Source organism: Paraburkholderia sp. BCC1885, from assembly GCF_900996235.1.
GTDB lineage: Bacteria > Pseudomonadota > Gammaproteobacteria > Burkholderiales > Burkholderiaceae > Paraburkholderia.
Map to the genome: position 1 here is coordinate 226,526 of NZ_CAAJGM010000111.1, position 115,343 is coordinate 341,868.

Consider the following 115,343-nt stretch of genomic DNA (forward strand, 5'->3'; position numbering starts at 1 on the left):
CGTCACTGACGGCTTCACGTCCGTCGCCTTCAGGATCAGAAAGCCCACGTCGGTCGGCACGACGTCGCTGATCTCGTCCTTCTTCAGCTTGAACGCGGCGTCGTCGAACGCCTGACCACCGGCCATCATGCCGCGCCCGAAGTAACCCAGGTCGCCGCCCTTCGACGCCGAAGCCGGGTCTTGCGAGCTCTGCTCGGCCACCTTGGCGAAGTCGTCGGGATGAGCCTTCACGTCGGCCAGCAATGCGTCGGCTTTCTGTTTCGCCTTGGCTTTGTCGTCCGCGCTTGCGTTCGGCGCCACCGACACCAGGATCAGGCTCGCGCGCATTTGCGCCGCGGTCTGATAGTGCGCGATGTTGTCGTTGTAGAACTTCTTGAGATCGTCGTCGCTGGGCTGCATGGCCGCCGCCAGGGTGGCCGGCGACATCACCAGATACTGAATGGTGGCCGTCGCGGGCGTCGCGAAATCGTTGCGATGCGCGTCGTAGTACGCCTGCAATTGCGCGTCCGTCGGCTGCACCTTCGCCACGTAGTCGTGCGGATTGAACGTGAGGCCCTGCACTTCGCGCTGCTGCTCGGCGAGCGCCGTCAGATTCTGCGCAAGCGTCTTCGAGGTGAAGGCGCTGCCCTCGATGCTACCCGGCAACTGCTGCGTGGCGAGCGTGTAACGCACGCGCTCATCATACTGATCGGGCGTCATGCCCTGCATGGCGAGCAGTTCCTTGTAGCGGTTCACGTCGATCGAGCCGTCAGGATTCTTGAGCGACGAGATGACCGGATCGTTCAGCAAGGTGCGGCGCACCGCGTCGTCCGAAGCGGTCAGATGCAGACGCTGCGTCTCATCGTTCAGCACGCGCTGCTCGATCAGGCCGTCGAGCATTTCCTTGCGGCGCTCGGGCGTGTCGAACATTTTTGCGTCGTACTGCGCACCCAGCATCTGGCGCGCACGGTCGAGTTGCTGACGCATCGCGTCGTCGTATTCGGCCCGTGTGATCTTGTGCCCGTTGACGCTGGCGACGTTGGCGCTTTCGTCAAAGAAGCCGCGGAAGCCCTGGATACCTACGAAGCCCAAGCCCGGTACGATGACCAGGATGAGCATGAACATCATCAGGCGTTTGTGATTGCGGAAGAAATCGAGCATGCGTTAAGGATGCCAAAAACGGAACGCCCGATATTACAACAGCGGGCAATAAAAAAGGCGAACCGGAGTTCGCCTTTCAAGGATACTGGCGGAGTGGACGGGACTCGAACCCGCGACCCCCGGCGTGACAGGCCGGTATTCTAACCGACTGAACTACCACTCCTTATACTGCGCTTCTACTGCATGTGTGTTGCGTGCCGAACCGGGAACTGGTGGGTGCTGAGAGGCTCGAACTCCCGACCTACGCCTTGTAAGGGCGCCGCTCTACCAACTGAGCTAAGCACCCGCTCCACGATTCCGCCTGCTACGTTCCACCGCGCCGCGCCTTTCGGATCTACCAACCTGTGGGCCTTTCAACCCAAGGTTTATTAACCTTTAAACCGCGCCACCCTGAAGCAGCAAGTCGATTAGTTTAGCGCATCTTTTAGCGCTTTGCCAGGCCTAAATTTGGGCACCTTGGCTGCCTTGATCTTGATCGCTGCACCGGTGCGCGGGTTGCGGCCAGTGCGTGCGGTGCGCTTGCCGACTGCAAACGTGCCGAAGCCGACCAGGGTGACCGAACCGCCCTTCTTCAACGTACCTTTGACGCCACCGATCACGGCATCCAGCGCACGCCCTGCCGCCGCTTTCGAAATATCGGCTTGTTGTGCGATGTGATCGATCAATTCCGTTTTATTCATTCCAACCCCCGAGAATATTTTTGGGCAATCGTAATAGCGCTTCATCGCGCCAGATACCAACGGCAGCGCGGCAAAGATGCCGAGCCAACCAATTAGAATTGGCCGAAACCCTTGTGTCAAGCGGGGTCGCGCCCGATTAGGGGGTGCCTCGAGAGAGCTTTTGATAACGAAATCTTGCAGCGCAGGCTTGTAAGGATAAATAGCCGGTCGCGTTATTCCGTTTTAGCCCAGAGAATGGGAAATAGCAGAAAAATGCCCCGCATGACATGAAACAGACATAAACATTGGGGCAATAAAAAACCCGCGGGCAAGCCGCGGGTTTTCGATGATGCTAAAGACTACGTGCGCTACGGATCGGCTTAGTGCTTCACCACTTCCGTTGCGGCGTCCTTGCCGGCCTCTGCTGCAACCGGAGCGGCAGGCTTCGGTTCTTCTTCCGGCAACGGCTGGGGCACACGTTCGAGCGCGAGTTCGAGCACCTTGTCGATCCAGCGGACCGGCACGATTTCGATTGCGTTCTTCACGTTGTCCGGAATCTCCGTCAGATCCTTGGTGTTTTCTTCCGGGATCAGCACGAGCTTGATGCCGCCGCGATGCGCTGCCAGCAGCTTCTCTTTCAACCCGCCGATCGGCAGCACTTCACCACGCAACGTGATTTCGCCCGTCATCGCGACATTGGCACGCACCGGAATACCGGTCAGCACCGACACCAACGCGGTGGTCATCGCGATACCGGCGGACGGGCCGTCCTTCGGCGTCGCGCCTTCCGGCACGTGGATGTGAATGTCCTGCTTCTCGAACGCTTCGTCCTTGACACCCAGGCGACGCGAACGCGAACGAACCACCGTGCGTGCTGCCTCGACGGATTCCTTCATCACATCGCCGAGCGAACCCGTGCGCGTCACGTTGCCCTTACCCGGCATAACCGCGGCTTCGATGGTGAGCAGATCGCCGCCCACTTCCGTCCACGCGAGACCCGTGACCTGACCAACCTGATTTTCCTTCGCAGCCAGACCGAAGTCGTACTTGCGCACGCCGAGGAACGTATCGAGGTTGCTGCCATCGACCTTCACCGCGCCCTCTGCCTTCTTCAGCAGAAGCATCTTCACGACCTTGCGGCAGATCTTCGAAATTTCACGCTCGAGCGAACGGACACCCGCTTCACGCGTGTAGTAACGAATGATGTCGCGGATTGCAGTTTCCGTCACATCGACCTCGCCGTCCTTCAGGCCGTTGTTCTTCTTCTGCTTCGGCAACAGATAACGTTGCGCAATGCTGACCTTCTCGTCTTCCGTGTAACCCGACAGGCGGATCACTTCCATCCGGTCGAGCAACGGCGGCGGAATATTCAGCGAGTTCGACGTCGCCACGAACATCACGTCCGACAGATCGAAGTCGACTTCGACGTAGTGATCGGCGAAGGTATGGTTCTGCTCCGGATCGAGCACTTCCAGCAGAGCCGAAGACGGATCGCCGCGGAAATCCTGACCCATCTTGTCGACTTCGTCGAGCAGGAAGAGCGGATTGCGCACGCCGACCTTGGTCAGGCTTTGCAGGATCTTGCCCGGCATCGAACCGATATAGGTCCGACGGTGGCCGCGAATTTCGGCCTCGTCGCGCACGCCACCAAGTGCCATGCGCACGAACTTGCGATTCGTGGCGCGAGCAATCGACTGACCCAGCGACGTCTTACCGACACCCGGAGGCCCAACCAGGCACAGGATCGGCGCCTTGACCTTGTCCACACGTTGTTGGACCGCAAGATATTCGAGAATGCGTTCTTTGACTTTCTCGAGACCGAAGTGGTCTTCGTCGAGCACGCGTTCTGCATTCGAGAGGTCGTTGTTGACCTTGCTCTTCTTGCGCCACGGCAAGCCGATCAGCGTGTCGATATAGTTGCGCACGACGGTGGCTTCAGCCGACATCGGCGACATCAGCTTGAGCTTCTTCAGCTCGGCGTCGGCCTTCTTCTTGGCTTCCTTCGGCATGCGCGCGGCGGTGATGCGCTTCTCGAGTTCTTCGAGATCCGCACCTTCTTCGCCCTCGCCCAATTCCTTCTGGATGGCCTTGACCTGTTCGTTCAGATAGTACTCGCGCTGGCTCTTCTCCATCTGACGCTTCACGCGCCCACGGATACGCTTTTCCACCTGCAGGATGTCGATCTCGGCTTCGAGTTGCGCGAGCAGATGCTCGAGGCGCTCGATGACCGGGAACATCTCCAGGATGTGTTGCTTCTGGTCGAGCTTGAGCGGCAGATGCGCCGCGATCGTGTCGGCCAGACGGCCGGCTTCGTCGATGCCCGAAAGCGAAGTCAGAATCTCCGGCGGGATCTTCTTGTTCAGCTTCACGTATTGGTCGAACTGCGACACGATCGCGCGGCGCAGCGCTTCAGTTTCAGCGCTGTCGGCGTGGTCGGGTTCGAGCGGCATGACTTCGCACGAAAACTGCGTTTCCTGCTCTTCGATCGAGAGCGTCTTCGCGCGCTGCAAGCCTTCGACAAGCACCTTCACGGTGCCGTCCGGCAGCTTCAGCATCTGCAGGATGTTGGCGATACATCCTACTTCGTACATGTCCTTTTCGGTCGGCTCATCTTTCGCAGCCGTCTTCTGGGCGACGAGCATGATGTGCTTGCCGCCTTCCATCGCTGCTTCGAGAGCCTTGATCGACTTCGGGCGGCCTACGAAGAGCGGAATCACCATGTGCGGGAAAACGACTACATCACGCAGCGGGAGCAGCGGGAGCGTAGTGCGTTCCGGCGGGAGGAGTTGGGTTCCTGACATTTCATTTCCCCATGAGTGGTATCAGTTCGTTCGATAGGTGAGGCCTGCAAAAACGATTACAAGGCCTCCGCGTGTGGGAAAAGTTCAGTGACTCCAAAGGAAACACAACCATCCTAACCCAAGATAAACAAAAAAGCCGTTCACGTTGCCATGAACGGCTTTTTTTGCAAAACCTTTAAAGCCGATCAATTCGAACCCGCAACCTTCGGTGCGTCTTCGTAGATCAGCAGCGGTTTGCCGTCACCGTCGATGACGTTGTCGTCGATGATGACCTTGCTAACGCCTTTCATCGTCGGCAACTCGTACATGACGTCCAGCAACGCCTGTTCCAGGATGGAACGCAGGCCGCGCGCGCCCGTTTTGCGGCGAATCGCCTTGCGGGCCACAGCCTGCAAAGCACCCGGACGAATCTCGAGCTCGACGCGTTCCATATTGAACAGCTTGTGATACTGCTTCACGAGCGCGTTCTTCGGTTCGACGAGAATCTTCATCAGCGCGACTTCGTCGAGCTTGCCGAGCGTGGCGACCACCGGCAAACGGCCGATCAGTTCCGGAATCAGGCCGAACTTGATCAGATCTTCTGGCTCCACTTCGCGCAGCACTTCACCCGCGTCACGGTCCTGCTTGCTCTTGACGCTGGCGCCGAAACCAATGCCCGTCTTTTCCGTGCGGTCGACGATGACCTTTTCGAGGCCGTCGAACGCGCCGCCGCAGATGAACAGGATATTGGTGGTGTCGACCTGAATGAAGTCCTGGTTCGGATGCTTACGGCCACCTTGCGGCGGCACCGACGCCATCGTGCCTTCGACCAACTTCAGCAGGGCCTGTTGAACGCCCTCGCCCGACACGTCGCGCGTGATGGACGGGTTATCCGACTTGCGGCTGATCTTGTCGATTTCGTCGATGTAGACAATGCCGCGCTGGGCCTTGTCGACTTCGTAGTTGCAATTCTGCAGGAGCTTCTGAATGATGTTTTCGACGTCTTCACCGACATAGCCGGCTTCCGTCAGCGTCGTCGCATCGGCAATCACGAACGGGACGTTCAGAAGGCGTGCGAGTGTCTGTGCGAGCAACGTCTTGCCGGAGCCCGTCGGGCCGATCAGCAGGATGTTGCTCTTCGACAGCTCGATTTCGTCCTTCTTGTCGAGGTGCTTGAGGCGCTTGTAGTGGTTGTAAACAGCCACGGCAAGAATCTTCTTCGCGCGTTCCTGCCCGATGACGTACTGATCGAGAATTTCGCGGATTTCCTGCGGACTCGGCAGATCGGACTTGGACAAGCCCGCTTCAATGCCCGCGCCCGCAGCCTCATCACGGATGATTTCGTTGCACAGGTCGATACATTCATCGCAGATGAACACCGACGGGCCGGCAATCAGCTTTTTGACTTCATGCTGGCTCTTGCCGCAGAACGAGCAATACAACAGCTTTTCGCTGTTAGAACCTTTTTTGTCCGCCATAGATGTGCGAGCCTCCGGACACTCGATTACATGATACGCCGTTTGCCCCTGCCTCGCAGTTAGGGCGAATAAGCAGAAGCAGTGACGGCGCTTGCCGCAGGCGTTTGGACGAATCTGATTATTTCACACCAAAACGCGGGCGGTCTTACCCTCAAAAAGGGCGAGACCGCGCCGGATCATGGACGCTTGTGCAGTACCTGGTCGACCAGCCCGTATGCCTGCGCGTCGTCGCCGGACATGAAATTGTCGCGGTCGGTGTCGCGTGCGATACGCTCAACCGGCTGGCCGGTGTGATGCGACAGCAGTTGATTAAGCCGTTCCTTCAGATACAGAATTTCACGCGCCTGAATTTCGATGTCCGATGCCTGGCCGCGTGCGCCGCCCAGCGGCTGGTGAATCATCACGCGCGCGTTCGGCAGCGTGAAACGCTTGCCCTTCGCGCCGGCCGCCAGCAGAAATGCGCCCATGCTGGCCGCGAGGCCCATGCACAGCGTCGACACGTCCGGCTTGATAAATTGCATCGTATCGTAGATCGCCATCCCGGCCGAAACCGAACCGCCCGGGCTATTGATGTAGAAGCTGATGTCCTTGTCCGGATTTTCGCTTTCGAGGAACAGCAACTGCGCGACGACGAGGTTAGCCGTCTGGTCGTTCACTTCACCGACCAGAAACACCACGCGCTCCTTCAGCAGGCGCGAGTAGATGTCATACGAGCGTTCGCCACGGCCGCTCGTTTCCACGACGATCGGCACGAGTCCGAGCGCCTGCGCTTCGAGATCCCGCGACGACTGGGAGGTCAACGTGTCCTGCATTTGAGCGCGAAAGGTCATGCAATGGATCCTTGTCTGGGAATATTTATTCGGTACCGGACAGGTAAGTACGACTGCTGCGTATTCAAGTGCGCACAACCCGGCGCAACGCGATCGACACGACGTCTCATAAAAAACGGCGTGCGGGCCGTCGCTCCGACAGCCGGCACGCCGTTGCGGCGACGCTTACGCTTGCGCCGTTGCGCTTGCCAGCTCTTCGAAGCTCACTTCCTTATCCGTCACCTTGGCCTTGCTGAGGACGAAATCGACGACGTTGGCTTCCACGACGTACGCTTCCATTTCTGCAAGGCGCTGCTGGTTGGAATAATACCAGCGGACGACTTCCTTCGGGTCTTCGTAGCTTTTCGCGAATTCGTCGACTTCGGCACGAATCTGCTCCGGCTTTGCCTGCAGGCCGTTGGCCTTGACCAGTTCGGCCAGCACGAGGCCCAGCTTGACACGGCGCTCGGCCTGTTCCTTGAACATTTCTGCCGGGATCGGCGCGTCCGCTGCGTTCGGCACGCCGCGTTGCGTCAGGTCCTGGCGCGCCATTTCGACGAGGCGCTGCTGGTCCTGTTCGACCAGCGCGTTCGGCACGTCCAGTTCGGAGATTTTCAGCAGCGCGTCCATCACCTGGTTCTTGACGATGGATTGCGTGCGGCGCTTCGCTTCGCGCTCGAGGTTGTCCTTGATCTCGGCGCGCATCTTGACCAGATCACCGTCTTCGATGCCGAGCGACTTGGCGAACTCGCCGTCGATTTCCGGCATGTGCGGCCACTCGATCTTCTTCATCGTGATGGTGAATTGCGCCGTCTTGCCGGCGACGTCCTTGCCGTGATAGTCGGCCGGGAACGCCAGGTCGAATTCCTTCGCCTCGCCGACCTTCAGGCCGAGCGCGGCCTTTTCGAATTCCGGCAGCATGCGGCCTTCGCCGAGCACGAACGCGAAGTCGTCTGCGCTGCCGCCCTGGAACACTTCGCCTTCGATCTTGCCGACGAAGTCGACCGTCACACGGTCGCCGTCCTTGGCAGCCGTATCCGCACCGCCGTCACCGTGCTCGCCGGTTTCGCCACGGGCGTGGAAATGCACGCGTTGCTTGCGCAGGATGTCCAGCGTGCGGTCGATTTCCGCTTCGCTGATGGTGGTCGTGGTGCGCTCGATTTCAGCCGTGGCGACGTCGCCCAGCTTGACTTCCGGGTACACCTCGAAAGTCGCGTCGAAAGCGTAGTCGTTTTCTGCTGCATCGGCTTTCGGTGCGAAGCTCGGCTGGCCGGCGACGCGCAGGTTCTCGGCGCGGCTGATGTCGAAGAATTCCTTGCCGACCTTGTCGCTCAGCACTTCGGCTTCCACCTGGCCCGAGTACTGTTGCGTGACCATCTTGAGCGGCACCTTGCCCGGGCGGAAACCCGGCATGCGCACGTTCTTCGCGAGTTGGCGGATACGCGAATCCACTTCCTTCTGCACGGCGTCCTTCGGCAGGGAAATCGTTACGCGGCGTTCGAGCTTGCCGAGGTTTTCAACAACGTTAGCCATGGCTTCAATCGTCCTAAAATTATTCGAGCGAATCAGTTATCTTCTTCGTGCCGCTTTCGATGTCGCTTGGCATCGCGCGTCACATCAATTCAGCGCCTGCGCCGCAGGCTTGCAGGCCACCGGCAACACGGTTTGGGTCTAAAGAGCCGAATATTTTAGCAAACTATTCGCGCGCCTAGCCGGGATTCGATGTTCCGCCGCCGTTTTTGTGCGTGTTTTTGTCGATTTTGGGGCTGCTTTGGGGGCGCTTGCGGACTCCCAGGGGAGAGTTCGGAGCGCCCGCAGCCGACCTGGTGCGGCGCCGCCGCGGCTTGCTCCTTCGATGCCCGCTATGCCGTTCGGCATATTCAGCCGCGAGCGGCATGCTGATAAGCTAGCGAACGCGTTCGGGCTCTGCCCGTTTGCACCGCCATCGCCCCGATTTCAACCATCAAGAGACACCATGCCGAACCCGTCGTCCGCGCCCGTCGTCGTCATTGCTCCCGACTCTTTTAAAGGCTCGCTTAGCGCCGAGCAGGTTGCGCAAGCCATTGCCCGCGGCGTGACGCGCGCCCGGCCGGATGCCGTGATCCGCGTCTGCCCGATGGCCGACGGCGGCGAAGGCACGCTCGACGCCATGCTCACCGGCGGCGGCGAGCGCCGCCTGCTGAGCGTGCGCGGCGCCGCGGGGCCCGCACGCGAAGCGGCCACCGGCCTCCTCGCCGACGGCAGCGCGATCGTCGAGACGGCTGAGATCGTCGGCATTACCGACCCGGTCGGCATGGGCGTGCCGGTCGAAGCGCGCAGCTCGCGCGGCATGGGCGAGGCGATTCGCGCCCTGCTCGACGGCGGCGTGCGGCGCTTTTTTGTCGCGCTCGGCGGCAGCAGCACCAACGACGGCGGCGCGGGCCTGCTGGCCGGCCTCGGCATGCGGCTCTTCGATGCAGAAAACAGGGAGCTCGAGCCGACGCCGCAACAACTAAGCCGCCTCGCTCGCGTGGACGTCTCGCAGCTCGACGCACGGCTCGCCGACGCCTCGTTTATCGGCATGTCCGACGTGGACAATCCGCTTACTGGCGAGCATGGCGCCACCGTCGTCTTCGGCCCGCAGAAAGGCGTGCAGCCCGAGCAGATTGCCGGCGTCGACGCGGCGCTCGGGCGCTTCGCCGACCTGCTCGAACCGGCGCTGCAGCGCACGGCGCGCAACCTGCCCGGCGCGGGGGCGGCGGGCGGACTCGGTTTTGCGCTGCATATGCTAGGTGCGCAGTTCGAACCGGGCGCGGAGACGGTCGCCCGCCTGATCGGACTCGACGGCGCGCTCGACGGCGCCGACTGGCTGATCACCGGCGAGGGCCGCTCGGATGTGCAGACGCTGCATGGCAAGGCGCCGTTCATCGCCTGCAGCCACGCACGCGCGGCGGGCGTGCCGGCCACGCTGTTGTCAGGCGGGGTCGATCCGGCCGCCCTGCCGCGTCTGTCCGAACACTTCGCCGGCTGCTTCTCGCCAGCGCCCGGTCCGATCACGCTGGAAGCCGCGATTCGCGACGCCGCCACGCTGCTCGCCAACGAAGCCGAGCAAATGACGCGGCTACGGTATGGCGTGCGTTGAAGCGTTGATCAGGCAGGGGTGGTGCGGCGCAAGGCCAGTGAAGTGAAGAAGACGGCAAGCGCCGCTCCCTCAAGCAAAAAACCCCGCCGGTCATCGACCGAGCGGGGTTTTCACAAATACGTTGGTGCGAGGAAGGGGACTCGAACCCCTACACCATTGCTGGCGTCAGGACCTAAACCTGGTGCGTCTACCAATTTCGCCATCCTCGCAGCCGGAAGAAGCGTTGGCACGCCGCATCCGATGTCTGGCCAGCCCTCGTTCGCGCCGCGCCAGCCAAGCCGGTGCGGCATACGTCCGAAAGCGTAAGCGCGAGATTCTAACCGATAGATTTGCGCTTGTCTGCATTTGCCGGACGCGGCTCGATGCTACAATTTTTGGCTAACGTGCGCACGGTGCGGCCGCTGCGTCTCCCTGCTTCAGCCTCCCCACACTCCATTCAAGTGAATTTCGACGAATATTGCCAGCAGAAGGCGGCGCCTCCCGGTTCGAGCAGCTACTACGCGCTCCGCCAGGCGCCCGCGCGACGCCAGCCGCTCCTCACCGCCCTGTTCGCGCTGCGCCGCGAATTCGAGGAAACGGTGAAGGAAACCAGCGATCCGGCGATCGGCCGCACCAAGCTCGCCTGGTGGCAAAACGAAATCGCCGCACTGGCCGCGGGTACGCCCTCGCATCCAGTGTCGAAAGCATTGGCGGCGCATCTGGGCAATGGCGTCGAAGCGGAATATCCGGCCATCCAGACACTGCTGGCCGGTTTCGAGATGGACCTCGACCAGGCCCGCTATCTCGACTACGCGAATCTGCGCCGCTATCTGCAAGGCGTCGGCGGCGCGTTTGCCACGCTGGTCGCTCACGCGGGCGCGGGCGCGCAAAATCGCGCTGAGGCCGGCGTTTGGGCCGCACCGCTCGGCGAGGCGCTGATGCTGGCCCAGTTTGTCGCCGAACTCGGCAACGACGCGCGGCACGGACGCATCTACATTCCGATCGACGAGATGCAGCGTTTTAACGTCACCGCGGCCGATCTGATCAATCGCAAATACAGCGATGCGTTCACTGAACTGATGCGCTTTCAGACCAATCGCGCCCGCGCGGCGCTCCAGACCGCGCTCGCCGCGATGCCCGCCGGCGAACGACGCGCGCAGCGCACCTTGCGGGCGCAAGCCGCGCTCGCCCTCGCGCTACTGGATGAGATCGAACGCGACGGCTATCACGTGCTGCATCAACGTATTGCACTGACGCCGATCCGCAAGCTGTGGGTGGCCTGGCGCGCGGCGCGCCGGCGCTAGACCCGCAGCAGCGGCACCGTCTCGAAGCGCTGCTGCAACACGGCCGTGGAATCGAGCCCCCACCACGGTCCAAGAACCGTCGCATACAACTGGCGGAAATCGACGCCGACCGGCAGATTGCCGCTGCCATCCAGTTGCGTCAGCACCGGCGGCGCACCGTACAAGCCGCCGCGCACCCGTCCACCCATGACGAAATGCGGCGCAACCGTGCCGTGATCCGTGCCGTTGCTCTGGTTCTCGCGTGGCCGACGGCCGAACTCCGCATAGGTCATCACCAGCGTGCTGTCCCAGCGTCCCAGTTCCACCAGCGCCGACTTCATCGATGCGAAACCCTCCGCCAGTTGCCTGAGCAGCGCGGCCTGCTGACCGGGCTGGTTCTGGTGCGTATCGAAACCGTTTAGCGTCAGCCGGATCACGGCCACGCCCTGCCCGTTCAGCGGCTTGCCCTGAGGGGCATCGCCAGCGGCGAGCACCTGCATGGCCGTCTTGATCGACGTGCCAAACGCGCCCGATGGAAACGCCGTCTTCAGCGGAAATTGCCCTTCACGAGGACGCAGACGATCGGCCGCTTTCACGATGTCGTTTTCGACGTCGAGGATATGCGCGAGTTCAGGATTGCGTTCGTGCAGCGAGACTGGCGTCGCAAGCCGCGAGGCCTTGACGAACTGCGCCGGATTCACCAGCGCAATCGCCCGCGCGCCGTTGGCGAGCGGCCCCATCTCCGCGCTGCCGATCACCACGCCGTCCGCGACGAAACCCGGCGGCACGGCATGCTGTGCAAACGCGCGCGTCAACCATCCTTCGCGCAGATATTGATCGGAACGCGATGCGGTATCCCAGATCTCGATGGAACGGAAATGCGACAGGTTCGGCTGCGCGTAACTCATGCCCTGCACGATCGCCAGTTGCTGGCTCTGCCACAGCGGCATCAACGGTTGCAGCGACGGATGCAAGGCCGTGCGCTCGTCAAGCTGGATCACCTGCTCGCGCTTGATGCCGATGTTCTTGCGCAACTGATAGTAAGCGGGATCGGCGTATGGAATCACCGTATTCAGACCGTCGTTGCCGCCCTTCAGCTCCACGAGGATCAGCAGATTGCCGTAGCCGCCACGGCCGGCCGCGACGCTGCCGGGCTCGCTGCCCGCGCCCGTCGCCTGCGCACCGAAGGCTCGCGGCAGCCACAGCGCGGCGCCGGCCGCCGTGGTCATCGTCAGAAAGTCGCGCCGTTTCATGCTGTACCTCGTTCGGTTGTGACGGCATCGGATGCGCCGCCCGGCTCCGCCGCTTCGGTTTGCACCGCTTCGGTTGACACCCCGTGCCGCTCATTTCAGCTGGTAGGCCGGGTCCATCAGCAGCGCCTCAAGGTAGGCGCTGGCGGTCGAATCGGTTTCGATCGCGTCAACCGGAGCAAGCGGCAGCACCGCGTGCTGCAACTGCAACTCCGCCGAGAGGCCCGCCCTGGCCGTCGGCGCGGTGTTGTACTGGGCGAGCCACGTGTCGATATCGAAGCGTACTCCGCCCTGACCCACCCGCGCCATAGCCCGCTGCACCGTCGCCGCAGCTTTCGGGTCCTGATTCATGCCGGGCTGCGGGTGATGCGGGGCGGCGCTCCCAGTGGCGCGAAAGAGTTGCTCGACGAACTGCTTGCGCGCGAGCAGGGTCGAGCTATTGATCCACGTGGCGCCGCCCGGCCAGCCCTTCACGTTGGGCGGATAAAACAGGTTTCCGCCCAGCGTGCGGATTTCTCCAGCGAACGGCGCGGTGTTGTCGTAGCCGATATCGAATTCGCGCAACGCCCCCACCACGAACTCCGCCGGCGACTTCACCAGCACGCCGCGGTTGCCGTCGTCCCAGAATGCCTCGCTCAGAAAAAGCTCCCGCAAGGCGACCTTGATGTCGTAGTGGCTCGCGCGAAACCGCTCGGCGATGGGCGCAATCCGCGCCGGGTCGGGCGTGTCGGAGACGAACTCGCGCCACAGCCGGGTCGTAATGAAGGTGGCCGTTTCCGGACGGGACAGCAGAATGTCGAGGACCTGATCGCCGTCGAACGGTCCGCTCTGGCCGAGCACGGTCTTCATGCCGTCGTCATGCAGGTTGGCGCGCCACACGTAGCCCTGGGTGTCCGGGTCGAGCGTCCAGCCCGTATAGGCACGTGCGGCCTCCGAGACGTCCTGCTGCGAGTAATGACCTTCGCCGAGCGTGAACAGCTCCATCACTTCACGCGCGAAGTTTTCGTTGGGCTTGCCTTTGCGGCTGCCGGCGCCGTCGAGGTATTGCAGCATGGCCGGGTCTTTTGCGACGTCGTGCAGCAGTTCGCCGAAATTGCCCAGCGCGTCACGCCGCAGCAGCAGGTTCTGCTGCGCCATGCTTTGCGGATAACCGACCTTGTCCTGCCCGGACGTGAAGTGGTTGTGCCAGAAGAGCGTCATGCGCTCGGTCAACGGCGACGGCGTGGTCAACATCTCGCGGACCCACCACGCACGTAATTCGTCGTAACGCTGGTTGCGCGTGCGTTGCTCGGCCTGGCGCTGATCCTGGGTCCAGGTTTTGCGCTCGTCGCGCGTCGGGATCGGCTCGAGCACCCAGGCGGGCATCGGTGTCGCGGCTTCGGTGCGCGCCGTTGAGAGCACCCGGTCGACCGCCTGCTCGCGCGTCAGGCCGACATACTGGGCGACCTCGGCATTGTCGGGTGCGAAACCTGTCCGGGTCAGGAAAAAGCGCGCGTCGTCTTCATCAAGCATGGGCGCAGACGCGTCGTCTACGGCTGGCGCAGCGGTACGATGTCTGGCGTGCGGGCCATGCTGGACCGGCTGAGCACGTTGAACGACCGGCCCCGCGCCGTCCTGAGCCAGCGCCGGCAGCGTGCACGCGAGCGTAGCGAGTGCCGTAAGGGCCGCAAACACCGTGGCAGCCAGCGGCGGCCTCGGCATGCCGCAAGTCAACCTGAACAGCTTTGTCATTGTCAGTCGTCCCTGGTCGGGTGGCGCTGGCGCACGGGCAACCGCGCTCCATACGAGCGTCCCCTCTGGCGACTCAACGGCAGATCAGGCAGGAAAGTTGACGGGAGATGTGCAACGAAATTTTTCACGCGCCTCGGGACTGGCTGCGCGGCCCGCCGACGGGCATCCGGACTAAATGGACGGCTTGGCCGGACAGCCTAGCGCTTGTACAGCTCGCGCACGGCGTCTTCAATATGCTGGCGCAGCAGGCGGCGCTCTTCCGGCGTCATATGACCGTCGCGGCGGCGTTGATCGAGATCGGGGGGAACTGCGGCGCGCATCATGACGTCTGATGCAGGGTGGTCGTCTGTGGGAGTACGGAGCTGGTGGGACAGTCTGGAACCCCGGGAACGGGGCGCGTGGGCATTCGATGCCCGGTCATCCGAAGACTGGGCATGGGCGAGCGTAGGACCTAATGTGCCCGCGAGGGTGCCGGCCACTGCCAGCGCAATCACGCTTAGGCGCAGATTTGGCCAAACCCCTCCCTTCATCTTGTTCCCTTCGTGGTGCGGCAACCGGCTACCCTAAATGCGTGTACAAACCCCGGAAAGAAGCCGGGAGCGAGAATTTTAGTCGAGTGAAGTATCCACCGAACAGCCGCATTCAGTAAAGCAGTCTACCTGCCACCGCTTTACGCCGTGCCACAGTGCGGGTAAATTTTGTAACTGACTGTAACCCGCGAATTGATGCAAACTCGCACCACTTTGTAATCGCGCTAAGATGCCGACCATGGAAACCAAAAACCCTTCGAAAATCCTCGTCGTCGACGACGATCCGCGTCTGCGCGATCTGCTGCGCCGCTACCTCGGCGAACAGGGCTTCAACGTCTACGTCGCCGAAAACGCGCCGTCAATGAACAAGCTCTGGGTGCGCGAACGTTTCGACCTGCTGGTGCTCGACCTGATGCTGCCCGGTGAAGACGGGCTGTCGATCTGCCGCCGTCTGCGCGGCAGCAACGACCGCACGCCCATCATCATGCTCACGGCCAAGGGTGAGGATGTGGACCGTATCGTCGGCCTCGAAATGGGCGCTGACGACTATCTGCCCAAGCCGTTCAATCCGCGCGAGCTGGTCGCCCGCATCCATGCGGTGCTGCGCCGTCAGTCGCCGTCCGAGTTGCCGGGCGCGCCGTCCGAGACCACGGAAGTATTCGAGTTCGGCGAATTCGCGCTTAACCTCGCCACCCGAACGCTGACCAAGGCCGGCCAGGAAATTCCGCTCACCACCGGCGAATTCTCCGTGCTGAAGGTATTTGCCCGTCATCCGCGCCAGCCGCTCTCGCGCGAAAAGCTGATGGAACTGGCGCGCGGCCGTGAATACGAAGTGTTCGACCGCAGCCTCGACGTACAGATCTCGCGTCTGCGCAAGCTGATCGAACCGGATCCGGGCAGCCCGCGCTTCATTCAGACCGTCTGGGGTCTTGGCTACGTGTTCATTCCCGACGGTGCAGCCTGAGTTGTTCGTGCTTTCCGTGTTTGTTTTCAGATAAGAAGGGCCCATGCGGATCGACCGGCGCCTCCTGACGCTCGCGTTCGGCGGCCTTTTCTGGCGGACCTTTCTGCTGATCGCGCTGTTGATCGCAGTGAGTCTCGCCGCCTGGTTCCAGAGCTTCCGGGTGATCGAACGCGAGCCGCGTGCGCAGCGCGTGGCCCTGCAGCTCGTCGCCATCGTCAAGCTCACGCGCACCGCCCTCCTCTATTCCGATCCCGATCTGCGGCGCGCCTTGCTGCAGGATCTGGAGAGCAATGAAGGGGTGCGCGTGTATCCGCGCGAGACCAGTGACAAATACAAGCTCCAGCCGGACGAGTCGCTCAACCGGCTGATCGAACACGACATCCGCGGACGCCTCGGCGACGACACCGTCATCGCGCAGAGCGTCAACGACATTCCCGGCGTGTGGATCAGCTTCAAGATCGACGACGACGATTACTGGGTGGCGCTCGACCGCGATCAGCTCGACAACGCCACCGGCCTGCAATGGGCCGGCTGGGGGGTGTTCGCGCTGGCGCTTTCGCTATTCGGCGCGGCCTTTATCACGAGCCTGGTGAACCGGCCGTTTGCGCGGCTCGCCATGGCGGCCCGCAAGGTCGGCTCGGGGCAGTCGCCCGAGCCGCTGCCCGAACGCGGCATGGGCGTAGCCGCCGAAACCAACCGCAGCTTCAACCAGATGGTGCAGGACCTCGAGCAGCTCGAGGCCGACCGCGCCCTGATGCTGGCGGGCATTTCTCACGATCTGCGCACCCCGCTCGCCCGTCTGCGGCTCGAAACGGAAATGAGCCCGTCGGATCAGACCACCAAGGACGCGATGGTCGACGACATCGAGCAGATGGACATGATCATCGGCCGCTTCCTCGATTACGCACGGCCGGTGCAGCGGGTTCCGGAGCCTGTCGATCTTTCGGTGCTCGCCCAGGAACTGGCGGCGCGCATGTCGTCGGAAGATGGGATGCGGCTGATTACGCGGCTGGCGCCATCGGCGATAATCGAGGCCGACGAAACCGATATGCGGCGTGTGATCGGCAACCTGCTCGAAAATGCCCGCAAATACGGGCTGAGCGACGGCGACGGTATCCCGCATGTGATCCTCGAAACGCGCGTGTCGCATTCGCGGGTCGAGCTCTCGGTGGTCGACGAGGGGCCAGGCATTCCCGAAGATCAACTGGCGCTGGTGACGCGACCGTTCTACCGGGTGGACACCGCCCGCACCCAGGCCAATGGCACGGGGCTCGGCATGGCGATCGTGCAGCGCCTCGTGGGCCGGTATCGCGGTGGCCTGCGCCTGCGCAACCGGACGCCGGGGCCGGGGCTCGAAGTCACGATTGAATTTCCGCTCGCCAAGGGTGTCTAGCAGACTCGGGCCGTTGATCGCGGCGGCGTAGTAGCCACGCCGCGTCGCACGCGCGCCGCTGCAGCTGCCGCCGCCCCGCTGCCTCGCCACCCAACGGCCGCGCAAGAAAGCCTCAGCGCGCTGGCGACGTCCGAACAAACTATCGGTTCAGTGAAGAAAAACTATCCGCGGCATTAGTCAAAAACTATTGGTGCGATACGCCAATAGAGTTATAGTTGCTTGTGTGTAATGCATTCGTTACAGCCAGCAGGTAGCTTGAACAGGCTGTTTTCCAACTCATGGGTCACTTTCACAGGAGTATCCGCATGAAAACCGTTGGCGACAAACTCGAAGCTTTCACCGTCACCGCTGCCAAGCCGGGCTTCAATCATCACGAAGAAAACGGCGTGTCGGCGTTCGAAGAAATCACCGAACAATCGTTCCCGGGCAAGTGGAAAATCATCTACTTCTACCCGAAGGACTTCACCTTTGTATGCCCGACGGAAATCGTCGAATTCGGCAAGCTGGCGAACGACTTCGCGGAACGTGACGCGGTCCTGCTGGGCGGCAGCGTGGACAACGAATTCGTGAAGCTGGCATGGCGCCGCGAGCACAAGGACCTGAGCAAGCTGAACCACTATGCGTTCGGCGACGTCAAGGGCGAGCTGATCGATCAGCTGGGCGTGCGCGACAAGGAAGCCGGCGTGGCGCTGCGCGCAACGTTCATCGTCGACCCGGACAACACGATCCAGCACGTTTCGGTGAACAACCTGAACGTGGGCCGCAACCCGGAAGAAGTGCTGCGCATTCTGGACGGTCTGCAGACAGACGAGTTGTGCCCGTGCAATCGTGCTGTCGGCGGCGCAACGCTGTAAGCATTGCAGTGAGAAGCCCGCTAAGCTTGAAAGAGCCAGCGGGCTTTTTTATCGGCGATCTGATAGGAGATATCAATGGAATTCTTGTCTGCGATTAAAGCACTTGTTCCCGACTACGCAAAAGACATTCGTTTGAATCTGGACGGCACGATTGCGCGCTCGTCGCTGGAGGGAACGGACGCGGTGGGCGTGGCGCTGGCGGCGGCGTTTGCGGCGAAGAGCGCGGCGCTGGTGGATGCCATTCGCAACGCGGGCGTGTTGTCCGCCGAGGAAGTAAATGGCGCACTGACGGCGGCAGCGTTAATGGGAATGAATAACGTATGGTATCCGTACATCGAAATGGCGGAGAATGCGGATCTGAAATCGCAGCCGGCCGGCTTGCGGATGAATGCTTATGCTTCGCATGGTGGCGTGGATAAGCGGCGGTTTGAAATGTATGCGCTTTCGGCTTCTATTATTGGCAAATGCCATTTTTGTGTTAAATCTCACTTTGATACCCTCATTGCCGAGGGGATGAGTTCTACTCAGCTTCGGGATGTGGGGAGAATTGCGGCGGTTGTTAATGCTGTTGCTTTGGTTATTGCTGCTGAAGGGAAGTAGGTTTTTTTGTCTGGCTGACGGCTTTTTTGGTGGTTTTATTGGGGTGTTGGCCTTTCCTTGATTTCTTATTGGTTTATTTGTGTTGCCCCTGTGCGGGGCGGCACTTACTTTCTTTGCCGCCGCAAAGAAAGTAAGCAAAGAAAGCGGGCTTCAAACCGCTAGCTTTTAGGTGTCCGCCACTGCCATTAACCGGAAGTGGTCCGAAACCAGATCGTCTCTCGCATTTCCCACGTTCGTGACAAGGGACTCATTCATCCCGTCTACGCACTATGTGCGTGACGGTGCGGCATAACCATGAGTGGTTTGCAGATAGTTAAGGCATAAACAAAGCGCATCGCACGGGCTGTCTCGAATATACCGTTCGGCGGAGCGCGAAGCGCAACGCTGGAGCGGATGAGCCCTGTGTCATTAGGAGGTGATAGTGCGAGAGAACGTCTCGTCTTGGGCCGTTCCCGGTTGCAGACCGGGATGGCTCACTACGGGCTAGCGGTTTAAAGCCCGCTTTCTTTGCTTACTTTCTTTGCGGCGGCAAAGAAAGTAAGTGCCGCCCCGCACAGGGGCAACACTAATAGACCGACAAGAAAGCAAGCAAAGGCCAACACCGCAAGAACAACCACCAAAAGCGCCGCGCAGGCAAAAAAAAGCGAAAATCACTTCCGAATTAACAAAACCGCTGCCTGAGCCTCAATCCCCTCAGCCCTCCCCAAATACCCCAGCTTCTCATTAGTCTTGGCCTTAACATTCACCCGATCCAACGGCAGCTGCAAATCCTCGGCAATATTCACCCGCATAGCTTCGATATGAGGCGACAGCTTGGGCGCCTGCGCAATCACCGTACTATCCACATTCCCAATCGAGAACCCGGCCTGAGCCACCCGCGAAGCGCATTCCCGCAATAAAACCCGTGAATCCGCGCCAGCAAACTTCGCGTCGGTATCGGAAAAATGCCGCCCGATATCCCCCAGCGCGGCCGCGCCAAATAGCGCATCGGTAATTGCATGCAACAGCACGTCGGCATCCGAATGCCCCAGCAGGCCGCGCTCGTAAGGCACCGTCACGCCGCCGATAATGAGCGGACGCCCCTCTACGAGTGCGTGCACGTCATACCCTTGTCCGATTCTGAAATCCATAGCTTGAAGTCCGGTTATCAACGAGAAATCTCTTCAGGAAGCCGCGGGCCGGCTGAGAATCGCCTCGGCCAGGTCGAAATCTTCCGGGTAGGTCACCTTGAAATTGCGCAAGCTGCCTTGCACCAAGCGCGGCGCGTGGCCCAGCCATTCGATGGCGCTCGCCTCGTCCGTCAGGTCGTGGCCGTCCTGCTGCGCCCGCAAAATCGCCTCGCGCAACATGCCGACGCGGAACATCTGCGGCGTCTGCGCCTGCCAGAGCCCATCGCGCGGTTCGGTACGCTCGATCCGTCCGTCGCTGTCCGGGGCAATCCGCTTCAGGGTGTCGGCCACCGGCAGCGCCATGATGCCGCCCACCGGGTCGTCCTTTAGCGCCGCAATCAGCGCGCGGATCAGCCCGGCCGTGATGCCCGGCCGGGCGGCGTCGTGGACCAGCACCCAGTCGTCGTCACGCGCGCCGAACTCGGCCAGTGCGTGCAGGCCGTTCAACACCGACGCCTGACGCGACGCGCCACCGCAGCGGCGCACCGCGAAACGCAGGCTGGCAAAGCGTCGCGCGTCGAAATGCTGGTCGTCTGGGGCGATCACCACCAGCGTCTGGGCGAACTCGCTACACGCGTCGAACGCGGCAAGGGAGAAATGCAGCATGTCGCGACCGGCCACAGTGCGATATTGTTTGGGCATCGCGGCGCCGGACCGGCTGCCGGTGCCTGCACACGGAATCAGAGCAAAAAGACGTGAAGTCACTGGGTGCGGACGCCGCAAAGTCAAAGTAAAGGACGGATTTTATAATAGGTCCTTCGCATCCACGCCATGACACGCGTAAACTTGCCGCTCTCGTGTGACCCACCGGCCGCCTTTTCCGCCTCTATGCCAGACATCGCCGCATCATCGCAGTCCTCCTCGCCCGTCGCGCTCGTCAAGGCCGGCCAGCGTTTTGCCTTCGACGGCACGCACGGCTCGTCCGACGCCCTGCTCATTGCCCGCTATCACCTCGCCTACCGCGAACAGGTGCCGCTGCTCGCCGTGGTCTGCGCGAGCGCCGTGGACGCCCAGCGGCTCGCACAGGAAATCAGCTTCTTCGCGCCCGAAGCCCGGGTGCGCCTGCTGCCCGACTGGGAAACGCTGCCTTACGACACCTTCTCGCCCCACCAGGATCTCGTCTCCGAGCGCCTCGCCACCCTGCACGACCTCGGCGAAGGCCGCTGCGACATCCTGCTGGTGCCGGCCACCACGGCGCTGTACCGCATGCCGCCCGCCTCCTTCATGGCGGCCTACACGTTCTCGTTCTCGCAAGGCGAGCGTCTGGACGAAGCCAAGCTGAAGGCCCAGTTGACGCTGGCCGGCTACGAGCACGTAAGCCAGGTCGTGCGGCCCGGCGAATATTGCGTGCGCGGCTCGCTGCTCGACCTGTTTCCGATGGGCTCGCCATTGCCCTACCGGATCGATCTGTTCGACGATCAGGTCGACTCGATCCGTGCCTTCGACCCCGACACGCAGCGCAGTCTCTATCCGGTAAAGGACGTGCGCCTGCTGCCAGGCCGCGAGTTTCCGTTCGACGAAGCCGCCCGCACCGCCTTTCGCAGCCGCTGGCGCGAGGTGTTCGAGGGCGACCCGAGCCGCGCCTCGATCTATAAGGACATCGGCAACGGCGTGCCGTCGGCGGGGATCGAATACTATCTGCCGCTGTTTTTCGAAGACACCGCCACGCTGTTCCACTATCTGCCCGAGGGCGCGCAACTGGCCTTCGTCGGCGATCTGGATGCGGCCATCAAGCGCTTCACCAACGACACCCGGCAGCGCCACAACTTCCTCTCGCACGACCGCGACCGGCCGATTCTCGACCCGCAACGCCTGTTTCTGTCGGACGCGGACTTCTTCACGTTCGCCAAACCGTTCGCGCGCCTCGTGCTGCCGACCAACGCCGGCGGCGGCTGGTCCACGCCGCTGCCGAATCTCGCCATCGACCGTCACGCCGAAGATCCAGTCGCAGCCTTGCGCGGCTATCTGGAAACGACGCAAAACCGCGTGCTGTTCGCCGCCGAATCCGCCGGCCGCCGCGAAACGCTGCTGCAACTGCTCGCCGACAATCATCTGCGGCCCACGTCGAGCGACAGCTTCAACGACTGGCTAAGCGGCGACGAACGTTTCGCACTCGGTGTCGCGCCGTTGTCGAGCGGCTTCGCGGTGCCGGCCGAAGGCATCGCCGTCGTCACCGAAACCGAGCTGTACGGCCCGCTCGCGCGCCGCGCTGGCCGGCGCCGCCAGGAACAGGCGAGCAACGTCGATTCGATGGTGCGCGACCTGTCCGAGCTGAAGGTGGGCGACCCGGTCGTGCATTCTCAGCACGGTATTGGCCGCTACATGGGTCTGGTGACGATGGATCTCGGCGAAGGTGAGACCGAGTTCCTGCATCTCGAGTACGCGGGCGAGAGCAAGCTGTACGTGCCGGTCGCACAGTTGCACGTCATCTCGCGCTATAGCGGCGCCGATCCGGAAAGCGCGCCGCTGCACTCGCTCGGCTCGGGCCAGTGGGAAAAAGCCAAGCGCCGCGCCGCCCAGCAGATTCGCGACACCGCCGCCGAACTGCTCAATCTGTACGCCCGACGCGCGGCCCGCGAAGGCCACGCATTCAAGCTCGATCCGCGCGACTATGTGAAATTCGCCGAGAGCTTCGGCTTCGAGGAAACGCCCGACCAGGCCGCGGCAATCGCCGCCGTAATCGGCGACATGACGAGCGGCAAGCCGATGGACCGCCTCGTGTGCGGCGACGTCGGCTTCGGCAAGACGGAAGTCGCCTTGCGCGCCGCCTTCATCGCCGTGATGGGCGGCAAGCAGGTGGCGCTGCTCTCGCCCACCACGCTGCTCGCCGAGCAGCACACGCAGACCTTCACGGACCGCTTCTCCGACTGGCCGGTGCGAATCGCCGAACTGTCGCGCTTCAAGTCGACCAAAGAAGTCAGCGCCTCGATCCAGCAGATCAACGAAGGCACCGTCGATATCGTGATCGGCACGCACAAGCTGCTGTCGTCGGACGTGCAGTTCAAGCGCCTCGGTCTCGTCATCATCGACGAGGAGCACCGGTTCGGCGTGCGCCAGAAGGAGGCGCTCAAGGCGCTGCGCGCCGAAGTCGACGTGCTGACGCTCACCGCCACGCCGATCCCACGCACGCTCGGCATGGCGCTCGAAGGACTGCGCGATTTCTCGGTCATCGCCACCGCGCCGCAAAAGCGCCTCGCGATCAAGACCTTCGTGCGCCGCGAGGAAGACGGCGTGATCCGCGAAGCCATGCTGCGCGAGTTGAAGCGTGGCGGCCAGGTCTACTTCCTGCACAACGAAGTGGAAACCATCGAGAATCGCCGGCAGATGCTCGAAGCGCTGGTCCCTGAAGCGCGCATTGCGGTCGCCCATGGCCAGATGCACGAGCGCGAACTCGAACGCGTGATGCGCGATTTCGTCGCGCAACGCGCCAACGTGCTGCTATGTACGACGATCATCGAAACCGGCATCGACGTGCCGAGCGCCAACACGATCCTGATTCACCGCGCCGACAAGTTCGGTCTCGCGCAATTGCACCAGTTGCGCGGCCGCGTGGGCCGTTCGCACCACCAGGCGTATTCGTATCTGCTGGTGCACGATCCGCAGGGCTTGACCAAGCAGGCGCAGCGCCGTCTCGAAGCCATCCAGCAGATGGAAGAACTCGGCTCCGGTTTCTATCTGGCCATGCACGACCTGGAAATTCGCGGCACCGGCGAAGTGCTCGGCGATAAACAGTCCGGCGAGATCCAGGAGATCGGTTTCCAGCTTTACACGGACATGCTGAACGACGCTGTGAAGGCGCTCAAGGAAGGCAAGGAGCCCGATCTCACGGCGCCGCTCGCGGCCACCACCGAAATCAACCTGCACGCGCCGGCGATTTTGCCGGCCGATTACTGCGGCGACGTCCAGGAACGGTTGTCGCTCTACAAGCGCCTCGCCAATTGCGAACATAACGACGCGATCGACAGCATCCAGGAGGAACTGATCGACCGCTTCGGCAAGTTGCCGCCGCAGGCGCATGCACTGGTGGAGACGCATCGTCTGCGGCTCGCCGCGAAACCGCTCGGCATCTCGAAGATCGATGCCGGCGAGGCGGTGATCGGCCTGCAGTTCATCCCCAATCCGCCGGTCGACGCCATGCGCATCATCGAGATGGTGCAGAAGCACAAGCACATCAAGCTCGCGGGCCAGGACAGGCTGCGCATCGAAACCCGCACGCCCGACCTGGCCGTGCGCGTGGCCACGGTGAAAGAGACGCTGCGCGCGCTCGGCGCGCCGACGCGGGGCACCCCGACCGCTGCGGCACGCTAATCGACACAGCTGCGACAGGACCACGACAAACCGGCCACCCAAGGCCGCCAGCCTAGTCCGCAACCCTAGAACGCCCCCGCCATGCTGCAACGCGCAAAACACGCGTGCGGCATGGCGGGCGGTTTAACGGCGCCGGTGTTTTTTCGGTATGATCTAACGACTTAAAAGCCGGAGTCCTGTCATGTCTCACGTCGCCGAATCAGCTCATTCCGCTACCCCGCCCGCCTCTTCCGCCTCGTCTGCTGCCGCTCCGGTTTCGCTCCCCTGGGTCACACGCCTCGTCTCGATGGACACGGTGAGCCGCAATCCGAATCTCGGCCTGATCGAAACGGTGCGCGACGAACTGCGCGGCCTCGGCATCGACGCCACGCTCACGCACGATTCGCGCGGCAAATGGGCCAATCTGTTCGCCACCATCCCCGCTCACGATGGCGAGACCAATGGCGGCATCGTGCTGTCGGGTCATACGGACGTCGTGCCGGTGGACGGCCAGGCCTGGGACAGCGATCCGTTCAAGCCGGAAATCCGCGACGACAAACTGTACGGCCGCGGCACCTGCGACATGAAAGGCTTCATCGGCGCGGCGCTCACGCTCGTACCGGACATGCAGCGCGCGAGGCTCGCCAAGCCGATCCACCTCGCGCTGTCGTTCGACGAGGAAGTGGGCTGCGTCGGCGCGCCGCTGTTGATCGCGGACCTGATGAAGCGCGGCATCAAGCCGGACGGCTGCATCGTCGGCGAACCGACCAGCATGCGCCCGATCATTGCGCATAAAGGCATCAACACGTATCAGTGCTGCGTGCGCGGCCAGGCCGCACATTCGTCGCTCACGCCAAAAGGACTGAACGCGATCGAATACGCGGCACGCCTGATCTGCTACATCCGCGACATGGCCGACCAGTTCCGCGAGCAGGGCCCGTTCGACGAGTTCTACGACGTGCCTTTCACGACCGCGCAAACCAGCACCATCCAGGGCGGCAACGCGATCAATACCGTGCCGGCCGAATGCCGCTTCCAGTTCGAATTCCGCAATCTGCCGACGCTCGACCCGGAGCCGATTTTCGCCCGCATCGATCAATACGCGCGCGAAACGCTGCTGCCGAAAATGCTGCGCGAGCATCCGTCGGCCGCCATCGAAATTTCGAAGATCGCCGCCGCGCCCGGGCTCGATTCGTCGGAGCAGGCCGCCATCACGCAACTCGTGCGCGCCTTGACCGCGGATCAGGACAAACGCAAGGTGGCCTACGGCACCGAAGCGGGACTCTTTTCGCTGGCGGGCATTCCGAGCATCGTGTGCGGGCCGGGTAACATCGAACAGGCGCACAAGGCCAACGAGTTCGTCGCGCTCGAACAGCTCGCCGCCTGCGAGCGTTTCCTCGGCAAGTTCATCCACAGCATGTCGGTTGACGCACACTCGCATTGAACGCGTGCGCCTACGATGCAATCGTCACATACACCTGGATGCCTGCCATTGCATCGCATCCAGTCAAACTGAATGGACAAAAACGCACTGAACCGACGCCGGCCGCCCGACTCCAAAACATAACGAACACTGTTTTCCCACGCCATGTCCACCGCCACGCCGCAGCATACCAACCACACGATCGACGGCGAGCCGATCCCCACACTCGACGACATCGCCTCGCAGCATTTTGCCCTGGCGCCATGGGTCGCTCGCACACCGGTGTTCGACAAGCTGGACTTCCCGTCGCTGGAAGGCACGGTGGTGAATTTCAAGTTCGAACTGTTGCAGGCAGGCGGCAGCTTCAAGACGCGCGGCGCCTTCACCAACCTGCTCGCGCTCGATGAAGCGCAACGCAGCGCGGGCGTCACCTGTGTGTCGGGCGGCAATCATGCGGTGGCGGTGGCGTATGCCGCCATGCGGCTTGGCATCAGTGCGAAGGTCGTGCTGTTCCGTTCGGCCAATCCGGCGCGCGTCGCGCTATGCCGTCAGTACGGCGCGGAAATGGTGGTGGCCGAAACCGGCGCCGAAGCATTCGAGATCGTGCGCCGCATCGAGGCCGAAGAAGGCCGCTACTTCGTGCATCCGTTCAATGGCTATCGCACGGTGCTGGGCACCTCCACGCTCGGCTACGAATGGGCCACGCAAACGCCCGATCTGGACGCGGTGATCGTGCCGGTCGGCGGCGGCGGTCTTGCGGCGGGGGTATCCACGGCGCTGCGCCTCGCCAATCCGCGCATTCATGTGTACGGGGTCGAGCCGGACGGTTCGGACGCCATGAGCAAGAGTTTCGCCGCCAATCACACGATCAGGATGGGACACATGTTCACCATCGCGGATTCGCTGATGGCGCCGCATACCGAACAGTACAGCTACGAATTGTGCCGGCGTCACATCGACCAGCTCGTCACCGTCACGGACAACCAGTTGCGCGCGGCGATGCTGACGCTGTTCCGGCAACTGAAGCTCGCGGTCGAGCCGGCCTGCGCGGCGGCCACTGCCGCGCTGCTCGGGCCGCTGCGCGAGACGCTGCAGGGCAAGCGCGTCGGCGTGCTGCTATGCGGCGCCAATATCGATCCGGTCAGTTTTGCGACCCATATCGAACGGGCTCGCGCGCTTGAGTCATAGTTGCCCGCGCCTTTTAATTCGAGGCCAAAGCACTACCCTATCCCTCCGACGTTGGCTATCATTGGCCCATCGACTTTATGGAGGAATACCCGATGAGCATGGTCAAGGAGTTCAAGGAATTCGCCCTCAAGGGCAACGTGATGGATCTCGCGGTTGGTGTGATTATCGGCGGCGCGTTCTCCACGATTGTCAATTCGATTGTCAAAGACCTGATCATGCCGATCGTCGGCCTCGCTACCGGCGGTCTCGACTTCTCCAATAAATTCATCCGTCTGGGCGAGATTCCCGCGAGCTTCAAGGGCAGCCCCGAATCGTATAAAGACCTGCAAACCGCGGGTGTGGCCGTATTCGGCTATGGCTCGTTCATTACGGTGCTGATCAACTTCATCATCCTCGCGTTCATCATTTTCGTGATGGTGAAATTCATCAACAACCTGCGCAAGCCCGCTCCTGCTGAAGCGCCGCCGCCCGCTCCGACGCCGGAAGATGTGCTGCTGCTGCGCGAGATCCGCGATTCGCTGAAGAATGCGCCGCCGCGTTGAGGCGTTCTAGTGCCGGCTGATGCGTGTGTGAGCGCCGGTTTTTGAGCACCTGAAAGACGAGAGGCCACGCGGCAAAAACCAGTCAGCCCCGGTTCAAAGCACTCAACACGGATTCAAACAAAAGGCCCGCTGCGAGCAATTTCGCAGCGGGCCTTTTTGTCGCCCCAGGCGCCCGGCCGACACAAAAGTTCGCACTACGAGGAATTCTCGCCCGCGCTCTTTTCCGCCTTCACATTCGCCGCGCTTTCGATCAACTGCTCGAGCTGGCCGAAATTCACCGGCTTGGTCAGATGCGCCGTGAAGCCGGCGCCGAGACAGCGGCGCACGTCCTCATCCGTGCCGAAGCCTGTCAGCGCCACTGCCGGCACGTCCGAATGCTCGCGGAAGGCCTTGATGAAATCGAGCCCCGTGCCGTCCGGCAAGCCTACATCGCTGATGATCAGATCGAAGTGGATCGACTGCGTGGCCGCCAGCGCGTCGGCGACGAGCCCCACCACGGTCACGTCATGACCGAGACTGCGGATCAGTTGCGCCATCACCTCGGCGGTATCCACGTGGTCTTCGATCAGCAGGATCGTCAGCAGACCTGCCGGATGCGCCACCGCCGGCGCCGGCGCTACCGCTTGTTCCACCGGCTGGGCGGCGGTCGGCAGCGTGATCGTAAAAGTCGCGCCGCAATGCGCGCCGGGACTTTGCGCCGTCACCGTGCCGCCGTGCACATCGGTTAAGGCTTTGGTAATCGCCAGACCCAAGCCCAGGCCGCCGAACTGCCGCGTCATGTTCTGATTGCCCTGCTCGAAGGCATTGAAGAGCTTGCCGATCTGCTCGGGCTCGATGCCGATGCCGGTGTCCTCGATCGAGATCTGCACGTGCATCCGTTCGTCGCGCGTGCGCACGTAAATGTGGCCGCCGTCGGGCGTGAACTTGGCGGCGTTGCGGATCAGGTTCCACAACATCTGCTGCAATCGCGCCCGGTCGGCGAGCACGTAGTGATGCTGCGCGGCCTTTTCGACATGGACGTCCTGCTGTTTGACCTGGATCTCGCTGCGAAACAGTTCCAGCACGCCGTCGATCACGTCGTGCACATCCACGGTTTCCAGCGACAGTCGCAGCTTGCCGTTCGCCACCCGCGTGAGATCGAGCAGATCGTCGATCAGACGTGCTTCGAGTTCCACATTGCGGCGGATCATCAGCACGCACGAGCGGGCCTGGTCGGGCAACTCGGGAATCAGTTCGAGCACACGCGCGCCGGCCAGCACCGGCGTGAGCGGCGTGCGCAGTTCATGCGAAAGCATGGCGAGAAAGCGGTCTTTGGCACGATTCGCTTCTTCGGCGGCGAGCCGCGCGGCCTGCTCGGAGGCGAGCAGCCGTTCGCGCTCCTCGATCGCCTCGCGCTGCGAATGGATGTCCGTGCAACTGCCGAACCATTTGCGGATCACGCCGGCCGAATCGCGCATGCCGACGATGCGCGCGTCGAACCAGCGGTACGCGCCATCATGGCGACGAATGCGTAGCTCATGCCGATAGTCGCCGGCGTCGCTTCTGACCGCTTTCAGCCAGCTCTGGCGAATTGCCTCGCGATCGTCCGCGTGCACCGCGTCGAGCCACGCGAGACCATACGAGTGGAGCTCGTCGAGCCCGGTGTATTCCAGCCATTGCTTCGACAGGAAATCGCAGTCGCCATTGGCGTCGCAGGTGAGCACGAGATGCGGCAGCGCCTCCGACAAGGTCCGGTAATGCAGTTCCCGATCCCGCAACAGAACCGCGTCAGCGGAGGCTTTCTGCAAACGCACCTGGGAGAGCACGCGTTCGACGGCCTCGGGCAGGTAGTCGAGATAGTCGCCCGACTTCGGCACCACGTCCGAGACGCCGGCACGCAACGCCTCGATGACGCGCGATTCGTCCGTGAAACCCGTCACGAGGATGGCCGGAATCCGCACGCCCTGGGCGCGCAGGCGGCGGAAGAAATCGAGACCCGTTTCGGCGCCGTTCAACTGATAGTCGAGCACGAGCAGGTCCGGCTCGCCGGCGGCGATCCGCTCGCCGGCGCTTTCCACATCGGAACAGAGCGCTACCCGGCAGCCTGCCCGCTGGAGCGACTTGCGCGCAAGGCGCAAGATGCCTTCGTCGTCGTCGACGAGAAGCACATAGGCCGCGGGTGGCGTGGATACGTCTTCGGTCATGCTGATTCTTTCTTTGGCTAGGTCTGCTCTGGCAGGCGCGTGATGGGCGCGTGGTTCAACCCTCAGGGTTCAGGCAATACGCTTTACGAGGCGGCCAGACGCTGGCCCTGCGGCAGTTTCACTACCTGCAGGAAAAACCCGAGACGGCGCACCGCCTCGATAAACGCGTCATATTCGACCGGCTTCGTGATGTAGACGTTGCAGCCGAGTTCGTAGCAGCGCTCGATTTCGCGCGGGTCGTCGGTTGTCGTCAGGACGATCACCGGCATCGGCGCGGTCTGCGGCGCTTCTTTCAGACGGCGCAGCACTTCGAAACCGTCCACGCGCGGCATCTTCAGATCGAGCAGTACGACGAAGTTGCTCAGATCCTGACGCGGCGGATATTTGCCGGCGATCTCGCCGCTCGGCGGAGTGCCGAAAAAATAATCCAGCGCCTGCTGCCCGTCGGCAAAACGCAGGAAACAGTTCGAGATGCCGGCCCGGCGCAAGTTGCGTTCGACGAGCGTGGCGTGGCCGTCGTCGTCCTCGATCAAGATGATACTGACCGTTTCCCCATGCTTCATACTGCCTCCGTGCCCGCGCTTCGCGGGTGCGTGACGATTTGTTCGTATTCCATGCCACTCAGCCGTGCAATTCAGTCATGCAATTCAGACCCGCGCGGGGCGCCCATGCACCGGAGCGCCTCAACACCAAGGCGCCGGGCGGCCTCACCGCGCGGCCTCACAGACGCGCCGGCTGTTCGGGCAAGACGACGAAAAACGTCGAGCCCGCGCCTTCCGCCGATTCCACCCAGACCCGCCCGCCGTGCCGCTCGACCATCCGGCGCACCAGCGCGAGCCCGATGCCGTCGCCCTTCGCCACTTCGCCGTGCAGGCGCTGGAAAGCCCGAAACACCTTCGACATATACGCCGCCGGAATGCCGAGCCCGTTATCGCGCACATAATACGTGCGAGTTCGAAGCGGCGGCGGCTGGCGCTCATCCACCGGTTCCGGCTCGCAGGCGCCCACTTCGATGCGGCCTATGCGGTCCGGATCGAGAAAATTGAGCGCATTGCCAATCAGATTGCTGAAGATCTGCTCGATCGCGCCCGGATCTCCCCACGCCGGCGGCAGTTCACGCACCGTGACGAGCGCGCCCCGTGCTTCGATTGCACCCGCCAGCCCGTCGATGACGCCCGCCACCACCCTCCCGATACTCACGCGCTGCCACTGATACTCCAGCCGGCCGGCCCGCGAAATGCGCAGCAGCGCCTCGATGATCGCCGCCGCGCGTGTCACGGCCGTGCGCAGAAAATGCAACGATTCGCGCACGTCGCCATCGAGCACGCTGATCATGCGGTGCCGCTCGCCGGCGGGCAACTGCGCCGCGTCGATCGTGCTGCGCAACTCATCGCAGGATACCTGCAGTTCCTTGGAGAAGCCTTGCAGGTTGACGAGCGGCGAGCGCAGATCGTGCGACACGCTGTAGATGAACATCTCGTTGTCCTGGGTCTCCTGGCGCAATTCCTCGTTGACCCCGGCGAGTTCCCTGGCACGCGCTTCGAGGCGCGCCTTCAGTATCGCCTGATCCTGGTCGGCGGCGCGCAGGCGTGCGCCGGTCTGGTGCAGGATGGCGTCGAGCGCGGCGATTTCGTCATTGCCCGACAGCGGCGTACTTAACGGCCGGCCATGACCGAGCCGCTCGGCGTTACCGGTCAGCACTTCGAGGCGGCGGCCGATGCTGCGTGCAAACGCCAGCGCGGTAATGCCCCAGATCAGCATGGAGCCGAGCACGGCGGCGATCAACGCATATTGCTGACGGGCTCGCGTCTGCGCAAGCGAGGCGTTGCGCCCGGCGTCGAGCCGCGATTCTTCGGCGACGAAGGCGTCGAGCTGATCGCGAAACAGGGCGACCTGGCGTGGCATGGCGTCGCCTTCGAGGGCCGCATAGGCGCTTATATTGCGCCCCGCATGCAAGCCTTGGGAGATGGCGTCCGCTTCCGCGCGGTAGGCGTCGACCAGCGCGCGCATCTGCCGGACCCGCGCCGCCTGTGGCGGCGTGTCCGCCACCAGCTGTTCGAGACGGTCGAGGCGGTCGGCAAGATCGACCCACGCCGCGCGGCGGTCGATAAACATGGGGTCGCCCACCACCATGCCTGTACGAACCCGCGCGGCCTGACGCAACAGCGGGTCGATCAGTGACGACGACTGATACAGAATGTGCTTGCTATTGGCCACCCACGCCGCGGCTTGCGCCGCCTGCTGCTGGGTATCGAAGACGAGGCCGAGCAGTCCCAGCTCGACCACGCTCGGCATGGCAATCAGCAGCAGACCCTTGGTGAAAAGTTTCATGTTCGCCTGGAAGTCCGTCGGGTCGCCGCGCGGTCGAGGTGATGGGCTGCGCGCCGCCTCCACGCGGCGCAGGCCGCTGAACCGCCGCAGCGGAACCGGGCCATTATCGACGTGAATACGAGATATTTCAATCTGCTGCCGAGGAAGCGCTGGCCAACACAAAACTGTCTTTTTTTAACGGTGAGAGCCTCACCTACGCGGCACGTGAGACTATTATGGAGACAGGAGCGGTGAGTTGGGTGCTGGGATGCGAATGCGCGCGGCAAGGCGATTCGGCACGATTCGTGCGGATGGGTGTGAGGCGGATTGAGCGCCGAATCACCGTGAGTCCGGCATTTTCGTATGCTATAAAAGATCGACGTGCGGCGGCGCGAAGCCGGGAGTGGTCGCATGAGGACGCTGCGTTTCTTGCAATTCTTTTTCAGGCGAATTTTTATGTCCTTCCCGAAAAAGCGTAGGCGCGCGAAGGTGGACGGCGATGAGTCGTTCCTCGCCGTGCTACGGCATTTCAAACCGTTCGGTCAGCTCGACACCAAGATTGCGCGAGCCCGTGCCCAGGACGAACCCGTACTCTACGCTCACGTGCTGCCCGGCCTCGATGTGCTTCTGTGCAGCGTGCGCGGCGCGCAGCCGCCTTATCCCGCGCCCGCCGAATTGCGGCGCCGCTGCATCGAATCGATTGCCAACGCGCTGGAACAGCCGCTCGACGGCCTCGAAAACGGCGGCTACTGGTACGAAGCGGACGGCTTCGGCTTCCTGGTGTTCGCGAGCCGCGCGCGCGGCCGGATCTTGCCGGAGTTCGGCGCCACCCGCACGGTAGGCGGCGCGCGCCGCGGTGTGCGGCGCCAGGATGCCGCCGGTGATGCCGCGCCCCGCTCGCTGCGCTGACTCAGTGCGAAGTTCGACGCTGAGTTCGGCGCCGGCTTCGGCCCTTGTCTCTCCGTACCTGTCTATTTAGCCGCTAATATCGCCCGTTATTTCGTTATTGAAGTCACTTGAACTCGCCGCTGGCTGCGGCGAGTTCGTTTAACTTTTCCCTGCTGCTTTAACTTCCCTTGTAGACGCTGCCGTTCGACGCAGGCTGCACTGCCGCCGGCGCAGCACGCTTGCTGCTGCTCGCGCCTTTGGTCGTGGCCGGCGGTGCCGACGCAACGCCGTCGAGCGAGATCGGCGCCTGCAGCTTTTCCTTCTGTCCCGGCGGCGGCGCGCTTGGCTTCGCGCGCACGTTCGCCAGCAGTTGCGCGCACGGCAGCGGCTTGTTATTGCTCGGCGCGATCAGCGGAATCAGCGCGGCAAACGGATTGATCAGTCCGAGTCCGACCATCGCCCCGCCGCGCAACGCCAGCGCGGTGGCGTTGACACCGACGTGCGGATCCTTGAAGGTCCCCTTCACGTAGAGCGGCGAGCGCAGCGAAAACACCCGGAAGCCCTTCGTATGCGGATGCACGCCGAGATCCATGGTTTCGTCGCGCAGGTTGACGTTGCCGTCGATGTCGATCACGGCGTCGTCGGTGTCGAGCGCGAAGACACGCGGATCGAGCACCCCATCCGTCACGACGAAGTCCGAGGCCGCGCAGTTGATCTTCACGTCGGCCGAGCCGAACAGCTTTTCGTAGACCACGTTCGCCACGTTCAGGCCGGCCGCTTCCATCAGCAGACGGCTCACGGTGCCGTCGGTGACGAGCGCCTTGATCTCGCCGTTCGAAGTCGCCGCCAGCGCCGCCGGCGAATTGCCGGTGGCGGAGAGCGAGGCGTCGCCATTCACTTCGCCGAGCGCGCTTTGCATGGTCTTGAAGTTGGGGAACAGTTGCTTCAGCTTCAAATGGCGCGCCGAGGTGGCGAAGCGTCCCTTGAGCGGCGTGCCGCTGCCGTCCAGATGAATTTCCGAAGCCAGCGTGCCGCCCGCCACGCCGAACGACAACGGCACCAGCGACAGCACGCCGTCGGCCATCACCACGTGCGTGTAGAGATTGGTGATCGGCAAGTCCGGATTCTTGATGATGCGGCGCGCGGTGAACTTGACGTCGGCGTCGATCGCCTTCCAGCGGTCGGTGCGGAACTGCTCGACCGGCAGCGCCTTGTTCGACGGCTGCTGGGCCGCGTCGCCGCGCTTGGCCTTGCTGGCGTTCGAGTCGGCGCCGATGATCGGCGCGAGATCGGAGAATTGCAGCAGGTTCGACACCAGGTCACCCTGCAGTTTCGGCCGCGGCTCGCCCGCCGTGTAGGTCAGCGAGCCGTTCAGGTCGCTGCCGCCCACCCGGCCTGTAAAATTTTCATACTTGAAGACACTGGCGTTGCGCTTGAACTGGCCGACGAGGCGGCCTTCGGTGGCATACGGCGGGGTGTCGGGCAGGGTCACGCCCGTCAGGTTGTATAGATGCGCCATGCTGGTGCCCTGCACCCACAGCTTCATGTCGATGGCGGCGAGGTGAGCCGGGTCCGTGACCGTGCCGACCACCGCCACGTGCAGATAGTCGCCGATCTTGACGTCGGCCTGCAGCGGGAATGGCCGGTTGACGTCCTGCAACGCCAGCACGCCGCCGAGCTTGCCGCTGCCCGTGACCGGATTGTGCTTGTAGGTGCCCTTGGCGGTCCAGCCGATCGCATACGGCGGCACCGGCGGACGCGCGCCAGCGCCCACGCTGCTGGCCGGATTGACCGGCGCGGATGCCGCCGACGTCATGGTGGAGTGGCTCGCCACGTTGCCCGCCGAGGCAGAGGCCGAACTGGCGCTGCCGGATTCCGCGGCCTGCGCGGCCGATGCGCCGCCCGCATGGGAGGCCGCCGCCGTGCCGGACGCGCTCAATGCGCCCGACGCACTGGAAGCCGCAGCGGCATTCGAAGCAGCGGAACCCGCCGAGGCGCCCGTTGCAGCCGAAGCGGCCGCAGCCGCCGATGCCTCGGCCGCCTCCGACGCCGAAATCGCGTTGGCCTGCGCCGTCAGGCGTTTGGCGCCCTGCTTGCCGACCACCTCGGCGGATGAACTGCGCGAGGCCTCTTCCTGTTGCTTCAGCACATCGCCGATCGGAATGGCCTGGCCGAGCGTGTCGACCACGACGTGCATATCGGCCTTGTTCTGCTGATCGGACAGGTCGATGACGCCTTTGTCGAAGGCAATATCATGCAGTTCGAGGGTCCATTCGGACGGGCCAGCGGATGACGCCAGCTTGAACGTCCAGTTATTGCGGCCATTGAGCACCCGCTCGAGGTCGACCGAGGGATTCACCAGATTGATCGCCGGAATCACGATGTCATGCGCGAGCAGCGGCAGCACTTCCACTTCGAAGTCGATCTCGTCGAGCGTCGCGAAGTGCTGCTGTTTGGTCCAGTCCGGATTCGCAATCGTGATGTTGGCGGCGGAAAAGCGCGGCCACGGCACCCAGCCGCGCCAACCGGTCTCACCCACCGGATGACGCCAGCCCACTTTCAGATCGCCCTGGATGACGAACTGCCGGCCGATCGCCTCGCTCACTTTCTGATCGACCCACGGACGCGCGCGGTTCCAGTCGAAGGTCAGAATAAAAATCGCCAAAGCGGCAATCAGGACGATGATCACGGCTACCAGCCATGCGATGATCTTGCCGATTCGTCTGCCGATCGTGCGCGACGCTGCCATGAGACACTCCGGTTCTTGCTGTTTGGCCTATCGGGGCAGCAGTTAACATGCCCGGCTTACGGCGCGGGCCTTGAGTCCGCATCGTTATGCAGCCATCAAGGGCCATCCGCGCCACGACTCGGGAATGACGTAGAAAAGCCGGCCCGCCATAGCCGGCGCAGCCTTGTATCTCTGACCCACCTTCTCACCATGACGCACACTCCCCTCGTCGAGGCGACGGACATGGCGCGGCAGGATCCGCGTAGCCGCCAGATGCTGCTGCAGCCCACTCGCTTCGCGCTGCAGGTGGGCGACCGCGTCGCCCTCACCGGACCGTCGGGCTCGGGCAAGAGCGTGTTCCTGCGCGCCCTGGCGCTGCTCGATCCGCTCTCGGGCGGCCAGATCGCCTGGCACGGTCAGGCGGTCGACCGCGCCAGCATCACGCGCTACCGGCGCAATGTCGCCTACATCCAGCAACGGCCCGCGATTCTGGACGGCACTGTCGAAGACAATCTGCGCTATCCGTTCTCGCTGCAGATTTATCGCGACGTGCGGTTCGATCGCGCGCGGGCGGCCTCGCTCGCCGCCCAGGCGGGTCGCGGCGCCGACTTTCTCGACAAGCGCGCGAGTGAACTCTCGGGCGGCGAGGCGCAGATCGCCGCGCTGATCCGCGTGCTGCAACTCGCGCCGGAAGTGTTGCTGCTCGACGAACCGACCGCCTCGCTCGACCCCGAGTCGTCGCATGCCATCGAAGGTCTCGTCGATGCCTGGTTCCATGCTGGCCTCGCGCATGCGTCGACGCACGCATCGGTATGGGTATCGCACGATCCGGCTCAGGCAAAGCGCATGAGCGAGCGTCATCTGACCATGCATGCGGGCGTGCTCTCCGAATCCTCGACGAGCCCGCTCTGCCCGCCCCAAAGCGACAACCCGGAGCCCGCTCGATGACCCTGCAAAACCTCAGCCTGTGGGATGTGGCGATCGCCGCGCTGCTGATCGTCGTGAACGGCGCGGTGTCGTTGGCGCTAAAGCTCGATCTCGAACGCAAGCTCGCCTGGGCGGCGGTGCGCACCGTCGTGCAGTTGCTGGCGATCGGTTATGTGCTCGGCTGGGTATTCCAGTTCGACCGCTGGTTCGTCGTGCTGCCGTTGATGGTGCTGATGACCCTGATCGCCGGATTCGCGGGCGCGCAACGCGGCACGCGCAGCTATGCCGGACAGCGCCAGGACAGCATTGTGTCGATCTGGGTCAGCTCGTGGCTGGTGGCGGCGGTGGGACTATTCGTCGTGATCCGGATCCGGCCGTGGTACGAGCCGCAATATGCGATTCCGATACTCGGCATGATTCTCGGCAACACGCTCACCGGCGTGTCGCTCGGCATCGAGCGCATGACAGAAGAACTGACCTCGCACCGCGATCGCGTCGAGATGGCGCTTGCACTCGGCGCCACGCGCTGGGAAGCGGCACAGGGACCGGCGCGCCAGGCAGTGCGGGCCGGCATGATCCCGACGCTCAACCAGATGGCGGTGGTAGGCGTCGTCAGTCTGCCCGGCATGATGACGGGCCAGGTGCTGGCCGGGCAATCGCCGTTGCAGGCGGTGCGCTATCAGATCGTGATCATGTTCCTGATTGCGGCGGCGTCGGCGCTCGGCACGGTGGGCGCGGTGTTGCTGACGTACCGGCGGCTGTTTTCCGCGGACCACCGGTTTCTGGCGTCGCGATTGGTGGAGCGGGCTGCGGCCTCGCGTTAGCCGTGCTCGTGATCATGCTCGTGGTCGTGCTCGTAGTCATGCCATAAGTGGCTGTCATAAGCGGCCGTCACGGCGCACACAGCGGCAAAAGTCGCGCGGCGCGATAAGCATCGCGCCTTTCAATCCCGCTCACCGTTTGGCCGACACCGCCAGCTGGGTTCCGTCATTCAAGCTCAGCGTTTTGGTGCTGCCGTTGGTGGGCATCGTAAAACGCACGATCTGACTCACTGTTTCGCCGTTCGGACACTTCAGTGTCTTGCCGCCGTTCGTCACGGTTTTGGTGCCGTGCGGCGTCTGTGCCTGGAAGCTCAACTGAACCGTGGCGGTGCCGTCGTTGGCGACCACTGGCGCAAAGCGGATCTGCGTTTGCCGGATCATCGCGCCGTTGGTGTCGACCGGCAGCGAGGCGTCGACCGGGCACTGATCCACGGCTGCGACCGGACCACCTGGCGGCACCGTTTTCCACGTGAAATCGTCGGACTCACCCGAGCGGATCGTGCGCGTTTCCTGCGCATCGCCAAACTGTTTCGAGGTGACCTTGACGGTGTAGCGGATCGGCCCGTCCGTCGCGGCCTGCGAGGTCACCGTGATCGGCGTGGCCGCGTGAGCGAATGTGGCAAAGGTACAGGCAAGCGAAGCAATCATCGAAACGGCGGAGAGTCTGAAGCACGGGCTCATAGTGTCACCTCCTCGTTATGCCGCTGCACGCCCGCTATGCGAGCGTGCGCGGCTATTTTTGCCTGGAGCCCTGTCAGTCTACCGCCAAGCGGACCCGAACGCGCCTCGCGCGGATCGGGTGTTAACCCGCTTGCGGTGCAGCGTTTTCTAGAAGCCGCTCAGCACCAGCTTGCCGATCGCCCGCCCTTCTTCCAGCAGTTGATGCGCACGCCGCAGGTTCTGCGCGTTGATCTTGCCGAGGTCCTCGCCGATGGTCGTGCGCAAGGTGCCGCCGTCGACCAGGCGCCCCACTTCGGTCAACAGTTTGTGCTGCTCGATCATGTCGGGCGTGCCGAACATCGAACGCGTGAACATGAATTCCCAGTGGAAAGCCGCGCTCTTCGCCTTCAACAATTCAACCGGGAGCGGCTTGCTGTTTTCAACGATCGTGCAGATGCCGCCCTGCGGTTTGATGACGGCTGCCGCCGCCGGGAAATGCTTGTCGGTGTCGTTGAACATCAGCACGTAATCGACCTGTTCGAAACCGATCTGCTTCAACTGGGCCGGCATGTCGCCGAAGTGATCGATGATGTGGTCCGCGCCCAGCCCGGTTGCCCACTTCGCCGATGCCGGACGCGAGGCCGTCGCGATCACGGTCAAACCGGCGAGCTGTTTGGCGAGTTGAATGCCGATCGACCCGACCCCGCCCGCACCTCCGATGATCAGCACCGAGCGGCCTTTATCCGCGCCTTGCGGCGACACGCCGAGGCGATCGAACAAGGCTTCCCACGCGGTAATCGCGGTCAACGGCAATGCGGCGGCGTGACTGAAATCGAGCGAAGCCGGCTTGCGGCCGACAATCCGCTCGTCCACCAGGTGATATTCGCTGTTGGCGCCCGGCCGCGTGATGCTGCCGGCGTAAAACACCGGATCGCCGACCTTGAACAGGGTGACGTCCGGTCCCACCGCGGCGACCGTCCCGGCTGCGTCCCAGCCGAGCACGCGCGGGGTGGTTTCGACGCTGTCTTTCGGCGAGCGCACCTTGAAGTCGACCGGGTTCACCGAGATCGCCTCGACCTTGACCAGTAGGTCGCGGCCAGTGGCTTGCGGTTGTGCAATCTCGAGGTCGAGCAGTGCTTCGGGATGATCAATGGGCAAATAGCGATAAAGGCCGACAGCTTTCATGACAACTCCTGGTTCGTTGGGTCGTTCGTGGATGGATGTTCGTGGATGGATGTTCGTGGATGGATTCGCGAGGGACGCCGCGCAAATCATGTGGCTATCTTAAGGCGATCCTTACCCACTTAAAACGTGCATAATGACTTAAACATTTTCTTGTAAATCAGAATAATGGACTCTGCCGGTCAATCCCGTCCTGCGTCATCGCCCGCGCTTCTGGAGCGTGAGCGGCTCGATCTGCTCGACGTCGCGCTGTTCGTGCGGGCGGCGCTGCTCGCCAACGTGTCGGCAGCGGGCCGCGAGTTCGGTCTGTCCGCGGCCGTGGCGAGCGCGCGGCTCGCGCAACTCGAACGGCTTTTGGGCGCGCGTCTGCTGCATCGGACCACGCGGCGCATCAGCCTGACGCAGGACGGCGAGATTTTCATGGCCCGCGCGCAAACCTTGCTCGACGCCGCGGCGGCCGCCCGCGCCTCGGTCGGCCGGGCGCAGACCGAGCCGCAGGGCCGGCTGCGGATGTCGATGCCGTCGTCATTCGGGCGGCAGCATGTGTCGCCGGCGATGCCCGAATTTCTGCGCCGCTATCCGGGCGTCAACGTGGATCTGCGGCTATCGGACCACATCGTGGATCTGCTCGATGCCGGAATGGACCTGGCGCTGCGCATCGGCGCGCTGAAGGATTCGACGCTGGTGGCCAAACGCCTGGCCGTGAACCGCCGGGTGATTTGCTGCGCGCCGTCCTATCTTGCCGAACGAGGTGTGCCGCATCATCCGGCAGACCTCGCCCAGCACGAATGCGTGATCCTCGCGGACCAGACCACGTGGGCCTTCGAAACGCCCTCCGGGCGCCTCGACGTGCGCGTCGGCGGACGGCTCGCGACCGATAACGGCGAAGTAATCCGCGACGCGCTGCTGGCCGGCTTCGGGATCGCCCTCAAATCGACGTGGGACGTCGCGCCGTATCTGCGCAGCGGCCAACTGGTGACGATTCTCGACAGCTATCCTCTCGCCGAGACCGTGGCGATCTGGGCCGTCTATCCAAGCCGCGCATTCGTGCCGCCCAAGACGCTGGCGATGATCGAGTTTCTCGCCGGACACTTTGGCGATCCGCCGTATTGGGACGCGGCGCCCCGCTGAACAGGTTCCAGCAGAGCGAACGAAGCGCCGCTCCCGCGAATCCCACCGTGCCGAACTGCCGCGCGCCTTCAGTGCTTGCTACGTTTTTCCTGATGCGCCTTGGCGGCCCCTTCCGTCGCACTCGAATTCTCGTTGCTGTGCGCGTCGTTTTGCGTCTTCTGCTGATACTCGTCGCCGCCACGCCGGTCGGTGTCTTTCAACCCGCGCTGCACGTCGCGATGCGCCTGCTTACCGACGCCACGCGGCTCGTCCTCATGCTGCGACTCGGCGTTCTGGTCGGTTTCGTGCGGCAGCGGCGCGCCTTCGTCCTGCATCGAGCGCACGTCCTGCTTCGCGTGCGGGTCCGCCGTTTTGCCATGATCTTGCTGCTTGCCGCCCTGCGGGGTTTGATGTGATGTCTTCATTGCGTCCTCCTTCATCGAGTGCGTTTCCGGTGCACGCCGGTTGCATGGCTATTGCATGGCCATTGCCTAGCTACCGCATACCGGCATGCCTGCGAGACTCCATCCCTCTGTTCATCCGCCGTCCGCGCCATCCAGACGCTTCTTCATTGCCGCCGTGATGCGTTGCCGCGTCTTCGCGTAACCGTCCCACGGATCCTCATGCAACGATTCGAGCCGTTCGTGCAGATTGGCGACGGTCCATTGATCCCCTGCCGTGGTACTTTCGAGTTCGTCCCACGCGATAGGCACCGACACCCCGAGCCCCGGCCGCGCTCGCGCGGAGAAAGCGGCCACCGTGCTGGAGCCGCGGTTGTTGCGCAGGTAATCCACGAAGATTTTGCGTTTGCGGTTCTGTGGGCCCATCTTCGCGGCGAAATGCTTGGGCAGGGTCGCCGCCATGTGTTGCGCGACGGCCTGCGAAAATGCCTTCACCTCGTCCCAGCCTGCATGCTTCGCGAGCGGCACCACCACGTGCAGTCCCTTGCCGCCGCTCGTCTTGCAGAACGATACGAGGCCGAGTTCTTCGAGCAGCGTGCGGGTGAGGTGCGCGGCTTCGATCATCCTGTCCCAGCCGAGCGCCGGGTCGGGATCCAGATCGAACACCATGCGGTCGGGCTTTTCGATGTTCGAGGCGAGCGCGTTCCAGGTATGCAATTCGATCGTGCCCATCTGCGCCGCGCCGATCAGCGCCTTGAGCGATTCGATGGTGATGAGTGGCGGATGTCCGGCATCGAGTCCAGCATGCTGGGTGACATTCGGAATCGACAGCTTCTGGCTGTGCTTCTGGAAAAACAGCTCGCCACCGACACCCTCGGGCGCCCTCACCAGGGACACGGGCCGGTCCTGCAAATGCGGCAGCAGCCATTTTTCAACTGATTCGTAGTACTTCACAAGATCGAGCTTGCGCGTGCCGGACGCCTTGTCGATGACACGGTCCGGATGCGAAATGCGCAGGCCGGCGACGGAATCGGTGGCGGCGGTTTTTTGGGCCGTGCTTTTGCGGGGGGTGCGCGCGGCTTTCGGTTCGGCCGTTGCCGCTTCGTCAGCCGGGGTATCTTTATTTGCGGAAGGCTTCGTCGCGCGGGCTTTGGCGGGTGCCTCGGGCGCGTGTTCATGGGAATGGGCTTGCACATCGGCTCCTTCGCGCGGCGTTTCCCTGACGATCTGCCGCGCCGGTTTATCGCTTCGCAGACTGATGAACGACGCCTGACGCACGATGCGCTCATCGGTCCATTCCGCGAAGTTGCATTCGCAAACGAGTTCGGGCTTGACCCAGTGAACCGGCGTGCGGCTGCGTTCGCGCGGCGCCGTGGCGAACGGCATGCGCGGCTGCTCGCGGGCGTCGAGTTCCTTTTTCACCGCACGCAGCAGCGCCGCGTCGAAACCGGTGCCGACCCGGCCGACATACTGCAGCTTGCCGTGAGCGTCATAGACACCCAGCAGCAATGCGCCAAACGCCGCGCGGCTCCCCGTCGGCTCCGTATAGCCGCCAATCACGAATTCCTGGCGGCGACGGCACTTGAGTTTGATCCATGCCGTGCTGCGCCCTGATGTGTAGCCGCTGTCGCGCCGCTTGCCGATGATCCCTTCGAGCGCCATATCGCAGGCACTCCTTAGCAGATCGTCGGCGCTGAAGGCGAAGTCTTCCGAATAGCGCAGCACACGATTGTCCGTCCCTTCGAGCAACGCATGCAGGATGGCGCGGCGCTGCACCAACGGCACGTCGCGCAGGTCATAGCCGTTGAGATACGGCAGGTCGAACAGATAGATCACGATGTCCTGCGGCCGGTTGGCATCGAAGGCGTTTTGCAGCGCCTGAAAGTTCGGCACGTCGTTGTGATCGAGCACGACCGCTTCGCCGTCGAGCCAGGCGGTCTCAATGTCGAGCTGCGCCAGCGCGCCGACCTGCTTGCTGAATTTCGCGGACCAGTCGTTGCCGGCGCGGGTGTAGACCTGAACCGGGTTTTTCCCCGCACGATGATCGATGCGCACGAGCACGCGATAACCATCGAACTTGATCTCATACGACCATTCGTCGCCGGGCGGCGCGGCGTCGACCAGTGTGGCGAGTTCGGGCTTGAACGTGGCGGGCAAGGCCGCTTTCCTGGCGCCCTCGATGGACGGCGACGCGGCCAGTTCACGCAGCGACCCGCTGCTACGGCTGGCGACGATGTCAGGTCTCGGTGCTGCCGACGCGGCGCCTCGGGCGCGGGTTGGCGCTTTCGACGCCGTGGCCCTGGATGGCGCGCCTTTCAGCGTCGCGCTCTTCGTGGGTGCGCCCTTCGGCTTCGCCGCTTTCGCGGCAGCGCCCTTGCCTGCCCCGCCTCCCGCAGTCCCACCATCGAGCACGCTGCCGGGCCGCTTCTTGAGCACGTCGAAATCGGCCTCGCTGCGTGCCGCCTCGTCACGTTCCTTGATCAGCAGCCACTGCTCCTTGTCGCCGCTGCCGCGCATGTGGCTGCGTACCAGCATCCAGCCGCCGTGCAGTTTGTCGCCGTCCAGCGTGAATTTGAGCTTGCCCGCCCGATACGCCTCTTCTGCATGGGCGACACCGCCCTCCGGCTGCCACGTGCCGCGATCCCACACGATCACCGACCCGGCGCCGTAGTGGCCAGGCGGAATGTCGCCTTCGAACGAGCCATATTCGAGCGGATGATCTTCGACATGCACCGCGAGCCGCTTCACCGATGGGTCCAGACTCGGTCCCTTCGGCACTGCCCATGATTTCAGCGTGCCGTCGAGTTCAAGGCGGAAGTCGTAGTGCAAGCGCCGCGCGTCATGTTCCTGGATCACGTAAGAGAGCGGATGGCCGGTCTTGCGGGACGGCGCCTTGCCACCGGCGGCCTTGCGCGAAGGCTTACCCGATGGCTCGGGCGTCTCGTCGAAGCGGCGCTTGCGGTGATAGGGGCCGAGCCGGTCGTCGCTCATGGTGAGGGCCTTTGCGCGTCTTTAGGCAGCACTGCGCTTGCGGTGCGGCGTGTCCTTGGCGGCGCCTAGCTTGCGCGAGGCCGCCGCGCGCGTGCCAGTGCCGGCGGCGGACGCGCGGCGCGGCGTGGCCGTCTTACGGCGCGGTGTGGGCGCTGGCTCTTCCGTGTCGTCGGCATCGTCCGCGTCGTCGCCGTTCTGCGCGGCACGGCCGCGCGCCGCCGGTTTGCCTTTGCCGCGTCCAAGACTGCGTTTGAGCAAATCGGACAGATCCAGAATCTCCGCGGACTGGCGCGGCTCGTGAGCCGCTTCGACGTCCGTCACTTCCTCCGTCTTGCCCGCGCGGATCTTGCGGTCCACCAGCGCCAGGATGTCGTCGTGGAAGGTGTCGCGATAGGCCGACGGGTCCCAATGCTCGCTCATGTCGTCGATCAGCTTTTTGGCCATGTCGAGTTCGCGCGGTGTCACGCCCGCCTTCTTCGGATCCTCCGACGGCAACTTCAGCTCGCCGTAGTCGCGTACTTCGCCGGCCCAGCGCAACGTGTTGAGCGCGAGCACCGGCCCGACCGGGATGAGCGCGGCCAGATGCTGCTTGTTGTGCAGCACCACGCTGGCGACACCGATCTTCCCCGATGCCTTCAGCGCCTCACGCAACAGCGCGTAGACCTTGTCGCCCTTGCGATCCGGCGCCAGGAAATACGGGGTGTCGAGATAGAGAAACGAGATTTCGGGCGCTTCGACGAAGGCCAGAATGTCGACGGTCTGCGTCGACTCGGGATTCGCCGAGCGGATTTCGTCATCGGAAAGGACAACGTACTTGTCTTTCTCGTATTCGAAACCGCGCACGATGTTGTCGCGCGTGACTTCCTTGCCGGTGCGCTTATTGATCTGCCGATAGCCGATCGGATCGATCGAGCGCTTGTCGAGCAGATTGAAGCCGACCTTCTCGGACTGCGTAGCCGGATACAGTTGCACCGGTACGTGCACGAGGCCGAAGCTGATTGCGCCTTTCCAGATCATGTGTGACATCGTGCACTCCTAAAGGCCGGAACCTTGGCGACGCATCAAGCGTGCCACGGTGCAGCGGGCCGCGCGGCGGGCGCGGCGGGGTTGCTGCCGGCCAGCGCGTACACGATGTGCTCTGTAACTCTTGCGCCGTATCGGCAAAAGCTACGGCCGGACGGCGCGTCGATGAGCGCCCGCGGCCCGCCGGACGCCGCGCGCCGACCCGTTACAATAGCGGGATTTTCCGCGCGCGCCGCGCGCCTTTTCCTGCGACGTCATGAATCTCGTCATCCAAAGCCCCGCGCCCCTGTCCGCCGACCACCATAAGACGCTCGTCGCGCTCGCGCGTGGCTCGCGCGCCGCCGTCATCGACGCCCACGCGATCCGCATTGCCGATGCAAGCCCCGCCCAGCGCGCCGATCTGGACGTCTACTGCGGCACGCACGCGCTGGATTACGCGTTTGTCGAACCGGGCCGGCAGCTGCGCGACTTTGGGCTGGTCGCCATGGACATGGACTCGACGCTGATCACTATCGAGTGCATCGACGAAATCGCCGATTTCTGCGGTCTGAAGGCCGAGGTTGCGGCGATCACCGAAGCGTCCATGCGCGGCGAAATCAAGGATTTCAACGAAAGCCTTATTCGCCGCGTGGCGCTGCTCAAGGGCCTCGATGCAAGCGCGCTGGAACGGGTATATGAGGAACGGCTGCGTCTGTCGCCGGGTGCGGAACAGATGCTGGCAGGAGCCAAGGCAGCGGGACTGAAAACCTTGCTGGTTTCCGGCGGCTTCACGTTCTTCACGGAGAAACTGAAAAGCCGCCTGGGGCTGGATTTCACGCGAGCCAACACGCTCGAAATCGTCGACGGCAAGCTGACCGGACAGGTGACGGGCGAGATCGTCAACGCGGACGTCAAGGCTCGCACGCTGCGCGAGACCTGCGCGCAACTCGGCATCGAGCCCGGCCGCGCGATTGCGATGGGCGATGGCTCCAACGACCTGAAGATGATGGCCGAGGCCGGCTTATCCGTGGCGTTTCGTGCGAAGCCGGTGGTGCGCGAGGCTGCCAGCGTCGCGTTTAACTATGTTGGTTTGGAAGGCTTGCTGCGGTTGTTTTGAATCAGGTTAGCCATCGGCAAAATCCCAAGCCCATCGAAACCATGTCCGATGGGCTTATCGCAATCGCAAAGTCTCGCAGCGCCGCAGGTGCAAGCTACGACGGCGCCGTTCACGCTGCCGAAGCCAGCTTCGCCAATCCCTGTTCCATATCCGCGCGCAAGTCGTCCTCTTCTTCAAGGCCGATATAAAAGCGCACCAGCGTGCCGCGATGCGGCCACTGCGCAGCGGTACGCATCGACGCGATGTCGTATGGCACCACCAGACTCTGAGCCCCGCCCCAACTCCAGCCGATCGAAAACAGCGCGAGCGCCTCGCAGAACGTATCGACCTGGGCCGGCGTGTAACGGCCGTCGAACACCACCGAAAACAGCCCGCCCGCCCCCGTAAAATCACGCTCGAAGAATTCATGCCCCGGACAGTCGGGCAACGCGGGATGCAGCACCGTGGCGATTTCCGGCCGCGTCTTTAGCCACTTTGCCAGCGCGAGCGCGCTGCGGTCGTGCTGGGCAAAGCGCACCTGCATGCTCGGCAGGCTGCGCAGGATCAGCGAGCAGTCGTCCGACGAAACGCCGATGCCCATGCGCATGCGCGCCGATTTCAGCTTCAGATGCAGTTCACGGTCGACGGTGATGGTCGCGCCCATCAGCACGTCGCCGCCGCCCGACTGGTATTTGGTCAGCGCCTGCAGCGAAATATCGACGCCATGTTCGAACGGACGGAATGCGAGCCCGGCGGACCAGGTGTTATCGATGGCCGTGACCACGTTGCGCGCGCGCGCGGCTGTGGTGATCGCGCGCACGTCGGGCACTTCCATCGTCACCGAACCGGGCGCTTCGAGCCAGATCAGGCGTGTATTCGGCTGGATCAGCTCGGCGATCCCCGCGCCGATCATCGGCTCGTAATAGCGCGCGGTGACGCCGAAGTCTCTTGCGAGCCAGTCGCCGAATTCGCGGTTCGGCGAATAAACGTTGTCCGGAATCAGGACGTCGTCACCCGCTTTGACAAGACCAAAGTAGACATTGGAAATCGCCGATAAACCCGACGGCTGCAACAAGGCATGATTGCCGCCCTCGATCACTGCCAGCCGCTGCGCCAGCGCCAGCGAGGTCGGCGTGGCATGCAGGCCATAGCGCCATTGGCCGTCGTTGCGCCAGTCGCACGCGCGCATCGCGGCGAGATCGGGAAACACTACCGTCGACGCCCGCGTAACCGGCACGGTGAACGCCTCGAAGCCCGGCGTGATCTGGTCTTCAGGGCGCACGATGCGGGTTTGCAGGCCGCGTGTGGATCTGGATTGAGTCATGGTGATTTTGCGTAAAACCAAAGAGCCGAGAACGCGCGAAACCCGCGCTTACTCGCCAGTCGTGAGGTTATTCACCCCGTTTACCGTGTTCGCACCGCTGGCTGCCGCGGCGGCGGGAGCCGCCGGACGGGTCGCCCCGGCCGCGGGCGGCTGAACCGCAGCGGTGGGCGCAGGCACCGGTTGTCCGGCTGCCAGCGCTTTCAGGTCGAACGGTTGCGGATCCGAGTCGTCGACGTTCATGCGGTCGCCAGCCAGGGTTCCGTCGGCGGCAAACTTGCCGACCCAGTTGCCGGTGATGTGCGTGCCGTCGTTCGATTCTTCCACTTCGAGCGTGTCGCCGTCACGGTCGCCCGCGATCAGGATCACTTCGCCCGTATCGGTGTACTGATACTCGCCGTGCACGCCGGATGGGTCATCGGTCTTGGGCCCAAGCCTCAAGACGATCTGACGCGTGCCGAGCGTGCCGGCGTAGCGCGGAAACTTTGCAAACTCCGGGCTCGGCTTGAGCGGCAACTGAATAGGAGGCGGCGCGGCCAGTTCCTTGACCGCGTCGCTTTGCGCCCACGCCTGTCCGGGCAGCAAGGCGCCCGCCGCAGCCATCAGCAGCACCGCCGCGGCGCCGTGGCGCCAGCCGCGCCCGCGCGCGACGCACCCGATTGATTTCGATTCCGACATCCGTTCCTTCCTGTTCTTGCCTGCTTGCTTACGATAAGGCTCGAGCGCCCCGTATCAGATCCGCTCGAAAATCGCCGCGATGCCCTGGCCGCCGCCGATGCACATCGTCACGAGCGCATAACGCCCGCCAATGCGCTGCAGTTCGTACAACGCCTTCACGGTGATCAATGCGCCGGTCGCGCCGATCGGGTGGCCGAGCGAAATGCCGGAGCCGTTCGGGTTGACCTTGGCGGGATCGAGCCCGAGTTCCTTGCTGACCGCACACGCCTGGGCGGCAAACGCTTCGTTTGCTTCGATGACGTCGAGGTCGGCGACCGTCAGGCCGGCCCGTTCCAGCGCCTTGCGCGTGGCCGGCACCGGGCCGATGCCCATGTAAGCCGGATCGACGCCCGCGTGGGCGTAGGCGACAAGCCGCGCGAGCGGCTTCACGCCGCGCCGTTCCGCGACGCTGCGCTCCATCAGCACGACGGCGGCCGCTGCATCGTTGATGCCGGACGCGTTGCCGGCCGTCACCGAGCCGTTTTCTTTGGCGAACACCGGCTTTAACTTCGAGAAGTCTTCCGCCGACGCATTCAGCCGCACGTGTTCGTCCTGCTCGAACACGATGTCACCTTTTTTCGATGAGATCGTGACCGGCAGAATCTGTTCCTTGAAATAACCGCCGGCGATTGCGCGGGCCGCCCGGCGGTGCGATTCGAGCGCGAGCGCGTCTTGCGCCTCGCGCGAGATGTCGTATTTGCGCGCGACGTTCTCAGCTGTCACGCCCATGTGAATGCCCTGGAACGGGTCCTGCAACGCGCCGAGCATCATGTCGACGAGCCGCGCGTCGCCCATGCGCTGACCGAAGCGCGCCGCCGGCATCACGTAGGGCGCGCGGCTCATGCTTTCCGCGCCGCCGCCGATCGCGATGTCCGCGTCGCCGAGCATGACGCTCTGCGCGGCTGACACGATGGCCTGCAAGCCGGAGCCGCACAGGCGGTTCACGGTGAGCGCGGGCGCGTGTTGCGCGACGCCGCCGTTCAACGCCGCCACGCGGGCCAGATACATGTCTTTGGCTTCGGTATGGACCACGTTGCCGAACACGACATGGCCGACTTCGTCGCCCGGCACCTTGGCCCGCGACAGCACCTCACGCACCACGCGTGCGCCGAGATCGGTCGGCGAGAAGTCCTTCAGGCTGCCGCCAAAGTCGCCAATCGCTGTACGCACGCCGCTTACCACCACTACATCCCGCTGCATGGCCCGCTCCTCCTGCTCTTTAGACCGCTCCGGCAGCCAGCGCCTTCTCGACCGCGTGGCGGTCGGGAATCGGCGCCACTGCCCCGAAACCTTGCGTGGATAACGCCGCGGCCGCGTTCGCATAACGCGCCGCCGCAAACGGGTCGTCGCCCGCCACGATGCGGGCAATGAACGCGCCGCCGAAGCAATCGCCGGCGCCGGTGGCGTCCACCGCATTGACGGCGTGCCCCGGCACCATCCGGCGCTCATGGGCCGTGGCAACATACGCGCCTTGCTGACCGAGCTTGAGCGCGACGACGCCGGGTCCCAGCGCCAACAGGTAATCGACGATCTCGTCGCGGCCCGTGAGCCCGGTGAGGACGGTGACGTCGTCCCAGCTCGGCAGGCAGATGTCGCTATAGCGAATCGCTTCGACCATCACCGCGCGCGCCCTCGCGAGCGGCCACAGTTTGAGGCGCAGATTGGTGTCGAAACTCACCCGGGTGCCGTTGGCACGCGCGTGGCCGATTGCCGCGAGCGCCGCGTCGCACGCGCTCACGCTGATGGCGAGGCTGATGCCGGACAGATGCAGCACCTGGGCGGCGGCAATCGCCTCGAGCGGCAGGTCGCGCGGCGCGTAATGGCTGGCAGCCGAGCCGGCGCGCAGATAGTCGAACTGATGGCCTTGCGCGCCGTGCGAGACGAAATAGACGCCGGTGGGCGCGTGGCTGTCGACCTTGATCGTCGACGTCTCCACCGATTCGCATTGCCACAGATCGAGCAACAGACGCCCGAAATGATCGTCGCCGACGGCCGACACATAACCCGCGGTGGCGCCCTGCCGGGCCGCCGCGACGCAGAAGTTCGAGGTGTCGCCGCCGAAACCCTGCAGATACTCCGGGCGGTCTTTCGACGCCTGGTTGAATTCGACCATCGCCTCGCCGAGCGCGAGGATAGCCGGGCTCGCCGCCGTCGACATGGCTTACACCTCGCCCCACAGATCGTGGCCGTCCGCGCCGGAGATCTTCACCGACACGAAGTCGCCGACCTTGTAGCGCTTCGACGCCTTGGTGGTGGGCGCGATGTAGACGACGCCGTCGATCTCCGGCGCATCCGCCGCCGTGCGGCCAATGCCGCCGTCGTCGTTGATTTCGTCGACCAGCACCTTGAGCGTCTTGCCGACCTTGCGCGCGATGCGTTTGGCGGACACTTCTTCGGCCACTTCCATGAAGCGGGCGCGGCGTTCTTCGCGCACTTCGTCGGGCAACGCGCCATCCAGTTCGTTGGCGGTGGCGCCCTCGACTGGCGAGTACGCGAAGCAGCCGACACGATCCAGTTCCGCCTCGCGGATGAAGTCGAGCAGCGTCTGGAAATGCTCTTCGGTCTCGCCGGGGAAGCCGGCGATGAACGTGCTGCGGATGGTCAGGTCCGGGCACATCTCGCGCCACGCGCGCACGCGCTCCAGCACTTTTTCCGCATTGGCCGGACGCTTCATGCGCTTCAGCACTTCCGGGTGCGCGTGCTGGAACGGCACGTCGAGATACGGCAGCACGTGTCCCTTGAACGGCCCTTCGGCCATCATCGGAATCACTTCGTCGACGCTCGGGTACGGATACACGTAATGCAGACGCACCCACGCGCCGTATTGCGCCGCCAGTTCGCCGAGCGCGCCGACCAGATCCGTCATGCGTGTCTTGATCGGCTTGCCGTTCCAGAAACCGGTACGGTACTTGACGTCCACGCCGTATGCGCTGGTGTCCTGCGAAATCACCAGCAATTCCTTCACGCCGGATTTGAACAGGTTCTCCGCTTCGAGCATCACGTCCGCGACCGGACGCGAGACCAGATCGCCGCGCATGGACGGGATGATGCAGAACGTGCAGCGGTGGTTGCAGCCTTCGGAAATTTTCAGATACGCATAGTGACGCGGCGTGAGCTTCACACCGGCAGCGGGCACCAGATCGACGAACGGATCGTGCGGCTTCGGCAGATGCATATGCACGTGCTGCATGACCTCGCCGAGCGCGTGCGGACCGGTCACGGCCAGCACCTTGGGATGCACTTCCTCGATCAGGCCCGAACCGCTCGCGCTCTTCTTCGCGCCGAGGCAACCGGTGACGATCACCTTGCCGTTTTCGGTGAGGGCTTCACCGATCGCGTCGAGGCTTTCCTGCACGGCTTCGTCGATAAAGCCGCAGGTGTTGACGACCACGAGGTCCGCACCGTCATAGGTGCCGGAGATTTCGTAACCTTCCGCGCGCAGTTGCGTGATGATCTGTTCGGAATCGACCAGGGCTTTAGGGCAGCCGAGGGAGACGAAGCCGACCTTCGGCGCAATCGGCAAGGAAGACGTGGGCGCGGCGGAAACTGGGATCTGCGGCATAAGAATAGTGGTCCAGCGAAGAAAAGCGACGACAGTGGCGCCGAAGATGGCAAAAGCCGTGGCAAAAAACGGTGACGAAGCCCAATCACGCCTCGCGCACGCAACCCGCTATTGTACCGCGCCATGGGCGTATCCCGCCCGACATAGCCACACGGCCATGCCTCCCGCCCACCTCGCCAGTTGATCCCGCGCCGGGCAACCCCGGCCAGGCTGCCGCATCGCCCTTTACTTCTTCTCCGGCTCCGGATTGCCCTGCGGATTGGCGGGCGTGAACGGAAACGTGCTGAACATCGACTTCGCCTGGTTCTGCATCTGCTCCTGCATCTGCACGAACATGTTCTTCGACTGCTCGATATAGCTCGTCATCATGCCTTGCATCATCGGCGCCTGCATGTTCATGAACTGCGACCAGACCTCGGGGTTCATGGCCTTGCCTTCATACAGGTTCTTCGACTGGTCGGCGAGCTTGGCCTGAATGTCGATGAACGCCTGGATGTTCTTTTCCAGATACGTGCCCATCATCCCCTGCATCGCATGCCCGTAGAAGCGGATGATCTGCGATAGCATCGACGACGAAAACATCGGCAAGCCGCCGCTTTCTTCTTCGAGGATGATCTGCAACAGGATGGCGCGCGTCAGGTCCTCGTTGCTCTTGGCGTCGATAACCTTGAAATCCTCCTGGTCCAGCACGAGCTGCTTGACGTCCGTCAGCGTGATGTACGTGCTTGTCTCGGTGTCATAGAGCCGACGGTTCGGATATTTCTTGATCAGTCGTTCGGCAGTTTTCTTTGTAGTAGTGGTCATTTAATGCCTTTGAGCGCCATTGAAGCGCAGAAACGGCGTCCTGCCGCACGCACAACCGGGCCACGATTGCAGGTACGAGACGCCGCCGGAAACACCTGAGCCTTGTAGCGCCCCGTCTCGCGACCGGGCGCTTCGCGGGCTCAGCCCATGTGCAGACCGCCATTCAGCGAGAAATCCGCCCCCGTCGAAAAACCCGACTCTTCCGATGCCAGCCACGCCACGATCGAGCCGATTTCGTCCGGCTGGCCGAGACGGCGCACCGGAATCGTCGCGACGATCTTTTCCAGCACGTCGGGACGGATCGACTTGACCATATCCGTGCCGATGTAGCCCGGCGACACGGTATTCACCGTCACGCCCTTGGTAGCGACTTCCTGGGCCAGCGACATCGTGAAACCGTGAATGCCCGCCTTGGCCGTCGAATAGTTGGTCTGCCCGAACTGGCCCTTTTGCCCGTTCACCGACGAGATGTTGATGACGCGCCCAAAGCCGCGCTCGACCATGCCGTCGATCACCTGCTTGGTGACGTTGAAGAGACTGGTCAGGTTGGTATCGATCACTGCCGTCCAGTCTTCGTGGGTCATCTTGCGGAATACGACGTCGCGCGTAATACCCGCATTGTTGACCAGCACGTCCACTTCGCCCACTTCGGCTTTCACCTTGTCGAACGCGGCGCGGGTCGATTCCCAGTCGCCCACGTTGCCTTCCGAGGCGATGAAATCGAACCCCAGCGCCTTTTGCTCTTCGAGCCACTTGGCGCGGCGCGGGGAGTTCGGGCCACAGCCGGCGACCACCTTGAAGCCTTCCTTGTGAAGACGCTGGCAAATGCTCGTGCCGATGCCGCCCATCCCGCCCGTTACATACGCAATTCGCTGTGCCATAAACCACACTCCGTTATCGTTTTTCCGAGGCGCCGACCGGCAGCCTCTTTCCTCGCCTGTCTTGCATCATCTCCGCTGCCGCCGGGCGACCGGCTGGCGAGGCACTACATCACACTCCACGCGTCGCTGCGATCCTGACCTACCCCTACCGCGGACAACGCGACGCGCGGCAATACTCTCCTGCTACGCTCAGGCGCGCTCGACCGCCAGCGCCACGCCCATGCCGCCGCCGATACACAGCGAGGCCAGGCCCTTTTTGGCGTCGCGCTTTTGCATTTCATGCAGCAACGTGACCAGAATCCGGGCGCCGGACGCGCCGATCGGGTGGCCGATCGCAATGGCGCCGCCGTTCACGTTGACCTTCGACGTGTCCCAGCCCATCTGCTGATGCACGGCCAGCGCCTGCGCGGCGAACGCCTCGTTGATTTCCATCAGGTCGAGATCGGCCGGCGTCCAGCCCGCGCGCTCGAGGCAGCGGCGCGAAGCCGGCACCGGGCCCATACCCATCACTTTGGGATCCACGCCGGCATTGGCATAGGCCTTGATGCGCGCGAGCGGCTTGAGACCCAGCGCCTCGGCCTTCTTCGCCGACATCACGATCAGCGCGGCCGCGCCGTCGTTCAGACCCGACGCGTTCGCGGCGGTAACGGTGCCTTCCTTCGAAAAGGCCGGCTTCAGACCCGCCAGCGACTCCGCCGTGACGCCGTGGCGCACGAATTCGTCGGTGGCGAAGCGCAGCGGTTCGCCCTTGCGTTGCGGAATCTCGACCGGCACGATCTCGTCGTCGAAACGGCCTGCTTTCTGCGCGGCTTCGGCTTTTTGCTGCGACAGCGCGGCGAACGCGTCCTGCTGCTCGCGCGTGATGCCGTATTCCTTCGCGACGTTCTCGGCCGTCACGCCCATGTGGTACTGGTTGTAGACGTCCCACAGGCCGTCGACGATCATGCTGTCGACCAGCTTGGCGTCGCCCATGCGAAAGCCGTCACGTGAACCCGGCAGCACGTGCGGCGCCGCGCTCATGTTTTCCTGGCCGCCGGCCACCACGATGTCCGCGTCGCCGGCGATGATGGCGTTGGCCGCCAGCATCACGGCCTTCAGGCCCGAGCCGCACACCTTGTTGATCGTCATGCCGGGCACGGCCATCGGCAAGCCGGCCTTGATCAGCGCCTGGCGCGCCGGATTCTGGCCGGAACCTGCCGTCAGCACCTGGCCCATGATGACTTCGCTGACCTGCTCAGGCTTTACGCCCGCGCGCTCCAGCGCCGCGCGAATCACGATGGCGCCGAGATCGGGTGCGGCGGTTTTCGCCAGCGACCCACCGAATTTGCCCACTGCCGTACGCGCGGCCGATACGATCACTACATCAGTCATTTCAATTTCCTTCGGGCATCTCGGCCAGTTGCTCCGTCGCCCGTCAAGTTAAAAATCCATTCAGTTGCCCGGTATCGCCCATGCTGCCCGGCTATCGTGCCTCGCGCCGACCCCTTCAATCGCGTCAACCGTTTCAGTCGCGCTGCATCACGTAGCGGCCCGGCGCGGGCTCGATTGCGGGATACTCAGCCGAGCCCGCCGTCGCGCGCGCCTTGACCTTCTTGCCGCCGTATTGATCGAGCCAGCGGGTCCATTCGGGCCACCAACTGCCCGGCACTTCCGTCGCTGCTTCGAACCAGTCGTCCGCATCCGGCGGCAAGCTCTTGTCCTCGGTCTGCAGCACCCAATAATTACGCTTGTTTTTGGCAGGCGGATTGATCACCCCCGCGATATGCCCCGAAGCGCCGAGCACGAATTGCAGCGGTCCCTTCAATAACGGCACCGATGCATACGCCGTGCGCCACGGCACGATATGGTCCTCGCGCGAACCGTAGATGAAAGTGGGCACGTCGATCAGCGACAGATCCACTTTCTCACCGCACACGGTCAGGGCATCCGGTTCACGCAGAAGATTCTTCAGATACGTATTGCGCAGATACCACACGTACATCGGTCCGGGCAGGCTGGTCGAATCGCTGTTCCAGTAAAGCAGATCGAACGGCATCGGCGTGCGACCCTTTAGATAGTTGTCGACGACATAGTTCCACACCAGATCGTTCGGACGCAGGAACGAGAACGCGTTGGCGAACTCGACGCCGCGCATCAGACCCGGCTTGGTGCCGTTCTTACCGCCGATGGTCTGCTCGCGCATCTGCACATGCGCTTCGTCGACGAACACATCTAGCACGCCCGTGTCCGAGAAATCGAGCATGGCGGTGAGCAGCGTCATCGACGCAGCCGGATGTTCGCCGCGCGCCGCCGCAACCGCGAGCGCCGTGGCGAGCATGGTGCCGCCGACGCAAAAGCCGAGCGTGTTGATCTGCTCGCGGCCGCTGATCTTGCGCACCGTGTCGATGGCGGTGAGCACGCCCTCGTCGGTGTAGTCGTCCCACGTCTTATGGGCAATCGACACATCCGCATTGCGCCACGAAATCAGGAACACCTGATGCCCCGCATCGAGCCCATGCGCGACGAGCGAATTCTCCGGTTGCAGATCGAGAATGTAGAACTTGTTGATGCAAGGCGGCACGATCAGCAAGGGCCGCTCGCGCACGCTCGCCGTGCGCGGCTTGTACTGGATCAACTGGATCAGGTCGTTCTCGAACACGACCGAGCCTTCGGTGTTCGCGAGGTTCTTGCCGACCACGAAGCGCGACTCGTCGGTCTGCGAGATTTTGCCGCGCTGCAGGTCGCTCAGCAGATTCGTCACGCCCTGACGCAGACTCTCGCCGCGGCTTTCCAGCAAGGTCTTCTGCGCTTCCGGATTGAGCGCGAAATAGTTGCTCGGCGATGCCGCCGCGGTCCACTGCTGGACCGCGAAGCGAATCCGTTCGCGCACCTTCGGTTCGGTGTCGAGCGCTTCAACCAGTTCCTGCAGATAACGCGCGTTCAACAGATACCACGCGGCGGTAAATGCATATGCGGGCGTGGCGCTCCAGGCTTCCGCGCTGAAACGGCGATCCTTCAGTTCGGGGACCTTGGGCCTGGCGTCGGCCGCTTGCTGGATCAACTGCATCGCTTCGCGCGAATAATCAGCTTGCAGCTTCTGCAGACGCTCCGAGGGAATGGCCGCCGTGGGCACTTTCAGGCCGGCGAACGGCGCCATGCCGGCGGCTGCGTTGCTGAAATCGCCCATGCCGGGTATGCCTGGCATGGCCGGCATTGGCGGCATCTGGAACGCTGCGCCCGCAGCGGCGCCTGGGATGGTGCCTGACGCGGCAACCGAGCGCCACGCGTTAATCCAGGCGTCGAATAACTGCTGCGCTCCGGCGGGACCTGCACTGGCCTGCTGCTGGGTATGCTCCGTCGTGGAGTCGGTGCTTGAGGAAGTCGAGGAATGTTGCGCTGCTGCCATACCTGCTTTAGACCGGTGAGTCCTGACGGACGGTTGAGAGGCAGGTTCGACGCACGTGGGCGATTGCTCGCGACCTCGTCACGCCCTGTCCCGTGAGTGAGGAACATTCTTGCTCCCCATCGCAAGGCATGTCAATGCTTGTTCCCGATTTTGCCGCAGTGCGATATTTTTTTAATTATCGTTTTCCCCATGTATTTCAGGGCGTTATTGCGGCTTGCTAGTGCGAATGGATAAGCCGTCTAAAAGACCGCTAATCGCCGGGCCTTTTTGCGTTTGGCATCAGAAATCATGGTCATTTTCTACTCGCGTAACGGACCGCTTCGCCGCGCAAGCGGACACCTTTGGCGGCGCAACAAAAATTCCCGCCAGCCCCCGAGCAAACCCTGACGATGTCCGCCTGTCGTGACGGCGCGCGGCATCGGCGATCACGTCCGTTCGATGCTCACAGCCTGTTCAATGCGTCATCAGTCAGCGAGCCAGATCATCGCGGCCATGCGGCCCGTGACGCGATCGCGCCGGTAGGAATAGAAGCGCTCGCGTTGCGTGACCGTGCAGGCGTCACCGCCCGTGATATGCGTCACGCCGAGGCGTTGCAGGCGCAGGCGCGCCAGTGCGGGCAGATCGGCGAGATATTTGCCGGGCATGGCAGAGCGCGGCACGAAGGCACGCGCGGTGGCCTCGTGTTGCGAATCGTCCGCGCCGTTCATGAAGGCGTCACGCACGTCTTCGCCCACCTCGAACGTCTGCGCTCCGATGCACGGTCCGAGGTAGGCGTGCAGCGAACCCAGCTCGGCCCCCGCGAGTTCGGCGACGCGCTGCGCGGTCTTTTCGACGACACCGGCGGACAAGCCGCGCCATCCTGCATGCGCCGCGCCCACCGCGCGACCGTCGGCGTCGCACAGCAATACGGGCATGCAATCGGCAATCATCACGACGCAGATCGTGTCCGGCTGATTCGTCACGCTGGCGTCGGCGCGCACCGGCGGCTCGCCCGCGCGAGCCCGCGCCAGCACGTCGTGTGCATCCACCACCTGCGCGCCGTGGACCTGTTCGAGCCACGCCGCCTCGACAGCCCCCGTCAGCGCCAGGAGACGCGCGCGATTCTCCGCGACACGAGCCGGATCGTCGCCCGCCAGCCGGCCCAGGTTCAGGCCGCCCGCGGTCTCGACGCCGTCATGCCAGCGGCCATACGGCGGCAAGCTCACGCCGCCGTTGCGCGTGCTCACCAGCGCACGCACGCGCGGCGCGGCGCGCCACGCGGGTTGCAGCACATCGGCAAATGTCAGCGCGGGGAGCACGGCGGCAGCCGGCTTCGATTCAGATGACTGCGATTCAGGTTGCGTCATGCCTCGTCGTCCTCTTCATCGTCGTCGAGGCCGTCGTCGAACGAGGCTTCGTAGCCTTCTGCTTCCTCGTCTTCGTAATACGCCTCGTCGAATTCGCCCGCGTCGTCACGGCCGAGGCCGAGCGCGGCCGACAGCGCCGCCATGTCCTCCGGCACTTCGGCGCGCCATTGCATCTCACGGCCGGTTCGCGGATGAATCAGACCCAGGCGCCAGGCGTGCAGCGCCTGACGCGCGAAACCGTCGGGTAGCGGCGTGACCGAGCGCTTGCCGCGCGCGCGCCCATAGACCGGATCGCCCAGCAGCGGATGGCCGATATGCGCGCAATGCACGCGAATCTGATGCGTGCGGCCGGTTTCCAGATCGCAATGGATTGCCGAGACCGGCTGACGCTGCCAGATAGCCGAATCGACCCGGCGAAAATGCGTGCGCGCCGGTTTGCCGGCCGCGCTCGTCACCACGGCCATGCGGGTGCGTTCGCGCGGATCGCGGCCGATCGGCGCGTCGATCGTGCCCTCGGCCGGCATGTTGCCCCAGACGAGCGCGAGATAGCGGCGCTTGACCGTGCGCGCCTGCAATTGCCGCACGAGATCGGTCTGCGCCTCGAGGGTGCGCGCCACCACCATCAGCCCGGACGTCTCCTTGTCGAGCCGGTGCACAATGCCCGCGCGCGGCAGGCCGGAGGCCGCCTCGCCATAGCGATACAGCAGCCCGTTCAGCACGGTGCCGCTCCAGTTGCCGGCCGCCGGATGGACAACCATGCCGGCCGGCTTGTTGATCACCACCAGCGTCTCGTCTTCGTAGACGACTTCGAGTGGTACCGGTTCCGGCGTGAAGGCAAGCTGCTCGGGCAGCAGGTCCGGCACGAGCTCGATGCTCGCGCCGAGCGGCACCGGCTGACGGATCTTCGCCGGCACGCCGTCCACCCGCACGCGCTCCGCTTCGATCCAGCCTTGCAGCCGGTTGCGCGAAAACTCCGGAAACACGCGGGCAAGCACCTTGTCGAGCCGCTCGCCGGCCAGTTCGTCAGGCACGCTCACCACCCGCGGCGTATTGTCCACGGCCTTGCTGGCCACGGTTTCCACCTCGCTCGCGGCGGCGGGCGGCACGAGCGCGTCGCCGTCGAGATCGTCATCTAACGAATCACTACCCAACGCGTCGGAGGGGTCAGCGCTTGGGCTATAATCTTTGTTGCTATTCCGGGCGCCTGTAGAGGAAACCGGATTATTTGAACGGGTCATTGAGTCTGGGTCACCTGGACGTAAAGCTAGACTGGAAAATGCGAGCCTTGAACATCATTACCGAATCGGCCCAAAAGACGGTGGCCCTGAAGAAAGCGGCCCGGACCTCGGTCCTGAGCGTGGTTGCCAAAGTGGCACGATACTTTGCCTGCGCCGCAGCCATCGCCGTCGTGGCGGCCTGTCACGGCCTGCCGGAAAAGACCGATGAAACGGCAACGTGGGCGAACAACAAATTATATACGGAGGCGCAGGACGCCTTGTCCGGTGGCGACTGGGGTAAGTGCGCGAAATATTTCGAGATGCTTGAGGGTCGCGATCCGTTCGGCCACTTTGCCCAGCAGGCGCAGATCAACGTAGCCTACTGCAACTGGAAGGATAGTGAAAACGAAGCCGCCAATACGGCCATCGACCGCTTTATCCAGCTGCACCCGGGTCATCCTGATATTGCCTACGCGTACTACCTGAAGGGCATGATCAACTTCAACGACGACCTCGGTCTGTTCGGCCGCTTTTCCGGCCAGGACATGAGCGAGCGCGATCCGAAGTCGCTGCGCGAGTCGTATGACGCGTTCAAGGTCGTGGTCGACAAGTACCCGACCAGCAAGTACGCCCCGGATTCGGCGCAACGCATGCGCTACATCGTCAACGCGCTGGCGTCGCACGAAGTTCACGCCGCGGACTACTACTATCGCCGTGGCGCTTATGTCGCCGCCATCAACCGTGCGCAGCTTGCCATCAAGGATTACCGGAATGCGCCGGCAATCGAAGACGCGCTGCACATCATGATGCTCTCGTACCAGAAACTGAATCAGCCGCAACTCGCTGACGACACGAAGCGCATCCTGGCCGGCACCTTCCCGGATAGCCCGTACATCACCGGTCATGCACGGCCGGGTACGGAAAAATCGTGGTGGCAGTTCTAAGCCCTACGCGCGGCGAGCGCGGCCGGAGCTAAAGCCGGCTTCACGGCTCGCCGCCTGAATAAATAAAAACGCCACGACCTGAAAGTCGTGGCGTTTTTGTTTGTGGGCCGCTTCGCTTTTGCGCAGCGGGCGCCACGGTGCGGCGGCGCTATCGCCTGACGTGCGCGTGCGGGCGGCTCAGTCCCGCTCGAACAGCGCAATCGACTCCACGTGCGACGTATGCGGGAACATGTTCACCACGCCCGCGCCCTTGAGCCGGTAACCGGCTTCGTGGACCAGCAGGCCGGCATCGCGCGCGAGTGTCGACGGATTGCAGGACACGTAGACGATTCGCTTCGGCAACGGGCCGTCGCCGCTCTGCGCAATCTCGGCCAAGGCTTTCGAGACGGCCAGCGCGCCTTCGCGCGGCGGGTCGATCAGGAACTTGTCGAAATGGCCGAGCGCGCGCATGTCGTCGGCGCTGACCTCGAACAGGTTGCGGCAGGCAAACGACGTATGTCCCGCCACGCCGTTCTCCTCGGCGTTCGCCAGCGCTCGCGTGGTCAACACCTCGCTGCCTTCGATACCCACCACTTCCCGCGCAATCCGCGCGAGCGGCAAGGTGAAGTTGCCGATGCCGCAGAACAGATCCAGCACGCGATCGGTGCGCGCAGGCGCCAGCAGACGCAGCGCCCGGCTCACCAGCACGCGGTTGATCTGGTGATTCACCTGGGTGAAATCGGTGGGCTTGAACGGCATGCGGATGTCGTATTCCGGCAGCGTGTAGTCGAGCCGGGCGTCGAGCGGATAGAACGGCGCCACCGAATCCGGCCCTTGCGACTGCAGCCAGAATTGCACCTTGTGAGCATCCGCGAAATCGCGCAGCAGTTGCTCGTCGGCGGCGTTGATCGGCTCGAGGATACGCAGCACCAGCGCCGTCACCGAGGAGCCGACCGCGAGTTCGATCTGCGGCATGCGTTCGCGAATCGACAGCCCTTCGACCAGCCCGCGCAGCGGCACGAGCATCGCCGAAACGTGCGGCGGCAGCACTTCGCACGAGGTCATGTCGGCGATAAAACTGCTCTTGCGCTCGTGGAAACCCACTAGCACGCCACCCTTCTTCGCCACGTGGCGCACGGTGAGTCGCGCGCGGTAGCGATAGCCCCATGAGGGGCCGTGGATCGGCCGGTAGACAGTTTCGGGCCGCAGTTTCGCCAGATGCGACAGGTTGTCTTCGAGCACGCGCTGCTTGACGGCTATCTGCGCGCGCACGTCGAGGTGCTGCATCGAGCAACCGCCGCAGGTGCCGAAGAACCGGCACTGCGGTTTGGTGCGGATGACGCTTTCGCGCAGCACGTCGACCACTTCCGCCTGCTCGAAACTCGGCTTGCGGCGGTAACTCAGGTAAGTCACGCGTTCACCGGGCAACGCGCCCTCGACGAAAATCACCTTGCCTGGCGTGCCATCTTCGTTGACGGTGCGGCCGACGCCGCGCGCTTCCATGTCGAGCGACTCGACTTCGAGAATCGGGGCGATAACAGGCACAGCGGGCGCGGCGGACGCACCCGCTGCGGCGGATGCTTTTTTCTTGCCTCGCGACGAGCGGTTCGAGGCGCGATGGTGGGCACTGTGAGACACCTGCGGCTTCCTGACAGACTATTGGGGGAAGGCGAGATTGTAGACGAAGCGTCGGCGGCGACGAAGATCTGCCGAAACCGCGCCGCTCATTCACCGGCCGCGCAGCCGGTGTGAATGCTGCCTGCGCGGCCTAGTCGTCGAATGCGGCCAGATATTCGGCCCAGTGCGGCGAGGGCTCAACGGCCAGCGCGCTTTTCACCAGCGCGATTTCGTCCGCGTATTCCTCAGGCGAAAAACCGCCGCGCATCAATTGAAAGCGGCAATACAGCAGGTAGGTGTTGACGACGTCCGTTTCGCAATAATTGCGGATCTGCTCGATCTGGCCGTCCTGAAATGCGTGCCATACCTGGCCGCCGTCCATGCCGAGCTTGCCCGGAAAGCCGCACAGCTTGGCGAGGGCGTCGAGCGGCGCGTTGGCGCGCGCCTGGTACATCGCCAGCACGTCCATCAGGTCGGTGTGGCGCGCATGGTAGCGGCTGATGTAGTTGTTCCACTTGAACTCGCGGTCGTCCTCGCCCAGGTCCCAGAAACGGTTCGCCGGAATGCCGTTGACGAGCGCCCGGTAATTCAGCACCGGCAGATCGAAGCCGCCGCCGTTCCACGACACCAGTTGCGGCGTGTACTTTTCGATCACGCGGTAGAACGACTGCACGAGCGCCCCCTCGCCATCCTCCAGCGTGCCGAGCGAGCGCACGCGAAAGCCGTTGTTGTCGCGAAACACGCAGGAAATGGCCGCAATCCGTTGCAGATGATGCGGCAGGAAATCGCTGCCGGTCTTTTCGCGGCGCGCGGCAAAGGCGTGCTCGGCGACTTCGGCGTCGGTCAACGTGGCGGGCAGATCTTCGAGGCGGCGAATGCCGGCGACATCGGGAATCGTCTCGATGTCGAAAACAAGAATCGGTGTCATCTATTTATAAAACGGCGTCCTTGCGCACACCGTTGGAGGCAAAGAAGCGCTTCAGGCGGACCAGCGCTTCCTGCTGGATCTGGCGCACACGCTCGCGCGTGAGGCCCATTTCGTCGGCCAGCTCTTCGAGCGTGGCCGGCTCGATATGATTGAGGCCGAAGCGGCGTTCGATCACATGACGATGCTTGTCGGACAGGCGCGCAAGCCACGCGCGCGTGAGCGTTTCCAGCTCGCGGTGCTGCACTTCGGCGTCGGGCGACTGGCTTTGATCGTCGGACAGCAGATCGAGCAGGCTGCTCGCCGGATCGAGGTCGAGCGGCGCGTCGAGCGAGGCCGTGTGCTCGTTGAGCGCGAGGATGTCGGTGACTTCGTCGGTGGTCTTGCCGGTCAGGTACGCGATGTCGTCGATGCTGGCGTCGCGCCGGTCGCCCGCATCGCCCGCGTTCATCGAATTCTTTTCAAGATGGCGCTTGGCGCGCAACACCTGATTGAGTTCACGAATCACGTGGACAGGCAAACGCACGGTGCGCGCCTGATTCATGATCGCGCGCTCGATGCTCTGACGGATCCACCAGGTGGCATACGTGGAAAAACGGAAGCCGCGCGTAGGATCGAACTTCTCGATGGCATGCATCAGGCCGAGGTTGCCCTCTTCGATCAGATCGAGCAGCGGCACGCCGCGATTCAGATAACCTTTCGCAATACTGACGACGAGCCGCAGATTGCGCTCGATCATGACCTGCCGCGCCTCGAACTCGCCCGCCTTGGCAAGCCGCGAGTAGCGCTGCTCTTCCTCCACCGTCAGAAGCGGCTTCACGCTGATGCGGTTGAGGTAATGCTGGATCGTGTCGGCTGTCAGTTCGGCCTGCAGCAGCGCGCGGAAATCGTCGGCGTCGGGCGCGGCGTCGCGGGTGGTTTCGTGCGCTTCGCCGGGGTCGTCTGCGCCGCCCTGGCGCTCGTCGAGATCGCGCGCGTTGTCGAGATCGTCAACGTTGTCGTCTTCAGCCTCCGAAGCACCGCCGTCCTCCACCGTAACTTGCGTGGCGCGACTGATCTTCTCAGACTCGGCTTGCGGCGTGCGGCGCTTCGATTTCGGCATGGTCGTATCGCTTATTGCGGCGGCAAATACTTCAGTGGGTCGACAGGCTTGCCCTGCCGGCGAACTTCGAAATGCAACATCACACGGTCCGAATCGCTATTGCCCATTTCGGCGATCTTCTGCCCCTTGGTCACCGCGTCACCCTCTTTTACCATCAAAGCGCGGTTATGTGCATACGCCGTTAGATAAGTTGCATCATGCTTGATGATAATGAGATTGCCGTAACCGCGCAGCCCATTTCCGGCATAAACAACGCGTCCGTCGGCAGCCGCTTTGACCGGATCGCCGGGCGCACCGCCGATATTAACGCCCTTGTTGGTCGAGTCGTCAAACGTGCCGAGGATCGGACCACGCACCGGCCACGCAAACGACACGTTGCTGGAGGCCGCCGCGCCCGAGTCGCTCGCGCCGGCTTGCGGCGGGATCGAAGCGGACGGCGCGGCGTTGGGACCCGCTCCGTAGACCGGCGGCGCCGAAGCGAGGCCACCAGGGGCTGCGCCCGGCGGCGGCGCGGAGTTACCCGGCGCACCACCCAGCGGCGCGCTCTGCACCCCGCCGCCGATCACCGGCGAAGTCGCCACGCCCGGCGTGAGCGCCGCGACGTTCGCGCCCGGCGGCGCCACCCGCAGCAACTGGTCCACTTCGATCTGGTTTGGGTTGGTCAAATTGTTCCACGTCGCGATGTCGCGATAATTCTGACCGTTCTCGAGGGCGATCCGATATAGGGTATCGCCCGGTTTCACCCGGTAATAGCCCGGCGGCGGCGGACCGAGCGGCACGGGCGGCGCCGGCGGCTGTTGCGCCGACAGGGTACCCAGGTCGCCGGATTTATCGACCACCGGCGCGTTATCGAGCCGTGTCGCACAGGCAGTCAACAGGGAGAGCGCGACCACGCACACGCTACGCTGGGCTACGGTGAGGTGGACATTCAGGCTGGTTCTTCGCATCGCGCGCAACATACTCATCGGTGTCAAATCACTCCGGATTTTAAGGGTACAAAGAAAACGCGATCAAGCCGCGACTCGCGCCATTGCGCGGGCCCCGTCCGCTCGACGAGCGTAAGCACCTGCTGCGTCTGACCGTCCTGCGTGCCGACCGGCGCGACCAGACGGCCGCCGATCGCCAGCTGTTCGAGCAGCGCCTGCGGGACGTCGAGCCCCGCTGCGGCAATCACGATCGCGTCGAACGGCGCGGCCGCCGGCAAACCGATGCGGCCATCACCGTAGTGGAGCCGGACGTTCGGAATGCGCAGCGGCCGCAAGTTGGTCTTGGCGCGCTCGTAGAGCGGTTTGATGCGTTCAATCGAATAAACGTCGCGTGCGACCTGGCTTAGCACCGCCGCCTGATACCCGCAGCCGGTGCCGATTTCGAGCACGTTGGCGAGGGTCCGGCCGGCGGCGGCCAGCTCGATCATGCGTGCCACCACCGACGGCTTGGAGATGGTCTGGTGATGGCCGATCGGCAGCGCCGCGTCCTCGTAAGCCTGGGGCGCGAGCCCCGGGTCCACGAACATGTGGCGCGGCACCACCGACATCGCGTGGATCACGCGCTGATCGCTAATGCCGTTCGCCCGCAGGCGTTCGACCATCCGCTCGCGAACCCGTTCCGAAGTCAGCGCGAGCGCGCCGTTCAGCGCCACGTTCGGCGCGGCGCTGCGCTCGGCGGGTTTGACGCTCGGGCGCGGCGCGGTTGGCCTCGGCGCGGCACGGTTGGCGAGCGGATTGGCCAAAGTGGCGCTTTGTTTCGTGACGACGGGTGCGGCGGGCTTGGCCGCCGGCTTGACCAGCACGGGTTTGCTCGCGGGCTTGAGCGCCGGTTTGAGCGCGGATTTCGTGACCGCAGGCTTGACCACGGCAGCCGCCGGCGCCTTGGCGAGCGTCGCCGCGCGCACCTCGCCGGGGCGCCCTTCGGGCCGGCGCGGCTCGCGAACGAGATCCTCGAGGCCAAGCGGAAAGCGCTTTGCGCGCTCGTTGGTCATGAAGCGCCGCTCCCGGCGCGCAGCCATTCGCGCGCTGCGGGCAGCATCGCCGTGTGCGTCAGGTCGAGTTGCAGCGGTGTGATGGAGACCTGGCCGTTGGCGACGGCGTGAAAATCCGTGCCCTCGCTCGCGTCGCGCGCGCTGCCTGACGGACCGATCCAGTAGATCGGTTCGCCGCGCGGGTTGGTCTGGCGGATCACCGGCTGCGACGGATGCCGCTTGCCGAGCCGCGTGATGCGCCAGTCGCCGATCTGTTCATACGGCAGGTTCGGGATATTGACGTTCAGCAACGGACTACCGGGCAGCGCGTTTTCGAGATAGTGGGCGACGATCTCAGCCGCCACCCGCGTGGCTGCATCGAGATGAACCCAGTCTTTGTCGACCAGTGAAAACGCGATGGCGGGCACGCCGAACATGACGCCCTCGGTGGCCGCCGCGACCGTGCCGGAATACAACGTGTCCTCACCCATGTTCTGGCCGTTGTTGATGCCCGACACGACCAGATCGGGCCGGTGGTCGAACATGCCGGTCAGGGCAATATGGACGGAGTCGGTCGGCGTGCCGTTCACGTAATAGAAACCCGTCGCCGAGCGCTGCACCGACAACGGTCGCGACAACGTCAACGAGTTCGACGCGCCGCTGCAGTTCTGCTCGGGCGCCATCACGGTGACGTCGGCGAACGCCTGCAGCGCTTCGTAAAGCGCAGCAAGGCCTGGCGCCAGATAACCGTCGTCGTTGCTGAGGAGGATTCGCATGCGGCGATTGTAACCGAGGAAAGAAGACGCGCGAACGACACGCCGGGCATCGCGCATGCGGCCTTGGCGGCACGGCAAAATCGCACGGTCGTTCGGCTTGCTTTACACTTCAGAATACCAACGTCAACCCGATCGAAATGGAGACACGATGCGCGCGATTCGCTGCAATCAATATGGTCCGCCGGAGAGCCTGGTGATCGAAGATCTGCCCGACCTGCAAGCACAAGCCGGCGAGATCGTGATCGACGTCAAAGCGGCCAGCGTGAATTTTCCCGACGTCCTGATCATCGAGAATAAATATCAGTTCAAGCCGCCATTGCCCTTTACGCCAGGCTCGGAAGTGGCCGGCATCGTGCGCGCGGTGGGCGCTGGAGTGACGCAGTTTCAGCCGGGCGCGCGAGTGATTGCGTTCACCGGCCAGGGCGGTTTCGCCGAGCAGGTGGTGGCGCCGGCGGCCGCCTGCGTGCCGCTCACCGAAGGGATCGATTTTGCCGTCGCGGCGGCTTTCACCCTCGCTTATGGAACCTCGCACCACGCGGTGGTCGACCGCGCCGCGTTAAAAGCCGGCGAAACCATGCTCGTGCTGGGCGCGGCGGGCGGCGTCGGCCTGGCGGCGGTGGAGATCGGCAAGGCGCTGGGCGCGCGCGTGATCGCGGCGGCATCCTCGGACGAAAAACTCGCCATCTGCGTAAAGCATGGCGCGGACGCGACCATCAACTACAGCACCGAAGACCTGCGCGAGCGCATCAAGGCGCTCACCGACGGCAAAGGGCCGGACGTGATCTACGATCCGGTCGGCGGAATCTACGCGGAACCGGCGTTTCGCAGCATCGGCTGGCGCGGCCGTTATCTGGTGGTGGGTTTCGCCAATGGCGAGATTCCGAAACTGCCGCTCAATCTCGCGCTGCTCAAAGGCGCGAGTCTGGTCGGCGTGTTCTGGGGCGACTTTGCGAAGCGCGAGCCGCAACACAATGCCGCCGCGTTCAGACAGATGACGGGCTGGATCGGCGAAGGCAAGCTGCGTCCATACGTCTCGGCGCACTATCCGCTCGCGGAAACCGGGCGGGCGCTGCGCGAAATGGCCGAGCGCCGGGTGGTGGGTAAGGTGGTGATTACGCCGTAGGCAGCGTGATGACCGGCGGGAAAGCCGGTCGTTGCTGGGTCGTTGTTGCAGTCCCGGCAATGGAAAAAGGCGCGCGCCCGATGGGCTGCGCGCCTTTTCCGTCGTCAAACTTCGCTCAAACGATCTGCTGCGCGTGCAAGGCGGCAATCTGCTGCGCGTCATAGCCAAGCGCGCCGAGCACTTCATCCGTATGCTCGCCCAATTCAGGGCCGAGCCAGCGGGTTTCGCCGGGCGTCTCGGAGAGCTTCGGCGTCACCGACGGCACGGTGATCTCCTTGCCGTCCTGCCATTTGAAACGCTGGATCATCTGCCGCGCCATGAATTGCGGGTCGGTGAACATGTCCGCGACGCTATAGATACGGCCAACCGGCACGTCCGCGGCGTTCAGCACTTCGAGCGCCTCGTCGATGGTCCGGGTAGCGAGCCAGGCGGCAATCGCTCCGTCGATTTCCTGGGTGCGCGGCACGCGGCCGTCGTTGTGCGCGAGCGCGGGGTCGTCGGCGAGATCGGTGCGTCCGATCGCCACCATCAGGCGCTTGAAGATCGGATCGCTGTTGCCGCCGATCACGATGCTGCCGTCGCGGCACGGGTAGGTATTCGACGGCACGATGCCCGGCAGCGACGCGCCGGTCCGCTCGCGCACCATCCCGTAGACGCCGTACTCCGGCACCACGCTCTCCATCATGTTGAAAACGGCTTCGTAGAGCGCGACGTCGACCACCTGCCCTTTGCCTCCGTTGACCTGCTTGTGATGCAGCGCCATCAAAGCGCCGATCACGCCGTGCAGCGCCGCGATAGAGTCGCCGATCGAAATGCCGATGCGCGGCGGCGGCAAATCCGGATAGCCGGTGATATGCCGCAGCCCGCCCATCGATTCGGCAATCGCGCCGAATCCCGGCCGGTCGCGATACGGCCCGGTCTGACCATAGCCTGACAGACGCACCATCACGAGGCCGGGATTTTCGGCCGACAGCACGTCGTAACCGAGCCCGAGTTTTTCCAGCAGTCCGGGCCGGAAATTTTCGACGACGATGTCCGCCTCTTTCGCCAGACGCCGCACGATCTGCTTGCCCTCTTCGGCCTTCAGATTGACCGTCACGGATTTCTTGTTGCGCGCCTGAACCGTCCACCACAGCGACGTGCCGCCGACTTCCGGATACAGCGTGCGCCATTTACGCAGCGGATCGCCGCCCTTGGGGTCTTCAATCTTGATGACTTCGGCGCCGAACTCGCCGAGAAAGCGCGCGGCAAACGGACCGGCGATCAGCGTGCCGAGTTCGAGCACCTTGACGCCGGCGAGCGGGCCGGCGGGACGAGTCGTGTCAGAGGGTGTGCTCATGGATCTCCGGTCCCATGCCGCGCTATAACGAACGCCGGTCGAGCATGGCGCGCGCAATCGTGCCGGCGTCGACATATTCCAGCTCGCCGCCCACCGGCACGCCGCGCGCAAGGCGCGTGACCGCGAGACCCCGGGCCTTGAGCGTCTGTCCAAGGTAGTGCGCGGTGGCTTCGCCTTCGTTGGTGAAATTGGTCGCCAGCACGACTTCTTTGACGATGCCGTCCGTGGCGCGTTTGACGAGCCGGTCGAAATGGATTTCCTTCGGACCGATGCCGTCGAGCGGACTCAGACGGCCCATCAGCACGAAATAGAGGCCGCGATAGGTCATGGTCTGCTCGAGCATGATCTGGTCAGCCGGTGTCTCGACGACACACAGCAATTCGGGATCGCGCTCGGCGTCGCTGCAGACCTCGCAGATCTGCGCCTCGGTGAAGGTATTGCACTTCTCGCAGTGCTGCAGATGCTCGGTGGCGAACAGCAACGACTGGCCGAGCTTTTCGGCGCCCTCGCGGTCATGCTGCATCAGGTGATACGCCATGCGTTGCGCGGATTTCGGCCCGACACCGGGCAGCGCACGCAGCGCTTCGACGAGCGCCGACAAGGCGGAAGGTTGTTTCATGCGGAATCGGCGGCGTCGAAGTGGCTGGTCTTCAGAGTGACCTGGGGGCTCAGAACGGCAGCTTGAAGCCCGGCGGCAGCGGCATGCCGGCGGTCATGCCGCCCATTTTTTCCGCGGCGGTGGCTTCGGCCTTGCGCACGGCGTCGTTGAACGCGGCGGCGACGAGGTCTTCCAGCATGTCCTTGTCGTCGGCGAGCAGGCTCGGGTCGATCGACACGCGGCGCACTTCGTTCTTGCAGGTCATCGTCACCTTGACGAGACCGGCGCCCGACTGCCCTTCGACTTCGATCAGGGCAAGCTGGTCCTGCATCTTCTTCATGTTTTCCTGCATCTGCTGGGCCTGTTTCATCAGCCCGGCGAGTTGACCTTTCATCATGACGTGCTCCTTCTTGATAGCGTGAAATGTGGGGTGTGGCGCTATGATGCGCCGCAATCAATGATTCGACGAGGCGCCGGCGGCGTCCGGTGCAATCGGCTTGATGGAGCCGGGCACGATGCTCGCGCCGAACTCGCGGATCAGCGACTGCACGAACGGGTCCGATCCGATCTCGCGTTCAGCCTCTTTTTGACGCTGCGCGCGGGCGGCGGCGTCGAAAGCCGCTGCGGTGCGGCGCGCCGGACCGACTTCGACCAGCACCTCGACGGTCTTGCCGAGGCGCTCGGCCAGCGCGGCCTTGAGCTTGGCGACCTGCGAGGCTTCGGCGTATTGCGGCACCGGCACGTTGAGCTTGAGCGTGGCGCCGTCGAGCGCCATCAGTTCGCTGTTGAAGGCGAGCTGATAGGAGATTCCTTTGAGCGGCAGGCCCACGGCGAGCGCGGGCCAATCGCCCTCGAAACCGATGGCATCCAGCGGCACGGCCGGCGGCAGCGGGCGCGTGTCGACGGGCGCGGCGACCGGTGTGGCGGAGGGCACGCGCACGTCGTCCGGACCGGCGTCGAACACGGGCATATAGCCGTCGTCGGGCGGGCCGAAATAGTCGTCTTCGGCGGACAGCGGCACGAAGTCGTCAGGCGGCATGTCGTCCCACGGCGGCACGGATGAGGCGGCCTGCCCCTCCTGTCCGCCATTGCGCGCTGCCGGGAACGCCGACGACGCAGCGCGCGCGGGCGCAGATTCCTGGGCGCGACGCGCTGCATTGGGCGTCGGCACCGGGACGGTGACGCGGGGCGCCGCGGGCTTCGCGGGGACAGCGGGCGCGGGCCGGCCCGCAGCGGCAGTCGCACGGCCGCGATCCGAGGATACTTTCAGGCCCGCGCTGCGCAACACATCGAGCGCGGCGCTGGCGCCACCGGCGCGGCGCGGCGCGGCGTCGGCGGCGAAGTCGTCTTGTGCCGCAGAGGATGCCGCCGCCGGCGCGGCTTGAACGGCGGGTCTGGCGGCCGGCGCGGGAGTTGACGGCGTTACGGTTTCGGCAGCCGTCGAAGCTGGGACAGTAGCCACGGCGACTACAGGCGCAGCCGGTTCCTGCTCGAGTGCCTGGTCAAGGGCTTGGTCAAGTGCCCGGTCGGATGCCCGCTCAGGTTCCGGTGAATCTGCGGTCGCGCTAGCGGGAGCCGCGACCGTCAGCGCCTCCGGAGCTACGCCGGCGCTCGCGTCGGTTGCGTCCGCCGCGACGCTGGGGTGCGTCGCCGGCTCTGCTTCCGGCTCTACTGCTGCCAGAACCGGCGTCTCGGCGCGCTCAGCTACGACAGGTTCGCTGCGCTCCGCACTAGTCGCCGGATCAACCGGGCGCTGCGCTTCCTCGGCAGGACTGGATTGCACAGCTGGATTCAGTTGCGCGCGAGGCATATCCGCCTGAACACTGCGAGCTTCCTCGACCATGCCGGCATCGCGCGGCGCAGCAGTCTGCGGCGCCACCGCCGCCGCGCCCACAGGCGCCGCCTGCGCCTTCGACGCCGACACGGCCGGCGTTGCGCTGCGCTTCACACCGCCCGCCCCGGAGGCACCGGCCGGACGCGCCGGCGCAGCCCCACCGCCGCCGCCCGTCGGCGCCGGCTCGAAGGCCAGCATGCGCAACAGCGTCATCGTGAAGCCGGCGTATTCGTCAGGCGCGAGGCCCAGTTCGCTTCGGCCGATGGTCGCAATCTGATAGAACAACTGCACATGCTCCGCGCTCAGCGCTTGCGCGAAACGCCGCAGGTCCGCCGCTTCGGGCCACTCGTCCAGCACCGACGACGGTGCGAACTGCGCCCACGCAATGCGATGCAGCAAGCTCGCCAGATCCTGCAACGCGGTCGAAAACGACAGGCTGCGCAGCGACATTTCATCAGCAACCGACAGCACCGCCGGACCATCGCCGTCGGCCAGCGCGTCGAGCAGGCGGATCAGGTAACTCTGGTCGAGCGCGCCGAGCATGCCGCGCACCGCTTCCTCGTTGACCTGGTTGGCCGAATAGGCGATTGCCTGATCCGTGAGCGACAACGCGTCGCGCATCGAGCCGTCGGCCGCGCGCGCCAGCAGGCGCAGCGCCTGGGCGTCATACGGCACGTGTTCCTCGCCGAGGATGTGCTCCAGATGCGAGACGATATGCCCCGCCGGCATCTGCTTCAGATTGAACTGCAGACAGCGTGATAACACCGTGACCGGAATCTTCTGCGGATCGGTGGTGGCGAGGATGAATTTGACGTGCGGCGGCGGTTCTTCCAGCGTCTTCAGCATGGCGTTGAAGGCGTGGTTCGTCAGCATGTGCACTTCGTCGATCATATAGACCTTGAAGCGCGCATCGACCGGCGCATACACCGCGCGTTCCAGCAGCGCGGCCATTTCATCGACACCGCGATTACTCGCCGCGTCCATCTCCACATAATCGACGAAGCGCCCTTCGTCGATCTCCCGGCACGCGCGGCACACACCGCATGGCGTCGAGGTCACGCCGGTTTCGCAATTGAGCGCCTTGGCGAAGATGCGCGAGAGCGTCGTCTTGCCGACACCGCGGGTTCCGGTGAACAGATAGGCATGATGCAGACGGCCGCCGTCAAGCGCGTGCGTGAGCGCGCGCACCACGTGCTCCTGTCCGACGAGCGAAGCGAAATCCTTCGGCCGCCATTTGCGTGCGAGAACTTGATAGGTCATCGGGAAATTGTATCAGTAACGATAGCGCGCACAGGCGATTCGACCACGCACGGATACGTGCCGCCGCCTCATTGAAAATGGCTAGCGAAGCGATAGAAAAAATAGTGGGATGCGAGAGCAGCGAACCGGACGGATAAGCACACGCCGGTGGACTCTGGTGAAGCGAAAAATGCTCGCGGAGTGCGTTGCTGCCACCGGGTACGAACTCAGTACCAAACCTCGGTACCAACCAGTTGGCAACAACGAAAAAGAAGGTGACGAGCCCGACCCTCGGCACTGGTGGAAAACGGCTGTGGCTGCTTCGTTCCCGACCTGACCAGGTTGACCGCCCCTCCATGCGAGGAGGCCCGTCACGGAAGATTCTACCATCGGTCAACGGCCGGTGCGACTGTTAATGCGAACAAAGTTAGTTGGACGCCCTCTTGTGTTTCATGCCCGCAACCACCAGATATGGTGCGTAACAGAAGCTGGCACTCTACCGGCGGCGCTTGTCCCTACTGCCTGCATGAGTACTATCACCACCGGCAACGCATAGCAATTTAGGCTAAACTGACGTACGAATGTCCCGTTAAGCCGAGCATTCTGCGCATTCCGGAGCGCTTCGAAAGAGTCGCCCGCATGTGCCAGTGAGGCTCCCTTTGCGGCAATGCAAACGGAAGTTTTCTTAGTTTGGTGTATCGTGGCGAGCAATCAAGGCGGGCCTCGATCCGAGAGAGGTATTCATATATGAGCGAAAATATCAAGCACATCAGCGACGCATCGTTTGAACAGGACGTCGTGAAATCCGATAAACCCGTGCTGCTCGACTTCTGGGCAGAATGGTGCGGTCCGTGCAAGATGATTGCACCGATTCTCGAGGAAGTCGCGAAAGACTACGGCGACCGTATCCAGATCGCCAAGATCAACGTGGACGAGCATCAGTCCACGCCGGTCAAGTTCGGCGTGCGCGGCATCCCCACGCTGATCCTGTTCAAGAATGGCGCGGTCGCGGCCCAGAAGGTCGGCGCCCTGTCGAAATCGCAACTCACCGCGTTCCTCGACGGCAACCTGTAATTCGCCGCTGTCGGTAAAGCGCGCGCCCGCGCGCTCCTGTGTGCGTGTTGTCAGCCGACAACACGCATAACAATAAGATGTTGTGACGCCACGCTGGCGGAAATTGGCGTGTGCTATGCTAGAATCCGCAAAACGTCGAAAAGACGCTTAAGTCCTTGAGCGGTTCCGCTCACTCTCCTCCCAGATTTCATTTCAGGTCGCACCTTCTCCTGCGGGTTCTCCGTATGCATTTATCCGAGCTTAAGACTCTGCACGTTTCCGAATTGATCGAAATGGCCAATGGCCTCGAGATCGAAAGTGCGAACCGCCTGCGCAAGCAGGAATTGATGTTCGCCATTCTTAAAAAGCGCGCCAAAACTGGCGAAACGATTTTCGGCGACGGCACGCTCGAGGTGCTGCCTGACGGCTTCGGCTTCCTGCGCTCGCCGGAAACCTCCTATCTGGCGAGTACGGACGATATTTATATCAGCCCGTCGCAAATCCGCCGCTTCAACCTGCATACCGGCGACACGATCGAAGGCGAAGTCCGCACGCCGAAAGACGGCGAGCGTTATTTCGCGCTGGTCAAGGTGGACAAGGTCAACGGCCAGCCGCCGGAAGCCTCGAAGCACAAGATCATGTTCGAGAACCTGACGCCGCTGCACCCGAATAAGGTGCTGCTGCTCGAGCGTGAAATGCGCGGCGAAGAAAATGTGACCGGCCGGATCATCGACATGATCGCGCCGATCGGCAAGGGCCAGCGCGGTCTGCTGGTCGCTTCGCCGAAGTCCGGCAAGACCGTGATGCTTCAGCACATCGCTCACGCGATCAAGCAGAACCATCCGGATGTCATCCTGTTCGTGCTGCTGATCGACGAACGCCCGGAAGAAGTGACCGAAATGCAGCGTTCGGTGGCCGGCGAAGTGATCGCCTCCACGTTCGACGAACCGGCTGCGCGTCACGTTCAGGTCGCCGAAATGGTGATCGAAAAAGCCAAGCGCCTCGTCGAAATGAAAAACGACGTGGTGATTCTGCTGGACTCCATCACGCGTCTCGCACGTGCCTACAACACAGTGGTGCCGGCTTCCGGCAAGGTGCTCACGGGCGGTGTGGACGCCAACGCGCTGCAACGTCCGAAGCGCTTCTTCGGCGCGGCGCGTAATATCGAGGAAGGCGGCTCGCTCACCATCATCGGTACGGCGCTGATCGAAACCGGCAGCCGCATGGACGACGTGATTTACGAAGAGTTCAAGGGCACCGGCAACATGGAAGTGCACCTGGAGCGCCGTCTTGCTGAAAAGCGGGTCTACCCGTCGATCAACCTGAACAAGTCCGGCACGCGTCGCGAAGAACTGCTCATCAAGCCCGAGATCCTGCAAAAGATCTGGGTGCTGCGCAAGTTCATCCACGACATGGACGAAGTCGAGGCCATGGAATTCCTGCTCGACAAGATCCGCCAGACGAAGAGCAATTCCGAGTTCTTCGACATGATGCGCCGCGGCGGCGGCAGTTAAGCGCCGCACCGCGTAGCAAAGGCACGGCTAGCCTGTGCCGTGAAACCGCCCGCCTTTGAGCGGGCGTTTTTTCGACTGCGGCAAACACCGATCGAGCGATGCTGGCGAAACTCACCCACTGGTTCGACGCGCGCCGCCGCGAGCGAGCCCTGCGCAATTATCCGATCGACGACCGGCTCTGGCAGGCGACGCTCGCCGGCCTGCCGTTTCTTGCCCATCTCGACGCCGTGGATCTCGCCCGGCTGCGCGAACTGACAAGCCTCTTTATCGCGCAAAAGGAGTTCTCCACCGCGCACGAACTCGAACTGACCGACGCCATGACCGTCGCCATCGCCGCTCAGGCCTGCCTGCCGGTGCTCAATCTCGGCCTCGACCTGTATCGCGGCTGGGTCGGCGTGATCGTCTATCCGGGCGAATTCGTGATCCGCAAAACGGTTGAGGACGAAGACGGCGTCGTCCATGAGGTCGAGCACGACGCCAGCGGCGAGGCCTGGGAAGGCGGTCCGGTGGTGCTGTCCTGGGAAGACGCGCAGATGACCGACGGCACCGACGCCTACAACGTGGTGATCCACGAATTCGCCCATAAGATCGACATGCTGAGCGGCGAAGCCGACGGCCATCCGCCGCTGTTTCGCCGCTGGCACGCGCCGCTCGATGCCACGGCCTGGAGCGACGTGTTCGACCACGCCTACGACCATTTCTGCGCCCGCGTGGACGCCGTGCCGGAGCGCCGTTGGGCGCGTTTCGAACGGGAATCGCTGATCGACCCGTATGCGGCCGACCATCCTTCGGAATTTTTTGCCGTTTGCAGCGAGGCGCTGTTCGTCCAGCCGCACGCATTCGAAGCCGAATATCCGCAGCTTTACCGGCTGCTGGCCCGCTACTACCGGCAGGATCCCGCGCGGGTGGGCGCGCTGCAAGGCTAGGCTGCGGCGGCGTTTGACGCTTGATCGGAACCAGAACGCGCCACCGCGCCGCGCCGGTCTTGCGCCGGTCCGCCAGCCGCGAAAAAACCTCCGCAAAGATCGTCAAGCGTCTGATTTTCTGGCATAATCGCCGTTTTTCGACCTTAGGCAAGTGGCTCGCGCCAAAATGCTTTCGCAAATCAGGTGATCTTGCGGCTGCACGCGGGTTGGCTACCGCCAGACTAGAGGATTTACCATGAAAGAAGGCATTCACCCGAATTACCGCGAAGTCCTGTTCGTCGATATGTCCATCGACTTCAAGTTTGTGACCCGCTCGACCATCCAGACGCGCGAAACTGGCGAATTCAACGGCAAAGAGTACCCGCTCGCCAAGATCGAAGTGTCGTCGGAATCGCATCCGTTCTACACCGGTCAGCAAAAGATCATGGACACGGCAGGCCGCGTCGAGAAGTTCAACAAGAAGTTCGGTTCGCGCGCTACCGGCAAGGCAGTCAAGTAATACCTGCCTCGTTACCGGCTGCAAGCCGGACGGAAGTTCGAGTACCCGCACAAGAGGGCAGCGTAAGCTGCCCTTTTTTGTCGCCTGGCGCCACGGCGCCTCCGGGCGTCGGCGGCAGCGGGGTCGTCCAATACCTGATTACCGTCCTGCCCGCAACGTTGCGGCCCGTTACTGACCGTGACGCGTGCTGCGCGCCACGTCTACAATGCCGGATGCCGCAAATCGGCCATGCTGCCGGGCACCCTGCCCGGCGCCGGTCGAGGCGCTTATCCGAGATCAACATATCCGCATGAGATCAGTCGTTCGCCTCACTGCTTCCGCCACGAGCGCCTTGCCGCGCTGGCTGTTGCTGGCCATCAGCATTGTCTACGCCGCGTTCGGCCTGTTCGGCCGCGATCCGTGGAAGAACGAAGATGCAGCCGGCTTCGGCGTCATGTGGACCATGGCCAAGGGCAACGCACACGACTGGCTGTTCCCGAATCTCGTCGGCAAGTATCTGACCGCGAACGGCCCGCTTGGCTACTGGCTCGGCGCCAGTGCGATCCGCGCGCTCGCGCCGTGGGTCGACCCCAGCAATGCCTCGCGCGTGTTCACCGGTCTGCTGTTTTGCGGCGCCTGCGCGTTCGTCTGGTACACCGCGTATCTGCTCGGCCGGCGCCCCGAGGTCCAGCCGTTCAAGTACGCCTTCGGTGGCGAGCCCGAACCGCGCGACTATGGCCGCACCCTTGCCGACGGCGCGCTGCTGATTCTGCTCGCCTGCTTCGGCCTCGCCGAGCGCGGCCATGAAACCACGCCGCAACTCATCCAGTTCGCCTGCATTGCAATGCTGCTGTACGGCCTCGTGCGGATGATCGACAAGCCCGTGCAGGGCGCGCTGTTGTGGGGCTTCGCGCTCGGACTCGTGGCGCTGGCGAGCAACCCCGTGCTGGTGGGCGCGCTGCTGATCGGCACGCTCGTCATGACGATCGTCGTGCCCGCCGCGCGCACGCGCTGGCTGCTGCTGGCCGGCTTGCCGGTGGCGCTGGTGCTGGCGCTGTCGTGGCCTGTCGCCGCCCTCTCCGCTTACCCTGACGACGCCGTCTGGTATCTCAATCAGTGGGTCAGCACCAGCCTCACCGCGTTTGCCGGCCCGCCCGGTTCGGTGGCCCGCTACGCGCTGAAAAATCTGCCGCTCTTCACCTGGCCCGCGTGGCCGCTCGCCATCTGGGCGTGGTTTAGCTGGTCCGGCCTGCGGCGCGCGCCGCACGTGGCGATTCCACTGGCCGTGATCACGCCGCTGCTGATTCTCGTCGTGCTGCAGAGCCATCAGACCAACCTGCTCTTCATGCTGTTGCTGCCGGCCCTCGCGGTGCTGGCGACCTTCGCGCTGCCCACGCTCAATCGCGGCACGATCAACGCCATCGACTGGTTCGCGCTCCTCAGCTTCACGATTCTGGGCAGCACGGTATGGCTGTTCTGGATTGCCGGTCTCACCGGGTTCCCGGCGCCGCTCGCGCGCAACATGGCGCGTTACGCGCCGGGCTTCGTGCCGCAGTTCAAGCTGCTGTCGTTTGTCTGCGCGGTGGCGGTGACGGTCTGCTGGTTCGTGCTGGTGCGCTGGCGCCTCGCACGCCATCCGAAGGTGCTGTGGCGCAGTGTGGTGCTGTCCAGCGCCGGCACCACGCTGATGTGGGTGCTGGTGATGACGCTGTGGCTGCCCATCATCAACTACAGCCGCACGTATAAGGACGTGGCCGAGCAGATCGCCACTCATCTGCCCGACGACTACAGCTGCATTTCGCCGGTGCGCCTCGGCAATGCGCAGATCGCGACCTTTGCCTATTTCGGCCACATGCATTTTTCGTTCGATCAGGACTGCGACGTCATCCTGCGGCAGGACACGCAGGACTACGGCGAGCCGAGTTCGATGTCGAACTTCGTCTGGAAGCTGGTCTGGGAAGGCCGCCGCGTCGCCGACCGCGACGAACGCTTCCGCCTGTACGTGCGCATCGACCGTCCGAAGCCGCCCGCCAGACACCGCGCCTGGCGTCCCCGCCAGGCCACTCGCGCCGGCACGGACTGATCATGCTCGCTGACGTGCGGAAAATCGCCGCGCTCGCCTGGCCGGTTCTGATCGGCCAGTTGGCGATCATCGCGTTCGGCGTGATCGACACGGCGATGGTCGGCCGCTACTCCGCCGTCGACCTTGCCGCGCTCGGCCTCGGCTCGTCGATCTACATCTCGGTCTATATCGGCCTCACCGGCATTCTCACCGCGCTGCAGCCGATTGCCGGCCAGCTGTATGGCGGGCGCCGCTATAGCGAGATCGGCGAGGAAGTCCGTCAGTCGTTGTGGCTGGCGCTGGCGCTAATGACGATCGGCTTTCTGATCCTGTACTTCCCCGAACCGATCCTGCGCGTGGCCCGCGTGCCGGCGGCGCTGCACGAACGCACGGTCGCCTATCTGCAGATTCTGGCGTTCGGCCTGCCGGCCGGCCTCACCTTTCGCATCTACAGTTCGCTGACCAACGCGGTCGGCCAGCCGCGGCTCGTGATGATCCTGCAGGTGGGCGCGCTTCTGCTGAAGTTTCCGCTCAACCGCTGGTTCATCTTCGGCGGCTTCGGCATGCCGGCGCTGGGCGGGCCGGGTTGCGCGCTCGCCAGCACCTCGATCAACTGGACGCTCGCCGTGGTCGGCATTCTGCTGATGACGCGGCTCGACGTGTTCCGGCCGTTCGCGATTTTTTCGCACTTCTGCTGGCCGGTCTGGCGCCGCCAGCTCGCGCAGTTGCGCCTCGGGATTCCGATGGGGCTTTCCTATCTGATCGAGGTCACCTCGTACACCTTCATGGCGCTGTTCATCGCGCGCTTCGGCACCACCACGCTCGCCGGACATCAGATCGCCGGCAACATTGGCGCAGTGCTGTATATGACGCCGCTGTCGATCGGCATTGCCAGCTCCACGCTGGTAGCCCAGGCGCTCGGCGCGCATCGGCATGAGGCGGCGCGCACGCTGGCGCGCCACGGCATCCTGATGGCGGTGCTGATCGCCTGCTGCTATGGCGTGATCGTGCTTGCGCTGCGGCCGTTCATCATCGAAGGATACACGCCGAATGCACAGGTCGCGGTGGCGGCGATGCCGCTCGTGCTGATCGTGGTGTTCTATCACGTGTTCGATTCGCTGCAGGTGACGACGGCTTTCGTGTTGCGCGCCTATAAGGTGGCGGTGGTGCCGACGGTCATCTATGCCGTCGCGCTGTGGGGTGTGGGGCTCGGCGGCGGGTATCTGCTCGGCTTCGATGTCGGCGGTGCGATTCCCGTGGGCTTGACCGGCGCGCGCGGGTTCTGGGTCGCGAATATGGCGAGTCTCGGTATCGCCGGTTCGGGCTTGCTGATTTACTTGCGCTCGGTTAGCCGGCGGTATCTGCGAGCTGATTTTGACTCGCGGGCGGAGACGCTGACGTAGCGGATGGGGATGCGTTGGCCCGCGGTTGAAGTGGGCGCCACAGCCTTTCCTTTGCCTCTCAACAGCTTTGGAATACTGACGATCGTCCGGTAGAATCGCCAGCATTCTGTAAGCCAACGGGAGTGCGGTCGATGCGAAGCAGCACCTTCAAACGGACGTGGATGTGGGCCACCGTAGCAGTGCTCGCCCTGCTGGCCGCCTCTTCGTGGCGCGCCGATGCAGCACGCATCACGAGCGTGTCGCCGCAAGGCAAGGTGACGCAGGTTCGCCAGGTGGTCGTCAAGTTCGACGAAGCGATGGTCGCCTTCGGCTCCCCCACTGCCACCGCTCCCGCGCAGGTGCATTGCAACGACGCCGCCGCGAGCAGCGGCCAGGCCCGCTGGATCGACGACAAAACCTGGGCGTGGGACTTCGCCGCCGACCTCCCGCCGGGTGTCAGCTGCACGGTCGATCTCAACGACGGGCTCAAGTCGTCGGCCGGCCATGCGGTCACCGGCCCGCATCGCTATGCGTTTCAAACGGGCGGCCCGTTCGTGCAGGAGATTCGCCCCGACCCCGGCGAAATCGAAGAGAACCAGGCGTTCCTCCTGCAACTAAACGGGCCGGCTACGGATGCCTCGGTTCACCAGCACATCTGGTGCGAATCGAGCGGCCTCGGCAATCGCATTCCCGTCAAGAATCTGGACGACACGGCACGCGCCGCGCTGCTCAAACACTTCCATCTGCAAAAAGACGCCGCGCGCATCCTGACTCTGCAATGCCAGCAGACCTTGCCTGCCGCGACCAAAATGCAGCTGGTCTACGGCGTCGGCGTGGCGGGACCGAGCGGCCTTGCCAACGACGTCGAGCGCCGCTTCGACTACACCGTGCGCGAGCCGTTCGCCGCCAGCTTCTCCTGCGAGCGCGAAAACGCCAAGGCGCCATGCACGCCGCTGCGTCCGGTGCAGGTACGTTTCAACGCGCCCATCAATCGCGCGGATGCCGAAAAGCTCACGCTCAAGGGCCCCGGCGGCACGATTGCACCGACCTTCAAACCCGATGACAAGGATTCCGAAACATCGACGGTCGAATTCGCCGCGCCGTTGCCCGAGCACGCCGAACTGACCATCGACATTCCCTCAGGCCTCAAGGACGTCAGCGGCCGCGCGCTCAGCAACGCCGACCTGTTCCCGCTCAAGACCAGCACCGCGCCCATGCCGCCGCTCGCCAAGTTCTCCTCGGGGACGTTCGGCATCGTCGAGCGTTTCGCGGAACCAGGCATGCCCGCGCTCGTGCCGGTCACGCTGCGCAACGTCGAAGCGGATCTGCACGTCGCGGGCCTCAATACCGGCAACGCGCAGTTCAGCAAGCTGCGCGTCGATGCGGACACGGATATCCGCAAATGGATGCGGCTCGTCGACCAGTTCGACGGCTATTCGATGAACCGCTCGGAGATCGATTCGCTGATGCCCGGTCTCCTGCTGCACGCGAAGAATCCGGTGTACGTGCCGCGTTCGCCGGATCAATCGGGCGACGACGACGGCAGCCAGAAAGACCCGCCCATCGACATCCGTTCGCTGTCTTTACTCGCGGGGCAGCATGGCGTCGAAACACTCGTCTTGCCGAAGGAGGATCCGAAAGCCCTGCGGCCATTCGAAGTGGTCGGCGTGCCGGTGACCCAACCCGGCTTCTATGTGATCGAACTCGCCTCGCCCGCGCTCGGCGCCTCGCTGCTGAGCCGAAAAGCGCCCATGTACGTGCGCACGGCGGTGCTCGTCACCAATCTCGGCGTGCACTTCAAGCAGGGCCGCGAAAACAGCCTGGTGTGGGTCACCTCGCTCGACAAGGGCCAGCCGGTGCCGAACGCCACCGTGCAGGTAAGCGACTGCAACGGCGCCCCGCTCGCCGACGGCAAAACCGACGCGCACGGCTTGCTGACCATCGAAAAAGCGCTCGCTCCGCTCAAGGCCTGCGAGCCGGGCAGCTTCGAGGGCTTCTTCGTCTCGGCGCGCGTCGACGATCCGAAGACCGGCCGCGACATGGCCTTCGTGCGCTCCGACTGGAATCGCGGCATCGAATCCTGGCGCTTCAATGTGCCCACCGACACCAGCATCGAGCCGACCCTCCGCGCGCATACCGTTTTCGACCGCACGCTGTTGCGCGCCGGCGAGACGGTGTCGATGAAGCATCTGATTCGTGTCGAAAACCTGCATGGCTTCGCGTATCCGCAAAAGTATCCGACCCGCGTGACGATTCGCCATCTCGGCAGCGGCCAGACCTATCATCTGCCGCTCAAGTGGGCGGCGGACCACAGCGCCGATTCGAGCTTCACGATTCCGGTGGCGGCGAAACTCGGCGAGTACAGCGTCACGCTCGATGACGGCGAGCCGAACGCGGCCGCTTCGTCCACCGCTGCGAACAGCTTCAGCGACGACAGCGACTCCAGCAACGGCGACGGTGATAGCGACGGCGACAGCGCCGCGCCGTCCATGAGCTACGAATCCGGCAGCTTCCGTGTCGAAGAATTCCGCTTGCCGGTCTTCAAAGGCACGATCGCCGTGCGCGACGAAAAAACCCATCCGCTGGTGGCCGCCAAAGATGCGCCGCTCGCCGTGCAGATCGATTACGTCTCGGGCGGCGCGGCGTCGAATTTGCCCGTGCAGGTGTCGGCTTTGCTGAAGGACACGTCTCCGGGTTTCACGGACAATTTCCCCGATTTCAGCTTCACGCCCTACACGCCGCAAACCGGCGACGACACCTCCGCCTCGGACGACGAAGACAGCGACGCGCAACAACCCGCCGACGACAACGCCAGGCTGATCGCCGACAAGCAGCCGCTCACGCTCGATCGAAACGGCTCGGGCGCCTTGACGCTCAAAAGCCTGCCGCACGTCGACGCGCCCAAACGCCTCGCGCTCGAAGCCACCTTCGCCGATCCGAACGGCGAAGTGCAGACGCTTTCCGGCAGCGCGACGCTGTGGCCCGCGGCGGTGGTCGCGGGCATCAAATCGGGACAATGGGTGTCGGTCGGCAACAGCGTGCCGGTCAAGGCGCTGGCCGTCGATCTGCAAGGCAAGCCGCGCGCCGGCGTGGCGCTCGACGTGCACGGCTATGCGCGCATCACGACCAGCTCCAGAAAACGCATGGTGGGCGGTTTCTACGCCTACGACAACCACAGCGAGACCCGGGACCTCGGCTCGCTTTGCAGCGGCAAGAGCGACGACCACGGCCTCCTCGCCTGCGACGCGAAGCTGCACGACGCGGGCAACATCGACCTCGTGGTGACGGCCAAAGACGGCGACGGCAACGTGTCGACGGCGAGCAGTTCCGTGTGGGTCACGCGCGAAGACGAACTATGGTTCGGCGGCGAGAACACCGATCGCATCGACGTGCTGCCCGAAAAGACCGCCTATGAGCCCGGCGAAACCGCGCGCTTCCAGGTGCGCATGCCGTTCCGCTTCGCCACCGCGCTGGTCGCGGTCGAACGCGAGGGCATTCTCGAAACGCACGTCGTGCAACTGGACGGCAAGGATCCGACCGTCGAGCTGAAGGTCAACGAGGCGTGGGGGCCGAACGTGTACGTCTCGGTGCTGGCGCTGCGCGGCCGGATCCACGAGGTGCCGTGGTATTCGTTCTTCACGTGGGGCTGGAAGGCGCCGCTCGAATGGGCTCGCGCGTTCTGGTACGAGGGGCGTCAATACGAGGCGCCCACGCCGCTGGTCGATCTGTCCAAGCCCGCCTTCCGCTACGGCATGGCCGGCATCAAGGTGGGCACGGCGGCGCACAAGCTCGCCGTGACCGTGACGCCGGACGCGAAGTCCTACACCGTGCGCGGCAAGGCGCACGTCAAACTGCACGTGCAGATGCCCGGCGGCAAGCCCGCGCCGGCCGGCACGCAAATCGCCGTGGCCGCGGTCGACGAGGCGCTGCTCGAACTGATGCCCAACGATAGCTGGGACGTGCTCGACGCGATGCTGGAGCAGCGCGCGTATGGCGTCGAAACCTCGACGGCGCAAATGGAGATCGTCGGACGCCGTCACTTTGGCCGCAAGGCGGTGCCGGCGGGTGGCGGCGGCGGCCATAGCTCGACGCGCGAACTGTTCGACACACTGCTGCTGTGGAATCCGCGCGTCACGCTCGACGCCAACGGCGACGCCGCGCTCGACGTGCCGCTCAACGACGCGCTGACGAGTTTTCGCATCGTCGCGATTGCGGCGGTCGGGCCGGGCATGTTCGGCACCGGCAGCACGTCGATTCGCAGTACCCAGGATCTGCAACTGATCTCCGGCTTGCCGCCGCTGGTGCGCGAGGGCGACGTGTTCCGCGCGCAGTTCACGGTGCGCAATACCACCGCGCGGGCCATGCAAGTGGTCGTCACGCCAAGCGTGCCGGGCCTCGCGCTCGCCGCCCAAACCGTGGATCTCGCGGCCGATTCGGCGCGTGAAATTGCCTGGAGCGTGACGACGCCCGACGGCCTCGCCGATGCGCCGTCCAGCGCGCTCACGTGGAACGTGGCCGCCGCCGAACAGGGCGGCCCGCACGCCAGCGACGCGCTGAAGATCGCCCAGCGCGTCACCGCGGCCGTGCCGGTCACGGTGCAACAGGCCACCATCGCGCAAGTCGACGGCACGCTGTCGCTGCCAGTGGCCGCGCCGCCGGATGCGAGCGCGACGCTTGCGGGCATGGTGCGCGGCGGCATCGCCGTGTCGTTGCAGTCGAAGCTCTCGGACGGCCTGCCCGGGGTGCGCCGCTGGTTCGAGCGCTATCCGTACAATTGCCTCGAACAGCAGACCTCACGCGCCATCGGTCTGCGCGATCCGGCGCAGTGGCAGGCGGTGGTGGCGAAGATGCCGGTCTATCTCGACCGCGACGGCCTCGCCAATTATTTCCCGCCGAGCGACGACAGCCGCAGCCAGGGCAGCACGACCCTGACGGCCTATCTGCTCGCCGTCACCGATGAAACCGCCAGGCTCGATCCGCGTTTTGCCCTGCCCGACGACGTGCGCGGCAAGCTCGAAGCGGGGCTGGTGGGCTTTGTCGAAGGCCGGATTGCGCGCGACACCTGGGCGCCGCGCAAGGATCTGGATCTGCGCAAGCTCGAAGCGCTCGAGGCGCTGTCTCGTTATGGAATGGCCCAGGCCCGCATGCTCGACTCGATCGAAATTGCGCCCAACCAGTGGCCCACTTCAGCCCTGCTCGACTACTACGCGATCCTCTCGCGCGTGGCGGATATCCCGCAACGCGACGACAAGCGCGCCCAGCTCGAGCAGATCCTGCGCGCGCGGCTCACGTATCAGGGCACGCGCCTCACGTTTTCGACCGAGGCCGACGACGATCTGTGGTGGCTGATGACCAGCACCGAAGACAACGCCGCCCGCACCGCGTTGACCTTCGTCGATTCGCCGGCATGGAAGGACGAGATGCCACGCCTCGTCGCTGGCCTGCTGGCGCTGCAACGCAACGGCGCGTGGCAGACCACCACCTCCAACGTATGGGGTTCGCTGGCGGTCGAGCGTTTCTCGGAGGTGTTCGAGAGCACGCCGGTCACCGGGCAGACGCGGCTCCAGCTCGGCACCTTCGACAAGAGCATTTCGTGGAGCCAGCCGGCGGCGCCCGCGGCAAGCTCGGCAACCGCCATCACGCAAACGAAGGACACCCGCAGCCAGCTTCTGCCATGGCCGCCCGCCGCGAACCCCGCCGCCGCGGCGCCGTTGACGCTGACACAGGACGGCACCGGCAAACCATGGGCGACCATCGAAAGCCTCGCCGCCGTGCCGCTGAAGACGCCGTTCGCGGCCGGTTACCGCATCACCAAAACGGTCACGCCGCTCGATCCGGCGGTGAAAGGCGTCTATACGCGTGGCGATGTAGTGCGCGTGCATCTGGACATCGATGCGCAAACCGATATGACCTGGGTGGTCGTCAACGATCCGGTGCCGGCCGGCGCGACGATCCTCGGGTCGGGTCTGGGACGCGACTCGGAAGCCGCCACGCAAGGCGAAAACAGCGGCGACAACGCAGATCGTGGCGCGTGGCCGGCGTTCGTCGAGCGCGGTTTTGATGGTTACCGCGCGTACTACGATTATTTGCCGAAGGGGAAATTCTCGGTCGAGTACACGGTGCGGCTCAACAACGTCGGCACGTTCGGTCTGCCGCCGACGCGGGTGGAAGCGCTTTATGCGCCGTCCACGTTCGGCGCGCTGCCGAATGCGCCGCTGGTGGTGGTGCCGGCGGCGGGCACCGCGCCCGCGGCCTCGAAGTAAGCGGTATGGAATTTTTGCGCAACGGCATGCTGACCCGTCTCCTTTCCCGGCCGGCCCTCGCCCGCAGCGCACTCTGCGTCACGCTGTTGGGCACGTCGCTCAGCGCCTTCGCTGTCCCCACCTTCGACGAAGTGCGCGCCCAGTGGCACAGCTCGGACTGGGTCCTGCTGGCGCGCGACGGCGAGCCGCTGCAACGCACGCGCATCGACCACAGCGAGCGGCGCGGCGACTGGGTCGCGCTCGCCGATGTCTCGCCGGCGCTGCGCCAGGCCATCGTGGTCTCGGAAGACAAGCGTTTCTACGAGCACAGCGGGGTCGACTGGCGCGGTGCGGCGGGTGCTGCGTGGGCCAATCTGTGGAATACGCGCACGCGCGGCGCGTCCACTGTGACCATGCAGCTGACGGGGCTGCTCGACGACGACCCGCAACATTCAGGACAACGTTCGATCACGCAGAAAGCCAGCCAAGCCGTCAACGCGTTGTGGCTCGAGCGCAGCTGGCGCAAGGACCAGATTCTCGAAGCCTATCTGAATCTGGTGCCGTTTCGCGGCGAGACAGTGGGCCTCTCCGCCATCTCGATGACCCTGTTCGGCAAGGCGCCTTCCGGTCTCGACGAACGCGAAGCGGCGGTCGCCGCCGCGCTGATCCGCGCGCCCAACGCCTCCTACGCCAAAGTCAGCGAACGCGCCTGCCGGATTCTGCGCGACATGCACGCCGCCAGCCAATGCGCGAACCTCGGCGGCTTCGTGCAACTGGCCTTCGCCAGGCCCGCGCCCGCCACCCTCTCCATCACGCCCGACGACGACGGTCTCGCGCCGCACTTCGCACGCCGCGTAGCCGCTGAAGTGCATCCGGCGGCAGGCGCGCGCGTGAAGTCCACGCTTGACGCGAACCTGCAACGCTTTGCCCGCGACACGCTCACTCGCACCCTGCTCGAACTGAACGCCCGCGCGCATCCACGCAACGTGCAGGACGGCGCGGTGGTGGTGCTCGACAACACCACGGGCGAGGTGCGGGCGTGGGTCGGCTCGTCGGGCGCGCTGTCAGGCGCACGCGACGTGGATGCCGTGCTCGCCCTGCGCCAGGCGGGCTCGACGCTCAAGCCGTTCCTGTACGCGCAGGCCATCGACGAACGGCGGCTCACCACTACTTCTTTGCTCGACGACGCGCCGCTCGATCTGGCCGCGGGCGGCGGCCTGTATATTCCGCAGAACTACGACAAGGACTTCAAGGGCTGGGTCAGCGTGCGCACCGCGCTCGGCTCGTCGCTGAACGTGCCGGCCGTGCGCACGCTGGTCATGGTGACGCCGCACCGCTTCGCCAAGACGCTCACCGCGCTCGGCCTGCCGCTCACGCAAAGCGGCGACTACTATGGCTACAGCCTCGCGCTCGGCAGCGCGGACGTCACGCTGCTGGCCTTGACCAATGCCTATCGCGCGCTGGCGAATGGCGGCGTCGCCGGCGCCACGGTCGATCTGCCGCGCCGTCCGAACACGCCGCGCGACGCCACGGCGGGTAATACGCAGCGCGTCTTCAGTCCCGCCGCGAGCTTCATCATCACCACGGTGCTGGCGGACAATAACGCGCGCACCCGCACCTTCGGTTTCGATAGCCCGCTTGCCACGCGTTTCTTCTCCGCCGTCAAAACCGGCACCAGCAAGGACATGCGCGACAACTGGACGATCGGCTTCACCTCGCGCTACACGGTCGGCGTGTGGGTGGGCAATGCCGACGGCACGCCAATGTGGGACGTGTCCGGCGTGACCGGCGCGGCGTCGGTGTGGGCCGCAATCGTCGGCTATCTGCATCGGCGTTTGCTGAGCACGCCGCCGGCCGCGCCACCCGGCGTGGTTCAAACCCGGGTCACGTTCGAAACCGGCGTCGAGCCCGCCCGCGACGACTGGTTCCTGGACGGCACGCAGACGCCGATCGTAGCCCTTGCGGCGAATGCCGACGCCGCCGTGCAGCGCGTCTCGACGCACGGCGCGGTGCATATCGGCGCGCCCACCGACGGCACGATCTTCGCGCTCGATCCCGACATTCCCGCCTCGCGCCAACGGGTTTCCTTCGAGCGAGCGAGCGGAGGCTCGACGCTCAGCACCTGGCGTCTCGACGGCAAGACGCTGGGTCACGCGGCGCGTGTGCCCTGGCTGCCGTGGCCCGGACACCATCTGCTGGAACTGGTGAATGCCGACGGCAGCGTCGCCGATGCGGTCCACTTCGAGGTACGCGGTGCAGTCGCTCGCACACAAAAGCCCACAAAATAGGCGAAAGGTTTAAATAGTCTTCACAATGATTTACTTGTCACGATTCGATCGGTATAAATCGGCGGTTTTCATCAGAAGCGCGCGCAATTTATCCTATGCTTAAGCGCAGCGCGTGCTGACTGCCTGCGTCGTCCGTTCCCGGCTAACTTTTTTTGCCCTCAATGGAGTGCTTGCCATGCTGAAGAAGCTGCTCATGCTTTGCGTTGCCTTGGCCCTGTCCCTGTCAGCCGGATTCGCCGCCGCGGTGGAAGTCAATTCCGCCGATCAGGCAACGCTCGAAACCGTCAAGGGCATCGGCCCCGTGCATGCAAAAGCCATCATCGACGAGCGCAGCAAAAACGGCCCGTTCAAGGACGCCGACGATCTCGCCACGCGCGTGAAGGGCATCGGCACCAAGTCGGTGACCAATCTTGAAGCGGCCGGCCTCACGATCAACGGCTCATCCGCACCGCCGGCCGGCACCAAGGCCACCGCCAAATCGAGCGCGGCCACCACGGCGAACACGGCCGCCACCAGCACCCCGGCAACCAAGACCCAGGTCGCAACCTCAACTGCAACCACTGCGGCAACAACAGCGGCAACCACCGCCACGCCCGCGCCGGCAGCCGCCGCGAGCGCGCCTGCTGCCGCCTCGGGTGGCAGGGCTTCGAAGTCGAAGAAGAAGAGCAAAGCGGCGGCCTCCGAGGCAGCCGCTGCCTCCGCGCCTGCAGCAACGGCTGCCAGCGCCCCGGCGGATGCTTCGGGCAGCAAGGCCTCGAAGAAAAAGGCCAAAAAGAACAAGGCGGCCTCGGCTGCCGCTGCATCGGGGACCTGAGTTCGGTGCCGCGCAACCGCGCGGCGTTTTCACCCGCCAGCGTCGCCACTGCGCGCCGGCATTCAAGAGAGACCGTCATGAGCCTACTCGATACCTTCGGTTCCCTGCTCGGCCAGTCGCCCCAAGGCGGCGGCCAGCAAGCCCTGATCAGCACCGCGCTCGAATTCGTCAACAACCAGCCGGGCGGCCTGAATGGCCTGATCCAGCAGTTCAAGGACAAAGGCGCCGGCGACATCATCAGTTCGTGGATCAGCAACGGCGAAAATCAGCCGATCGCCGCCGATACGCTGCATAGCGTGCTGGGCTCGGATACCGTCACCAATCTCGCGGCCAAGGCCGGCGTGCAGCCCGAACAGCTCACGGGATTGCTGTCGCAGATTCTGCCGCACGTCGTCAACGCGGCCACACCCACTGGCGAAGTCCCCGCGCAAGGCCAACTGAACGCAACGAGCGTGCTCGGCGCGCTCGGCGGCCTGGAGTCGCTGCTCGGCGGCAAGAGCAACGCATAAGGCGCGTTGCAGTAAAGCCGATGTAGCAAAACGTCCGGACAAACCCGCGTCCGGATAAATAAAAAGGGCAACGAATCAAATTCGTTGCCCTTTTGCTTTTACCCGTTTTCGGTTGTCGGTAGGGAGCGGCTTAAACACAGCCGCTCCACAGACCGCGCGTCGCCGTAGTTAGTGCACGACGCGATCGAACACCAGCTTGCCGTCTTCGACCTCGACCGGAATCACGTCCTTCGGACCGAACTTGCCGGCCAGAATCAGCTTGGCGACCGGGTTCTCGATCTCCTGCTGGATGGCGCGCTTCAACGGCCGCGCACCGAACAGCGGGTCGTAACCGACCTTGCCGATCAACTCCAGCGCCTCGTCCGACACCACCAGTTGCATGTCGAGCTTCGCAAGCCGCTCCTGCAGCCGTTGCAACTGAATCTTCGCAATCGACTGGATGTTGGTGCGGTCGAGCGCATGGAACACCACGACATCGTCGATCCGGTTGAGGAATTCGGGGCGGAAATGCAGCTTCACTTCTTCCCACACCGCATCCTTCACGGCTTCCTGCGGTTCGCCGACCATCGACTGGATCACCTGCGAACCGAGGTTCGACGTCATCACGATCACCGTGTTCTTGAAGTCCACGGTGCGCCCCTGGCCGTCGGTCATGCGGCCGTCGTCGAGCACCTGCAGCAGCACGTTGAACACGTCCGGATGGGCCTTCTCGATTTCGTCGAGCAGGATCACGCTGTACGGCTTGCGACGCACCGCTTCGGTCAGGTAACCGCCTTCCTCATAACCGACATAACCCGGCGGCGCGCCGATCAGCCGCGCGACGCTGTGCTTCTCCATGAACTCGCTCATGTCGATCCGGATCAGATGATCTTCCGAATCGAACAGGAACGATGCCAGCGCCTTGCACAGTTCGGTCTTGCCGACACCCGTCGGGCCGAGGAACAGGAACGAGCCGTATGGACGGTTCGGATCCGACAGACCCGCACGCGAACGGCGAATCGCGTCGGCCACCGCCGAAATCGCTTCGTCCTGGCCCACCACGCGATCATGCAGCTTGCCTTCGATCTGCAGCAGCTTTTCGCGCTCGCCCTGCATCATGCGTGACACCGGAATGCCGGTCGCGCGCGAGACCACCTCGGCAATTTCCTCAGCCCCCACCTGCGTGCGCAACAGACGCGGACGCGTGGGATTGTTCTGCTCTTTCGCTTCGGCCTGGGTCACTTCCTTCAACTGCGCTTCGAGCCCCGGCAGCTTGCCGTACTGCAGCTCGGCGACCTTCTCCAGCTTGCCTTCGCGTTGCAGGCGCGTGATTTCCGCGCGGGTTTTCTCGATCTCTTCCTTCAGTTGCGCGCTGCCTTGCACGGCGGCTTTTTCCGCCATCCAGATTTCTTCGAGGTCCGAATAATCGCGGTTCAGCTTCTCGATTTCTTCCTCGATCAATTGCAGACGCTTCTGCGACGCTTCGTCCTTTTCCTTCTTGACGGCTTCGCGCTCGATCTTCAACTGGATCAGGCGGCGGTCGAGCCGGTCCATCTCTTCGGGCTTCGAATCGATTTCCATCTTGATCTTCGAAGCAGCCTCGTCGATCAGGTCGATGGCCTTGTCCGGCAGGAAACGGTCGGTGATGTAGCGATGCGACAGTTCCGCCGCCGCGACGATCGCCGGATCGGTGATATCCACGCCGTGATGCAGCTCATACTTTTCCTGCAAGCCGCGCAGGATGGCGATGGTTGCCTCGACCGACGGTTCGTCCACCAGCACCTTCTGGAAGCGGCGTTCGAGCGCGGCATCCTTTTCGATGTACTTACGATATTCGTCCAGCGTGGTGGCGCCGACGCAATGCAACTCGCCACGCGAGAGCGCCGGCTTGAGCATATTGCCTGCATCCATCGCACCCTCGGCCTTGCCCGCGCCGACCATGGTGTGGATTTCGTCGATAAAGACGATGGTCTGCCCTTCGTCCTTGGCGATATCGTTCAGCACGGCTTTCAGGCGCTCTTCGAACTCGCCGCGATACTTGGCGCCGGCCAGCAGCGCCGCCATATCGAGCGACAACACGCGCTTGCCCTTGAGGGTTTCCGGCACTTCGCCGTTGACGATACGCTGCGCGAGACCCTCGACGATGGCCGTCTTGCCGACACCCGGCTCACCGATCAGCACCGGGTTGTTCTTGGTACGGCGCTGCAGGATCTGGATGGAGCGGCGGATTTCGTCGTCGCGGCCGATCACCGGGTCGAGCTTGCCGGCACGCGCGCGCTCGGTCAGATCGACGGTGTATTTCTTCAGCGCTTCGCGTTGGCTTTCGGCGTCCTGGCTGTGCACCTGCGAGCCGCCGCGCACGGCGGCAATCGCCGATTCCAGCGACTTGCGCGACAGGCCATGCTGGCGCGCGAGGCGGCCGGCTTCGCCCTTGTCGTCGGCCACGGCCAGCAGGAACATTTCGCTGGCGATAAAGGTGTCGTTCAGCTTCTGGGCTTCCTTGTCGGCCTGGTTCAGCAGGCCGATCAGTTCGCGGCCAAGCTGCACGTTGCCGTCAGTCCCCTGGACCTGCGGCAGACGCGTGATGGCGTCGTTGAGCGCGGTTTGCAGCGCCTGCACGTGCACGCCGGCGCGCGAGAGCAGCGAGCGGGCCGAGCCGTCCTTCTGCGCGACCAGCGCGGCGAGCAGGTGCAGCGGCTCGATGTACTGATTGTCATGGCCGACCGCCAGACTCTGCGCATCCGCCAGCGCTTCCTGAAATTTAGTGGTGAGTTTGTCGACTCTCATCAAGAGACCTCCAATTTTCGAATATCACCAAAATGAGGCGTTTTCTGCGGGTTTCAAGCGGTTTTTTGCATGCGAGACGAAGTATTTAACAATTGACGCGAACAGGCGCTTCGTTTCCGTCAATCGACTTACGCCGCTCCGCCGTTGCCCGCGCTGGCGAGCGCAATCGGGACGATCTGCCGCATGCCGAGCAGGGCCGCGAGCGGCCCCTGAGGCTCGGCCAGCTCGCCGATGGTATGACGGTCCAGCTCCGACAGAAAGGCGTGGCGCGCCGTTTCCAGCACGCCTTTGAGCCGGCATTGCGACTGGATGACGCAGTGCCGCTGGACGCCCCGTTCGTCCGGGAAACAGCCGACCAGGGCAAAATCGCTCTCGGTCGCCCGCACGACCTCGCCGACCGTCAACGCCGCCGAGTGTTCGAAGAGCCGCAGCCCGCCGTTGCGGCCGCGCACTGTCTCCACCCAGCCCAGTTCGCCGAGCCGCTGGACGACCTTCATGAGGTGGTTTTTCGAAATCCCGTAGGCGTCCGAGATATCCTGGATGGTCGCCAGTCCCTCGTCGCGAACCGCGAGGTACAGCATGACGCGGAGCGAGTAATCGGTGTAGTCGGTCAGTCTCATAAGCGCAAGATCACGAAGTCACGATGAGCGACGGCGGCGATCCGCTGAAAGACCGTGTCGGCGCGAGGGTTGTCCGGTCAGCCCGCCGGCCATAACATGCCGCTATTACGCATGTTATGCAGGGCTTTCCAAGGATGGGTGCCATTCCGAATGCTAACGTTTGCCCGCAGTTTGCCCCGCGGTTTTCCCATAGGGTAACTTTTTTGAATTAGCGAATTGTGAAGCACTATTGCCCGCCGTGCTCATTGCATCCGAATTTGAATTTGTCTCCGGTCCCCGTATGAAGCCCACTTTTGCCGCCGCGCCCGGCCCCGCTGCCACAAGGCACACGGAACCCACCGAAGCGAATATCCGCGAGCTGGTCTACGCCTTCTACGAGCGCGTGCGCTCTGACGCCACACTCGGCCCGGTGTTCGAGCAGACGCTCGCCGGACGCTGGGACGTGCATCTGCCGAAGATGTGCACGTTCTGGGCGAGCCTCGTGCTCGGCGCGAAGCAGTATCGCGGCAACGTGCAGCAGGCGCACCAGCCGCTGCCGGGACTCGAGCCGCGCCACTTCAGCCACTGGCTTTACCTCTTTCTCGATACCGTGGAGTCGCGCTACGAACCGGCGGCGGCGATCCGCTTCATGGAACCGGCGTTGCGCATCGCGCAAAGCCTGCAGTTGAGCCGATTTGGATGGGACTACGCGATTCCCGCCGAACAGCGGGCGCTACTTGAGCGGATCGCGCCGCCGAAGCGCGATCCACAGGCGCATGCGGCGGAACATGCGGCGGCCGGCAAGCGTGGCGAGCCGTTTCCGGCGAAGATTATCGGGCGATCGTCGAACGAGGATTGAAGCGGCGCGCGGCCCACTGCGGCAGGCAATACGCGCGTTATTCGGACTTCGTATTAATCGAGCCGATGCCCCAGCGCGCGAGCGCCGCGTCGTCCGTCACGCGCGCATCGACCCAGCGTTCGCCCTGATCGGTCTTTTCCTTTTTCCAGAACGGCGCTTCGGTTTTCAGGTAATCCATCACGAATTCGCACGACGCAAACGCGTCGCCGCGATGCGCCGCCGTGGTCGCCACCAGCACGATCTGGTCGAGCGGATACAGCTTGCCCACACGGTGGACGACCAGCACCTCGACGCCCGGCCAGCGGGCGCGCGCCGTGTCGACGATGGCCGCGAGCGACTTCTCCGTCATGCCCGGATAGTGCTCGAGTTCCATGGTTTCGACCGTGCTGCCGTCGTTCAGGTCGCGCACGGTGCCGACGAAGCAGGCCACCGCGCCCACCTTGGGATTCTGCGCGCGCAGGCTGGCCACCTCGGCGGTGAGGTCGAAATCTTCGGTCTGGACACGAACGGTCATCGTCTCGCCCTCAGCCGCCGGTGACGGGCGGGAAAAACGCGACTTCACAGCCTTCGGTGATGCGCGTGCCGGCGTCGGTCATCACGTGATTGCAGGCCATGCGCAGCGCGCGGCCCTCGGCGAGCGTCTCCGCCCAGACGCCACCGCGCGCCCGCAGCCATACCCGCACGTCGCCGACCGTGGCGACGCTGTCGGGCACGTCCACCGTCTCGTCGGCGGTGCCGAGCGCTTCGCGCACGCTGGCAAAAAATTTCAGCTGGATCTTCATCTGCTTGGCTAATAGACGCCGCCGGCGTCAGTTCAGTAATTCGGAAAAGGGAATGAAACGCACCGTCTCGCCGGCGCTGATCACGTGATTGGGCGGATTGTCGATCAGGCCGTCGCCCCACACCGTCGAAGTCAGCACCGCCGAACTCTGGTTCGGAAACAGGTCGAGACCGCCCGCCGGATTGATTTTGGCGCGCAGGAATTCATTGCGGCGGTCGCCTTTGGCCTGCGTAAAGTCCGCGCGCAGCGACAACGCCCGCGGCGTCACGGTGCGCACGCCCGCCAGCCGCAGCACGAACGGACGCACAAACAGCAGGAAGGTGACGAAAGTCGATACCGGATTGCCCGGCAGACCGATAAAGAAGGTTTCGGCCGCCTCTGCCGCCCGGACGCCGCGCCGTACCGCGCCGAATGCCAGCGGCTTGCCGGGCTTCATGGCGATCTGCCACATCGACAGCCGCCCTTCCGCCTCGACCGCCGGCTTCACGTGATCTTCCTCGCCCACCGACACGCCGCCGCTGGTCAAAATCAGGTCATGCGACTGCGCGGCCTCGCGCAGCGTCGCGCGGGTCGCGTCGAGCTGGTCGGGGACGATACCGTAATCGGTCACTTCGCAGCCGAGCTTTTCGAGCAGCCCACGCAGCGTGAAGCGATTCGAGTTGTAGATGGCGCCGGGTTTGAGCGGCTCGCCCGGCATGGTCAGCTCGTCGCCGGTGAAAAACACGGCCACCTTGACGCGCCGCAGCACCCGCAATTGCGCGCAGCCCACCGAGGCCGCCAGCCCCAGCGCCTGCGGCGTCAGGCGCGTGCCCGCCGGCAGTATCACCGAGCCGCTGCGGATGTCCGCGCCGTGCGCCGTGATCCATTCGCCGGCTTTCGGCAGGTGCAGGATCGTCACCGCCTCGTGGGCGGCTTCGGTCTGCTCCTGCATGACGATGGCGTCGGCACCGGGCGGCACGGTGGCGCCGGTGAAAATCCGCGCTGCCGTGCCGGCCGCGAGCGGCTGCGGCGCGTGGCCGGCCGGAATGCGTTGCGACACCGGCAGCCGGCCTTCGCCGTGGGCGAGATCGGCGAGCCGCACCGCGTAGCCGTCCATGGCGCTGATGTTCATGGGAGGCACGTCGAGCGGCGACACTACATCGACGGCCAGCACGCGGTTTAGTGCGTCCACCGTGGCGAGCGTCTCCGTGCCGCTGACGGTGCTGGAAGCGCCCAGCAGCGTGGCAAGGGCGTCAGAGGTGGACAGCATCGGCGCGCGCGGCGCGGAGGGCGTGGCAGAGGTGGGCGTGGACATCGAACGGGCCCGCAGAACTTAAACGATTATTGTAGCGGCCCGCGAGGACCGCCGGGCGTCCCTTTCGACATCAGCCGCCCGTATGCGCCACCACGAAGTCCTTCACGCGCTGCGCGTCCGCCGGCAACACCTCGAAGCGCTGCGGCAGCGCTTCGATCCCGGAGAAAGCCGCCGGCCGCTCCGGTTCGCGCAGCAGCGCCTCGCGGATGGTCTCGCCGAACTTGATGGGCTGGGCGGTCTCCAGCACGATCATCGGGATGCCAGGTTGCAGATGCTCGCGCGCCACCTTCAGGCCGTCGGCCGTGTGGGTGTCGATCATGGTGTCGTAACGTTCGAACACGTCGCGAATCACGTCCACCCGGTCGGCGTGGCTACTGCGCCCCGACACGAAGCCGAATTCCTTGACGCGCGCGAAATCGCCGCTCGCCGCCAGATCGAAACCGCCCTTTTCTTCGACGTCGCGGAACAGTTGCAGCACCCGCGCCGGATCGCGTCCCAGCAGGTCGAACACGAAACGCTCGAAATTCGACGCCTTCGAAATGTCCATGCTCGGGCTGCTGGTGTGATACGTCTCGGCCGCCTTGCGCACGCGGTAGACGCCGGTACGGAAAAACTCGTCGAGCACGTCGTTCTCGTTGGTGGCGACCACGAGTTTTTCGATGGGCAAGCCCATCATGCGCGCGATATGCCCGGCGCAGACGTTGCCGAAGTTGCCCGACGGCACCGTGAACGAGACCCGCTCGCCGTTCGACTTCGTGGCGGCGAAATAACCCTTGAAGTAGTACACGACCTGCGCGACGACACGCGCCCAGTTGATCGAATTGACCGTGCCGATCTTGTGCTTCGCCTTGAACGCGTGGTCGTTCGAGACGGCCTTGACGATGTCCTGGCAGTCGTCGAAATTGCCTTCCACCGCGAGGTTGAAAATGTTCGGGTCCTGCAGGCTATACATCTGCGCCGTCTGGAACGCGCTCATCTTGCGGTGCGGCGACAGCATGAACACGCGGATGCCCTGCTTGCCGCGCATGGCGTATTCGGCCGCGCTGCCGGTGTCGCCCGAGGTGGCGCCCAGGATGTTGAGCGTCTCGCCGTGCTTCGCCAATGCGTATTCGAACAGGTTGCCGATCAACTGCATCGCCATATCTTTGAACGCCAGCGTCGGCCCGTTGGACAGTTCGAGCAGCGCCAGCGGCGCGCCGTTTTCGACGCCCAGCGTCTTCAGCGGCGTGATCTGCGCGGCGCTTTCGTCGTCGCGCACGTTGCAGTAGGTGGCCGCCGTGTAGGTGCGGCGGGTGAGCGCGCGCAGGTCGTCGGCGGGAATGTCGTCGCTGAATTTCGACAGAATCTCGAAGGCGAGGTCCGCGTAAGGCAGCGTGCGCCAGCGCGCGAGTTCGTCGGCCGAGACCTGCGGATATTGCGCCGGCAGGTACAGGCCGCCGTCTCGCGCGAGACCGCCCAGCAGGATGTCGGAAAACGTATGGCGCTCGCCGGCTCCGGCGCCGCGCGTGGAAAGGTAGTTCATATCAGTCTCTGGCTAGTTCAGTGCTTCCATGCGCAGCTTGGTCACCTGCGACACGACGGTCTGCAGCGCCTCGACATTCCTGATCGCGGCGTTGACGTGCTTTTCGACCGTTTCGTGCGTGATCAGGATGATGTCGGTTTCGCCCTTGCCGTTGGCGTCGACGTGCTCCGATTCCTTCTGCAGCAGCGCGTCAATGGAAATGCCGGTATCCGCGAGGATGCGCGTGATGTCGGCGAGCACGCCGGTCACGTCCGCGACCCGCAGACGCAGGTAATAGCCGCTCGTCACTTCCTCGATCGGCAGGATCGGCGTGTTCGACAGGCTGTCCGGCTGGAACGCCAGATGCGGCACGCGATGCTCCGGGTCCGCGGTATGCAGACGGGTCACGTCCACCAGATCCGCCACCACGGCCGACGCCGTCGGCTCGGCTCCCGCGCCCTTGCCGTAGTACAGCGTGGTGCCGACCGCGTCGCCGTGCACCACCACCGCGTTCATCGCGCCTTCCACGTTCGCCAGCAGGCGCTTCTCGGGAATCAGCGTCGGATGCACGCGCAGTTCGATGCCTTTATCGGTGCGGCGCGCGATGCCGAGCAGCTTGATGCGGTAGCCAAGTTCTTCGGCGTATTTGATGTCGATGGCCGCCAGCTTGCTGATGCCTTCGACATAAGCCTTGTCGAACTGCACCGGTACGCCGAACGCGATCGCGCTCATGATGGTCGCCTTGTGCGCGGCGTCCACACCTTCGATGTCGAAGGTCGGGTCGGCTTCGGCGTAGCCCAGCTCCTGCGCCGCCCGCAGCGCGGTGGCGAAGTCGAGCCCACGGTCGCGCATCTCCGAGAGGATGTAATTGGTCGTGCCGTTGATGATGCCGGCAATGTACTGGATACGGTTCGCCGTCAGCCCTTCGCGCAGCGCCTTGATGATGGGAATGCCGCCCGCCACCGCCGCTTCGAATGCCACCATCACGCCGTTGGCGCGCGCCGCTTCGAAGATCTCGGTGCCGTGCACGGCGAGCAGCGCCTTGTTGGCCGTCACCACATGCTTGCGATTGGCGATGGCGCGCAGCACCAGCTCGCGCGCGATGCCCGTGCCGCCGATCATTTCCGCGACGATGTCGATCGCCGGATCTTCGACTACGGCATCGAAGCTATCGGTGATGTCCACCGTGCCGGCTTCGCTGCCGAGCGCGGCCGTCGCCCTGGCCGGATTGCGCACGGCAATGCGCGCAATCTCGATGCCGCGGCCGGCGCGCCGTTTGATTTCTTCCTGGTTGCGGCGCAGTACCGTGAAGGTGCCGCTGCCCACCGTGCCGAAGCCCAGCAGTCCAACTTTGATCGGTTCCATGCAGCGTGTGTTTTAGAGTAAGGATTAAGGGAAACTTTAGGTCCGGATCTGACGTGCCGCCAATCGCGGCCGTTGCTCAGACCGAATGACGTTTTCGGTAGCCGTCGAGGAAGCGGGCGATCCGGTTGATCGAATCCGCCAGGTCGTCGACGTTCGGCAGGAACACCACCCGGAAGTGATCCGGCGACTTCCAGTTGAAGCCGGTGCCTTGCACCAGCAACACCCGCTCGGCCAGCAGCAGCTCCAGGATGAACTGCTGGTCGTCCTCGATCGGGTACATTTTCGGATCGAGGCGCGGGAACATATACAGCGCTGCTTCCGGTTTCACGCAGGTGACGCCGGGGATCGCCGTCAGCATGTCATACGCGAGTTGACGCTGTTTGTACAGGCGGCCGCTCGGCACGATCAGGTCGTTGATGCTCTGGTAGCCGCCGAGCGCGGTCTGGATCGCATACTGGCCGGGCACGTTCGGGCACAGCCGCATCGAGGCGAGAATGCCGAGGCCCTCGAAATAGTCCCTGGCGCGACGGCGGTTCTCGCCGGTCAGCCCCGAGATGAACATCCAGCCGGCACGGTAGCCGCACGAGCGGTAGCTTTTCGACAGGCTGTTGAAAGTGACCGTCAGCACGTCTTCGGAGAGCGCCGCCATCGAGGTGTGCTGCTTGCCGTCGTAGACGATCTTGTCGTAGACCTCGTCGGCGAAGATCACAAGGCCGTGCTGGCGCGCAATTTCGATCAGACCGAGCAGCAGTTCGTCCGAGTACAGCGCGCCGGTCGGGTTATTCGGGTTGATCACCACCAAAGCGCGCGTATTCGGCGTGATTTTGGCGCGGATGTCGTCCAGATCGGGCATCCAGCCGTTTGATTCGTCGCACAGGTAGTGGATCGGCGTGCCGCCCGACAGGCTCACGCCCGCGGTCCACAGCGGGTAGTCCGGCGCCGGCAGCAGCACCTCGTCGCCGTCGTTGAGCAGGCCCTGCATGGCCATCACGATCAGTTCGGACGCGCCATTGCCGATGTAGATGTCGTCCAGCTCGACGCCGTGCACGCCCTTTTGCTGCGTGTAATGCATGATCGCCTTGCGTGCGGCGAACACCCCTTTCGAGTCAGAATAACCTGACGAGCCAGGCAAATTCAGAATCATGTCCTGGATGATTTCATCCGGCGCGTCGAAGCCGAACGGCGCGAGATTGCCGATATTCAGCTTGATGATGCGATGGCCCTCTTCTTCGAGCCGCTTCGCATGTTCGAGGACGGGCCCGCGGATGTCATAGCAGACATTCAACAACTTGTTGGATTTGAGAATCGGTTTCACGGCGGGCACTTCATCCTGAATATATATGGGCAGGCCCGCAACAGACGGGGCATGGGCATCGGAGCGCGGCAGTGGCCGAGGCGGCTGGCAGCGGCCGCCTCGGGGACTCACTCCCGCAAGTTGTTCTGGTTCGCGCTGGCGGCGGATTGCGCCGGGGTGCCCGGCTCGCTTCAGGAGAACCGTTCAGGATCTCCCAATGCTGCCCTTGAGGCTCCTCACAGTCCCAATCAAGGTCCTCTAAAGGTTGCCCAAAAGGTGTCCTCAGGGAATCTTAAGGGAGCGCCTGGTAAGCTGTCTGGCCATGCCTGATCGGCGTGCTGGCCGGTGTCCGGCAAAGGCTTCGGGCGCGGCTTATGACGGCACGCGAAGCAAGGAGCGCCGCCGGGCGGCTAAAAAGTTATAATTTAGCGGATTTTGGCCGACTTCCGCAATGCACCAAGTGCATGCAGTCCGGAAAGAACGACTTCGGAAAACCAATTTGAAATTACACCAGGATTCGAGCGGCGCCCTGAACACCGTCACCGGCTACGGCGCCGGCTATGTCGAAATCAATCTCCAGCGCCACGCTGGCAGCATACTCGTGATGCCGGAGGCCCCCGTCATCGCGTGGCCCGTGACGTCTTTCGAGACGCTGGCCGCCGAGCATTTCGCGATGCTGATCGAGATGCGCCCCGAGGTGGTGGTGTTCGGCAGCGGCGAGCGCCTGCGCTTCCCGCATCCGCGTCTGACCGCCGCGCTCGCCGCGCAGCGCATCGGCGTCGAGACCATGGACTTCAAGGCCGCCTGCCGCACCTACAACATTCTGATGGCCGAGGGCCGCAAGGTCGCGGCTGCCTTGCTGATCGAAGCATAAGCGGCACGGCGCGCGGCAGCCCGCGCGCCGCGAGCGGAACCGTGCTTCAGCCGCCGGCTGGCGCGGCCTATCCCGCCGCATGCGCTTCATGCTCCTAACAACACTGACACGGCGCCTGTGCGGCGCCGCCCAAAGAACAGGCTAACAAATCCATGAACGATACGCCTTCCCGGCTACCGCTCAACCGCAGCACCATCCTGCTTCTGGTGCTGGTCCTCGCTGTGATCTGGTTCGTGCCGCTCGGCTGGCGCCATCTGCTGCCGAGCGATGAAGGCCGCTACGCCGAAATGGCGCGCGAAATGTTCCTCACCGGCGACTGGATCACGCCGCGCTACAACGGCTACAAATACTTCGAGAAGCCGCCGCTGCAGACCTGGCTGAACGCGCTGACCTTCGCGTGGTTCGGCATTGGTGAATGGCAGGCGCGCCTCTACACGGCGTTGACCGGCTTCGCGGGGGTCCTGCTGCTCGGCTTTACCGGCGCGCGCGTCTTCAACGCGGCCACCGGCGTGTTCGCGGCAATCGTGCTGGCCACCTCGCCGTACTGGAACCTGATGGGCCACTTCAACACGCTCGACATGGGCCTGTCGTTCTGGATGGAGTTGACCCTGTGTGCGCTGCTGCTGGCGCAGCGCCCCAACCTGCCGAGCGCGAGCGTGCGCGGCTGGATGTGGCTGTGCTGGGCGTCGATGGCGCTCGCGGTACTGTCGAAGGGCCTCGTCGGCCTGATCCTGCCGGGCGCGGTACTGGTGCTGTACACGCTGGCCGCACGCGACTGGGCCGTGTGGAAGCGGCTGCATCTGATCGGCGGGCTGATCCTGTTCTTCGCGATCGTCACGCCGTGGTTCGTGCTGGTGCAGCAACGCAACCCGGAATTCCTCAACTTCTTCTTTATCGTCCAGCAGTTCAAGCGCTATCTGACGCCCGAGCAGAACCGCCCCGGCGCGTTCTATTACTTCGTGCCGGTCCTCCTCGTCGGTTTCCTGCCGTGGCTGACGGTGAGCGTGCAGAGCATCCGCCACGCGCTGCGCCTGCCGCGCCAGCCGAACGGCTTCTCGCCGGTCATGATGATGCTGGTGTGGGCGGCCTTCATCTTCCTGTTTTTCAGCGCGTCGCATTCGAAGCTGCTGTCGTACACGCTGCCGATCGCGCCGGCGCTCGCCCTGCTGATCGGCCTGTACCTGCCGCTCGTCACGCCGGCCATGCTGCGCCGCCATCTGGCCGCCTACGCCGGCTTTCTGGTGCTGGCGGCGGTGGGCGCGCTGTTCATGAATCGCCTCGGCGACGACCGCAATCCCACCGAACTGTATGTGGCCTTCCGCGTCTGGGTGCTGGCCGCGCTCGGTGTCGCGTTCATTCTGACGCTGGCCGCGCTGTGGCTGAACCGCCGCAGCCGCGCCGGGATCGTCGGCGCCACCGCCCTGTTCGGCGCGGCGTGGCTGCTGCTCGGCACCATCGCCGGCACCGGCCATGACGTGTTCGGGCGCCTGAGTTCCGGCGCGCCGCTCGCGCCGGCCGTCAAGGCCGCCATCGCCAAACTGCCGCCCGATACGCCGTTCTACTCGGTCGGCGTGCTTGACCACACCCTGCCGTTCTACGTCGGCCATACGATGATCATGGTCGAGCATCCGGACGAACTGGCATTCGGCGTCTCCGTCGAACCGCAAAAGTGGATCCCGACGCTGGACGAATGGCTCAAGCGCTGGGAAGCCGACCGCTACGCGCTCGCCCTGCTGCCGCCGGCTCGCTACGATGCGCTGCTGGCGCAGCACGTGCCGATGGAAGTCGTCGCCCGCGACGCCCGGCGCGTGGTGGTCGAAAAGCCGCTCGCACCGGCCACGGACGCACCCGGCGCAGCGCAGTCCGCCGTAGAAAAACCGCAGCAATGACCCCATCTCAGGACCTGAACCGTCGATGAACCCGATTTCGCTCATCTGTATCCTCGCAGGCGTCACGCTGAACGCCTGCGCGCAGCTTCTGCTCAAGGCCGGCACGAATGCCGTTGGACACTTCGAATTCAGCCGTGCGAACATCCTGCCCATTGGCTTCCGGCTGGCGACCCAATGGCCGATCATCGGCGGCTTGAGCTGTTACGTGATCAGCGTCGCGGTGTGGGTGATCGGGCTGTCGCGGGTGGATGTGTCGATTGCCTATCCGATGCTTTCGCTGGGATACATCGTCAACGCGTTCGCGGCCTGGTATCTGTTCGGCGAGGTGCTGTCGGTCCAGAAGCTGGTGGGGATCGGCATTATTCTGCTGGGCGTCGTCATCCTGGCGCGCAGCTAGTCGTCTTCAAGGTTCGACCGGCCGGTGATTCACGAGATCAGGCGGGCGTTAAGAACCGGTAAGCAGCGCGCGCGATGCGGCCTCATACTCGCGCCGTTCGCTCCGGTCCGCCGCTGTATCCTTGCCGGTCGCGGTCGTTGTAATCGTTGTTGGTTGCCGCCCTATTTCTTTCGAGCGAAGCATTCATGAGCCAGTCATCCGTCCCGTTTTTGCCGTTTGTCCGTCCGGAAATCGATGAAGAGACCATCCAGGGGGTGGCCGAGGTGCTGCGCTCCGGCTGGATCACCACCGGCCCGCAGAACCAGGCGTTCGAAGCCGCGCTCTCGGAATTCTGCGGCGGCCGTCCGGTGCGGACCTTCAATTCCGGCACGGCGACGCTCGAAATCGGCCTGCGCATTGCCGGAGTGGGCGTGGGCGACGAAGTCATCACCACGCCCGCCTCGTGGGTCTCCACCAGCAACGTGATCCTCGAAACGGGCGCGACGCCGGTATTCGCCGACATCGACCCGAAAACCCGCAACATCGATCTGGACCTGCTGGAAAAAGCCATCACGCCGCGTACCAGGGCGATCATCCCGGTGTATCTGTCGGGCCTGCCGGTGGACATGGACCGTCTCTATGAAATCGCCCGCGCCCACAAGCTGCGCGTGATCGAAGACGCCGCCCAGGCGTTCGGCTCGACGTGGAAAGGCGAGCGGATCGGCAAACTCGGCGACATCGTCTCGTTCAGCTTCCACGCCAACAAGAATCTCACGTCCGTCGAAGGCGGCGCGCTGGTGCTGAACAACGAGGACGAAGCGATCCTCGCCCAGAAATACCGCCTGCAAGGCATCACCCGCACGGGTTTCGACGGTATGGACTGCGACGTGCTCGGCGGCAAATACAATCTGACCGACGTGGCGGCGCGCGTGGGCCTTGGCCAACTGCCGCACATGGAGCGTTTCATCGCCCAGCGCCGCAAGCTCGTGCGAGCCTACTTCCAGGGTTTCGAAGGCGGCGCGGCCGTCAAGCTGGGAATGGGTCTGCCGCTTGCTGACTTTGAAAACAGCAACTGGCACATGTTCCAGATCACGCTGCCGCTCGAGAAGCTCGCCATCGACCGCGCCGGCTTCATGGGCCAGCTGAAAGAACGCGGCATCGGTTCGGGTGTGCATTACCCGGCCATCCATCTGTTCTCGCTGTACCGCGCGCGCGGCTTCAGGGAAGGCATGTTCCCGCATGCGGAGCGCTTCGGGCAGACCACGGTCACGCTGCCGCTCTTCACGCTGATGAACGAAGCCGACGTGGCGCGCGTGTGCCAGGCGGTCAACGAAATTTGCGAACAATACGGAAAATAAGCGGAAATGACTCAAACGGAACATCGCTCCCCGATGTCTGATACGCCGGAAGTCTCGGTGATCATCCCGGTGTACAACGAGGAAGCCGGGCTGGCCGCGCTGTTCGCGCGCCTTTATCCGGCGCTCGATGCGCTCGGCACCGCCTATGAAGTCATCTTCATCAACGACGGCAGCCGCGACAAATCCCCCGCCTTGCTGGCCGAGCAGTTCCGCAAACGGCCGGACACGTCGCGCGTGATCCTGCTGAACGGCAACTACGGCCAGCATATGGCGATTCTCGCGGGCTTCGAACAGTCGCGCGGCGAGATCGTCATCACGCTCGACGCCGACCTGCAGAATCCGCCGGAAGAAATCGCCAAACTGGTCTCGAAGATGCGCGAAGGTTACGACTACGTCGGCACGATCCGCATGCAGCGTCAGGACAGCCTGTGGCGCCGCAAGGCCTCGCGGGCGATGAACCGTCTGCGCGAGCGCATCACGCGCATCAAGATGACCGACCAGGGCTGCATGCTGCGCGCCTATAGCCGGCACATCATCGACACGATCAACCGTTGCGGCGAAATCAACACCTTCATTCCGGCGCTGGCCTATACGTTCGCGCAGAATCCGGTCGAGATCGAAGTCGCGCACGAAGAGCGTTTTGCCGGCGAATCGAAATATTCGCTGTACTCGCTGATTCGCCTGAATTTCGACCTCGTGACCGGCTTTTCGGTGGTGCCGCTGCAGTGGCTGTCGTTCATCGGCGTGATCCTGTCGCTCGGCTCGGCGGCGCTGTTCGTGCTGCTGCTGATCCGGCGTTTCATCATCGGCGCGGAAGTGCAAGGCGTGTTCACGCTGTTCGCCGTCATGTTCTTCCTGCTCGGCGTGATCATTTTCGCGCTCGGCCTGCTCGGCGAATACATTGGGCGGATTTATCAGCAGGTGCGGGCACGCCCGCGTTATCTGGTGCAGACCATTCTCGAACAGCGCGACGGCGCCACTGTCGCCGAGGCGCCGCGCCAGGCCGTGGTGCAGGCTGTGCAGCCCGCGCCGCTCATCGATCAGGGACCCAACCCATGAAGCCACGCGCGGTCGTATTCGCGTATCACAACGTCGGCGTGCGCTGCCTGCAGGTGCTGCTCGCGCGCGGCGTGGAGGTGGCGCTCGTCGTCACCCACGAAGACAACCCGAGCGAGAACATCTGGTTCGGCAGCGTAGCCTCGGTCGCGGCAAGTTACGGCATTCCGGCGATCACGCCGGCCGACCCGCAAAGCGCCGAATTGCGCGCCGCAGTCAGCGCCGCGCGGCCGGATTTCATCTTCTCGTTTTACTACCGCCACATGCTGCCGGTCGAGCTGCTCGCGCTCGCCGCGCGCGGCGCCTACAACATGCACGGTTCGCTCCTGCCGAAGTACCGCGGCCGCGTGCCGACCAACTGGGCGGTACTCAAGGGCGAGACCGAAACCGGCGCCACGCTGCACGAAATGGCCGCCAGGCCGGACGCAGGCGCGATCATCGCGCAGACCCCGGTGCCGATCCTGCCGGATGACACCGCCGCGCAAGTGTTCGACAAAGTCACCGTGGCCGCCGAGCAGACCCTCTGGCGCGTGCTGCCGGCGCTGCTGGCCGGCGAGGCGCCGCATCTGCCCAACGATCTGGCGCACGGCAGCTACTTCGGCGGCCGCAAGCCCGAAGACGGCCGGATCGACTGGAACCAGCCGGCCCAGGACGTCTACAACCTGATCCGCGCGGTGGCGCCCCCCTATCCGGGCGCGTTCACAGAGCTTGACGGCCAGCGCTTCATCGTCGCGCAGGCCCGGCTTGCCCGCCCCGGCGCGCTCCGCTCGGATTTGCCGCCGGGCCTCCACGTAAGCGATAATGCCGTTTTTGCGGTGTGCGGCGACGGCCGCGCCATTGCCATCCACGAATTGCGGCGCCAGCACGAAGGCCAAGAGCCCGTCGTCTCCCCTGCCGAATTCTCCCGGCTCATTCAATCGTCCCGTCATCAATGAAAAAAGTCCTGATTCTGGGTGTCAACGGCTTCATCGGCCATCACCTGTCCAAACGCATTCTCGAAACGACCGATTGGGAAGTGTTCGGCATGGACATGCAGACCGAGCGCCTCGGCGACCTCGTCAACCATGAGCGGATGCATTTCTTCGAAGGCGACATCACCATCAACAAGGAGTGGGTCGAGTATCACGTGAAGAAGTGCGACGTGATCCTGCCGCTCGTCGCGATCGCCACGCCGGCCACTTACGTCAAGCAGCCGCTGCGCGTGTTCGAACTCGACTTCGAGGCGAATCTGCCCATCGTGCGTTCGGCGGTGAAGTACGGCAAGCACCTCGTGTTTCCGTCCACCTCCGAGGTGTACGGCATGTGCACGGACGAGCAGTTCGACCCGGAAGAGTCGCAACTGTCGTATGGCCCGATCAACAAGCCGCGCTGGATCTACGCGTGCTCGAAGCAGTTGATGGACCGCGTGATCTGGGGCTACGGCATGGAGGGCCTGAACTTCACGCTGTTCCGTCCGTTCAACTGGATCGGCCCGGGCCTCGATTCGATCTATACGCCGAAGGAAGGCAGCTCGCGCGTGGTCACGCAGTTCCTTGGCCACATCGTGCGCGGCGAGAACATCAGCCTCGTGGATGGCGGCGCGCAAAAGCGTGCCTTCACGGATATCGACGACGGCATCGGCGCACTGATGAAGATCATCGAGAACAAGGACGGCGTCGCCACCGGCAAGATCTATAACATCGGCAACCCGACCAACAACTTCTCGGTGCGTGAGCTCGCGCACAAGATGCTGGCGCTCGCCGCCGAATTCCCGGAATACGCGGAAACGGCCAAGCAGGTGCAACTGGTCGAAACCTCGTCGGGCGCTTACTACGGCGCGGGCTACCAGGACGTGCAGAACCGCGTGCCGAAGATCGACAACACCATGCAGGAACTCAACTGGGCGCCGAAGTCCACTTTCGACGAAGCCCTGCGCAAGATTTTCGAAGCGTATCGCGGCCACGTCGGCGAAGCGCGCGCGCTCGTCGAACAGCAATAAGGGCTGATCCTTGGCTCGTATCGTCCTGAAGATCGACGTCGACACGCTGCGCGGCACCCGCGAAGGCGTGCCGAATCTCGCGCGCATTTTCGGCCGCTTCAAGGCGCGCGCCACTTTCCTGTTTAGCCTCGGACCCGACCACACCGGTTGGGCGATGCGCCGTGTCTTGCGGCCGGGCTTTCTGCAGAAGGTGTCGCGCACCTCGGTGGTCGAGCATTACGGCATCAAACAACTGATGTACGGTGTGCTGCTGCCGGGGCCGGATATCGGCACGCGGGCGGCTGCGGAGATGAGGGCCATCCACGAGGCCGGCTTCGAATGCGGCATCCATACGTGGGACCACGTCTACTGGCAGGACAATGTGCGCACGCGCGGGCGCGACTGGACCGTTGCGCAGATGCAGAAAAGCCATCAGCGTTTCGCTGAAATCTTCGGCGCGCCGCCCGTCACGCATGGCGCCGCCGGCTGGCAGATGAACGGCCACGCGTTCGAACAGATCGACGCGTGGGGCATGCAGTATGCCTCCGATGGGCGCGGTCATTCGCCGTACTTCCCCGTCGTGGACGGCAAGACCCTCTCGCACGTGCAGATGCCCACCACGCTGCCCACGCTCGACGAAGTGCTGGGCGTCGACGGCGTCGACCTGCATAACGTCGCTGCGTGGATGTTAAAGCGCACCGAGAACAATCCGCACGATCAGGTCTTCACGCTGCACGCCGAACTGGAAGGGCAAAAGCTCGCGCCTATCTTCGAGCAGTTGCTGGACGGCTGGCGCGCACAAGGCCACACCTTTGCCACGATGGGCGACTATCACGCCACGCTGGACCGCGGCACGCTGCCATCGTACCCTGTCACCTGGGGTGAGATTTCAGGCCGTTCCGGCGAACTGATCGTCCAGCCGCTATAACAAAACCAAACGAAACACCGGAGAACTTCGTGTCCATCGCAGTCGACCAACCCGTGCCCGACTTTACCGCCCCCGCAACCGGTGGCGAGATCACGCTGTCCAGTCTTCGCGGCAAGAAGGTAGTGCTGTATTTTTATCCGAAGGACAACACGCCGGGCTGCACGACCGAAGGCCTGCAGTTTCGCGATCTGTATCCGAAGTTCAAAAAGGCCGGCGCCGAGATTCTCGGTGTATCGCGCGACAGCCTGCGCTCGCATGACAATTTCAAGGCCAAACTCGAATTGCCGTTCCCGCTGATCTCCGATCCGGAAGAAACGCTCTGCGCGCTCTTTTCCGTCATCAAAATGAAGAAAATGTATGGCAAAGAAGTACGGGGAATCGAACGCTCCACATTTGTCATCGACAGCGAGGGCGTCCTGCGCCGGGAGTGGCGTGGCGTGAAAGTACCAGGTCATGTCGATGAAATTCTGGAGGCTGTACAAGCGCTGTGAGGCGCGTTATATTGGGCCGCAATGAGTGCCTGTCCACCCCATACTTTCCGCGGCTGCGCCGCATATCCTGCCTCCATGCTTGAGGCAGGGAGGCGCAACGCGATGACCGAAGTCGAGCCGCTTGCCCCGTTTGCCGGGGCGGCGGCTTTTTTAATTGCGCGAAGCCGTTCATTTGTCCGGCCACGCGCTCTCGTCAAGGAGCCGATCGAAAACCAGGCGAACCGGCATTTTTAGACCGAAAGCGCGCCTCCGGGCGCAAACTGCGTGGGCCTTTTGGCACACGGGCAGAATGCGACAGGCGGCGCACGATATGTGACCCGATTTTTTCGAGGGAAACCATGCCTTTGCCTACCGCACCCAGCAAGCTCGGCAATCTCCTACCGGCTGACGAATACAAGGCTAAAGCCACGCCGGCCCGGTCCGCCAAAAAACAGGCGGTTGACGGGGAGCCAGCCGAGTCGGCCGATATCGGCCAAGCCAGCGTCGCGACGCCGATGGCGCGCGCCGCCAATGCCGCTACCACCCTGCGGCCGGTTCCTGTTTCTTCGTCCGCTTCTACTGCTTCCGCCGCTGCCGAGCCCGCCGCTCCCGCGCGCGGCCGCAAGACCCGACAAACCGCCGCGTTGCTGCAGCCGGTGCCGGCTCCTGCCGCGCGTCAGGAACCCGCCCCTGCGGAATCCGCCCCGCTCGAACCGGTCGTGGCGCGCGCCGGCAAGCAGCCGGCCAGCACCGCCACCGCCGCGCCGGCAGCGGCCACCCGCGGCAGCGCGAAAAAACGCGGCAGTTCGGCGGAACAGGTCGAAACCCGCAAGCTGTTCGTGCTCGACACGAACGTGCTGATGCACGATCCGACCTGCCTGTTCCGTTTCGAGGAACACGACGTCTATCTGCCGATGATGACGTTGGAAGAACTCGACAACCACAAGAAAGGCATGTCCGAGGTCGCGCGCAACGCGCGTCAGGTGAGCCGCACGCTGGATGCGCTGGTCGCCAATGGCGGCAACATGTCGGACGGCATTTCGCTGTCGCGCCTAGGCAGCCGCGAGGCCGCCGGACGCCTGTATTTCCAGACCGAACTGACCTCCATCGAGCCGGTGGAAGGCCTGCCGCAGGGCAAGGCGGATAACCAGATCCTCGGCGTGGTGCGCGCGTTGCAACGCGACCGCACCGACCGCCAGGTCGTGCTGGTGTCGAAAGACATCAACATGCGCATCAAGGCGCACGCGCTCGGCCTGCCCGCCGAAGACTACTTCAACGACCAGGTCCTCGAAGACAAGGACCTGCTCTACTCGGGCATTCGCGCGCTGCCGCAGGACTTCTGGACCAAGCATGCCAAGGGCATGGAGAGCTGGCAGGACACCAAAACCGGCACCACGTATTACCGCGTGACCGGGCCGCTGTGCGCCTCGATGCTGGTCAACGAGTTCGTCTATCTGGAGCCGCAAAACGGCGAGCCGGCCTTCCACGCGCTGGTGCGTGAGCTGAACGGCAAGACGGCCCTGCTGCAAACCTTGCGCGACTACGGCCACCACAAGAACAACGTGTGGGGCATCACGGCGCGCAATCGCGAGCAGAATTTCGCGCTCAATCTGCTGATGAATCCGGAGATCGATTTCGTCACGCTGCTCGGTCAGGCCGGTACCGGCAAGACGCTCGTCGCGCTCGCGGCGGGGCTTGCACAGGTACTCGACGACAAGCGCTACAACGAGATCATCGTGACGCGGGCGACAGTGCCGGTCGGCGAAGACATCGGCTTTCTGCCGGGTACGGAAGAGGAAAAGATGCAGCCGTGGATGGGCGCATTCGACGACAACCTCGAAGTCCTGCAGAAAACCGACGACGCAGCCGGCGAATGGGGCCGTGCCGCGACTCAGGAACTGATCCGCTCGCGCCTGAAGATCAAGAGCATGAACTTCATGCGCGGCCGGACGTTCGTCGACAAGTACCTGATCATCGACGAGGCGCAGAATCTGACGCCGAAGCAGATGAAGACGCTGGTCACGCGTGCCGGTCCGGGCACGAAGATCATCTGTCTCGGCAATATCGCGCAGATCGATACGCCGTATCTGACGGAAGGCAGTTCGGGTCTGACGTATGTGGTAGATCGCTTCAAAGGCTGGGCGCACAGCGGGCATGTGACGCTGGCGCGCGGCGAGCGCTCGCGCCTCGCGGATTACGCGTCCGATATTCTGTAAGCCACGCTCCACAGCCGTATACGATTTTGAGTTGTGCCAAGGCCGCGTCCGGGTGATACCGGGCGCGGCTTTTTTCGTTTCTGGACGGGCGCGCAGCGGGAAGCGCCGGGTGCGCGGCATATCTCGTTTTTAAGCCGTCAGCACCACACTTAGCGCGTAAACTTCAAGTAATTTATCAACTTCTCTTGCTCAAGGCCTGTCGGAAGGGCTAACATCCCGACATCGCCCGCCTTAAGCGAGTGTTTACGCTCGCCTTGTCTTTATGCGCCGACTTGGCTTTTCGCTGCTGATCCTTCTGCTGCTCGCCGCCTGTTCCAGCGCGCCGCAGCGGGTTTCGCGCAGCTCGGGGAGCTATTCGACGGCGTCCAGCGGCAGCGCCTATCACACCCCTCCGCCCGGCTTCCCGAACTTCGTCGATCACAGCGTCGGACGTGAGGAAATCTCCATTCAGGCAATGAGCCTTGTCGGCATTCCGTACCGCTGGGGTGGCAATACGCCCGATAGCGGCTTCGATTGCAGCGGTCTGGTTCGCTATGTGGTGGCGCGCTCGGCATCGGTGAATCTGCCGCGCACCACGGCGGATATGAGCGGCAGCGGCGAGTCGATCGAACCGGACGAAGTCGCACCCGGCGATCTGATCTTTTTCAATACGACGGGACGGCCGCATTCGCACGTCGGCATTTATGTGGGCAAGCTGCGCTTCGTGAATGCGCCGTCGACGGGCGGGACGGTCCGCATCGACTATCTGACCAATCCGTATTGGGCCAAACGGTTCGACGGCATTCGCCGGGTGGCGGCGCCGACCCACGCGCCAGCGCCGTTCGAAGCGCCGACCTATCAGGTTTCGAATCCGCCGGAGAGGATGGCGGCTCCCGTCGAGCCGCAAGAGTCGTCTGCCGGCTATGCGGGTATGGGTTCGTCGCAGCAGCCGGTTGCTGAGTCGCGCTCGGGCTATGGCTATGCGGCAGCGCCTGAGCCCGTGGCGGCGCCTGTGCAATCGCAGCAGACATTTCAGCCGCAGCGTGTAGCAACGACGATGCAGGCGCCGTTGACGACGAGCGCGATTCAACCCGCGCCTCAGTCTGCCGCCGCTCCGTCCGCGGATGCCTTCGAGCCGCCGCCTCCGGTCATGAGCGCCGCGCAGATGCAGGCGCGTGAAGCGGGCGCCGTCACGCCGACTGCCGTTTCGTCGGGCACGTTGCGCACGCAAACGGACACAGGTGGCATGGGCACCGTCTCACGCGTGCCTGCGGCCACTGCCAACGCCGACACCGCGGATGCGCCCGTGCGCTCGCCCGTACCCGCAAGCGTCGCCCGCGCGCCGGACCCCATCGACGCCGCGGCCGACGCCTTCGAACCGCCGCCGCCCGCTTCCGTCGCGGTACGCCAGGAACAGCAAGCCGGTCCGAGCGGCGGCGTGCAGATCATGCGCGCCTCGACCGGTTCGCGCGCCATTCCCGCGCCCACGCAATCCGGCGACGACCCGATCGCCCACTTCGCCACCGGCAACTTCTGAACGACGGCGGTCTCGCCGCACCCTTTTCCCTGCTTCGACTCCCCGGTCAGTCAGTGCGCCCTCGACTACGCGCGACTATGCTATCTGCTATCGTCCCCGATATTCCTCAAACAGCAGGTACTCACCATGGATCTTGGACTGAAAGACAAAGTCGTGCTGGTTACGGGCGGCAGCAAAGGGATTGGCCTCGCCTGTGCCCGCGCGTTCGCGGCCGAAGGCGCGAAGGTCGCGATCGTCTCGCGCGATCCGGCGAATCTCGCGCGAGCCCGCGAGCAACTGGCCAGCGAAGGCCTGCATGTGCATCTGACGCGCGCCGATCTGCACGAGCCGCATGGCGCAGCCGATATTGTCGAAGAAGTGACCACCGCGGTCGGCCCGATCGACGTGTTGGTCAATAGCGCCGGCGCGGCGCGCCGCTACGATCCGGAAACGCTCGATGCCGATGCCTTCCGGGCGACCATGGAAGCCAAGTATTTCCCCTACATTTACCCTCAGCAGGAAGTGCTGCGACGCATGGCCGAGCGCGCGAAAGCCGACGGCGCCGCCGAGCCGGGGACGATCGTCAATATCATCGGTATGGGCGGCAAGGTGGCCAGCGACATCCACATTGCCGGCGGCGCCGCGAACGCCGCGCTGATGCTCGCGACGGTAGGACTCGCGCACTATTACGCCCGCTACGGCATTCGCATCAATGCCATCAACCCTGGGGCGACGTTGACGGAGCGTGTCGAGGAAGCGACGCGGCTCGAGGCCGGCCAGCAAGGCGTGAGCCTCGCCGAGGCGCTGGCGAAGGGTCAGGCCAAGGTGCCGCTCGGGCGCTACGCGAAATCGGAGGAAATCGCCGACGTCGCGCTCTTCCTCGCGAGCCGGCGCGCCAGCTACGTGACGGGCGCGATCATCCCGATGGACGGCGGCAGCACGCCGCTCATTTAAGCCTCACGAGGCAGGCGGCGCGCCGGCACCGGCGGGCCGCCACGCGCGTTACAGGAACCGGTGGCCGAGCCACCAGCCCGCTGCGGCCAGCACGGCCGAGGCAGGGATCGTCAGAACCCAGGCCCAGATGATATTGCCGGCCACGCCCCAGCGCACCGCGCTGAGTTTCTGCGTGGCGCCCACGCCGACGATGGCGCCGGTAATCGTGTGGGTGGTGGAGACGGGAATGCCGAGGAAGGAGGCGATAAACAGCGTGATCGCCCCGCCCGACTCGGCGCAGAAGCCGCCGACCGGCTTGAGCTTGGTGATCTTCTGACCCATCGTGCGCACGATGCGCCAGCCGCCGAACAGCGTGCCCAGCCCCATCGACAGATAGCAGCCGCCAATCACCCACAGCGGCGGCGCATCGGCAATCGACGAAGCATATCCCGTCGCGATCAGCAGCATCCAGATGATGCCGATGGTTTTCTGCGCGTCATTGCCGCCATGCCCGAGGCTGTACAAACCCGCCGAGACGAGTTGCAGACGCCGGAAGCGCCGGTCGACCTTGCTTTGCGGCGTGCGGAAATAGATCCACGAGACCGCCAGCATGAAGCACGAGCCGAGCACGAATCCGAGCAGCGGCGAGATGATGATGAACGCGACCGTCTTCATCAGGCCGTCGACATTCAGCGAATGCCAGCCCGACTTGGCGAGCGCCGCGCCCACGAGGCCGCCGATCAGTGCATGCGACGAGCTGGACGGGATGCCGTAGTGCCACGTGACGATGTTCCAGCCGATCGCCCCGACCAGCGCGCCGAAGATCACATAGTGATCGACGATGTCCGGGTCGATCGTGCCCTTGCCCACCGTCTGCGCGACTTTCAGGTGGAAGATGAAATACGCCACGACGTTGAACGCCGCCGCGAACGCGACCGCCTGCTGCGGCTTGAGAACGCCGGTCGACACGACGGTGGCGATCGAATTCGCCGCGTCATGAAAACCATTCATGAAGTCGAACACCAGCGACACGGCGACCAGGAAGGCAACGGCCCAGATGGCAAGTTGAATCGATTGCATCAGGCGTTTTCCAGCACAATGCCTTCGATGATGTTCGCCACGTCCTCACATTTGTCGGTGATGGTCTCGAGCAGCTCGTAGATCGCCTTCAGCTTGATCAGCGTCTTGACGTTGTCTTCCTCGCGGAAGAGCTTCGACATGGCCGAGCGCAACACCCGGTCGGCTTCCGATTCGAGCCGGTCGATATCCTCGCAGGCCTTCAGGATCTGGCTCGCCTGCTTCATATCCGACAGCAGGCTGACGGCGAATTGCACGCGCTCGGACGATGCCGTGCAGATATGCGCCAGTTGGCTCGCCTCGGAGGTGACCGCCTGCACGTCGTACAGTGAAATGGCGGTGGCGACGTCCTCCATCAGGTCGAGGATGTCGTCCATCGTGGTGATCAGCTTGTGGATTTCGTCGCGGTCGAGCGGCGTGATGAAGGTCTTGTGCAGCAGGTCGATGGTTTCGTGCGTGAGCTTGTCGGCGGCCTTTTCGGCCTTCTGCACATTTTGCTTGTGAACCTCGGCGTCCTGCAGATTGTCGATCAGCAGCTCGAGTTCGTGGCTGGCCGAGACAATGCACTTGGCGTGCTCATTAAAAATTTCAAAAAACTTGCCCTCGGTGGGCATGAATCGACCGAACATTGGGATCCCGGAATTTTGGTCACGTCACGACTGACATAAAACCGCAATATTGTACCGTTACCGGGATTCGATCGCGCCTTTTGCAGGCGTCGTTACAACAGCGCTACCACTTGCCTCTTTACTCGGCGTAAAAATTCTGCGCGCCGGCAAAGTTATCAAACTTCGTGTATTGACCGTGGAACGTGAGGCGAACAGGCCCGATCGGACCGTTAC

General features: G+C 63.9%; 93 protein-coding genes, 3 tRNA genes and 1 other RNA gene (2 of these 97 running past the window's edge). 41 read left to right on the forward strand and 56 right to left on the reverse strand.

Annotated features, from left to right (window positions below; all coding sequences use genetic code 11):
- The 8 genes from FQ755_RS10035 to tig all read right to left on the reverse strand — a co-directional run.
- Window positions 1-1,140, reverse strand: partial view of a SurA N-terminal domain-containing protein gene (locus FQ755_RS10035; protein ID WP_144153636.1) — the 5' portion only. Its footprint begins 792 nt before the window's first position; only the first 1,140 of its 1,932 coding nucleotides appear in the window; it begins with the start codon at window positions 1,138-1,140; its stop codon lies off the left edge, out of view.
- A gap of 86 nt (window positions 1,141-1,226) precedes the next feature.
- Window positions 1,227-1,303 (reverse strand) — tRNA-Asp (locus FQ755_RS10040).
- A 47-nt stretch (window positions 1,304-1,350) separates the two neighbouring features.
- Window positions 1,351-1,426: transfer RNA gene (locus FQ755_RS10045), tRNA-Val, on the reverse strand.
- A 121-nt stretch (window positions 1,427-1,547) separates the two neighbouring features.
- Window positions 1,548-1,865 (reverse strand): HU family DNA-binding protein, encoded by a 318-nt coding sequence (locus tag FQ755_RS10050; protein WP_186308508.1) that lies wholly within the window; start codon window positions 1,863-1,865, stop codon window positions 1,548-1,550.
- Window positions 1,866-2,179: 314 nt separating this feature from the next.
- Window positions 2,180-4,600, reverse strand: a complete 2,421-nt coding sequence (gene lon, locus FQ755_RS10055; protein ID WP_144153638.1) for an endopeptidase La — start codon at window positions 4,598-4,600, stop codon at window positions 2,180-2,182.
- Window positions 4,601-4,785: 185 nt separating this feature from the next.
- Window positions 4,786-6,057: an ATP-dependent Clp protease ATP-binding subunit ClpX gene (gene clpX / locus FQ755_RS10060; protein WP_144153640.1), complete on the reverse strand. Its 1,272-nt coding sequence runs from the start codon at window positions 6,055-6,057 to the stop codon at window positions 4,786-4,788.
- A 176-nt stretch (window positions 6,058-6,233) separates the two neighbouring features.
- Entirely contained in the window at window positions 6,234-6,887 is a 654-nt protein-coding gene (clpP, locus tag FQ755_RS10065) for an ATP-dependent Clp endopeptidase proteolytic subunit ClpP (RefSeq protein ID WP_144153642.1), read from the reverse strand.
- A 165-nt stretch (window positions 6,888-7,052) separates the two neighbouring features.
- Window positions 7,053-8,399, reverse strand: a complete 1,347-nt coding sequence (gene tig / locus FQ755_RS10070; RefSeq protein WP_144153644.1) for a trigger factor — start codon at window positions 8,397-8,399, stop codon at window positions 7,053-7,055.
- A gap of 442 nt (window positions 8,400-8,841) precedes the next feature.
- On the opposite strand from tig, the gene FQ755_RS10075 reads away from it, so the two are divergent.
- The gene (locus tag FQ755_RS10075) at window positions 8,842-9,987 is read left to right on the forward strand and encodes a glycerate kinase (RefSeq protein WP_144153646.1); all 1,146 of its coding nucleotides are present in this window, start codon (window positions 8,842-8,844) and stop codon (window positions 9,985-9,987) included.
- Window positions 9,988-10,109: 122 nt separating this feature from the next.
- Here FQ755_RS10075 and FQ755_RS10080 read toward each other — a convergent pair.
- A tRNA-Leu gene (locus tag FQ755_RS10080) sits at window positions 10,110-10,196 on the reverse strand.
- Between the two features lie 231 nt (window positions 10,197-10,427).
- On the opposite strand from FQ755_RS10080, the gene FQ755_RS10085 reads away from it, so the two are divergent.
- A complete protein-coding gene (locus FQ755_RS10085) occupies window positions 10,428-11,270 on the forward strand; it encodes a squalene/phytoene synthase family protein (protein WP_144154622.1) in 843 nt (280 codons plus the stop codon).
- Here the strand turns inward: FQ755_RS10085 and FQ755_RS10090 are convergent.
- The 3 genes from FQ755_RS10090 to FQ755_RS38060 form a co-directional block, all read right to left on the reverse strand.
- The gene (locus FQ755_RS10090; RefSeq protein WP_144153648.1) at window positions 11,267-12,502 is read right to left on the reverse strand and encodes a DUF1501 domain-containing protein; all 1,236 of its coding nucleotides are present in this window, start codon (window positions 12,500-12,502) and stop codon (window positions 11,267-11,269) included. The genes FQ755_RS10085 and FQ755_RS10090 overlap by 4 nt on opposite strands.
- 90 nt (window positions 12,503-12,592) lie before the next feature.
- On the reverse strand, window positions 12,593-14,011 hold the full coding sequence (locus tag FQ755_RS10095) for a DUF1800 family protein (protein WP_144154624.1): 1,419 nt from the start codon (window positions 14,009-14,011) through the stop codon (window positions 12,593-12,595).
- A 416-nt stretch (window positions 14,012-14,427) separates the two neighbouring features.
- Window positions 14,428-14,760 (reverse strand): hypothetical protein, encoded by a 333-nt coding sequence (locus tag FQ755_RS38060; RefSeq protein WP_144153650.1) that lies wholly within the window; start codon window positions 14,758-14,760, stop codon window positions 14,428-14,430.
- A 229-nt stretch (window positions 14,761-14,989) separates the two neighbouring features.
- On the opposite strand from FQ755_RS38060, the gene ompR reads away from it, so the two are divergent.
- From ompR to FQ755_RS10120, 4 genes are all read left to right on the forward strand, one after another.
- Window positions 14,990-15,724 carry a two-component system response regulator OmpR gene (gene ompR / locus FQ755_RS10105; RefSeq protein ID WP_006048917.1) on the forward strand — a complete coding sequence of 245 codons (735 nt, stop codon included), beginning with the start codon at window positions 14,990-14,992 and terminating at the stop codon, window positions 15,722-15,724.
- 43 nt (window positions 15,725-15,767) lie between these two features.
- On the forward strand, window positions 15,768-17,117 hold the full coding sequence (locus FQ755_RS10110; protein WP_144153652.1) for an ATP-binding protein: 1,350 nt from the start codon (window positions 15,768-15,770) through the stop codon (window positions 17,115-17,117).
- Window positions 17,118-17,422: 305 nt separating this feature from the next.
- Complete coding sequence (locus FQ755_RS10115; protein ID WP_144153654.1) at window positions 17,423-17,971, forward strand: peroxiredoxin; 549 nt, start codon at window positions 17,423-17,425, stop codon at window positions 17,969-17,971.
- Between the two features lie 75 nt (window positions 17,972-18,046).
- A complete protein-coding gene (locus tag FQ755_RS10120; RefSeq protein ID WP_144153656.1) occupies window positions 18,047-18,571 on the forward strand; it encodes a carboxymuconolactone decarboxylase family protein in 525 nt (174 codons plus the stop codon).
- Window positions 18,572-19,221: 650 nt separating this feature from the next.
- Here FQ755_RS10120 and ispF read toward each other — a convergent pair.
- Window positions 19,222-19,701: a 2-C-methyl-D-erythritol 2,4-cyclodiphosphate synthase gene (gene ispF / locus FQ755_RS10125; RefSeq protein WP_144153659.1), complete on the reverse strand. Its 480-nt coding sequence runs from the start codon at window positions 19,699-19,701 to the stop codon at window positions 19,222-19,224.
- A gap of 33 nt (window positions 19,702-19,734) precedes the next feature.
- The gene (gene ispD / locus FQ755_RS10130) at window positions 19,735-20,445 is read right to left on the reverse strand and encodes a 2-C-methyl-D-erythritol 4-phosphate cytidylyltransferase (protein WP_144153661.1); all 711 of its coding nucleotides are present in this window, start codon (window positions 20,443-20,445) and stop codon (window positions 19,735-19,737) included.
- A 123-nt stretch (window positions 20,446-20,568) separates the two neighbouring features.
- Between ispD and mfd the strand changes: the two genes are divergently transcribed.
- The 4 genes from mfd (at window position 20,569) to mscL (ending at window position 27,180) form a co-directional block, all read left to right on the forward strand.
- A complete protein-coding gene (mfd, locus tag FQ755_RS10135) occupies window positions 20,569-24,048 on the forward strand; it encodes a transcription-repair coupling factor (protein WP_144153663.1) in 3,480 nt (1,159 codons plus the stop codon).
- A 181-nt stretch (window positions 24,049-24,229) separates the two neighbouring features.
- Window positions 24,230-25,471 (forward strand): acetylornithine deacetylase, encoded by a 1,242-nt coding sequence (gene argE, locus FQ755_RS10140; RefSeq protein ID WP_144153665.1) that lies wholly within the window; start codon window positions 24,230-24,232, stop codon window positions 25,469-25,471.
- A 144-nt stretch (window positions 25,472-25,615) separates the two neighbouring features.
- A complete protein-coding gene (locus FQ755_RS10145; RefSeq protein ID WP_144153667.1) occupies window positions 25,616-26,638 on the forward strand; it encodes a threonine/serine dehydratase in 1,023 nt (340 codons plus the stop codon).
- A gap of 92 nt (window positions 26,639-26,730) precedes the next feature.
- On the forward strand, window positions 26,731-27,180 hold the full coding sequence (gene mscL, locus FQ755_RS10150) for a large conductance mechanosensitive channel protein MscL (RefSeq protein WP_144153669.1): 450 nt from the start codon (window positions 26,731-26,733) through the stop codon (window positions 27,178-27,180).
- A gap of 194 nt (window positions 27,181-27,374) precedes the next feature.
- Here the strand turns inward: mscL and FQ755_RS10155 are convergent, their stop codons facing one another.
- From FQ755_RS10155 to FQ755_RS38545, 3 genes are all read right to left on the reverse strand, one after another.
- Window positions 27,375-29,363: a response regulator gene (locus FQ755_RS10155; RefSeq protein ID WP_144153671.1), complete on the reverse strand. Its 1,989-nt coding sequence runs from the start codon at window positions 29,361-29,363 to the stop codon at window positions 27,375-27,377.
- Between the two features lie 83 nt (window positions 29,364-29,446).
- Complete coding sequence (locus FQ755_RS10160) at window positions 29,447-29,926, reverse strand: response regulator (protein ID WP_144153673.1); 480 nt, start codon at window positions 29,924-29,926, stop codon at window positions 29,447-29,449.
- Window positions 29,927-30,083: 157 nt separating this feature from the next.
- Window positions 30,084-31,694 (reverse strand): sensor histidine kinase, encoded by a 1,611-nt coding sequence (locus FQ755_RS38545; RefSeq protein WP_144153675.1) that lies wholly within the window; start codon window positions 31,692-31,694, stop codon window positions 30,084-30,086.
- Between the two features lie 390 nt (window positions 31,695-32,084).
- On the opposite strand from FQ755_RS38545, the gene FQ755_RS10170 reads away from it, so the two are divergent.
- A complete protein-coding gene (locus FQ755_RS10170; RefSeq protein WP_074298569.1) occupies window positions 32,085-32,582 on the forward strand; it encodes a hypothetical protein in 498 nt (165 codons plus the stop codon).
- Window positions 32,583-32,739: 157 nt separating this feature from the next.
- Here FQ755_RS10170 and FQ755_RS10175 read toward each other — a convergent pair whose 3' ends face one another.
- Window positions 32,740-35,310 carry an AsmA family protein gene (locus FQ755_RS10175; protein ID WP_144153677.1) on the reverse strand — a complete coding sequence of 857 codons (2,571 nt, stop codon included), beginning with the start codon at window positions 35,308-35,310 and terminating at the stop codon, window positions 32,740-32,742.
- A gap of 189 nt (window positions 35,311-35,499) precedes the next feature.
- On the opposite strand from FQ755_RS10175, the gene FQ755_RS10180 reads away from it, so the two are divergent.
- Window positions 35,500-36,237: an ATP-binding cassette domain-containing protein gene (locus tag FQ755_RS10180; RefSeq protein WP_144153679.1), complete on the forward strand. Its 738-nt coding sequence runs from the start codon at window positions 35,500-35,502 to the stop codon at window positions 36,235-36,237.
- Entirely contained in the window at window positions 36,234-37,040 is an 807-nt protein-coding gene (locus FQ755_RS10185) for an ABC transporter permease (protein ID WP_144153681.1), read from the forward strand. The genes FQ755_RS10180 and FQ755_RS10185 overlap by 4 nt, the downstream gene beginning before the upstream one ends.
- Before the next feature lie 129 nt (window positions 37,041-37,169).
- Here FQ755_RS10185 and FQ755_RS10190 read toward each other — a convergent pair whose 3' ends face one another.
- Entirely contained in the window at window positions 37,170-37,718 is a 549-nt protein-coding gene (locus tag FQ755_RS10190) for a DUF6013 family protein (protein ID WP_144153683.1), read from the reverse strand.
- A gap of 147 nt (window positions 37,719-37,865) precedes the next feature.
- Window positions 37,866-38,882 carry a zinc-binding alcohol dehydrogenase family protein gene (locus tag FQ755_RS10195; RefSeq protein WP_144153685.1) on the reverse strand — a complete coding sequence of 339 codons (1,017 nt, stop codon included), beginning with the start codon at window positions 38,880-38,882 and terminating at the stop codon, window positions 37,866-37,868.
- 165 nt (window positions 38,883-39,047) lie between these two features.
- Here FQ755_RS10195 and FQ755_RS10200 point away from each other — a divergent pair, with 165 nt between their 5' ends.
- Window positions 39,048-40,010 (forward strand): LysR family transcriptional regulator, encoded by a 963-nt coding sequence (locus tag FQ755_RS10200; RefSeq protein WP_144153687.1) that lies wholly within the window; start codon window positions 39,048-39,050, stop codon window positions 40,008-40,010.
- A gap of 68 nt (window positions 40,011-40,078) precedes the next feature.
- Here the strand turns inward: FQ755_RS10200 and FQ755_RS10205 are convergent, their stop codons facing one another.
- From FQ755_RS10205 to FQ755_RS10215, 3 genes are all read right to left on the reverse strand, one after another.
- The gene (locus FQ755_RS10205; protein ID WP_144153689.1) at window positions 40,079-40,414 is read right to left on the reverse strand and encodes a hypothetical protein; all 336 of its coding nucleotides are present in this window, start codon (window positions 40,412-40,414) and stop codon (window positions 40,079-40,081) included.
- 111 nt (window positions 40,415-40,525) lie between these two features.
- Window positions 40,526-43,381, reverse strand: coding sequence for a DNA ligase D (gene ligD / locus FQ755_RS10210; RefSeq protein WP_144153691.1), 2,856 nt, complete (start codon window positions 43,379-43,381; stop codon window positions 40,526-40,528).
- A 21-nt stretch (window positions 43,382-43,402) separates the two neighbouring features.
- Window positions 43,403-44,407 (reverse strand): Ku protein, encoded by a 1,005-nt coding sequence (locus FQ755_RS10215; protein ID WP_144153693.1) that lies wholly within the window; start codon window positions 44,405-44,407, stop codon window positions 43,403-43,405.
- Window positions 44,408-44,660: 253 nt separating this feature from the next.
- On the opposite strand from FQ755_RS10215, the gene serB reads away from it, so the two are divergent.
- Window positions 44,661-45,500, forward strand: coding sequence for a phosphoserine phosphatase SerB (serB, locus tag FQ755_RS10220; protein ID WP_144153695.1), 840 nt, complete (start codon window positions 44,661-44,663; stop codon window positions 45,498-45,500).
- A 109-nt stretch (window positions 45,501-45,609) separates the two neighbouring features.
- Here the strand turns inward: serB and FQ755_RS10225 are convergent, their stop codons facing one another.
- The 11 genes from FQ755_RS10225 to FQ755_RS10275 all read right to left on the reverse strand — a co-directional run bounded on the left by FQ755_RS10225 (window position 45,610) and on the right by FQ755_RS10275 (window position 58,733).
- Complete coding sequence (locus FQ755_RS10225) at window positions 45,610-46,803, reverse strand: cystathionine beta-lyase (RefSeq protein WP_144153697.1); 1,194 nt, start codon at window positions 46,801-46,803, stop codon at window positions 45,610-45,612.
- A 48-nt stretch (window positions 46,804-46,851) separates the two neighbouring features.
- A complete protein-coding gene (locus FQ755_RS10230; RefSeq protein ID WP_144153699.1) occupies window positions 46,852-47,478 on the reverse strand; it encodes a hypothetical protein in 627 nt (208 codons plus the stop codon).
- A gap of 54 nt (window positions 47,479-47,532) precedes the next feature.
- A complete protein-coding gene (bktB, locus tag FQ755_RS10235; protein ID WP_144153701.1) occupies window positions 47,533-48,717 on the reverse strand; it encodes a beta-ketothiolase BktB in 1,185 nt (394 codons plus the stop codon).
- A gap of 19 nt (window positions 48,718-48,736) precedes the next feature.
- Entirely contained in the window at window positions 48,737-49,675 is a 939-nt protein-coding gene (locus tag FQ755_RS10240; protein ID WP_144153703.1) for a sugar kinase, read from the reverse strand.
- A 3-nt stretch (window positions 49,676-49,678) separates the two neighbouring features.
- A complete protein-coding gene (gene rimO / locus FQ755_RS10245; RefSeq protein ID WP_144153705.1) occupies window positions 49,679-51,079 on the reverse strand; it encodes a 30S ribosomal protein S12 methylthiotransferase RimO in 1,401 nt (466 codons plus the stop codon).
- A gap of 225 nt (window positions 51,080-51,304) precedes the next feature.
- Window positions 51,305-51,883: a polyhydroxyalkanoate synthesis repressor PhaR gene (gene phaR, locus FQ755_RS10250; protein ID WP_144153707.1), complete on the reverse strand. Its 579-nt coding sequence runs from the start codon at window positions 51,881-51,883 to the stop codon at window positions 51,305-51,307.
- Between the two features lie 140 nt (window positions 51,884-52,023).
- Window positions 52,024-52,764, reverse strand: coding sequence for a 3-ketoacyl-ACP reductase (locus FQ755_RS10255; protein ID WP_144153709.1), 741 nt, complete (start codon window positions 52,762-52,764; stop codon window positions 52,024-52,026).
- A gap of 189 nt (window positions 52,765-52,953) precedes the next feature.
- Window positions 52,954-54,135: an acetyl-CoA C-acetyltransferase gene (locus FQ755_RS10260; RefSeq protein ID WP_144153711.1), complete on the reverse strand. Its 1,182-nt coding sequence runs from the start codon at window positions 54,133-54,135 to the stop codon at window positions 52,954-52,956.
- Window positions 54,136-54,268: 133 nt separating this feature from the next.
- Window positions 54,269-56,149, reverse strand: coding sequence for a class I poly(R)-hydroxyalkanoic acid synthase (phaC, locus tag FQ755_RS10265; RefSeq protein WP_144153713.1), 1,881 nt, complete (start codon window positions 56,147-56,149; stop codon window positions 54,269-54,271).
- Between the two features lie 464 nt (window positions 56,150-56,613).
- Complete coding sequence (gene pgeF, locus FQ755_RS10270; RefSeq protein WP_144153715.1) at window positions 56,614-57,495, reverse strand: peptidoglycan editing factor PgeF; 882 nt, start codon at window positions 57,493-57,495, stop codon at window positions 56,614-56,616.
- The gene (locus tag FQ755_RS10275; RefSeq protein WP_144153717.1) at window positions 57,492-58,733 is read right to left on the reverse strand and encodes an RluA family pseudouridine synthase; all 1,242 of its coding nucleotides are present in this window, start codon (window positions 58,731-58,733) and stop codon (window positions 57,492-57,494) included. The genes pgeF and FQ755_RS10275 overlap by 4 nt, the downstream gene beginning before the upstream one ends.
- Window positions 58,734-58,771: 38 nt before the next feature.
- Between FQ755_RS10275 and FQ755_RS10280 the strand changes: the two genes are divergently transcribed.
- Window positions 58,772-59,656, forward strand: coding sequence for an outer membrane protein assembly factor BamD (locus FQ755_RS10280; RefSeq protein WP_144153719.1), 885 nt, complete (start codon window positions 58,772-58,774; stop codon window positions 59,654-59,656).
- Window positions 59,657-59,833: 177 nt separating this feature from the next.
- Here FQ755_RS10280 and rlmD read toward each other — a convergent pair whose 3' ends face one another.
- The 6 genes from rlmD to surE form a co-directional block, all read right to left on the reverse strand.
- Complete coding sequence (gene rlmD / locus FQ755_RS10285) at window positions 59,834-61,180, reverse strand: 23S rRNA (uracil(1939)-C(5))-methyltransferase RlmD (RefSeq protein WP_260858539.1); 1,347 nt, start codon at window positions 61,178-61,180, stop codon at window positions 59,834-59,836.
- A gap of 223 nt (window positions 61,181-61,403) precedes the next feature.
- Window positions 61,404-62,180, reverse strand: coding sequence for a 3'-5' exonuclease (locus tag FQ755_RS10290; RefSeq protein WP_144153723.1), 777 nt, complete (start codon window positions 62,178-62,180; stop codon window positions 61,404-61,406).
- A gap of 4 nt (window positions 62,181-62,184) precedes the next feature.
- The gene (rpoS, locus tag FQ755_RS10295; RefSeq protein WP_144153725.1) at window positions 62,185-63,279 is read right to left on the reverse strand and encodes an RNA polymerase sigma factor RpoS; all 1,095 of its coding nucleotides are present in this window, start codon (window positions 63,277-63,279) and stop codon (window positions 62,185-62,187) included.
- An 11-nt stretch (window positions 63,280-63,290) separates the two neighbouring features.
- The gene (locus FQ755_RS10300; RefSeq protein WP_144153727.1) at window positions 63,291-64,244 is read right to left on the reverse strand and encodes a peptidoglycan DD-metalloendopeptidase family protein; all 954 of its coding nucleotides are present in this window, start codon (window positions 64,242-64,244) and stop codon (window positions 63,291-63,293) included.
- A gap of 5 nt (window positions 64,245-64,249) precedes the next feature.
- Entirely contained in the window at window positions 64,250-65,257 is a 1,008-nt protein-coding gene (locus FQ755_RS10305; protein WP_144153729.1) for a protein-L-isoaspartate(D-aspartate) O-methyltransferase, read from the reverse strand.
- On the reverse strand, window positions 65,254-66,012 hold the full coding sequence (gene surE, locus FQ755_RS10310; RefSeq protein ID WP_144153731.1) for a 5'/3'-nucleotidase SurE: 759 nt from the start codon (window positions 66,010-66,012) through the stop codon (window positions 65,254-65,256). Before surE ends, FQ755_RS10305 begins: the two co-directional genes overlap by 4 nt.
- Before the next feature lie 148 nt (window positions 66,013-66,160).
- Here surE and FQ755_RS10315 point away from each other — a divergent pair, with 148 nt between their 5' ends.
- The gene (locus FQ755_RS10315) at window positions 66,161-67,135 is read left to right on the forward strand and encodes an NADPH:quinone oxidoreductase family protein (protein ID WP_144153734.1); all 975 of its coding nucleotides are present in this window, start codon (window positions 66,161-66,163) and stop codon (window positions 67,133-67,135) included.
- Between the two features lie 115 nt (window positions 67,136-67,250).
- Here FQ755_RS10315 and FQ755_RS10320 read toward each other — a convergent pair whose 3' ends face one another.
- From FQ755_RS10320 to ffs, 5 genes are all read right to left on the reverse strand, one after another.
- Window positions 67,251-68,474, reverse strand: a complete 1,224-nt coding sequence (locus tag FQ755_RS10320; RefSeq protein WP_144153736.1) for a CaiB/BaiF CoA transferase family protein — start codon at window positions 68,472-68,474, stop codon at window positions 67,251-67,253.
- A gap of 22 nt (window positions 68,475-68,496) precedes the next feature.
- Window positions 68,497-69,093 (reverse strand): recombination mediator RecR, encoded by a 597-nt coding sequence (gene recR, locus FQ755_RS10325; RefSeq protein ID WP_144153738.1) that lies wholly within the window; start codon window positions 69,091-69,093, stop codon window positions 68,497-68,499.
- 49 nt (window positions 69,094-69,142) lie between these two features.
- On the reverse strand, window positions 69,143-69,469 hold the full coding sequence (locus FQ755_RS10330; RefSeq protein WP_144153740.1) for a YbaB/EbfC family nucleoid-associated protein: 327 nt from the start codon (window positions 69,467-69,469) through the stop codon (window positions 69,143-69,145).
- Window positions 69,470-69,526: 57 nt separating this feature from the next.
- Window positions 69,527-72,166 (reverse strand): DNA polymerase III subunit gamma/tau, encoded by a 2,640-nt coding sequence (locus FQ755_RS10335; RefSeq protein WP_144153742.1) that lies wholly within the window; start codon window positions 72,164-72,166, stop codon window positions 69,527-69,529.
- A gap of 253 nt (window positions 72,167-72,419) precedes the next feature.
- Window positions 72,420-72,518, reverse strand: an RNA gene (gene ffs / locus FQ755_RS10340) — signal recognition particle sRNA small type.
- A 374-nt stretch (window positions 72,519-72,892) separates the two neighbouring features.
- Between ffs and trxA the strand changes: the two genes are divergently transcribed.
- The 10 genes from trxA (at window position 72,893) to FQ755_RS10390 (ending at window position 89,413) form a co-directional block, all read left to right on the forward strand.
- Window positions 72,893-73,219, forward strand: coding sequence for a thioredoxin TrxA (gene trxA, locus FQ755_RS10345; protein ID WP_144153744.1), 327 nt, complete (start codon window positions 72,893-72,895; stop codon window positions 73,217-73,219).
- A 224-nt stretch (window positions 73,220-73,443) separates the two neighbouring features.
- Complete coding sequence (rho, locus tag FQ755_RS10350) at window positions 73,444-74,712, forward strand: transcription termination factor Rho (RefSeq protein WP_074298516.1); 1,269 nt, start codon at window positions 73,444-73,446, stop codon at window positions 74,710-74,712.
- A 98-nt stretch (window positions 74,713-74,810) separates the two neighbouring features.
- Window positions 74,811-75,638, forward strand: coding sequence for a zinc-dependent peptidase (locus FQ755_RS10355; protein ID WP_144153746.1), 828 nt, complete (start codon window positions 74,811-74,813; stop codon window positions 75,636-75,638).
- 235 nt (window positions 75,639-75,873) lie between these two features.
- Window positions 75,874-76,137 (forward strand): type B 50S ribosomal protein L31, encoded by a 264-nt coding sequence (locus FQ755_RS10360; RefSeq protein ID WP_144153748.1) that lies wholly within the window; start codon window positions 75,874-75,876, stop codon window positions 76,135-76,137.
- 289 nt (window positions 76,138-76,426) lie between these two features.
- Window positions 76,427-78,199 carry an ArnT family glycosyltransferase gene (locus tag FQ755_RS10365; RefSeq protein ID WP_144153750.1) on the forward strand — a complete coding sequence of 591 codons (1,773 nt, stop codon included), beginning with the start codon at window positions 76,427-76,429 and terminating at the stop codon, window positions 78,197-78,199.
- A gap of 2 nt (window positions 78,200-78,201) precedes the next feature.
- Entirely contained in the window at window positions 78,202-79,581 is a 1,380-nt protein-coding gene (locus FQ755_RS10370; RefSeq protein ID WP_144153752.1) for an MATE family efflux transporter, read from the forward strand.
- 131 nt (window positions 79,582-79,712) lie between these two features.
- Entirely contained in the window at window positions 79,713-85,823 is a 6,111-nt protein-coding gene (locus FQ755_RS10375; protein ID WP_144153754.1) for an Ig-like domain-containing alpha-2-macroglobulin family protein, read from the forward strand.
- 26 nt (window positions 85,824-85,849) lie between these two features.
- The gene (gene pbpC / locus FQ755_RS10380) at window positions 85,850-88,090 is read left to right on the forward strand and encodes a penicillin-binding protein 1C (protein WP_144154626.1); all 2,241 of its coding nucleotides are present in this window, start codon (window positions 85,850-85,852) and stop codon (window positions 88,088-88,090) included.
- A gap of 175 nt (window positions 88,091-88,265) precedes the next feature.
- The gene (locus FQ755_RS10385) at window positions 88,266-88,904 is read left to right on the forward strand and encodes a helix-hairpin-helix domain-containing protein (protein WP_186308479.1); all 639 of its coding nucleotides are present in this window, start codon (window positions 88,266-88,268) and stop codon (window positions 88,902-88,904) included.
- Between the two features lie 5 nt (window positions 88,905-88,909).
- Window positions 88,910-89,413, forward strand: coding sequence for a YidB family protein (locus FQ755_RS10390; protein WP_409937337.1), 504 nt, complete (start codon window positions 88,910-88,912; stop codon window positions 89,411-89,413).
- 168 nt (window positions 89,414-89,581) lie between these two features.
- On the opposite strand, the gene clpB is transcribed toward FQ755_RS10390, so the two are convergent.
- Entirely contained in the window at window positions 89,582-92,179 is a 2,598-nt protein-coding gene (clpB, locus tag FQ755_RS10395; RefSeq protein WP_144153758.1) for an ATP-dependent chaperone ClpB, read from the reverse strand.
- Between the two features lie 128 nt (window positions 92,180-92,307).
- Entirely contained in the window at window positions 92,308-92,799 is a 492-nt protein-coding gene (locus FQ755_RS10400) for an Rrf2 family transcriptional regulator (RefSeq protein ID WP_144153760.1), read from the reverse strand.
- A 280-nt stretch (window positions 92,800-93,079) separates the two neighbouring features.
- On the opposite strand from FQ755_RS10400, the gene FQ755_RS10405 reads away from it, so the two are divergent.
- Complete coding sequence (locus tag FQ755_RS10405) at window positions 93,080-93,637, forward strand: group III truncated hemoglobin (RefSeq protein ID WP_144153762.1); 558 nt, start codon at window positions 93,080-93,082, stop codon at window positions 93,635-93,637.
- A 37-nt stretch (window positions 93,638-93,674) separates the two neighbouring features.
- On the opposite strand, the gene moaE is transcribed toward FQ755_RS10405, so the two are convergent.
- From moaE to FQ755_RS10435, 6 genes are all read right to left on the reverse strand, one after another.
- Window positions 93,675-94,151, reverse strand: coding sequence for a molybdopterin synthase catalytic subunit MoaE (gene moaE / locus FQ755_RS10410; protein ID WP_144153764.1), 477 nt, complete (start codon window positions 94,149-94,151; stop codon window positions 93,675-93,677).
- A gap of 10 nt (window positions 94,152-94,161) precedes the next feature.
- Window positions 94,162-94,419 carry a molybdopterin converting factor subunit 1 gene (gene moaD / locus FQ755_RS10415; RefSeq protein WP_144153766.1) on the reverse strand — a complete coding sequence of 86 codons (258 nt, stop codon included), beginning with the start codon at window positions 94,417-94,419 and terminating at the stop codon, window positions 94,162-94,164.
- 27 nt (window positions 94,420-94,446) lie between these two features.
- Entirely contained in the window at window positions 94,447-95,667 is a 1,221-nt protein-coding gene (gene glp / locus FQ755_RS10420) for a gephyrin-like molybdotransferase Glp (protein WP_409937444.1), read from the reverse strand.
- Between the two features lie 115 nt (window positions 95,668-95,782).
- Window positions 95,783-97,234, reverse strand: coding sequence for a threonine synthase (gene thrC / locus FQ755_RS10425; RefSeq protein ID WP_144153770.1), 1,452 nt, complete (start codon window positions 97,232-97,234; stop codon window positions 95,783-95,785).
- A 12-nt stretch (window positions 97,235-97,246) separates the two neighbouring features.
- Complete coding sequence (locus FQ755_RS10430; protein ID WP_144153772.1) at window positions 97,247-98,578, reverse strand: homoserine dehydrogenase; 1,332 nt, start codon at window positions 98,576-98,578, stop codon at window positions 97,247-97,249.
- A 76-nt stretch (window positions 98,579-98,654) separates the two neighbouring features.
- Window positions 98,655-99,902: a pyridoxal phosphate-dependent aminotransferase gene (locus FQ755_RS10435; RefSeq protein ID WP_144153774.1), complete on the reverse strand. Its 1,248-nt coding sequence runs from the start codon at window positions 99,900-99,902 to the stop codon at window positions 98,655-98,657.
- A 469-nt stretch (window positions 99,903-100,371) separates the two neighbouring features.
- Here FQ755_RS10435 and FQ755_RS10440 point away from each other — a divergent pair, with 469 nt between their 5' ends.
- The 13 genes from FQ755_RS10440 to FQ755_RS10495 all read left to right on the forward strand — a co-directional run bounded on the left by FQ755_RS10440 (window position 100,372) and on the right by FQ755_RS10495 (window position 113,445).
- Window positions 100,372-100,746 (forward strand): Mth938-like domain-containing protein, encoded by a 375-nt coding sequence (locus FQ755_RS10440; protein WP_144154630.1) that lies wholly within the window; start codon window positions 100,372-100,374, stop codon window positions 100,744-100,746.
- A gap of 152 nt (window positions 100,747-100,898) precedes the next feature.
- Window positions 100,899-102,635 (forward strand): glycosyltransferase family 39 protein, encoded by a 1,737-nt coding sequence (locus FQ755_RS10445; protein ID WP_144153776.1) that lies wholly within the window; start codon window positions 100,899-100,901, stop codon window positions 102,633-102,635.
- 25 nt (window positions 102,636-102,660) lie between these two features.
- A complete protein-coding gene (locus FQ755_RS10450) occupies window positions 102,661-103,032 on the forward strand; it encodes a DMT family transporter (protein WP_144153778.1) in 372 nt (123 codons plus the stop codon).
- Window positions 103,033-103,217: 185 nt separating this feature from the next.
- A complete protein-coding gene (locus tag FQ755_RS10455; RefSeq protein WP_144153780.1) occupies window positions 103,218-104,369 on the forward strand; it encodes a DegT/DnrJ/EryC1/StrS family aminotransferase in 1,152 nt (383 codons plus the stop codon).
- A 6-nt stretch (window positions 104,370-104,375) separates the two neighbouring features.
- Entirely contained in the window at window positions 104,376-105,428 is a 1,053-nt protein-coding gene (locus FQ755_RS10460) for a glycosyltransferase (protein WP_144153782.1), read from the forward strand.
- Window positions 105,425-106,360: a formyltransferase gene (locus tag FQ755_RS10465; protein WP_144153784.1), complete on the forward strand. Its 936-nt coding sequence runs from the start codon at window positions 105,425-105,427 to the stop codon at window positions 106,358-106,360. Before FQ755_RS10460 ends, FQ755_RS10465 begins: the two co-directional genes overlap by 4 nt.
- Window positions 106,357-107,403 (forward strand): bifunctional UDP-4-keto-pentose/UDP-xylose synthase, encoded by a 1,047-nt coding sequence (locus FQ755_RS10470; protein WP_144153786.1) that lies wholly within the window; start codon window positions 106,357-106,359, stop codon window positions 107,401-107,403. Before FQ755_RS10465 ends, FQ755_RS10470 begins: the two co-directional genes overlap by 4 nt.
- Before the next feature lie 10 nt (window positions 107,404-107,413).
- A complete protein-coding gene (locus FQ755_RS10475) occupies window positions 107,414-108,310 on the forward strand; it encodes a polysaccharide deacetylase family protein (RefSeq protein WP_144153788.1) in 897 nt (298 codons plus the stop codon).
- 29 nt (window positions 108,311-108,339) lie between these two features.
- On the forward strand, window positions 108,340-108,801 hold the full coding sequence (locus FQ755_RS10480; RefSeq protein ID WP_144153790.1) for a peroxiredoxin: 462 nt from the start codon (window positions 108,340-108,342) through the stop codon (window positions 108,799-108,801).
- Between the two features lie 102 nt (window positions 108,802-108,903).
- Window positions 108,904-109,035: a hypothetical protein gene (locus FQ755_RS38075; RefSeq protein ID WP_260858480.1), complete on the forward strand. Its 132-nt coding sequence runs from the start codon at window positions 108,904-108,906 to the stop codon at window positions 109,033-109,035.
- A 104-nt stretch (window positions 109,036-109,139) separates the two neighbouring features.
- Window positions 109,140-110,996, forward strand: a complete 1,857-nt coding sequence (locus tag FQ755_RS10485; RefSeq protein WP_144153792.1) for a PhoH family protein — start codon at window positions 109,140-109,142, stop codon at window positions 110,994-110,996.
- 262 nt (window positions 110,997-111,258) lie between these two features.
- Window positions 111,259-112,512, forward strand: coding sequence for a C40 family peptidase (locus FQ755_RS10490; protein WP_144153794.1), 1,254 nt, complete (start codon window positions 111,259-111,261; stop codon window positions 112,510-112,512).
- A 126-nt stretch (window positions 112,513-112,638) separates the two neighbouring features.
- Window positions 112,639-113,445: an SDR family NAD(P)-dependent oxidoreductase gene (locus FQ755_RS10495; RefSeq protein WP_144153796.1), complete on the forward strand. Its 807-nt coding sequence runs from the start codon at window positions 112,639-112,641 to the stop codon at window positions 113,443-113,445.
- A 48-nt stretch (window positions 113,446-113,493) separates the two neighbouring features.
- Here the strand turns inward: FQ755_RS10495 and FQ755_RS10500 are convergent, their stop codons facing one another.
- From FQ755_RS10500 to FQ755_RS10510, 3 genes are all read right to left on the reverse strand, one after another.
- Window positions 113,494-114,504 (reverse strand): inorganic phosphate transporter, encoded by a 1,011-nt coding sequence (locus tag FQ755_RS10500; RefSeq protein ID WP_144153798.1) that lies wholly within the window; start codon window positions 114,502-114,504, stop codon window positions 113,494-113,496.
- Window positions 114,504-115,130 carry a DUF47 domain-containing protein gene (locus FQ755_RS10505; RefSeq protein WP_144153800.1) on the reverse strand — a complete coding sequence of 209 codons (627 nt, stop codon included), beginning with the start codon at window positions 115,128-115,130 and terminating at the stop codon, window positions 114,504-114,506. Before FQ755_RS10505 ends, FQ755_RS10500 begins: the two co-directional genes overlap by 1 nt.
- Before the next feature lie 118 nt (window positions 115,131-115,248).
- Window positions 115,249-115,343, reverse strand: partial view of a replicative DNA helicase gene (locus tag FQ755_RS10510; protein WP_144153802.1) — the 3' portion only. It continues 1,291 nt past the right edge of the window; the window shows 95 of its 1,386 coding nt (coding positions 1,292-1,386); the start codon falls outside the window, past its right edge; its stop codon occupies window positions 115,249-115,251.

Coding starts and splice junctions, on each gene's coding strand:
- FQ755_RS38060 (WP_144153650.1), bottom strand. CDS start 14,760: ATGAAGGGAGGGGTTTGGCCAAATCTGCGCCTAAGCGTGATTGCGCTG.
- surE (WP_144153731.1), bottom strand. CDS start 66,012: ATGCGAATCCTCCTCAGCAACGACGACGGTTATCTGGCGCCAGGCCTT.
- FQ755_RS10375 (WP_144153754.1), top strand. CDS start 79,713: ATGCGAAGCAGCACCTTCAAACGGACGTGGATGTGGGCCACCGTAGCA.
- clpP (WP_144153642.1), bottom strand. CDS start 6,887: ATGACCTTTCGCGCTCAAATGCAGGACACGTTGACCTCCCAGTCGTCG.
- FQ755_RS10500 (WP_144153798.1), bottom strand. CDS start 114,504: ATGCAATCGATTCAACTTGCCATCTGGGCCGTTGCCTTCCTGGTCGCC.
- pgeF (WP_144153715.1), bottom strand. CDS start 57,495: ATGACGCAACCTGAATCGCAGTCATCTGAATCGAAGCCGGCTGCCGCC.
- mfd (WP_144153663.1), top strand. CDS start 20,569: ATGCCAGACATCGCCGCATCATCGCAGTCCTCCTCGCCCGTCGCGCTC.
- FQ755_RS10230 (WP_144153699.1), bottom strand. CDS start 47,478: ATGTCGGAATCGAAATCAATCGGGTGCGTCGCGCGCGGGCGCGGCTGG.
- FQ755_RS10225 (WP_144153697.1), bottom strand. CDS start 46,803: ATGACTCAATCCAGATCCACACGCGGCCTGCAAACCCGCATCGTGCGC.
- FQ755_RS10195 (WP_144153685.1), bottom strand. CDS start 38,882: ATGAAAGCTGTCGGCCTTTATCGCTATTTGCCCATTGATCATCCCGAA.
- FQ755_RS10490 (WP_144153794.1), top strand. CDS start 111,259: ATGCGCCGACTTGGCTTTTCGCTGCTGATCCTTCTGCTGCTCGCCGCC.
- FQ755_RS10505 (WP_144153800.1), bottom strand. CDS start 115,130: ATGTTCGGTCGATTCATGCCCACCGAGGGCAAGTTTTTTGAAATTTTT.
- FQ755_RS10385 (WP_186308479.1), top strand. CDS start 88,266: ATGCTGAAGAAGCTGCTCATGCTTTGCGTTGCCTTGGCCCTGTCCCTG.
- FQ755_RS10455 (WP_144153780.1), top strand. CDS start 103,218: ATGAGCCAGTCATCCGTCCCGTTTTTGCCGTTTGTCCGTCCGGAAATC.
- FQ755_RS10240 (WP_144153703.1), bottom strand. CDS start 49,675: ATGTCGACGGCGGCGAGCCCGGCTATCCTCGCGCTCGGCGAGGCGATG.
- FQ755_RS10365 (WP_144153750.1), top strand. CDS start 76,427: ATGAGATCAGTCGTTCGCCTCACTGCTTCCGCCACGAGCGCCTTGCCG.
- FQ755_RS10400 (WP_144153760.1), bottom strand. CDS start 92,799: ATGAGACTGACCGACTACACCGATTACTCGCTCCGCGTCATGCTGTAC.
- FQ755_RS10190 (WP_144153683.1), bottom strand. CDS start 37,718: ATGAGCCCGTGCTTCAGACTCTCCGCCGTTTCGATGATTGCTTCGCTT.
- FQ755_RS10280 (WP_144153719.1), top strand. CDS start 58,772: ATGCGAGCCTTGAACATCATTACCGAATCGGCCCAAAAGACGGTGGCC.
- recR (WP_144153738.1), bottom strand. CDS start 69,093: ATGAAACAACCTTCCGCCTTGTCGGCGCTCGTCGAAGCGCTGCGTGCG.
- FQ755_RS10110 (WP_144153652.1), top strand. CDS start 15,768: ATGCGGATCGACCGGCGCCTCCTGACGCTCGCGTTCGGCGGCCTTTTC.
- ompR (WP_006048917.1), top strand. CDS start 14,990: ATGCCGACCATGGAAACCAAAAACCCTTCGAAAATCCTCGTCGTCGAC.
- FQ755_RS10370 (WP_144153752.1), top strand. CDS start 78,202: ATGCTCGCTGACGTGCGGAAAATCGCCGCGCTCGCCTGGCCGGTTCTG.
- tig (WP_144153644.1), bottom strand. CDS start 8,399: ATGGCTAACGTTGTTGAAAACCTCGGCAAGCTCGAACGCCGCGTAACG.
- trxA (WP_144153744.1), top strand. CDS start 72,893: ATGAGCGAAAATATCAAGCACATCAGCGACGCATCGTTTGAACAGGAC.
- FQ755_RS10445 (WP_144153776.1), top strand. CDS start 100,899: ATGAACGATACGCCTTCCCGGCTACCGCTCAACCGCAGCACCATCCTG.
- thrC (WP_144153770.1), bottom strand. CDS start 97,234: ATGAACTACCTTTCCACGCGCGGCGCCGGAGCCGGCGAGCGCCATACG.
- rho (WP_074298516.1), top strand. CDS start 73,444: ATGCATTTATCCGAGCTTAAGACTCTGCACGTTTCCGAATTGATCGAA.
- phaR (WP_144153707.1), bottom strand. CDS start 51,883: ATGACCACTACTACAAAGAAAACTGCCGAACGACTGATCAAGAAATAT.
- rimO (WP_144153705.1), bottom strand. CDS start 51,079: ATGCCGCAGATCCCAGTTTCCGCCGCGCCCACGTCTTCCTTGCCGATT.
- FQ755_RS10405 (WP_144153762.1), top strand. CDS start 93,080: ATGAAGCCCACTTTTGCCGCCGCGCCCGGCCCCGCTGCCACAAGGCAC.
- FQ755_RS10485 (WP_144153792.1), top strand. CDS start 109,140: ATGCCTTTGCCTACCGCACCCAGCAAGCTCGGCAATCTCCTACCGGCT.
- FQ755_RS10200 (WP_144153687.1), top strand. CDS start 39,048: ATGGACTCTGCCGGTCAATCCCGTCCTGCGTCATCGCCCGCGCTTCTG.
- ligD (WP_144153691.1), bottom strand. CDS start 43,381: ATGAGCGACGACCGGCTCGGCCCCTATCACCGCAAGCGCCGCTTCGAC.
- FQ755_RS10075 (WP_144153646.1), top strand. CDS start 8,842: ATGCCGAACCCGTCGTCCGCGCCCGTCGTCGTCATTGCTCCCGACTCT.
- FQ755_RS10145 (WP_144153667.1), top strand. CDS start 25,616: ATGTCCACCGCCACGCCGCAGCATACCAACCACACGATCGACGGCGAG.
- phaC (WP_144153713.1), bottom strand. CDS start 56,149: ATGGCAGCAGCGCAACATTCCTCGACTTCCTCAAGCACCGACTCCACG.
- FQ755_RS10090 (WP_144153648.1), bottom strand. CDS start 12,502: ATGAAACGGCGCGACTTTCTGACGATGACCACGGCGGCCGGCGCCGCG.
- FQ755_RS10290 (WP_144153723.1), bottom strand. CDS start 62,180: ATGACACCGATTCTTGTTTTCGACATCGAGACGATTCCCGATGTCGCC.
- rpoS (WP_144153725.1), bottom strand. CDS start 63,279: ATGCCGAAATCGAAGCGCCGCACGCCGCAAGCCGAGTCTGAGAAGATC.
- FQ755_RS10170 (WP_074298569.1), top strand. CDS start 32,085: ATGAGGACGCTGCGTTTCTTGCAATTCTTTTTCAGGCGAATTTTTATG.
- FQ755_RS10185 (WP_144153681.1), top strand. CDS start 36,234: ATGACCCTGCAAAACCTCAGCCTGTGGGATGTGGCGATCGCCGCGCTG.
- moaE (WP_144153764.1), bottom strand. CDS start 94,151: ATGACCGTTCGTGTCCAGACCGAAGATTTCGACCTCACCGCCGAGGTG.
- FQ755_RS10330 (WP_144153740.1), bottom strand. CDS start 69,469: ATGATGAAAGGTCAACTCGCCGGGCTGATGAAACAGGCCCAGCAGATG.
- FQ755_RS10050 (WP_186308508.1), bottom strand. CDS start 1,865: ATGAAGCGCTATTACGATTGCCCAAAAATATTCTCGGGGGTTGGAATG.
- pbpC (WP_144154626.1), top strand. CDS start 85,850: ATGCTGACCCGTCTCCTTTCCCGGCCGGCCCTCGCCCGCAGCGCACTC.
- clpB (WP_144153758.1), bottom strand. CDS start 92,179: ATGAGAGTCGACAAACTCACCACTAAATTTCAGGAAGCGCTGGCGGAT.
- FQ755_RS10355 (WP_144153746.1), top strand. CDS start 74,811: ATGCTGGCGAAACTCACCCACTGGTTCGACGCGCGCCGCCGCGAGCGA.
- FQ755_RS38075 (WP_260858480.1), top strand. CDS start 108,904: ATGACCGAAGTCGAGCCGCTTGCCCCGTTTGCCGGGGCGGCGGCTTTT.
- serB (WP_144153695.1), top strand. CDS start 44,661: ATGAATCTCGTCATCCAAAGCCCCGCGCCCCTGTCCGCCGACCACCAT.
- FQ755_RS10180 (WP_144153679.1), top strand. CDS start 35,500: ATGACGCACACTCCCCTCGTCGAGGCGACGGACATGGCGCGGCAGGAT.
- bktB (WP_144153701.1), bottom strand. CDS start 48,717: ATGCAGCGGGATGTAGTGGTGGTAAGCGGCGTGCGTACAGCGATTGGC.
- FQ755_RS10495 (WP_144153796.1), top strand. CDS start 112,639: ATGGATCTTGGACTGAAAGACAAAGTCGTGCTGGTTACGGGCGGCAGC.
- argE (WP_144153665.1), top strand. CDS start 24,230: ATGTCTCACGTCGCCGAATCAGCTCATTCCGCTACCCCGCCCGCCTCT.
- FQ755_RS10205 (WP_144153689.1), bottom strand. CDS start 40,414: ATGAAGACATCACATCAAACCCCGCAGGGCGGCAAGCAGCAAGATCAT.
- FQ755_RS10465 (WP_144153784.1), top strand. CDS start 105,425: ATGAAGCCACGCGCGGTCGTATTCGCGTATCACAACGTCGGCGTGCGC.
- lon (WP_144153638.1), bottom strand. CDS start 4,600: ATGTCAGGAACCCAACTCCTCCCGCCGGAACGCACTACGCTCCCGCTG.
- clpX (WP_144153640.1), bottom strand. CDS start 6,057: ATGGCGGACAAAAAAGGTTCTAACAGCGAAAAGCTGTTGTATTGCTCG.
- FQ755_RS10335 (WP_144153742.1), bottom strand. CDS start 72,166: ATGACCTATCAAGTTCTCGCACGCAAATGGCGGCCGAAGGATTTCGCT.
- FQ755_RS10360 (WP_144153748.1), top strand. CDS start 75,874: ATGAAAGAAGGCATTCACCCGAATTACCGCGAAGTCCTGTTCGTCGAT.
- FQ755_RS10255 (WP_144153709.1), bottom strand. CDS start 52,764: ATGGCACAGCGAATTGCGTATGTAACGGGCGGGATGGGCGGCATCGGC.
- FQ755_RS10215 (WP_144153693.1), bottom strand. CDS start 44,407: ATGTCACACATGATCTGGAAAGGCGCAATCAGCTTCGGCCTCGTGCAC.
- FQ755_RS10160 (WP_144153673.1), bottom strand. CDS start 29,926: ATGAAGCATGGGGAAACGGTCAGTATCATCTTGATCGAGGACGACGAC.
- FQ755_RS10450 (WP_144153778.1), top strand. CDS start 102,661: ATGAACCCGATTTCGCTCATCTGTATCCTCGCAGGCGTCACGCTGAAC.
- FQ755_RS38545 (WP_144153675.1), bottom strand. CDS start 31,694: ATGAAACTTTTCACCAAGGGTCTGCTGCTGATTGCCATGCCGAGCGTG.
- FQ755_RS10315 (WP_144153734.1), top strand. CDS start 66,161: ATGCGCGCGATTCGCTGCAATCAATATGGTCCGCCGGAGAGCCTGGTG.
- FQ755_RS10470 (WP_144153786.1), top strand. CDS start 106,357: ATGAAAAAAGTCCTGATTCTGGGTGTCAACGGCTTCATCGGCCATCAC.
- FQ755_RS10155 (WP_144153671.1), bottom strand. CDS start 29,363: ATGACCGAAGACGTATCCACGCCACCCGCGGCCTATGTGCTTCTCGTC.
- FQ755_RS10120 (WP_144153656.1), top strand. CDS start 18,047: ATGGAATTCTTGTCTGCGATTAAAGCACTTGTTCCCGACTACGCAAAA.
- FQ755_RS10260 (WP_144153711.1), bottom strand. CDS start 54,135: ATGACTGATGTAGTGATCGTATCGGCCGCGCGTACGGCAGTGGGCAAA.
- FQ755_RS10460 (WP_144153782.1), top strand. CDS start 104,376: ATGACTCAAACGGAACATCGCTCCCCGATGTCTGATACGCCGGAAGTC.
- FQ755_RS10320 (WP_144153736.1), bottom strand. CDS start 68,474: ATGAGCACACCCTCTGACACGACTCGTCCCGCCGGCCCGCTCGCCGGC.
- ispF (WP_144153659.1), bottom strand. CDS start 19,701: ATGGATTTCAGAATCGGACAAGGGTATGACGTGCACGCACTCGTAGAG.
- glp (WP_409937444.1), bottom strand. CDS start 95,667: ATGCTGTCCACCTCTGACGCCCTTGCCACGCTGCTGGGCGCTTCCAGC.
- FQ755_RS10275 (WP_144153717.1), bottom strand. CDS start 58,733: ATGACCCGTTCAAATAATCCGGTTTCCTCTACAGGCGCCCGGAATAGC.
- FQ755_RS10430 (WP_144153772.1), bottom strand. CDS start 98,578: ATGGAACCGATCAAAGTTGGACTGCTGGGCTTCGGCACGGTGGGCAGC.
- FQ755_RS10095 (WP_144154624.1), bottom strand. CDS start 14,011: ATGCTTGATGAAGACGACGCGCGCTTTTTCCTGACCCGGACAGGTTTC.
- moaD (WP_144153766.1), bottom strand. CDS start 94,419: ATGAAGATCCAGCTGAAATTTTTTGCCAGCGTGCGCGAAGCGCTCGGC.
- FQ755_RS10300 (WP_144153727.1), bottom strand. CDS start 64,244: ATGAGTATGTTGCGCGCGATGCGAAGAACCAGCCTGAATGTCCACCTC.
- FQ755_RS10115 (WP_144153654.1), top strand. CDS start 17,423: ATGAAAACCGTTGGCGACAAACTCGAAGCTTTCACCGTCACCGCTGCC.
- FQ755_RS10175 (WP_144153677.1), bottom strand. CDS start 35,310: ATGGCAGCGTCGCGCACGATCGGCAGACGAATCGGCAAGATCATCGCA.
- FQ755_RS10305 (WP_144153729.1), bottom strand. CDS start 65,257: ATGACCAACGAGCGCGCAAAGCGCTTTCCGCTTGGCCTCGAGGATCTC.
- mscL (WP_144153669.1), top strand. CDS start 26,731: ATGAGCATGGTCAAGGAGTTCAAGGAATTCGCCCTCAAGGGCAACGTG.